At 62.0% G+C, this 111,712-nt stretch carries 102 protein-coding genes, 3 tRNA genes and 1 pseudogene (1 of these 106 running past the window's edge); 73 read left to right on the top strand and 33 right to left on the bottom strand.

Translation table 11 applies throughout. From position 1 onward, the window contains the following. The first annotated feature begins 302 nt into the window (after positions 1 to 302). Positions 303 to 2,738: a BNR-4 repeat-containing protein gene (locus tag H7E91_RS06320; RefSeq protein ID WP_182354240.1), complete on the top strand. Its 2,436-nt coding sequence runs from the start codon at positions 303 to 305 to the stop codon at positions 2,736 to 2,738. Between the two features lie 452 nt (positions 2,739 to 3,190). On the opposite strand, the gene H7E91_RS06315 is transcribed toward H7E91_RS06320, so the two are convergent. Beyond that, positions 3,191 to 3,266, bottom strand: a tRNA-Arg gene (locus tag H7E91_RS06315). A gap of 86 nt (positions 3,267 to 3,352) precedes the next feature. On the opposite strand from H7E91_RS06315, the gene H7E91_RS06310 reads away from it, so the two are divergent. The 4 genes from H7E91_RS06310 (at position 3,353) to ettA (ending at position 8,586) form a co-directional block, all read left to right on the top strand. After that, the gene (locus H7E91_RS06310) at positions 3,353 to 4,906 is read left to right on the top strand and encodes a GTPase (protein ID WP_182354239.1); all 1,554 of its coding nucleotides are present in this window, start codon (positions 3,353 to 3,355) and stop codon (positions 4,904 to 4,906) included. Beyond that, a complete protein-coding gene (locus H7E91_RS06305; RefSeq protein ID WP_182354238.1) occupies positions 4,906 to 6,366 on the top strand; it encodes a P-loop NTPase family protein in 1,461 nt (486 codons plus the stop codon). Before H7E91_RS06310 ends, H7E91_RS06305 begins: the two co-directional genes overlap by 1 nt. A 98-nt stretch (positions 6,367 to 6,464) precedes the next feature. Next, positions 6,465 to 6,854 carry a single-stranded DNA-binding protein gene (locus H7E91_RS06300; protein ID WP_182354237.1) on the top strand — a complete coding sequence of 130 codons (390 nt, stop codon included), beginning with the start codon at positions 6,465 to 6,467 and terminating at the stop codon, positions 6,852 to 6,854. A gap of 49 nt (positions 6,855 to 6,903) precedes the next feature. After that, positions 6,904 to 8,586 carry an energy-dependent translational throttle protein EttA gene (gene ettA / locus H7E91_RS06295; protein ID WP_182354236.1) on the top strand — a complete coding sequence of 561 codons (1,683 nt, stop codon included), beginning with the start codon at positions 6,904 to 6,906 and terminating at the stop codon, positions 8,584 to 8,586. Positions 8,587 to 8,646: 60 nt separating this feature from the next. On the opposite strand, the gene H7E91_RS06290 is transcribed toward ettA, so the two are convergent. Then, a complete protein-coding gene (locus tag H7E91_RS06290; RefSeq protein WP_241698430.1) occupies positions 8,647 to 9,549 on the bottom strand; it encodes an acyl-CoA thioesterase in 903 nt (300 codons plus the stop codon). 152 nt (positions 9,550 to 9,701) lie between these two features. Between H7E91_RS06290 and malQ the strand changes: the two genes are divergently transcribed. From malQ to H7E91_RS06275, 3 genes are read left to right on the top strand one after another with little or no spacing between them, the layout of a single operon-like run. Further along, entirely contained in the window at positions 9,702 to 11,837 is a 2,136-nt protein-coding gene (malQ, locus tag H7E91_RS06285; RefSeq protein WP_182354235.1) for a 4-alpha-glucanotransferase, read from the top strand. A gap of 15 nt (positions 11,838 to 11,852) precedes the next feature. Beyond that, positions 11,853 to 12,077 carry a PTS sugar transporter subunit IIB gene (locus H7E91_RS06280; RefSeq protein WP_182354234.1) on the top strand — a complete coding sequence of 75 codons (225 nt, stop codon included), beginning with the start codon at positions 11,853 to 11,855 and terminating at the stop codon, positions 12,075 to 12,077. Next, the gene (locus H7E91_RS06275) at positions 12,074 to 12,499 is read left to right on the top strand and encodes a PTS glucose transporter subunit IIA (RefSeq protein WP_182354233.1); all 426 of its coding nucleotides are present in this window, start codon (positions 12,074 to 12,076) and stop codon (positions 12,497 to 12,499) included. Before H7E91_RS06280 ends, H7E91_RS06275 begins: the two co-directional genes overlap by 4 nt. Here H7E91_RS06275 and pepN read toward each other — a convergent pair. Continuing rightward, positions 12,496 to 15,021: an aminopeptidase N gene (gene pepN / locus H7E91_RS06270; RefSeq protein ID WP_182354232.1), complete on the bottom strand. Its 2,526-nt coding sequence runs from the start codon at positions 15,019 to 15,021 to the stop codon at positions 12,496 to 12,498. The two genes, H7E91_RS06275 and pepN, sit on opposite strands and share 4 nt — an antisense overlap. 114 nt (positions 15,022 to 15,135) lie before the next feature. On the opposite strand from pepN, the gene H7E91_RS06265 reads away from it, so the two are divergent. Both H7E91_RS06265 and H7E91_RS06260 read left to right on the top strand, forming a co-directional pair. Then, a complete protein-coding gene (locus tag H7E91_RS06265; protein WP_182354231.1) occupies positions 15,136 to 15,741 on the top strand; it encodes a DsbA family oxidoreductase in 606 nt (201 codons plus the stop codon). Further along, positions 15,738 to 16,376, top strand: coding sequence for a hypothetical protein (locus H7E91_RS06260; protein ID WP_182354230.1), 639 nt, complete (start codon positions 15,738 to 15,740; stop codon positions 16,374 to 16,376). Before H7E91_RS06265 ends, H7E91_RS06260 begins: the two co-directional genes overlap by 4 nt. Before the next feature lie 21 nt (positions 16,377 to 16,397). Here the strand turns inward: H7E91_RS06260 and H7E91_RS06255 are convergent, their stop codons facing one another. Next, entirely contained in the window at positions 16,398 to 18,380 is a 1,983-nt protein-coding gene (locus tag H7E91_RS06255; RefSeq protein WP_182354229.1) for a M13 family metallopeptidase, read from the bottom strand. Between the two features lie 65 nt (positions 18,381 to 18,445). On the opposite strand from H7E91_RS06255, the gene H7E91_RS06250 reads away from it, so the two are divergent. Continuing rightward, positions 18,446 to 18,889, top strand: coding sequence for a ribose-5-phosphate isomerase (locus H7E91_RS06250; RefSeq protein WP_182354228.1), 444 nt, complete (start codon positions 18,446 to 18,448; stop codon positions 18,887 to 18,889). Between the two features lie 74 nt (positions 18,890 to 18,963). Here the strand turns inward: H7E91_RS06250 and epsC are convergent, their stop codons facing one another. The 3 genes from epsC to H7E91_RS06235 all read right to left on the bottom strand — a co-directional run bounded on the left by epsC (position 18,964) and on the right by H7E91_RS06235 (position 21,342). Next, positions 18,964 to 19,545 carry a serine O-acetyltransferase EpsC gene (gene epsC, locus H7E91_RS06245; RefSeq protein WP_182354227.1) on the bottom strand — a complete coding sequence of 194 codons (582 nt, stop codon included), beginning with the start codon at positions 19,543 to 19,545 and terminating at the stop codon, positions 18,964 to 18,966. A gap of 2 nt (positions 19,546 to 19,547) precedes the next feature. Then, complete coding sequence (gene cysK, locus H7E91_RS06240; protein ID WP_182354226.1) at positions 19,548 to 20,483, bottom strand: cysteine synthase A; 936 nt, start codon at positions 20,481 to 20,483, stop codon at positions 19,548 to 19,550. A 241-nt stretch (positions 20,484 to 20,724) separates the two neighbouring features. Next, a complete protein-coding gene (locus H7E91_RS06235; RefSeq protein WP_182354225.1) occupies positions 20,725 to 21,342 on the bottom strand; it encodes an IMPACT family protein in 618 nt (205 codons plus the stop codon). A gap of 237 nt (positions 21,343 to 21,579) precedes the next feature. Between H7E91_RS06235 and rpsN the strand changes: the two genes are divergently transcribed. The 9 genes from rpsN (at position 21,580) to H7E91_RS06190 (ending at position 28,186) form a co-directional block, all read left to right on the top strand. After that, complete coding sequence (rpsN, locus tag H7E91_RS06230; protein ID WP_182170490.1) at positions 21,580 to 21,885, top strand: 30S ribosomal protein S14; 306 nt, start codon at positions 21,580 to 21,582, stop codon at positions 21,883 to 21,885. A gap of 47 nt (positions 21,886 to 21,932) precedes the next feature. Beyond that, positions 21,933 to 22,094: a 50S ribosomal protein L32 gene (gene rpmF / locus H7E91_RS06225; RefSeq protein WP_054952045.1), complete on the top strand. Its 162-nt coding sequence runs from the start codon at positions 21,933 to 21,935 to the stop codon at positions 22,092 to 22,094. Between the two features lie 205 nt (positions 22,095 to 22,299). Then, on the top strand, positions 22,300 to 23,331 hold the full coding sequence (locus H7E91_RS06220) for a polyprenyl synthetase family protein (RefSeq protein WP_182354224.1): 1,032 nt from the start codon (positions 22,300 to 22,302) through the stop codon (positions 23,329 to 23,331). Next, complete coding sequence (locus tag H7E91_RS06215; protein ID WP_182354223.1) at positions 23,331 to 24,194, top strand: phytoene/squalene synthase family protein; 864 nt, start codon at positions 23,331 to 23,333, stop codon at positions 24,192 to 24,194. The genes H7E91_RS06220 and H7E91_RS06215 overlap by 1 nt, the downstream gene beginning before the upstream one ends. Continuing rightward, positions 24,191 to 25,768 carry a phytoene desaturase family protein gene (crtI, locus tag H7E91_RS06210; RefSeq protein WP_182354222.1) on the top strand — a complete coding sequence of 526 codons (1,578 nt, stop codon included), beginning with the start codon at positions 24,191 to 24,193 and terminating at the stop codon, positions 25,766 to 25,768. The genes H7E91_RS06215 and crtI overlap by 4 nt, the downstream gene beginning before the upstream one ends. Next, positions 25,768 to 26,091, top strand: coding sequence for a lycopene cyclase domain-containing protein (locus tag H7E91_RS06205; RefSeq protein WP_206680369.1), 324 nt, complete (start codon positions 25,768 to 25,770; stop codon positions 26,089 to 26,091). Before crtI ends, H7E91_RS06205 begins: the two co-directional genes overlap by 1 nt. Further along, positions 26,088 to 26,396 carry a lycopene cyclase domain-containing protein gene (locus H7E91_RS06200; RefSeq protein ID WP_182354221.1) on the top strand — a complete coding sequence of 103 codons (309 nt, stop codon included), beginning with the start codon at positions 26,088 to 26,090 and terminating at the stop codon, positions 26,394 to 26,396. The genes H7E91_RS06205 and H7E91_RS06200 overlap by 4 nt, the downstream gene beginning before the upstream one ends. Beyond that, positions 26,393 to 27,280: a prenyltransferase gene (locus H7E91_RS06195; protein WP_182354220.1), complete on the top strand. Its 888-nt coding sequence runs from the start codon at positions 26,393 to 26,395 to the stop codon at positions 27,278 to 27,280. Before H7E91_RS06200 ends, H7E91_RS06195 begins: the two co-directional genes overlap by 4 nt. A 135-nt stretch (positions 27,281 to 27,415) precedes the next feature. After that, the gene (locus H7E91_RS06190; RefSeq protein ID WP_182354219.1) at positions 27,416 to 28,186 is read left to right on the top strand and encodes a glycosyltransferase; all 771 of its coding nucleotides are present in this window, start codon (positions 27,416 to 27,418) and stop codon (positions 28,184 to 28,186) included. On the opposite strand, the gene arfB is transcribed toward H7E91_RS06190, so the two are convergent. The 3 genes from arfB to H7E91_RS06175 all read right to left on the bottom strand — a co-directional run bounded on the left by arfB (position 28,155) and on the right by H7E91_RS06175 (position 29,443). Continuing rightward, positions 28,155 to 28,595, bottom strand: coding sequence for an alternative ribosome rescue aminoacyl-tRNA hydrolase ArfB (arfB, locus tag H7E91_RS06185; RefSeq protein WP_241698429.1), 441 nt, complete (start codon positions 28,593 to 28,595; stop codon positions 28,155 to 28,157). The two genes, H7E91_RS06190 and arfB, sit on opposite strands and share 32 nt — an antisense overlap. Before the next feature lie 107 nt (positions 28,596 to 28,702). After that, the gene (locus H7E91_RS06180) at positions 28,703 to 29,179 is read right to left on the bottom strand and encodes a flavodoxin family protein (RefSeq protein WP_206680368.1); all 477 of its coding nucleotides are present in this window, start codon (positions 29,177 to 29,179) and stop codon (positions 28,703 to 28,705) included. Between the two features lie 193 nt (positions 29,180 to 29,372). After that, positions 29,373 to 29,443, bottom strand: a tRNA-Gly gene (locus H7E91_RS06175). An 87-nt stretch (positions 29,444 to 29,530) separates the two neighbouring features. Here H7E91_RS06175 and H7E91_RS06170 point away from each other — a divergent pair. The 3 genes from H7E91_RS06170 (at position 29,531) to H7E91_RS06160 (ending at position 30,657) form a co-directional block, all read left to right on the top strand. Continuing rightward, positions 29,531 to 29,603: transfer RNA gene (locus tag H7E91_RS06170), tRNA-Pro, on the top strand. Between the two features lie 171 nt (positions 29,604 to 29,774). Then, a complete protein-coding gene (locus H7E91_RS06165) occupies positions 29,775 to 30,098 on the top strand; it encodes a hypothetical protein (protein ID WP_182354217.1) in 324 nt (107 codons plus the stop codon). Positions 30,099 to 30,507: 409 nt separating this feature from the next. Continuing rightward, positions 30,508 to 30,657, top strand: coding sequence for a hypothetical protein (locus H7E91_RS06160; protein WP_182354216.1), 150 nt, complete (start codon positions 30,508 to 30,510; stop codon positions 30,655 to 30,657). A gap of 106 nt (positions 30,658 to 30,763) precedes the next feature. Here H7E91_RS06160 and H7E91_RS06155 read toward each other — a convergent pair whose 3' ends face one another. The 10 genes from H7E91_RS06155 to H7E91_RS06110 form a co-directional block, all read right to left on the bottom strand. Further along, positions 30,764 to 30,955 (bottom strand): hypothetical protein, encoded by a 192-nt coding sequence (locus H7E91_RS06155; protein ID WP_182354215.1) that lies wholly within the window; start codon positions 30,953 to 30,955, stop codon positions 30,764 to 30,766. A 600-nt stretch (positions 30,956 to 31,555) separates the two neighbouring features. Further along, positions 31,556 to 32,392: a phage major capsid protein gene (locus H7E91_RS06150; RefSeq protein ID WP_182354214.1), complete on the bottom strand. Its 837-nt coding sequence runs from the start codon at positions 32,390 to 32,392 to the stop codon at positions 31,556 to 31,558. A gap of 167 nt (positions 32,393 to 32,559) precedes the next feature. Then, entirely contained in the window at positions 32,560 to 33,090 is a 531-nt protein-coding gene (locus H7E91_RS06145; protein WP_182354213.1) for a hypothetical protein, read from the bottom strand. Then, positions 33,074 to 33,340, bottom strand: a complete 267-nt coding sequence (locus H7E91_RS06140; RefSeq protein ID WP_182354212.1) for a hypothetical protein — start codon at positions 33,338 to 33,340, stop codon at positions 33,074 to 33,076. Before H7E91_RS06140 ends, H7E91_RS06145 begins: the two co-directional genes overlap by 17 nt. Then, positions 33,337 to 33,528 carry a hypothetical protein gene (locus tag H7E91_RS06135; protein WP_182354211.1) on the bottom strand — a complete coding sequence of 64 codons (192 nt, stop codon included), beginning with the start codon at positions 33,526 to 33,528 and terminating at the stop codon, positions 33,337 to 33,339. Before H7E91_RS06135 ends, H7E91_RS06140 begins: the two co-directional genes overlap by 4 nt. Then, on the bottom strand, positions 33,525 to 35,552 hold the full coding sequence (locus H7E91_RS06130; protein WP_182354210.1) for an AAA family ATPase: 2,028 nt from the start codon (positions 35,550 to 35,552) through the stop codon (positions 33,525 to 33,527). Before H7E91_RS06130 ends, H7E91_RS06135 begins: the two co-directional genes overlap by 4 nt. Further along, positions 35,545 to 35,814: a hypothetical protein gene (locus H7E91_RS06125; protein WP_182354209.1), complete on the bottom strand. Its 270-nt coding sequence runs from the start codon at positions 35,812 to 35,814 to the stop codon at positions 35,545 to 35,547. Before H7E91_RS06125 ends, H7E91_RS06130 begins: the two co-directional genes overlap by 8 nt. 61 nt (positions 35,815 to 35,875) lie before the next feature. Beyond that, a complete protein-coding gene (locus H7E91_RS06120; protein WP_182354208.1) occupies positions 35,876 to 36,076 on the bottom strand; it encodes a helix-turn-helix domain-containing protein in 201 nt (66 codons plus the stop codon). Between the two features lie 353 nt (positions 36,077 to 36,429). Further along, positions 36,430 to 36,945: a hypothetical protein gene (locus tag H7E91_RS06115; RefSeq protein ID WP_182354207.1), complete on the bottom strand. Its 516-nt coding sequence runs from the start codon at positions 36,943 to 36,945 to the stop codon at positions 36,430 to 36,432. A gap of 20 nt (positions 36,946 to 36,965) precedes the next feature. Then, a complete protein-coding gene (locus H7E91_RS06110; RefSeq protein WP_182354206.1) occupies positions 36,966 to 38,177 on the bottom strand; it encodes a tyrosine-type recombinase/integrase in 1,212 nt (403 codons plus the stop codon). A 423-nt stretch (positions 38,178 to 38,600) separates the two neighbouring features. Between H7E91_RS06110 and tig the strand changes: the two genes are divergently transcribed. From tig to H7E91_RS06085, 5 genes are all read left to right on the top strand, one after another. Next, positions 38,601 to 40,112: a trigger factor gene (gene tig / locus H7E91_RS06105; RefSeq protein ID WP_241698428.1), complete on the top strand. Its 1,512-nt coding sequence runs from the start codon at positions 38,601 to 38,603 to the stop codon at positions 40,110 to 40,112. A 167-nt stretch (positions 40,113 to 40,279) separates the two neighbouring features. Next, positions 40,280 to 40,873 carry an ATP-dependent Clp protease proteolytic subunit gene (locus H7E91_RS06100; RefSeq protein WP_182354255.1) on the top strand — a complete coding sequence of 198 codons (594 nt, stop codon included), beginning with the start codon at positions 40,280 to 40,282 and terminating at the stop codon, positions 40,871 to 40,873. A gap of 29 nt (positions 40,874 to 40,902) precedes the next feature. Beyond that, on the top strand, positions 40,903 to 41,535 hold the full coding sequence (locus tag H7E91_RS06095; RefSeq protein ID WP_182354254.1) for an ATP-dependent Clp protease proteolytic subunit: 633 nt from the start codon (positions 40,903 to 40,905) through the stop codon (positions 41,533 to 41,535). Positions 41,536 to 41,652: 117 nt separating this feature from the next. Next, positions 41,653 to 42,909 carry an ATP-dependent Clp protease ATP-binding subunit ClpX gene (clpX, locus tag H7E91_RS06090; protein ID WP_182354205.1) on the top strand — a complete coding sequence of 419 codons (1,257 nt, stop codon included), beginning with the start codon at positions 41,653 to 41,655 and terminating at the stop codon, positions 42,907 to 42,909. A gap of 7 nt (positions 42,910 to 42,916) precedes the next feature. Then, positions 42,917 to 43,216, top strand: coding sequence for a chorismate mutase (locus H7E91_RS06085; RefSeq protein ID WP_182354204.1), 300 nt, complete (start codon positions 42,917 to 42,919; stop codon positions 43,214 to 43,216). Between the two features lie 502 nt (positions 43,217 to 43,718). On the opposite strand, the gene H7E91_RS06080 is transcribed toward H7E91_RS06085, so the two are convergent. Together H7E91_RS06080 and valS are read right to left on the bottom strand one after the other, a co-directional pair. Next, positions 43,719 to 45,557: an AMP-dependent synthetase/ligase gene (locus tag H7E91_RS06080; protein WP_182354203.1), complete on the bottom strand. Its 1,839-nt coding sequence runs from the start codon at positions 45,555 to 45,557 to the stop codon at positions 43,719 to 43,721. A 30-nt stretch (positions 45,558 to 45,587) separates the two neighbouring features. Further along, positions 45,588 to 48,224 carry a valine--tRNA ligase gene (gene valS / locus H7E91_RS06075; protein ID WP_182354202.1) on the bottom strand — a complete coding sequence of 879 codons (2,637 nt, stop codon included), beginning with the start codon at positions 48,222 to 48,224 and terminating at the stop codon, positions 45,588 to 45,590. Positions 48,225 to 48,284: 60 nt separating this feature from the next. Here valS and H7E91_RS06070 point away from each other — a divergent pair, with 60 nt between their 5' ends. From H7E91_RS06070 to H7E91_RS11520, 7 genes are all read left to right on the top strand, one after another. Then, a complete protein-coding gene (locus H7E91_RS06070) occupies positions 48,285 to 48,791 on the top strand; it encodes a hypothetical protein (RefSeq protein ID WP_182354201.1) in 507 nt (168 codons plus the stop codon). A gap of 204 nt (positions 48,792 to 48,995) precedes the next feature. Continuing rightward, entirely contained in the window at positions 48,996 to 50,051 is a 1,056-nt protein-coding gene (locus H7E91_RS06065) for an iron-siderophore ABC transporter substrate-binding protein (RefSeq protein ID WP_182354200.1), read from the top strand. Between the two features lie 4 nt (positions 50,052 to 50,055). Next, positions 50,056 to 51,084, top strand: coding sequence for a FecCD family ABC transporter permease (locus H7E91_RS06060; protein WP_182354199.1), 1,029 nt, complete (start codon positions 50,056 to 50,058; stop codon positions 51,082 to 51,084). Further along, complete coding sequence (locus H7E91_RS06055; protein ID WP_182354198.1) at positions 51,081 to 52,175, top strand: FecCD family ABC transporter permease; 1,095 nt, start codon at positions 51,081 to 51,083, stop codon at positions 52,173 to 52,175. The genes H7E91_RS06060 and H7E91_RS06055 overlap by 4 nt, the downstream gene beginning before the upstream one ends. Continuing rightward, positions 52,172 to 52,972, top strand: a complete 801-nt coding sequence (locus H7E91_RS06050; protein ID WP_182354197.1) for an ABC transporter ATP-binding protein — start codon at positions 52,172 to 52,174, stop codon at positions 52,970 to 52,972. The genes H7E91_RS06055 and H7E91_RS06050 overlap by 4 nt, the downstream gene beginning before the upstream one ends. 5 nt (positions 52,973 to 52,977) lie before the next feature. After that, positions 52,978 to 53,340, top strand: coding sequence for a siderophore-interacting protein (locus tag H7E91_RS11525; RefSeq protein ID WP_241698441.1), 363 nt, complete (start codon positions 52,978 to 52,980; stop codon positions 53,338 to 53,340). 6 nt (positions 53,341 to 53,346) lie between these two features. After that, positions 53,347 to 53,874: a siderophore-interacting protein gene (locus tag H7E91_RS11520; protein ID WP_338401751.1), complete on the top strand. Its 528-nt coding sequence runs from the start codon at positions 53,347 to 53,349 to the stop codon at positions 53,872 to 53,874. An 83-nt stretch (positions 53,875 to 53,957) separates the two neighbouring features. Here the strand turns inward: H7E91_RS11520 and proC are convergent, their stop codons facing one another. Next, a complete protein-coding gene (gene proC, locus H7E91_RS06040) occupies positions 53,958 to 54,779 on the bottom strand; it encodes a pyrroline-5-carboxylate reductase (protein ID WP_182354196.1) in 822 nt (273 codons plus the stop codon). Positions 54,780 to 54,819: 40 nt separating this feature from the next. On the opposite strand from proC, the gene H7E91_RS06035 reads away from it, so the two are divergent. From H7E91_RS06035 to hpaB, 3 genes are all read left to right on the top strand, one after another. Next, positions 54,820 to 55,557: an SDR family NAD(P)-dependent oxidoreductase gene (locus tag H7E91_RS06035; RefSeq protein ID WP_182354195.1), complete on the top strand. Its 738-nt coding sequence runs from the start codon at positions 54,820 to 54,822 to the stop codon at positions 55,555 to 55,557. A gap of 61 nt (positions 55,558 to 55,618) precedes the next feature. Beyond that, entirely contained in the window at positions 55,619 to 56,158 is a 540-nt protein-coding gene (locus tag H7E91_RS06030) for a flavin reductase family protein (RefSeq protein WP_206680366.1), read from the top strand. Between the two features lie 8 nt (positions 56,159 to 56,166). After that, positions 56,167 to 57,621, top strand: a complete 1,455-nt coding sequence (gene hpaB, locus H7E91_RS06025) for a 4-hydroxyphenylacetate 3-monooxygenase, oxygenase component (protein ID WP_182354194.1) — start codon at positions 56,167 to 56,169, stop codon at positions 57,619 to 57,621. A gap of 142 nt (positions 57,622 to 57,763) precedes the next feature. Here hpaB and H7E91_RS06020 read toward each other — a convergent pair whose 3' ends face one another. Continuing rightward, complete coding sequence (locus H7E91_RS06020) at positions 57,764 to 58,660, bottom strand: cation diffusion facilitator family transporter (RefSeq protein ID WP_182354193.1); 897 nt, start codon at positions 58,658 to 58,660, stop codon at positions 57,764 to 57,766. Positions 58,661 to 58,708: 48 nt separating this feature from the next. Continuing rightward, the gene (locus H7E91_RS06015; protein ID WP_182354192.1) at positions 58,709 to 59,881 is read right to left on the bottom strand and encodes a hypothetical protein; all 1,173 of its coding nucleotides are present in this window, start codon (positions 59,879 to 59,881) and stop codon (positions 58,709 to 58,711) included. A 323-nt stretch (positions 59,882 to 60,204) separates the two neighbouring features. Here H7E91_RS06015 and ileS point away from each other — a divergent pair, with 323 nt between their 5' ends. From ileS to dhaM, 7 genes are all read left to right on the top strand, one after another. Then, positions 60,205 to 63,408, top strand: coding sequence for an isoleucine--tRNA ligase (gene ileS / locus H7E91_RS06010; RefSeq protein ID WP_182354191.1), 3,204 nt, complete (start codon positions 60,205 to 60,207; stop codon positions 63,406 to 63,408). After that, on the top strand, positions 63,405 to 65,003 hold the full coding sequence (locus H7E91_RS06005) for a bifunctional folylpolyglutamate synthase/dihydrofolate synthase (protein WP_338401750.1): 1,599 nt from the start codon (positions 63,405 to 63,407) through the stop codon (positions 65,001 to 65,003). Before ileS ends, H7E91_RS06005 begins: the two co-directional genes overlap by 4 nt. Next, complete coding sequence (locus H7E91_RS06000) at positions 65,003 to 65,434, top strand: DUF4233 domain-containing protein (RefSeq protein ID WP_182354190.1); 432 nt, start codon at positions 65,003 to 65,005, stop codon at positions 65,432 to 65,434. Before H7E91_RS06005 ends, H7E91_RS06000 begins: the two co-directional genes overlap by 1 nt. Before the next feature lie 51 nt (positions 65,435 to 65,485). Next, positions 65,486 to 65,893 carry a nucleoside-diphosphate kinase gene (gene ndk / locus H7E91_RS05995; protein WP_241698427.1) on the top strand — a complete coding sequence of 136 codons (408 nt, stop codon included), beginning with the start codon at positions 65,486 to 65,488 and terminating at the stop codon, positions 65,891 to 65,893. A 264-nt stretch (positions 65,894 to 66,157) separates the two neighbouring features. Next, positions 66,158 to 67,159 (top strand): dihydroxyacetone kinase subunit DhaK, encoded by a 1,002-nt coding sequence (gene dhaK, locus H7E91_RS05990; RefSeq protein ID WP_182354188.1) that lies wholly within the window; start codon positions 66,158 to 66,160, stop codon positions 67,157 to 67,159. Between the two features lie 2 nt (positions 67,160 to 67,161). Then, positions 67,162 to 67,791 (top strand): dihydroxyacetone kinase subunit DhaL, encoded by a 630-nt coding sequence (gene dhaL, locus H7E91_RS05985; protein WP_182354187.1) that lies wholly within the window; start codon positions 67,162 to 67,164, stop codon positions 67,789 to 67,791. Then, positions 67,788 to 68,477, top strand: coding sequence for a dihydroxyacetone kinase phosphoryl donor subunit DhaM (gene dhaM / locus H7E91_RS12100; RefSeq protein ID WP_206680365.1), 690 nt, complete (start codon positions 67,788 to 67,790; stop codon positions 68,475 to 68,477). Before dhaL ends, dhaM begins: the two co-directional genes overlap by 4 nt. A 314-nt stretch (positions 68,478 to 68,791) precedes the next feature. Here the strand turns inward: dhaM and H7E91_RS05975 are convergent, their stop codons facing one another. Beyond that, a complete protein-coding gene (locus H7E91_RS05975) occupies positions 68,792 to 69,199 on the bottom strand; it encodes an arsenate-mycothiol transferase ArsC (protein WP_182354186.1) in 408 nt (135 codons plus the stop codon). Between the two features lie 387 nt (positions 69,200 to 69,586). Between H7E91_RS05975 and H7E91_RS05970 the strand changes: the two genes are divergently transcribed. The 6 genes from H7E91_RS05970 to H7E91_RS05945 all read left to right on the top strand — a co-directional run bounded on the left by H7E91_RS05970 (position 69,587) and on the right by H7E91_RS05945 (position 76,275). Then, complete coding sequence (locus H7E91_RS05970; protein WP_182354185.1) at positions 69,587 to 69,952, top strand: ArsR/SmtB family transcription factor; 366 nt, start codon at positions 69,587 to 69,589, stop codon at positions 69,950 to 69,952. After that, entirely contained in the window at positions 69,952 to 70,992 is a 1,041-nt protein-coding gene (locus tag H7E91_RS05965) for a permease (RefSeq protein ID WP_182354184.1), read from the top strand. The genes H7E91_RS05970 and H7E91_RS05965 overlap by 1 nt, the downstream gene beginning before the upstream one ends. 27 nt (positions 70,993 to 71,019) lie before the next feature. Beyond that, positions 71,020 to 71,259: a thioredoxin family protein gene (locus H7E91_RS05960; RefSeq protein WP_182354183.1), complete on the top strand. Its 240-nt coding sequence runs from the start codon at positions 71,020 to 71,022 to the stop codon at positions 71,257 to 71,259. Between the two features lie 274 nt (positions 71,260 to 71,533). Continuing rightward, positions 71,534 to 75,094, top strand: a complete 3,561-nt coding sequence (smc, locus tag H7E91_RS05955) for a chromosome segregation protein SMC (RefSeq protein WP_182354182.1) — start codon at positions 71,534 to 71,536, stop codon at positions 75,092 to 75,094. 62 nt (positions 75,095 to 75,156) lie between these two features. Beyond that, positions 75,157 to 75,393 (top strand): hypothetical protein, encoded by a 237-nt coding sequence (locus tag H7E91_RS05950; protein ID WP_182354181.1) that lies wholly within the window; start codon positions 75,157 to 75,159, stop codon positions 75,391 to 75,393. 252 nt (positions 75,394 to 75,645) lie between these two features. Next, positions 75,646 to 76,275, top strand: coding sequence for a nucleoside/nucleotide kinase family protein (locus tag H7E91_RS05945; protein ID WP_182354180.1), 630 nt, complete (start codon positions 75,646 to 75,648; stop codon positions 76,273 to 76,275). A gap of 127 nt (positions 76,276 to 76,402) precedes the next feature. On the opposite strand, the gene H7E91_RS05940 is transcribed toward H7E91_RS05945, so the two are convergent. Continuing rightward, the gene (locus H7E91_RS05940) at positions 76,403 to 77,593 is read right to left on the bottom strand and encodes a glycine C-acetyltransferase (protein WP_182354179.1); all 1,191 of its coding nucleotides are present in this window, start codon (positions 77,591 to 77,593) and stop codon (positions 76,403 to 76,405) included. Further along, positions 77,590 to 78,663: an L-threonine 3-dehydrogenase gene (gene tdh, locus H7E91_RS05935; protein ID WP_182354178.1), complete on the bottom strand. Its 1,074-nt coding sequence runs from the start codon at positions 78,661 to 78,663 to the stop codon at positions 77,590 to 77,592. Before tdh ends, H7E91_RS05940 begins: the two co-directional genes overlap by 4 nt. Positions 78,664 to 79,008: 345 nt before the next feature. On the opposite strand from tdh, the gene ftsY reads away from it, so the two are divergent. From ftsY to H7E91_RS05865, 14 genes are all read left to right on the top strand, one after another. After that, a complete protein-coding gene (gene ftsY, locus H7E91_RS05930) occupies positions 79,009 to 80,190 on the top strand; it encodes a signal recognition particle-docking protein FtsY (RefSeq protein ID WP_241698426.1) in 1,182 nt (393 codons plus the stop codon). 39 nt (positions 80,191 to 80,229) lie between these two features. Then, positions 80,230 to 81,156, top strand: coding sequence for a ribokinase (rbsK, locus tag H7E91_RS05925; RefSeq protein WP_182354177.1), 927 nt, complete (start codon positions 80,230 to 80,232; stop codon positions 81,154 to 81,156). A gap of 181 nt (positions 81,157 to 81,337) precedes the next feature. Further along, positions 81,338 to 82,885, top strand: coding sequence for a signal recognition particle protein (gene ffh, locus H7E91_RS05920; RefSeq protein ID WP_182354176.1), 1,548 nt, complete (start codon positions 81,338 to 81,340; stop codon positions 82,883 to 82,885). Beyond that, a complete protein-coding gene (locus H7E91_RS05915; RefSeq protein ID WP_182354175.1) occupies positions 82,882 to 83,976 on the top strand; it encodes an amidohydrolase family protein in 1,095 nt (364 codons plus the stop codon). The genes ffh and H7E91_RS05915 overlap by 4 nt, the downstream gene beginning before the upstream one ends. A 169-nt stretch (positions 83,977 to 84,145) precedes the next feature. After that, complete coding sequence (gene rpsP / locus H7E91_RS05910) at positions 84,146 to 84,601, top strand: 30S ribosomal protein S16 (RefSeq protein ID WP_182354174.1); 456 nt, start codon at positions 84,146 to 84,148, stop codon at positions 84,599 to 84,601. Continuing rightward, complete coding sequence (locus H7E91_RS05905; RefSeq protein ID WP_182354173.1) at positions 84,601 to 84,840, top strand: RNA-binding protein; 240 nt, start codon at positions 84,601 to 84,603, stop codon at positions 84,838 to 84,840. The genes rpsP and H7E91_RS05905 overlap by 1 nt, the downstream gene beginning before the upstream one ends. A 59-nt stretch (positions 84,841 to 84,899) precedes the next feature. Then, positions 84,900 to 85,466: a ribosome maturation factor RimM gene (rimM, locus tag H7E91_RS05900; protein WP_182354172.1), complete on the top strand. Its 567-nt coding sequence runs from the start codon at positions 84,900 to 84,902 to the stop codon at positions 85,464 to 85,466. Position 85,467: 1 nt separating this feature from the next. Beyond that, entirely contained in the window at positions 85,468 to 86,865 is a 1,398-nt protein-coding gene (gene trmD / locus H7E91_RS05895) for a tRNA (guanosine(37)-N1)-methyltransferase TrmD (RefSeq protein WP_182354171.1), read from the top strand. Positions 86,866 to 87,009: 144 nt separating this feature from the next. Further along, entirely contained in the window at positions 87,010 to 87,360 is a 351-nt protein-coding gene (gene rplS / locus H7E91_RS05890) for a 50S ribosomal protein L19 (protein WP_182354170.1), read from the top strand. Between the two features lie 87 nt (positions 87,361 to 87,447). Then, positions 87,448 to 88,215 carry a signal peptidase I gene (gene lepB / locus H7E91_RS05885; RefSeq protein WP_182354169.1) on the top strand — a complete coding sequence of 256 codons (768 nt, stop codon included), beginning with the start codon at positions 87,448 to 87,450 and terminating at the stop codon, positions 88,213 to 88,215. Between the two features lie 83 nt (positions 88,216 to 88,298). Beyond that, positions 88,299 to 88,871 carry a ribonuclease HII gene (locus H7E91_RS05880; RefSeq protein ID WP_182354250.1) on the top strand — a complete coding sequence of 191 codons (573 nt, stop codon included), beginning with the start codon at positions 88,299 to 88,301 and terminating at the stop codon, positions 88,869 to 88,871. After that, positions 88,864 to 89,178, top strand: a complete 315-nt coding sequence (locus tag H7E91_RS05875; RefSeq protein WP_182354168.1) for a DUF2469 domain-containing protein — start codon at positions 88,864 to 88,866, stop codon at positions 89,176 to 89,178. Before H7E91_RS05880 ends, H7E91_RS05875 begins: the two co-directional genes overlap by 8 nt. 113 nt (positions 89,179 to 89,291) lie before the next feature. After that, positions 89,292 to 90,377: a DNA-processing protein DprA gene (dprA, locus tag H7E91_RS05870; RefSeq protein WP_182354167.1), complete on the top strand. Its 1,086-nt coding sequence runs from the start codon at positions 89,292 to 89,294 to the stop codon at positions 90,375 to 90,377. Further along, positions 90,374 to 91,303: a tyrosine recombinase XerC gene (locus tag H7E91_RS05865; RefSeq protein ID WP_182354166.1), complete on the top strand. Its 930-nt coding sequence runs from the start codon at positions 90,374 to 90,376 to the stop codon at positions 91,301 to 91,303. Before dprA ends, H7E91_RS05865 begins: the two co-directional genes overlap by 4 nt. Positions 91,304 to 91,330: 27 nt before the next feature. Here H7E91_RS05865 and H7E91_RS11735 read toward each other — a convergent pair whose 3' ends face one another. Next, entirely contained in the window at positions 91,331 to 93,934 is a 2,604-nt protein-coding gene (locus H7E91_RS11735) for a LuxR C-terminal-related transcriptional regulator (protein ID WP_241698425.1), read from the bottom strand. Between the two features lie 628 nt (positions 93,935 to 94,562). Here H7E91_RS11735 and H7E91_RS05855 point away from each other — a divergent pair. The 3 genes from H7E91_RS05855 (at position 94,563) to H7E91_RS05845 (ending at position 100,705) form a co-directional block, all read left to right on the top strand. Then, positions 94,563 to 98,084, top strand: a complete 3,522-nt coding sequence (locus H7E91_RS05855; protein ID WP_182354165.1) for a SpaA isopeptide-forming pilin-related protein — start codon at positions 94,563 to 94,565, stop codon at positions 98,082 to 98,084. Between the two features lie 107 nt (positions 98,085 to 98,191). Continuing rightward, positions 98,192 to 99,664 (top strand): SpaH/EbpB family LPXTG-anchored major pilin, encoded by a 1,473-nt coding sequence (locus tag H7E91_RS05850; protein ID WP_182354164.1) that lies wholly within the window; start codon positions 98,192 to 98,194, stop codon positions 99,662 to 99,664. Positions 99,665 to 99,781: 117 nt separating this feature from the next. Continuing rightward, a complete protein-coding gene (locus H7E91_RS05845) occupies positions 99,782 to 100,705 on the top strand; it encodes a class C sortase (protein WP_206680364.1) in 924 nt (307 codons plus the stop codon). Between the two features lie 19 nt (positions 100,706 to 100,724). Here H7E91_RS05845 and H7E91_RS05840 read toward each other — a convergent pair whose 3' ends face one another. Next, positions 100,725 to 101,201: a M23 family metallopeptidase gene (locus tag H7E91_RS05840; protein ID WP_182354163.1), complete on the bottom strand. Its 477-nt coding sequence runs from the start codon at positions 101,199 to 101,201 to the stop codon at positions 100,725 to 100,727. Positions 101,202 to 101,505: 304 nt separating this feature from the next. Between H7E91_RS05840 and rpsB the strand changes: the two are divergent. Both rpsB and tsf read left to right on the top strand, forming a co-directional pair. Beyond that, positions 101,506 to 102,318, top strand: a pseudogene (gene rpsB, locus H7E91_RS05835) (30S ribosomal protein S2); the annotation flags it as partial. Between the two features lie 202 nt (positions 102,319 to 102,520). Next, positions 102,521 to 103,363, top strand: a complete 843-nt coding sequence (tsf, locus tag H7E91_RS05830; RefSeq protein WP_182354161.1) for a translation elongation factor Ts — start codon at positions 102,521 to 102,523, stop codon at positions 103,361 to 103,363. A 67-nt stretch (positions 103,364 to 103,430) separates the two neighbouring features. Here the strand turns inward: tsf and H7E91_RS05825 are convergent, their stop codons facing one another. Further along, the gene (locus tag H7E91_RS05825) at positions 103,431 to 103,754 is read right to left on the bottom strand and encodes a carboxymuconolactone decarboxylase family protein (protein ID WP_182354160.1); all 324 of its coding nucleotides are present in this window, start codon (positions 103,752 to 103,754) and stop codon (positions 103,431 to 103,433) included. A gap of 297 nt (positions 103,755 to 104,051) precedes the next feature. Here H7E91_RS05825 and H7E91_RS05820 point away from each other — a divergent pair, with 297 nt between their 5' ends. After that, positions 104,052 to 105,176, top strand: a complete 1,125-nt coding sequence (locus H7E91_RS05820; protein ID WP_182354159.1) for a glucose-1-phosphate adenylyltransferase family protein — start codon at positions 104,052 to 104,054, stop codon at positions 105,174 to 105,176. Further along, positions 105,173 to 105,643, top strand: coding sequence for a GNAT family N-acetyltransferase (locus tag H7E91_RS05815; RefSeq protein ID WP_182354158.1), 471 nt, complete (start codon positions 105,173 to 105,175; stop codon positions 105,641 to 105,643). Before H7E91_RS05820 ends, H7E91_RS05815 begins: the two co-directional genes overlap by 4 nt. Here the strand turns inward: H7E91_RS05815 and H7E91_RS05810 are convergent. Beyond that, the gene (locus H7E91_RS05810; protein WP_182354157.1) at positions 105,621 to 106,232 is read right to left on the bottom strand and encodes a TetR/AcrR family transcriptional regulator; all 612 of its coding nucleotides are present in this window, start codon (positions 106,230 to 106,232) and stop codon (positions 105,621 to 105,623) included. The two genes, H7E91_RS05815 and H7E91_RS05810, sit on opposite strands and share 23 nt — an antisense overlap. A 170-nt stretch (positions 106,233 to 106,402) precedes the next feature. On the opposite strand from H7E91_RS05810, the gene H7E91_RS05805 reads away from it, so the two are divergent. Continuing rightward, on the top strand, positions 106,403 to 110,749 hold the full coding sequence (locus H7E91_RS05805) for an acyl-CoA dehydratase activase-related protein (RefSeq protein ID WP_182354156.1): 4,347 nt from the start codon (positions 106,403 to 106,405) through the stop codon (positions 110,747 to 110,749). Between the two features lie 80 nt (positions 110,750 to 110,829). On the opposite strand, the gene H7E91_RS05800 is transcribed toward H7E91_RS05805, so the two are convergent. Further along, positions 110,830 to 111,712, bottom strand: partial view of an acyl-CoA dehydrogenase family protein gene (locus H7E91_RS05800; protein WP_182354155.1) — the 3' portion only. 263 nt of this gene lie beyond the right edge of the window; 883 of the gene's 1,146 nt are visible here — the last part of the coding sequence; its start codon lies beyond the right edge, outside the window; it ends in the stop codon at positions 110,830 to 110,832.

Genomic DNA, 111,712 nt, shown 5'->3' with positions numbered 1-111,712 from the left:
TAGCGTGGACCATGAAGGCCTCCTGGTATGTGAAGCGGTTTCTTAGACAGCTCCACTTCACAACAGGAGGCCTTCGCCCTTCAACAGATCACACAGGATTCCCATAACAACGTCCCTGGACATCACAGCTAGGCGTCTCGAAGGTCTCAGTGGATACTGTGTACCCAATGACATCAATGTGGATGTTGTCACGATAAGCGGAACTCTTCTGTCCGATCGACCGTCTAACGTTAATGTGGTACGGGATTGGACGTTGATGTCCACTATATGATCTGAACGCGAATGAAAGCTCTTGGTGCGCTGTGAATCGACTTCTGCTGTTGGGGCTAGCCGCCCTCCTGGCGTTGCCTGTCTTCTCTGGTCCCCTCCCGGCGGTTGCTGCCCCGGGGTCCGGCAACACCTACTACTTCAAGAATTCACTGGCGGGAGGGAACGCCGATCTTGTCGTCCGTTACGGTCGGGTCCAGGACGAGGTGTTCGTCGGCGATTGGAATGGCGACCGCATCGATACCCTCGCGGTCAGGCGGGGCAACCGCTTCATTGTGAACAATGCGGTCAGTGGCGGAGAAGTGCCGATCGAGTTCACCTTCGGCCGGCCTGGAGATGCGATCTACGTCGGTGACTGGGACGGCGATGGATATGACACGTTCGCGGTCCGCCGCGGCAACAGGTTCGAGCTTCGTCGTGATTTGCTTGGCGCTGCAGGCACCGATGTCATCCACTATGGTCGCGCGGGTGATTCTGTTGTTGTCGGGGACTGGGACGGAAACGGCACCGACACGATCACCGTGCGCCGCGGCAACTCGTACTACATCGTCAATTCGAACAAGAGTGGCTGGGCTGACAGGGTCGTCCACTATGGTCGGGCTGCCGACGGCGTCCTTGTCGGCGATTGGGACAACGACGGCAAGGACAGCCTCGCAGTCATTCGTGGCATTCGGTTCTACGTCCGCAACTCGCTCACATCCGGCATCGCCGACTACGAGTTTGACTACGGCCGGCGCGGGGACCAAGTATTCCTCGGTGACTGGGATGGGAATGGGACCGATACGTTCATGGTCCGAAGAAACGACAATGCAAAGCCGACCCTTCCCCAAAACAACCAGCACCGCGGAATGAAGGCCCCGCCAGAGATTCAACGGAACACGGCGTCAAAGCCGCCCGCCAATCTTGGATTCCCCGTTGGAGAGGGCGATGAGATTGGTCCTGGCTGGGCACTGAACTCCATCAATGCCACTGCTTTCTCGAAGTCACCGCTCGTCACGTCCGCACGGGCAGATAATGGTGATGAGATCCAGACAGTTGCCTACTACGACCCGCAGGCGAACCTCGTCATCGCTCGCAAGAACCTCACGCGGGGGACTGAGTGGGAGCGCCACATCACCCAGTACTCCGGCCAAGTCCTCGACGGGCACAACTCCATTTCTCTCGCTGTCGACGGCGACGGCTACCTCCACGTGTCGTGGGGTATGCACGGGCAGCCGATGCAATATGCGCGATCACTCGCGCCGTGGTCGATGTTCCTCGGTCCGATTGAGCCGCTCACGGGCCGTCAGGAGAACCGAGTCACGTACCCCGAGTTTCATCAGCAGTCCAACGGCAATCTCTTCATGCTGTATCGCTCGGGACTCTCCGGCGACGGCAATCTCGTCGTCAACCACTACAACACGTCCACGCGGCGATGGACGCAGGTTCAGTCGAACCTCATCGATGGACTCAGCCAAAGGAAATCCCCGTATTGGCAGGCCGCAGTCGACTCGCAGGACCGCCTCCATGTCTCATGGAACTGGCGCTCAACTCCTGACGTCTACACGAACCACGACTTCATGTACGCACGGTCGACCGACGCGACTGGCACAAGATGGGAGAAGTCGACGGGTGAGCCATACGCGATGCCGATCACCGCAGAACAAGCGGAGCTCATTGTCCCTATCCCGCAGGGTAGCGAGCTGATGAACCAGACGGCGATGGCGGTTGATGAAGCGAATAACCCGTATATCGTCTCCTACTGGCGGCCTGAACCCGATGAACCGATTCAGTACATGATCATGTATCTGAGCGAGGGTGAATGGAAGGTCCACAACACCGGGCTGAGGCAGACAGATTTCACGCATTACACTCCCGGCAGCAAACTTGCGATCATGGGGCGGCCGAAGATCCTCGTGACCGGCTCTGGCTCAGATGCGATTATCCACCTCATCGTTCGCGACAAGGACTTCTTCGGAAGCGCGGCTACTCTGCTCAGCTCGCGCGTGGGTAGCGAACGGTGGTCTTCCCTCGCCTTGACGGACGATTCCCTCCGGTACTGGGAACCGGTCTTCGACATCGCGCGCTGGCAGAGATCCGGTCAGCTCGATATCCTCGTCGCCCGAACAGGCGGAATCCGGTCGACGGTAGGGAATTACCCGCCCGAGAACTTCTACGTGCTACGGGTACCGCAGGACTATCTCGCCCTTGTGGCTGACGAAGGTCCGGGCGCTGGGGATGACGGAGACGGAGATAGCCCCGTCGATGATCCAGAGATCGACGAGGATGTCACTGTGCCGACAGTTCCGCCGGCCGATGAGAGCACTGACGGCTGCAACGGGGTTGAGGGCGAAAACGAGACCTGTGCCGATCCCGACGTGCTGCCGAGCGAACCGGCCGAGGAACTCCCCGACGCCGGAAAACCTGATGTCCCCAAGGGCCCGTCGGGGAGGGGAGATGAAGGTGAGGACGAGATTGCGAGCGGCGAGTGATGGAGCTACGAGTAGCAGCGTTGTCGCGGTACCGACTCGCCAGCAATCACAGTAGCGACACGAACGGCGGCCAGAGGAGTAGCCGACACCGGTCATTGAAAGGTCGCCACCTGTTCGCTAGCGAACAGGTTGGCAAGCCGGGGCGATAGAACGTCGATCATGGCGCATAAGCGTGAGCTTGTCGTCGATGCGGACTCCTCTGTTCCTTCCTCGTAACGCCCGCGACCGGGTCCCTGTTGAGCTCGACGGATATACGCGTTCGAAATCGATCGAGAGTCAGATCCGTCCCGGGGGGCTGGCCGACGCTCGGTCGATGCAGGTGAGTAGGCGTGTCTTACTTTTTAGTGCCTTTGAGTCGCATCGATCGTGCGAGCTCCGCGCCGTGTGGAGGTGCTGAGACGGGTAAATGGACTGCGGCCGTCGCCTTTGGAAGGGACGAGGCGGTTCTCACGTGGTGCCCCCAGCAGGACTCGAACCTGCAACCTACGGATTAGAAGGCCGTTGCTCTATCCATTGAGCTATGGAGGCATGGGCTTGCGCCCGTTAAATCTTAGCGCACCGACGAGGATACAGTGGTCCACCAACCTGAGCGACTTTGCGATAAGAATAGGGGTGTGAGTTCCTCCTATGCCGCGTCCAGACTTGCCCGCCTCGTTGTCGACACCCTCGAGGCGCTCGAGAACGTCTCCTTTCCTCTAGCAGTGCCCGGCATCAACGAGCTCACAGACTCGCACCGTGCACTCCAAACCCAGCTCTCGACACGACTTCTGCCGCACCTTCTCCAGGACGCGGTACCCGCGATCGTCGTTTTCGGTGGTTCATCAGGGGCAGGGAAATCGACGATCCTCAACTCGCTCCTTCGCGAAGACGTATCGGAAGCGTCTGTCATCCGGCCCACGACGAAGACCCCTGTTCTCGCGTTTCATCCAGACGATGACATGGCAATGACGGACTCCATGCTGCTCGATATGTGTGACGTCATTGTGACCGAGAACGCGATTCCGGGCATCGCCCTCATTGATGCGCCGGATTTGGATTCGATCGAGGATGAGAACCGGGTTTTGTCCCAAAAGCTCCTCAATGCCGCAGATCTGTGGATTTTCGTCACGACCGCTGCACGCTACGGCGATCACATCGCATGGTCAGCCCTCACCGAGGCATTCGACCGTGGGATGACGACGGCCGTTGTCCTCAACCGGGTCCCCGAACGCGCAAAGTCGCCCGTCCGGACCGATCTGTTGAAGCGCATGGCCGAATCCGGCATGGGCCAGTCGCCGCTGTTCATCATGGATGACGCCGGTCCGATCGAGGGTCTCCTCGACCCGTCGGCCATTGCCGAGCTCCGATCGTGGCTTGAACTTATGCGCTCGACGCGAGCGTCACAGTCGCTCGTTGCACGGACCTCGCGAGCCCTCATGCCAGCGATCCGCAGGGAGCTTCTCGATCTTGCCGACGCAGCATCGGCCCAAAGCGATGCAGCGCAGAGCCTCCGTGAGTCCGCCTCGCAAGCAGGAGTCGAGCCGGCTGCAGGGATGATGACGGCGATCGATGTTGGACGACTCGCAGCGGGTGCCCCTACAACGCAGTGGCTGTCGCTCGCGTCCACTGGCGGCCCGCTGTCCTCGCTCGCAGGCGGCCGGGACCTTCTCTTCCCCAACCGAACGCTCGCGAGGAGGGATCGGGCGGCGGCGGAGATTGCCGATGCGATCGATGACGCTTTACGAATTGCCCTGACCCAGGCGCTGATCGACACTCGTGACCGGGCAGATTTTGGCTGGTCCATGTCGTATGTCGACACGAGCGCTATCCGCGTCGGCATCGACATCGCAGCCGCTGTCGAGAAAGCGATCGACGACTGGCATCGGGATTCCTACTCCGCCGCGGGCCGCGTCAAGGGTCCTATCGCGAAGAAGGTCTCTCAGCAGGGACTCGCTGACCTGTTGCGTGCGGCAGCAGGCGGCATCCCGGGCGTTCAGTCAGCTCTGACGAAGGGTGGTGCGGAAGGCGGTGTCGCCCGTGTGCAACGAGCGTTGCGTCAGCGCTCTCAAGAGGCGATCGACTCGGTCGTTGCCGCGTATGTTGTCATCATCGACGATCTGAAGTTGCCCGATAGCTCGGTCCTCCGAATCCGGGCGAGAGAACTTGTCGATGCGGTATGGGAGAAGTGATGAACGACGTCAGTGCAGAAGTCGAGGCGCGCCGGGAGGCGCTGGAGAGCGCGATTGAACAGAGCGCCGGTTACCTTGAGCCGTTCCGACTCGCGAGGGCGACCGATGACCTCCGGGCGGTGAAGCACCGGATGGAGCTGGGCATGGACCTCACGGTTGTCGCTCTCGTCGGTGGCACTGGTTCGGGCAAGTCGACGATGGCCAACGCGATTTCCGGGCTCGATTTTACGGATTCGGGGGAGCTTCGGCCCACGACAGAGCGGGCCGCGGCCTGCGCGTGGGGCGATGGGGCTGAGCCTATGCTCGATTTTCTTGGAGTCGATGACGATCGCCGATTCCGCAAGGGCTCCATTCTGACTGATGAGGAACCGGAGTTCGAGGGCCTCGTCCTCCTTGACCTGCCCGATCACGACTCGATCCGAGTCTCGCATTCGGTCCAGGTCTCCCAGCTCATGCCGGTTGTCGACCTCCTCATGTGGGTGCTGGACCCCCAGAAATACGCGGACCAGCGCCTCCATGCTGATTACCTCCAAGGGCTTGCCCGAAGGAAAGACTCGATGATCGTCGTCTTGAACCAGATCGACACGGTCCCATTTGATCAGCGCGATCGGATTGTCGAAGACGTCAAGAAGGTCCTTGCGGATGATGGTCTCGACGGAATTCCGGTCATCACCGCCTCGGCGCTCGACCACCAGGGAATCGACGAGATCAAAATCCACATCGCATCTGCCGTCAGCCGTGACTCGATTAATGCTGTGACCGCACGTGCCGAGATCGCGGCGATCGCCGGGCGCCTCCAGGATTCGGTCGCTGATTCCGAGGCCGAGATTTCCGACGAGTCACTGCAACCGGTTGCTCAGCAGCTTGCTCGCGCGGCGGGGATCGGCGCGGTTGGCTCTTCGATGAGAGCATCGGGGGAGTCGTGGCGCGAGTTCGCGCTGGCCAAGCCCGAGCAGCCCGCGACATCGACAGTGACGGCAATTCGGGGAACCTGGCTGGACTCTGTCGCAAGCGATCTGCCACCTGCGTGGGCAAAAGGCGTCCACGACTCCGTCGTCGGCCCCGAGAAGCTTCGCAGAGACATCGCCGACGCGGTCGCGGCCGTCCCGGTCACAAAACCGTCGTCGACAAACTCCCTTATTCTCGTCTGGCTCGGCGCCCTACTCATTCTCGCCGGGATAGGGACACGCGTCGCCGCCGCATTCGGCAGTCCCATACTTTTCTCTGACTCGGCGGCAAGCTGGATCGTTGCGGGAGTTGTCATCCTCGCTGGCGTCTGGGCGATCTTCATGGCCCGCTCCGTGCGGAAGTCTGCAGCCGCTCGAGCTGCCGACCGCTACGAGCAGGCTGTCGAGCGGGAGATCCTTCAGGCGCTTCGCACCGATCTGGGTGAGCCTGCCCAGATTGTCCTCACCCAGCACAGGCGCACGAGGCAGGCCTTGGCGAAGGCCGGGGCCTGAGTCCCCGGACACGTGATGCTGGAAGCCCCTCAAGAGAGGGGCTTCCGCATGTCCCACACGCCCGGGCGATGGGTTGTCCTTGTGGGGAAGGAGGACACATGAATAACGAGATTTCGGTGTCAGTCATGGGTTTTGCAGGGGCGGATGCCGTTCTTATCGAAAACGAGGGTAAGAAGCCTTACGCCTACTTCAGGGTCGGGTCAACGCCCTGGCGTGGGGCAGGCGATGTGCGAGAGCAGGTGACGGAATGGTTCACGGTGCGAACGTACGGTGAGCTCGCGCGCAACTGCGCAGTGTCAGTGCGGAAGGGCACTCCGTTACTGGTCCGAGGAAGGCTTGAGACGGACACCTATCAACTCAAGGACGACCCGACCCAGATGAGGAAGGACCTCATAATTAGGGCAGACTCGGTCGGTGTCGAGCTCGGTCGCGGTACCGCCACTTACACAAAGAATCTGCCGGTGGAGGAGGAGTCGGACCCGTTCTGAACCTGCTGTAACCTTGTGTCGGAATAGATTTCGTTTACAAGGGAGAAATGTGGCTGAGTACATCTACTCGATGGTTCGTGCCCGAAAGAAAATCGGTGACAAGCTCATCCTCGACGACGTGACGATGGCGTTCTTGCCGGGCGCCAAGATCGGCATGGTCGGTCCGAATGGTGCCGGCAAGTCGACGATCCTCAAGATCATGGCGGGCCTCGACACGCCCTCGAATGGTGAGGCTCGGCTGAGCCCCGGATATTCGGTTGGCATCCTTCTCCAGGAGCCGCCCCTCAACGAGGAGAAGACGGTGCTCGGCAACGTCCAGGAGGGCGTTGCCGACATCCTCTCCAAGGTCAACCGCTTCAACGAGATCGGCGAGGAGATGGCAAACCCCGACGCCGACTTCGATGCTCTCATGGAAGAGATGGGCACGCTCCAGACCGAGATCGATGCCGCCAACGCATGGGATCTCGACTCCCAGCTCCAGCAGGCGATGGATGCGCTGAGGTGCCCGCCCGCTGACTCACCAGTCACCAACCTCTCGGGCGGCGAGCGCCGCCGAGTGGCGCTGTGCAAGCTACTCCTCGAGCAGCCGGACCTGCTCCTCCTGGACGAGCCGACCAACCACCTCGATGCGGAGTCGGTTCTGTGGTTGGAGCAGCACCTGGCGAAGTACCCCGGTGCAGTCATCGCCGTCACTCACGATCGTTACTTCCTCGATCACGTCGCTGAGTGGATCGCAGAAGTCGACCGCGGTCGTCTCTATCCGTATGAGGGCAACTACTCGACATACCTTGAGAAGAAGCAGGAGCGCCTGACGGTTCAGGGCAAGAAGGACGCGAAGCTCCAAAAGCGCCTGAAGGACGAGCTCGACTGGGTGCGTTCCTCGGCGAAGGGTCGCCAGGCGAAGTCGAAGGCGCGTCTTGAGCGCTATGAGGAGATGGCGGCCGAAGCTGAGAAGACGAGGAAGCTCGACTTCGAAGAGATCCAGATCCCGCCGGGTCCACGGCTGGGAAGCCTCGTTATCGAGGCGGAGGACCTGAAGAAGGGTTTTGGTGAGCGCGTTCTCATCGACGGCTTGTCGTTCTCGCTTCCCCGTAACGGCATCGTCGGCGTCATCGGTCCGAACGGTGTTGGTAAGACGACCCTGTTCAAGACAATTGTCGGTCTCGAGCCGCTCGACAGCGGCGATCTGAAAATCGGCGACACCGTGAAGATCTCCTACGTCGACCAGTCCCGTGAGGGAATCGACCCCGACAAGTCGCTGTGGGAGGTTGTCTCCGACGGCCTTGACTACATCCAGGTCGGCAACGTCGAGATGCCGTCACGCGCGTATGTGTCCGCGTTCGGTTTCAAGGGAGCTGACCAGCAGAAGCCTGCCGGCGTCCTGTCTGGTGGCGAGCGGAACCGCCTCAACCTTGCTCTCACACTCAAGCAGGGCGGCAACCTCCTGCTCCTCGATGAGCCGACGAACGACCTCGATGTCGAGACGCTCGGTTCGCTCGAAAACGCGCTACTCGACTTCCCGGGCTGTGCCGTGGTCGTCACCCACGATCGCTGGTTCCTTGACCGCGTCGCCACACACATCCTCGCGTACGAAGGCACGGCAGAGGATCCGGCGAACTGGTACTGGTTCGAGGGAAACTTCGACTCGTATGAGAAGAACAAGGTTGAGCGTCTCGGGGCCGAGGCCGCTCGACCGAGCTCGGTGACCTACCGGAAGCTCACTCGCGACTAAACGTCGTCAGATAAGGGAGGTGCCAACTCGAAGAGTTGGCACCTCTTCGCTACCATCAGGTCACCCGACGGAGCGAGAGCGGACCATCGCCTCCTGAGCCATGGTTGCGACCAGCCTGCCGTCCTGGAAGAACTTCGCCAAGGTCAAGCCGCGGCCAGCCTGGGCGGATGGGCTGTGGAGCTCGGCGAGGATCCACGAGGACGGGTCGACATCCCTGTGCCACCACGTCGTGTGATCGAGGGTCGCTGCAGAGAGGCCTTGACTGGTCCACGATAGTCCGTGAGCGCTAAGAATCGGCTCGATCATGAACTGGTCGGCGGCGTAAGCGAGAACGGCCCGGCTGAGCGTCTCGCAAATTCCTGTCGGCATGGGCGAGCGCGTCTTGAACCACACGTGAGTTGTGGGATGGACATTCTTTGGCGGACGAAGATAAAGCTGACCATCGACGTGCCTCAGGTCGAGGGCGTTGGTCGAGGACATGAGGCGAGCCGCGGGATGGTCGACCGAGGCGAAGAGGTCGACTGATGATGGGAAGTTCTCCGGTCCAGGCACGTCAGGCGCGGTGTCCTCATGCTCGAGGCCCGGCTGGCGGCGCTGGAATGAGTCGCGCGCAGTGAAGATGATGCGCCCGTCCTGACGGGCGTGGACGAGACGGCTCGAGAATGACCGGCCGTCGTTGATGATCTCAACCTCGAAGTCGATCGGCTTGGCGATGTCACCCGGCGCAAGGAACGCGGCAGTCTTCGAATGGATCGGGTTTTCTTCGCAGTTGTCGATCGTGTCAGCCGCGGCCACGACAGCCTGCGCGAGCACCTGGCCTCCATACACGCGGTTCGACAGCTGGGGGAGGTTGTCGTTGCCGCGGTAGTGCCCATCTCCCAGCCGCTCGAGCCGGAGAGTGTTGAGAAGTGAGGCGAGAGGCTCGGTCGCGCTCTCTGGCACATAGATCTTCTTGTCCATCATTCTCCTGTTCCTTCGGCAACATTAGCCGACCTCACTCCCGTTCTGCGGCGTCCGGGCAACAGAGCGGGCGATGGGCGTTAGAAAAGGCGGCTCCACCAGCGTTTTGTGTGAGAATGAAGCGGAAGCCAATGCCGTCGTGAAAGGTTGTCCCTATGAGCGTCCCGCCCTCCCGATCGACCCTCACAGAGCTTGCTGCCGCGTATCGGATCTCCACGCAGTTCTGGGGATATGACGGAATTCAACGGGACATTTCCGATGACGTTCTCATCAGAGTTCTCAAGGCAATGGGGGTCGACGCGAGCACCGAGGAGACGGCGAGCATGGCGATCCTCGAACGTGATCTTGAAGAGTGGCGCTCCGTTCTCCCGGCCTCGGTCGTCCACAGACAGAACAAAGAGGGCATCGTCCGGGTCCACGTCCCATCGGGCGAGCACGTCACTCTCGTCGTGCTCCTTGAAGAGGGCGGAGAATGGCCGCTCGGACAGACGGAAGACTGGGCGCCGGATAGGGAGATCGACGGTCAGCCGACTGGGCAGGCGTCTTTCCGTCTGCCCGGGGACATTCCTCTTGGCTACCACATGCTCCATGCTGTCCTCGAAGACGGCCTGGAGGCCGGATGCCCATTCATCATGACCCCGGATCGTCTCGACGAACCGAAGCTTGAAACGACGCGGGCCTGGGGTGTTGCGGCGCAGCTGTACTCGGTGCGTTCCTCGAGGTCATGGGGGATCGGAGATTTCTCCGACCTTGCTGACCTCGTCGCAATCTTCGGCCGCGAAGGCGCCGACTTCTTCCAGGTCAACCCGCTACACGCTGGAGAGCCGGTCGGCCACATGACGCCCTCTCCCTATCTTCCCGTGTCTCGCCGGTTCATCAACCCGATCTACATCAGGCCCGAGGCGATTCTTGAAGCCGCCTACCTGACCGGCCCGCAACGGTCCCTCATCGACTGGGGAGGCGAGGAACAGCGCGCCGCATCCCTCCGCAACGAGCACATTGATCGTGACGAGGTGTGGCGGACTAAGCGCGAGGCTCTTGAAGTCATCTTTGCGGCACCCCGATCTTTCGCCCGGCAGGCCGCCCTCGATAGATACATTTCGGAGGAGGGCGAGGGGTTGAAGAACTTCGCCCTGTGGTGCGCACTGTGGGAGAAATATCCCGACGGTTTCCCAGAGAACTTGAGCAGTGCGGACTCCATCTATGTCGCCCGCGAGCGGCGGGAGCTGAAGGAGCGGATCAAGTTCTGGGCATGGCTGCAATGGGTTGCTGACGAGCAACTGCAACGCGCTCAGAAGACGGCCGTGGCGGTGGGGATGAATATCGGTGTCTGTACCGATCTCGCCGTCGGAGTTCACCCGCTGGGGGCCGACGTGTGGTCGGATCCGGAGGCGTTTGCTCGGGGCGTCACCGTGGGCGCACCGGCAGACATGTACAACCAGCACGGCCAGGACTGGTCGCAGCCGCCGTGGCGGCCCGACACTCTCGCGAAGAGCGGCTACAAGCCGCTACGAGACACAATCCGCACAGTCCTTCGCCACGCCGGCATGCTCCGCGTCGACCACATCGCGGGTTTCTTCCGGCTGTGGTGGATTCCCGACGGATCCACAGCGTCCGAAGGTACGTACGTTAACTACGACCACGAGGCGATGATTGGGATTCTCCTCCTCGAGGCCCACAGAGCCGGAGCGATCCTTGTCGGTGAAGATCTCGGAACAGTGGAACCGTGGGTGCGCGACTACCTGAAAGCACGCGGGATCTACGGCACTTCCGTCTTCTGGTTCGAGAAGGACAGCGACGGCAAGCCTCTCAGGCCCGAGCATTACCGCCCCGAAGTTCTGGCGTCGGTCGAAACCCATGATCTGCCACCTGCGGCAGGGTATATCGCTGGCGAACACGTCGACCTGCGCGACAGGCTCGGCCTCCTCACCCAGCCCGTGGGAGAGGTTCGTGCAGATGCTGAGCGCGAGCTTGCCGACACCGTTGACAGGCTCCGAGAATACGGACTTCTTGGCGAGGAGCCGACGGAGCGGGAGATCGTCGAAGCGTTGCACGCCTACATCGCTCGCACGCCCTCGACATTCCTCTCCGTCTCGCTCGTCGACGCGGTCGGAGAGCGCCGCGTCCAAAACCAGCCAGGAACCGATCAGGAGTACCCGAACTGGCGGATCCCGCTCGCGGACGGGACAGAAGAAGTTCTGCTCGTCGGCGACATCCCTGAACACGGCCGTGTGACGTCCCTCCTGGAGACGTTTAGGAGCGCACTTGGGGCGGATAACCGGCTACTCTGAGATCAAGGAGGAATCATGGAGAAAGCTGATTCGCTCGTTGCCGCTCTCGGCGGCAAGGAGAACATTACGCGGGTTGAAGCCTGCATCACCCGCATCCGCGTCGAAGTGAACGCCCTGGACCCCGTGTCGGAGGACGATCTGAAGGAAGCTGGCGCCCACGGCGTCGTCGTTCAGCAGAATAATGTCGTCCAAATTGTCATCGGCCCCGACGCTGATGATGTCGCGGACCACATGGTGTGAATCTCTATTCGCCTCTATCGGGGACCGTGCTCGAACTCGAGTCGGTCCCCGATCCTGTCTTCGCGCAACAGCTCCTCGGTCCCGGCGTCGCTATCGAACCGTCAGAACCCGGCATCGTCACCCTGGTGTCCCCGATTGCAGGCACTGTCACCGCTGCGCGTGCCCACGCTGTCATCATCGGCCCCTGCCTCGTCCATGCGGGTATCGACACGTTCAAGAGCGATGCGCTCACCTGCTTGACCGAAGTTGGCACACAGGTCAAGGTCGGCACGCCGCTTGTCACAATGGACCAGGAGGCGATGGGCGACCTGCCTTCCGTCGTCCTCGTGACCTTCCCGGAACATGAGACGGGAGCCTGGCACCAGGTGGTGGCGCCAGGCTCCCGCGTCAAGCCAGGAACCCTGCTCGGGACCCTCGACTAGGAGTCGGCGGCCTGCGCCGCCAGAGCGCGGCGCGTGTAATCGCCGTGCTCAATGATGATCCGGCGTAGCGCCGGAGCCGCCTCCTCATGTGCCGCGAGCCAACCGTCGAGTGCGCCTTCGACATCGATGCCACGGCCGATGATCGAGGGTGTGAACATCCGTGTGGCGAGTTGCTGCGCCATCTCGTACGTTTGCTCGCTCCATACCGTTGTCAAGCAATCGAGGTAGCGGGAGAAGAATGGTTCGAGGACGTGGTGGTCACCCGCCTGGAAACCGAACAGCGCGCTGCGCTGTTGCATGTTCGGTAATTCGCCAGCAACGAGTACATCGAATGCCTTCTCCTTCGCCTCGGGCGTCGGGATTGAGGCCCGCGCTCGCCACGCTGCCTCACGGCCCGTCGCCGTGTCATCATTCTTCAGCTCCGACTCGATGGCGGTCTCATCCAGCTTTCCTGCGGCCGCGAGGCTTTGGACAACGGTCCACCTGCCGTCAGTATCGAGCGTGAATCCGGCGGGAAGGTCGTTGCCGTCGAGCCAAGCGTCGATGCGGTGAAGGTGGCTGTCACTCTTAGCGCGGCGAACGGCTTCGAGCGCGACCTGGAATTGAAGCTCCGATCCAGCTTCGGCGCGGTCCGCAATGCCAAAGAGAGCGTCTGCGACGCTGACGATGAGGGAGTCTCTGTGTTCCGGTGCGGAGTAGATTGTCGCCGCCTGGGCGAGGTTGAGAAGAAGCATGCGTAGGACGGTCGGGTGATCCTCTGTCTCGATCGCCGCCAGAGCGAGGTCCGTGTACGCTGTTGCCGACATCTCGGCGTCTCTGCACATATCCCACGCAGCCTCAAGAACGAGGGTCCGGGCAAGCGGATCGTCGAACGCGCCGATGTGATGGGCGGCGGTCTCCAACGATCTCTCGTCGAGTCGGATCTTCGTGTAGGCCAGGTCGCCGTCGTTGACGAGGACGAGATCGGCTGCGGCCTCGCCGACGAGTTCCGCAACGTCCGTGCGCTCGCCCGCGACCTCAACATCAACTCGCTTCCCGAGGATGAGCCGGCCCTCGTCGAGGTCGTAGAGGCCGATGCCCATGCGATGGGGGCGCAGATGTGCGGAGTTGCCGAGTTCCTGGAGGATCGAGAATCCGGAAATGGTTCCGGCTTCGACTGACATCTCTGGGCGTGCCAGGGTCACACCGGACTCTTCGAGCCACAGCCGTGACCAGTCGGACAGGTCAATGCCAGACGCTTTCTCCAGCTCTGCGAGAAGGTCGGACAATTCGGTGTTCTGCCACGCGTGCTTGGTGAAGTACTCGGACAGGCCGGTCATGAATGTCTCGCGGCCGACGTAGGCGACGAGCTGCTTGAGGACAGCGGCGCCCTTACCGTAGGTGATCCCGTCGAAGTTCGCCCACACCTCATCAAGGTCGCTCACGTCCGTGACAATCGGATGGGTGGAGCGCAGCTGGTCCGCATTCATTGCCCACGACTTCTCGGAGGCGAGGAACGTCTGCCAGGCCTGGTCCCATCTCGTCGCTTCGTCGAGCGCGAGGTGGGACATGAACTCAGCGAACGACTCGTTGAGCCATAGATCGTTCCACCATCTCATCGTCACGAGGTCGCCGAACCACATGTGGGCGAGCTCGTGAAGGATCGTGATTGCACGGCGCTCGATGACAGCGCCTGTCGCCCGGGAGCGGAACACGTACGACTCCGTGATTGTCACTGCGCCCGCGTTCTCCATCGCGCCAGCGTTGAACTCGGGGACGAAGATTTGATCGTACTTGCGGAAGGGGTAGGGGTGTCCGTACTCCTTCTCAAAGAAGGCGAAGCCGGCCTTCGTAATGTCGATGACCTCATCCGCGTCGAGGTGTTGAGCGAGCGATGCTCGGCAGTAGACACCGAGTGGGATCGTACGACCATCGGAGCTCACGAGCTCAGAAGTACCGCCCTTGTACGGGCCAGCGATGATCGCGGTGAGATAGGAGGAAATCCGCTCCGACGGCGTGAACTGCCAGCGGCTTGACTCCTCGTCGACCGGGGAGGGGGCCGGCGTGGGGGAGTTGGAGAACACCTGCCAGTGACTGGGCGCCGTGATGTCGAAGGTGAATTCGGCCTTGAGGTCGGGCTGCTCGAACACGGCGAAGACGCGCCGAGCATCTGCGACCTCGAACTGCGTGTAGAGATAGGTTTCTCCGTCGACAGGGTCGACAAACTTGTGCATGCCCTCGCCGGTGTTCATGAAACGGCACGTCGCGTCTACGACGAGCGTGTTGGTGTCCCTGAGGCCGGTGAGGTGAATCCGAGAGTCGGTGTGGGCTGAGGGATCGATGTGCTCGCCATTGAGCGTGATCGAGTTGACGGAGCCGATGAGGTCGACGAATGTCTCGGCGGCGGTGGCCGCGAACTCGATCGTCGTGATCGAGGAGAATGTGTCGCCGCCGCGCAGGTCAAGCTCGACCCGGTATCGCTCGGTCGTGATCGCAGCGGCTCGCTCGACAGCCTCTGACCTCGTGAGGTTCTCTCCTGGCATGAATGTCCTTTCTGGGGTGTGTGACATACTCCCACCACCTTACTGCCCGTCCCTATGCTGAGCGCGGAGCGCCTCCTCTTTGTTCTCGGGCACCTCGTGAGGGACTATGGTCACATGGCTGACACTATTGAGTTCTGGTTCGACCCCTCCTGCCCCTGGTGCTGGATGACATCCCGATGGATTGCCGAGGAGATCGTCCCCAACCGAGAGGTCGACGTCACGTGGCGCGTCCTCTCACTGACGAAGCTCAACGAGGGCCGTGATCTCGACGAGGGATACGTCAAGATGCTCGATGAGGCACGGCTCGGAGCCCAGGTTGCCGTTGGCGTCGGCGCGACCTACGGCAATGAAACGCTCGGCCGTTTCTACTCCGAGGTTGGCACCCGCTTCCATCCAGGTGACCGGATCAATGACCGCGCTGCGATCATTGAGGCTCTCGAAGCGCTCGACCTCGATGTCGCACTCGTTGACCGGGCCGAAGCTGGTGAGTTCGACGAGGGAGTCGCTGAGGACCTCAAGGCGGCGACCGATCTTGTCGGCGACGACGTCGGCGTGCCGACGATCTCCATCAACGGCATCGCGTTCTTCGGCCCCGTCGTGACCCCCGCCCCCCGCGGTGATGACGCTCTGCGGCTCTACGACGGCGCATTGCTCGTCGCCAGCGTCCCCGGCTTCTATGAGCTCAAGCGCTCCCGCGAGAAGGGTCCGTCGTTCGAATGATAAGAAAACTAGCAGCCACTGCTCTCATTGCGGTGACCGGGCTCGCGGCATGCTCAACCGATAGCGAGCCGGACCGCGAGCAGAATGAGCCAACAGCGGCTGAGGAAACTCGGACTGACGAAGCCACCGGCGAGGAAACTGGGCAGGCCTCGGACGACAACGTCATGGTTGTCGACGATGGCATCGCCACGACGACCGATGGACGCTACAACCTGACGCTCGCCGACGGTTGGCAGGCCTACCCAGCCCCTCTCGACGAGACTGTCAACATGACCGTCCTCCTCGTCTCCGACGTCAACAACGCCGAGTTCGCAGCGAACATCATCGGAACGTGGGCACCGAACTCGATCTCCGGTGTCCCGACGACGTACGAGGAATGGCGCTCGGCGACGGGGAACGTGTTCACCGGCGAAGGCGTGACGGTCGATGAGGCTGAATCGATCGAGATCGAAGGCGACGAGATCGACGGGATCGTCGTCTCTCGGGATGCGGATGGTGTTGAGATCCGCCAGGTTGTCTACCCGATCTTCGCCGAAGACGGGCTGCAGGAAGTCGCCTTCTCTGCAACCCCGGACGTCTTCGACGAGAATCTCGCAGATGCTCAGGAGATGTTCGCGTCTCTCCGGTCGAACTGACCGTTCGCCGCGACTCCGCGGCTACCAGATGGCGACGCGCTCACTCGGCGGAAGATAGAGCTCGTCGCCCTCCTTCACGTCGAAGGCCTCATGGAAGCTCGTGAGGTTCTTGACGACGCCGTTGCATCGGAATTCGGCCGGGGAGTGCGGGTCGACGGAGAGCAAAACGATCGCCATCTCATCACGCGACTTCGACCGCCAGATGCGGGCATAGGAGTAGAAGAGGCGCTGGACCCCGGTGACGCCGTCAATGATCGGTGCATCCGCCAGCCCCTCGTACCCTGCGCGGCGCAGTGCGATCTCGTATGCTTTGAGACCGATTGTCAGCCCACCCAGATCCCCGATGTTCTCACCGATGGTGAGAGCGCCGTTGACGTGAAGCTCGGAGTCGCCCAACTGAGCTGGAGTGTAGACGTCGTACTGTGCAATAAGGGCGTCGGCGCGCTTTTCAAACTCGCGGCGGTCCTCATCGGTCCACCAGTTGCCCAGCCGGCCTGTCGCATCGTATTTTGAGCCCTGATCGTCGAAGCCGTGCCCGATCTCGTGACCGATGACGGCGCCAATGCCGCCATAGTTCCACGCATCGTCTGCCTCGGGATCGAAGAACGGCGGCTGGAGGATAGCGGCCGGGAAAACGATCTCGTTCCAGACCGGGTTGTAGTAGGCGTTGACCATCTGCGGCGGCATGAACCACTCGTCGCGGTCCATTGGCATACCGAGCTTTGCGATCGCCCGGTCCGTCTCGAAGGCGTTGGCCGCCCGGACATTGCCCACCACATCATCCGTGATCTGGAGGGCGGAATAGTCACGCCACGTGTCGGGGTAGCCGATCTTGGGGTTGAAGGTGGCGAGTTTCTCCATCGCCCGTACCTTCGTTTCCTCGCCCATCCAGTCGAGGTTCTCAATCGATTCACGGTAAGCCTGCAAGAGGTCGGCAACAAGCTGTTGCATCTTCGCCTTGTGCTCCGGTGGGAAGTGGCGCTCGACGTAGATCTTGCCGAGTGCTTCGCCGAGAACGCTTGAGACGACGCCGACGGCACGCTTCCAGCGGTCCCTCTGCTCGGTCGTGCCCGTCAGCCGCTGACGGAAGAACTCGAAGTGCTTGTGATCAATCTCCTCGTTGAGGTACGGAGCGCGGGCGAGAAGAACCTGCCAGGACAGGTAGTCCTTGAGCGTGTTGAGGTCTGTCTCGTTCCAGACTTTCGCCGCTCCCGCCAGAGCGTCGGGGGTAAGAACGATGACACGGTCGACCTTGTCTGCCGGTACCCCGAGCGCTTCCCGGGCAGCGTCCCAGTCGAAACCCGGGGCGGAGTCAACGAAGTCGGGCCACGGCATCGGGTTGTTGATCTTGTCGGTGTCGCGAGTCGTCACGACATCGGCGTGATGTGAGGCGAGAGCCGACTCGTAGTCAACGATTCGGGCGGCAGCCTTGGCGGCGTCATCGAACAGTCCCGCAAGCTCAAGGAACTCTGGAACGAACGCCGCGAAATCCGCGAAAGTTTCCGCATGCTGGTCGGCACGGTAGTAGGCCTCGTCGGGTAAGGACAGACCCGACTGTGACGCGAAGAGAACGTAGGTGTCCGGGTCGTTGAGATCCGCGTCGATGTCGAAGCTGAATGGGACGCGCACCCCGGTGCGCAAAAGAGTCCCCGTCACCGCTGCGAGCGATTCTTTGGAGTCAGCCTTACCGATAAGGGCGAGATCGTCCTCGAGCGGCGCGATCCCGGCCGCATTAATCGCATCCTTGTCCATGTAGGAGCGGTAGTAGTCGGCGATCTTCTTCGCGTCGCCTTCAGGGCTCCCGTGAGACAGCTCGTCGATGATCTTTTTGATGCGCTCCTCCGACTGCTCGTGGAGGTTGTAGAAAGAGCCGTCGCTCGGCCTGTCGGCAGGGATCGTATGAGTATCGAGCCATGAGCCGTTAACCCAGCGGAACAGGTCATCTTGGATGCGGACGGATTGCTTAGCCTCAGCGAGGACGCTGTCGAGTATGGGATCTGTCATTCGTCCAGTGTAGGGGGACCAGAGGCCTCATCTGAACCGGTTCGGCCCGGGTTATGCTGGGAGCTATGCGTATACACATCGGTACAGATCATGCGGGCTTTGAGCTCAAAGAGGCACTCGTCACGCACCTGCAAGAGGCCGGCCACGAGGTGGTCGACCACGGCGCGCACGAATACGATGCGCTTGACCACTACCCACCGTTTTGCTTCGCGGTTGGCGAGGCTGTCGTCGCCGACGAGGGGTCACTTGGTGTCGTCATCGGTGGCTCCGGCAACGGCGAACAGATTGCGGCGAACAAGGTGAAGGGCGTCCGCGCGATCCTCGCCTGGTCGGACGCAACTGCACGACTGGGCCGTGAGCACAACAACGCCAACGTCATCTCCGTTGGGGCCCGCCAGCACACGCAGGAGGACGCCTTCGCGTTTGTCGACGCGTTCATTGAGGAACCATTCTCCGGCGAGCAGCGCCATCAGGACAGGATCGACCTTCTCACCGAGTACGAGAGCTGAGAGTAGGCCGGTTCGAAGGACTGACTGACGAAGGAAATCCCCGCCACATGTGGCGGGGATTTACCGTTTCAGGTTCAGATCCAGATGGCGGGATCCATGTCGGGTTCAAGGACCGGGACTGACCGGTTCTTCGCTGGGACGCCCACGGCCGTGACACTGGCAGGCACGTCGCGGATGACGACGGCATTGGCACCGACCTGGCTGTCGTCGCCCAGTGTAATCGGTCCGAGTACCTTGGCTCCCGCACCGATCGTCACCCTATTGCCGACAGTCGGGTGACGCTTGCCCTTGCTGAGCGAGACGCCGCCCAGGGTCGTACCGTGGTAGAGCATGACATCTTCGCCAACTTCGGCCGTCTCGCCGATCACGACTCCCATGCCATGGTCAATAAACAAGCGGCGACCGAGCGTTGCGCCGGGATGGATTTCGATGCCCGTCAACCCTCGCGCAATTTGCGAGAGCAGGCGGGCTGGCAGCTTGAGGAGCTCAGACTTCGTCCACATGGCGTGAGCGATGCGGTGGGCCCACAGCGCGTGCACACCCGGGTAGGCAAGAGCGACTTCGAGGGAGGTTCGCGCAGCGGGGTCCCGCTTCCGGGCTGCCTCAAGATCCTCCTTGAGAAGGGTGGTGAGGGACGCGCCCAGCGAGAAGATCATTGTCAGTCCACCAGGCCCTCAAACAGCGGCGTCGACAGGTAGCGCTCGCCGAAGGACGGGATGATGACAACGATATTCTGACCCGCGAATTCGTCCCGTTCTGCGATCTCGCCAGCGGCCTTGAGTGCAGCACCCGACGAGATGCCGACAAGCAGGCCCTCCTTCATCGCGGCCGCACGCGCCCATGTGAACGCGTCATCCGTTGCGACGGGGATAACCTCGTCGTAGAGCTCGGTGTCAAGAACTTCGGGAACGAAGTTCGCTCCTATGCCCTGAATCTTGTGAGGACCGGCCTTGCCTTCGGACAGGAGTGGAGACTCGGCAGGCTCAACGGCGAAGAGTTTGACACTGGGGTTTTGTGAACGGAGGAAGCGGCCAATGCCGGTGATCGTGCCGCCCGTGCCGATACCCGAGACGAGGGCTGCCACCTCGCCATCGGTGTCGTTCCAGATTTCAGGGCCCGTCGTCGCTTCGTGAATGGCGGGGTTCGCCTCGTTTGCGAACTGAGACGCGAGAACAGCGCCCTGCCGTTCCTTCGCGATCTCTTCGGCCTTCTCAACCGCACCCCTCATGCCTTCCGACGGCTCGGTGAGGACGAGTTCGGCACCGTACGCACGGAGCAGTGCGCGCCGCTCCTTCGACATCGAGGACGGCATCGTGAGAACGACCGTGTAACCGCGCGCCGCTCCGACGAAAGCGAGGGCGATACCGGTGTTGCCGGATGTTGCTTCAACGATGGTGCCGCCCGGCTTAAGCTGGCCCGACTTCTCGGCTGCGTCGACGATCGCAACTCCGATGCGGTCTTTAACAGAGTTGGCAGGGTTGTAGAACTCAAGCTTGGCGAGAACGTTCGCCTTCGCGTTCGGGTACAGCTTGTTGATACGGACGAGTGGGGTGTTACCGATGAGTTGGGTGGCGTCAGATGCAATTCGAGACATAGTGGTTCCTTTGGAGGCGACGGTTCATGAACAGTGCAGGATAGAGAACGCTGCAAGAAGGAGTGCCGAGCGTGCGAGAGCGCACCCTGGGGCCCGGCACTCTACAGACAGTTCAGACAGGCGCAGGAGACAAGAGCGACGAACGATGCGCCCATAACTGCCTCCCGGAGATAGTTCACGATTCAGCTAACTGCCTTGTGACATAGTGTCACGAGCCACGTGGCTCGGCAAGTTCGTTCACTCACCGAGAGAAATGCTGGACAGTCCCCGCTGGGCGAGGATCGACGTCACGGCCGAGCTCTGAACTGGAGATCGCAGCCAGCCGGTTCTTATCGTCCGTTGTCACGGCGAGGGTAACGTCTGCACCCCACTCGGCCTCGACATTCCAGCCTTCCGCCCGCAAAACCGCCTCGAGACGGCCGGCGCTGGCGACGGGCGCGGAGATCTCCCAGCGGGGCACCTCGGTGACAGTCCACAGTGTGGCCCTGTCTATCGCCTGTGAAACAGAATCCGAATAGGCGCGGACAAGACCGCCGGTGCCGAGCAGAATTCCGCCGAAAAAGCGAACGACAACAGCGGCCACATTTGTGAGCCCGTGGCCGCGCAGGACATCAAGCATGGGCCGTCCCGCGGTGCCGGAGGGCTCGCCGTCGTCGGATGAGTGCTCGCGATCTTGCTCGCCATCGACCTGGACAATCCAGGCTGAGCAGTGATGTCGCGCGTCGGGGAACTCGGTTCTCATGTCCGCCACGAGTTGCCGCGCCTCCTGAGGTCCAGCCGCGGGGGAGAGCTGAGTGATAAACCGGGAGCGCGAGATGACGAGCTCTGTTCTCACACTCTCTCGAATCGTACGGGCCATCCCGCTAGTCTAGAACCCGGTCGCGCCTGTCGTGCCTGCCCAGGCCGCATGGAGTGTGACGGACTGCGCGGATTTCGTGGCATAGACAACTAGGGCATTCACCGGGTCCTGCGTTACGATGGTTTGTCGGACCGCTGTCCCTCCGGGTGATCCCCATCGCGCGAGGAAACTCCCGGCAGGTCCAGCACGTTGAACAGTATTGTCGAGGGCAGAGTGCTCCGGCAAAGAGAGGTAAGCATGGCGAAGAAGTCGAAAATTGCGCGTGACAAGCAGCGCCGCGAAATCGTCGAGCGCTACGCGGAGCGTCGCGCACAGTTGAAGAAGGCTTCGGTGGATATGAACCTGACGCAGGAAGAGCGTGATGAGGCTATGGCCGCATTGCATGCGCTTCCTCGCGACGCGTCGCCTGTCCGCCTGCGTAACCGCGACGCCATCGATGGCCGTCCCCGCGGCTACATTGGCGCCTTCGGTCTCTCCCGCGTTCGTATGCGCCACATGGCACTGCGCGGTGAGCTCCCGGGCGTCACGAAGTCCTCCTGGTAATCATTGTCCGCGGCCCCGGCCGCCAGAAATAGGAAAGGAGCGGCGTCATGGCAGTTCCCAAGCATAAGATGTCGCGCAGTAACACGCGCAACCGCCGGTCCCAGTGGAAGGCGCAGATGACCGAGCTCGTCACGGTCAAGGTCCAGGGTCGCGAGGTTCGTATTCCCCGCCGCCTGGCCAAGGCGTACCAGACTGGCGCGATCGACTGAATCGCGAGCGGGAAGCGGTGCTGAGATTCTCAGCACCGCTTTTTGTTCTTCGAGAGGGCCGACGAGACGCTGTCGCCACGTGCCTGACGGGGCTGAGAGGCAAATATTGCGTAACTATTTTGGGGTACGGTGACCTTTGTTATTGAGTGAGCAATGAGGCACGCTTGGAGTTGATTACCCTGCTGGCCCATGAGACGAGGCATGTATGTCCCAGCCGCATTCGCTTGACGGTTTCTTTCATGATGCGTTGAGCCGCAGTCTCGACGATCACGACAGGAAGCTGTGGAGCGCTATCTGGGATCAGGCGAGCGGAGGCAAGAGGTTTCGGCCTCGCCTCCTCCTCGCAATGTATGCCGCGCTCGGCGGTGAAGACGAGCAGCTCGCAACCGCGGCAGCCGACGCCGTGTCACTGCTCCATACCGCTTTCGTTATCCACGACGATGTCATCGATGGTGACGACATCCGTCGCGGGAAGCCGAATGTCCTCGGACAGTTCGCGGCCTATGCAACGGAGGCCGGTGCCACCGCTGACAAGGCGAAAAGGTATGGGGAATCGGCTGGCATCCTCGCTGGTGACCTCGCCCTGCTCGGGGCACTCAAGGTGATCGCCATGAGCGGCGTCTCCCGTAGCATGCTGACTCGCCTTATCGACCTCCTCGACGACGTGCTTCGGCGCAGTGCGGCTGGCGAGCTTGCTGACGTCCGGGTGTCCTTCACGGGAGCGACGCTCAACGAAATCATTGACATCGCCGCATGGAAAACATCGGCGTATTCCTTTGAACTGCCCCTTCAGGCGGCCGCCATACTCGCCGGCGCCAATGAGGATGTTGTCGACAGGCTTGGGCGCGCCGGGCGGAGTCTTGGCATCGCATTTCAACTACTCGACGACATCGACGGAGTCCTTGCGTCTGGCGATCAGACCGGCAAGGATCCGCTCTCCGATCTGCGCGAAGGCAAGTTTACGGGTCTCATGGCGTTCGCACGCAGATCCGAGCAGTGGGAGGAGCTGTCCCAATACGTTGGCGATAGCGAGCTGACCCCCGAAGAGGCCGAACGGGCCCGAACACTTGTCCTCGCAAGCGGGGCGAAGGAATCCGTTGCGGCGCTTGCTGGCCAGTACCGCGACAGTGCGCTTGCGGAGGCGGCAGAGTTGCCGGAGGCAGCGGGCGACGTCGTGCGGGGTGCGATTGCGCTCATCCTGGCCGAGACAGGCACACGATCAGTGGGCGTCGCCTGATGGCGGGTCGCAAAACCCAAGCGCAGGCGTCTCTGTATGACGATGTCGCACGAAGTAGCTCGGCCGTCATCATTGACCGCTACTCGACATCTTTCGGTTGGGCGACGCGCCTCCTGAGCGAGCCGGAGCGGACTCATGTCCGTTGCATCTACGCCCTCGTCCGGGTTGCCGATGAGCTCGTCGACGACGACCGGCAACCGTGGGATCCGTCGACGAGAGCTACCATGCTCGATGGCCTGCAGGCCGATGTCCACCGCGCGGTTGAGACCGGATGTAGCGCCAACCTCGTCGTCCACGCGTTTGCGTTGACAGCCAGAGAGTTCGGAATAGGACGAGATCTTATTGACCCGTTCTTCGACTCGATGAGGGCGGACCTGTCGGTCGCGGAGCATACGACAGAGAGCCACGCGCGCTACCTCTACGGTTCTGCCGAGGTGGTGGGACTCATGTGCCTTCGCGTGTTTGTTGCGGGTGACGATGCGAGATATGACAGCCTTGCTCCCGCGGCGCGGCGCCTCGGTGCGGCATTCCAGAACGTCAACTTCCTGCGCGACCTCGCACAGGACAAGAACGACCTCGGCCGCACGTATCTGGCCGGCGTCGACGTTGAGCATCTGACGGAATCTGAGAAGAACCGAGTGCTCGACGATATCGATGCTGATCTTGCGGCAGCGGCGCGGGCCATTCCCGCCCTGCCGCGCAGTAGCCGGCGCGCCGTCGCAGCAGCGCACGGGCTGTTCGAGGAACTGTCCCGCAGGCTGAGGAGCACGCCTGCCAGAGAGGTCCTCACGACACGAGTCCGGGTGCCAAACCCGGTCAAGGCGAAAATCATCGCCCGCAGTATGATGGGAGCACACCAATGAAGAAGAGAGTCGCCATTATCGGCGGCGGCATCGCAGGCCTCGCGACTGCCGCTATCCTTGCCGCCGATGGTCATAATGTCGCGCTTTTTGAGAAGAAGAACGAGGTCGGCGGTCGCGCCGGCTCGCTCTCGTCAGGCGGATTCCGGTTTGATACCGGGCCCTCCTGGTATCTCATGCCGGAGACGTTCGATCACTTCTTCAACCTGTTTGGCTCATCCGCCGGCGAGGAGCTCGATCTCAAAGTCCTCGACCCGGCCTACCGGGTGTTCTCCGAAGGGGAGGACTCGGGTGCGACCGTCCTTGACATTGCGCGGGATACGGAGCAGAACATCGCGACATTCGAGGAGGTCGAGGAGGGTGCGGGCGCCGAGCTGCGGCGTTACCTCGACTCGTCGAGGGATTCCTACGATCTCGCTCTCAAGCACTTCCTTTACACAAACTTCACGAACCCCAAGAACTTCCTCAAGAAGGACATCATAACGGGGCTCAATAAGCTTCTCCCGCTCCTCACACAGTCACTGGAAACATTTGTTGGACGCAAATTCAAGGACAACCGGCTGCGCCAGATTCTCGGATATCCAGCAGTGTTCCTCGGCTCCTCGCCGGATCTGACGCCGAGCCTCTACCACCTCATGAGTGCGCTCGATCTGACGGGAGGGGTGATGTACCCGCAGGGCGGCTTCGTCACGCTTATCGACGCCGTCGAGCGGCGCGCAGTCGAGGCTGGCGCCGTCATCACGACCGGAGCGACTGTCACGAAGGTCCTGACGGAGGCGGACGGAGGATTCGGGAAGCAGGCGCGGGCGACCGGGATCGTCTGGCAGGACAGGGACGACGTGGAACACCGCCACGAGGCCGACATCGTCGTCGGAGCGGGCGATCTGCACCACCTCGAGACGAAGATCCTTCCGAAGGAACTCCGTACCTACCCACAAAAGTACTGGGACAAGCGCACGTCCGGTCCCGGCGCCGTCATCGTTCTCCTCGGAGTCAAGGGCGAGCTCCCGCAGATGCCACATCATTCGTTGTTCTTCAGCAAGGATTGGCACGAGAACTTCGTAGCCATCCGTGAAGGGCGTATGCCGTCCCCTGCCTCGGCCTACGTGTGCAAGCCGTCCGAGACAGACCCGTCGGTCGCGCCCGAGGGGCACGAGAACCTCTTCATTCTCATCCCCGTGCCCGCCGCCCCGGCTATTGGTCGCGGTGGACCAGACGGCACGGGAGACTCCGCCGTCGAGCGGATCGCAGATGAGGTCATCGAACAGATGGCGGATTGGGCAGAGATCCCAGATCTCGCGGACCGCATCGTCGTTCGCCACACACTCGGCCCCGGCGACTTCGCTGAGGATCTATTCGCGTGGCGAGGCGGCATGCTTGGACCCGCACACACGCTGCGCCAAAGTGCGATGTTCCGGGGAACGAACCAGTCGCGAAAAGTCGACGGGCTCTACTACGCCGGATCGAGCACGATCCCCGGAATTGGGCTCCCCATGTGCCTCATCAGCGCCGAGCTCGTCGCCAAGCGCCTTCGGGGAGACACGTCGTCTTCGCCACTGGAACCGCTTGAACGCTGATGTCGCTGGTGTATGGAGCCATTCTCGTTTTGCTCATCGGATGCATGGCGATGCTCGACGTCCGATTCAGCCTCGTCTTACGGCGGGCCCCGCGTCACATCATCGCCCTCATCCTCGGCATCGGGTTTTTCGTGCTGTGGGACCTCGTGGCGATCGCGATGGGCTTCTACTACCGCGGTGAGTCAGACGGCATGTCGGGAATCCTCCTCACCCCGGAGTTCCCCATCGAGGAGCTGTTGTTTATCACCTTCCTCTGCTACATGACCCTCGTCCTTCACGCCGCCATCGGCCTCGTCATTGAACGACGGCGGGGGGATGCGTGACATACGCAGGAGTCGCAACACTCTTCGTCCTCGCGTCCGCCGCTATCGCCGTCTATGCGTCTGTGCGCATGCGGCTCGGGAAGCGTTGGTGGGCCGCAACAGGACTGACAATCACGGTGCTCGTCGTGTTAACGATCATCTTCGACTCCGTCATGATCCTGTCCGACCTGTTCCGCTACGATGACAGCCACCTGCTCGGAATCAAGCTCTGGCACGCCCCAATCGAGGATCTCGCCTGGCCCGTGGCCGCGGGCTTCCTGCTTCCGTCGCTGGCGGCGCTCACCGCCGAGAAAGGGAACCGATGACATCGGATCGCTCATCATTCAGAGAGGGACTGGCAGCCCTCATCGGGACTTCTCGCCCGGTCAGCTGGATTAACACGGCCTATCCGTTCGCGGCCGCCTACCTCATGGTCGGCGGCGGCGTCACGGCCGAGCTCCTCGTCGGCACACTCTGGTTTCTTATCCCCTACAACCTGCTCATGTATGGCGTGAATGACGTGTTCGACTACGAGTCGGACCTGCGCAACCCACGCAAGGGCGGTATCGAAGGGGTCGTCCTGTCGACCCGGTGGCATCGCCTCACTCTGCAAGCCTCGGTTATCAGCAACCTGCCCTTCATCATTGCCCTCATCATCATGGGCAACACGCTGTCGACGATCATCCTCGCCGTCAGCGTCTTCGCTGTCGTCGCCTACTCCGCCCGAGGTCTGAGGTTCAAAGAGAAACCGGTCCTCGATTCCGCAACGTCAGCTACCCACTTCGTCAGCCCCGCAGTGTTCGGTATCGCGCTCGCGGAAGCCGATTTCACGACCCCGATCATCTACGCCCTCGTCGCATTCTTCCTCTGGGGTATGGCGTCCCAGGCGTTTGGAGCGGTGCAGGATATTCAGGCCGACCGCGACGGCGGCATCGCGTCCGTGGCGACGTGGCTCGGGGCGAAAACAACGGTCCGAGGGGCTGCCGCGGCTTACGTCCTTGCCGGCCTGCTGTTGCTGGGAACGGGATGGCCGGGGGCGCTGTCAGCACTCCTCGTCGTTCCCTACATCGTCAACGTCGCCCCCTACCTCAACCTGAGCGACGAGGAGTGCGAGAGGGCCAACGCTGCCTGGCGCCGCTTCATCTGGCTTAACCTGCTCACCGGCTTCCTCGTCACCCAGCTCTTCATCTGGATCGCTCTTGCGTTCTGAGCTCGTGGTTCGTGACCCGAGGGCGGTCGGGAGGACAGCGGCCCAGCCGCCCATCCGGCGGATCCGTGTCGCAGAGAATGCCGGTCACAGGAACACGAACGTCGTTTTCTCCCATGGAAGTCGAATGGAGTCGCAGTGACACGTGTCAGCGTCGTTATTCCCGTTCACAACGATGAAATCTTCCTCGACCGATGCTTGCGCCACCTTGCGGAGCAGAGCGTGCTGCCTGCAGAGATCATCATCGTCGACAACGCGTCAACAGACGGCTCCGCAGCCGTCGCCAGAGCCCATGGCGCCCGGGTGGTCGAAGAGCGCCGGGTTGGAATTCCCATTGCCGCGGCGACAGGGTACGACACCGCCACGGGAGACATCATCGCGAGATGCGATGCAGATTCGATCGTCGGCCCGAACTGGATCTCGACGCTCACACAGGCGCTTGCGGCCCGGCCTCAAGCCGCTGCAGTCACCGGTTGGGGCTGGTTCTATGACATTCCGGGGCCTGTGAGCAGAGTGCTGGCAGTGCTCTATCTCGGCGGCTACTATGCCCTTGGCGGGCTCGCTTGCGGGCACCACCTCCTTTGGGGCTCCTCGATGGCGATTCGCAGATCCGCCTGGGCCGAGGTCTCCGACAAAGTACACAGAACGAACTCCGAACTTCACGACGATATGGACCTCGCCTTCGTCCTCGGCCCGAACGCGAAAATCGCTCTCGTCCCGTCCCTCCTCGTCGGAGTGTCCGGCAGGTCCGTCCGTTTCGGCGAGCAGTGGAAGCCCCGCATCGTCAGGGGTTTCAACACGATCGGCGTCAACTGGCGGGAGATGCCGCCGTGGGAGCGGTGGCGGCACCGGCTGCCGAAGAAGATGAGGGTCACGGCTAGGGAGTCGGCCTTCGCCGATTCCGCTTGATGTCGGACCTTATCCGCTTCGCCTCGAGCCTGCGCCGCCGCGAACCCGCTGTTGGTTTCGTCCGTCTCCGCCGCACGTCCGGCATGAGAGCATCGCGCAGAAGCTCGGATAGCCGCTGGCGAGCCGCAGCCCGGTTGCGTAGCTGGGACCGGTGCTCCGAAGCTGTGATCGTGAGAACCGTGCCGGTCAACCGCGCCGATAGGCGCGCCAGCGCCCGTTCGCGCTGAGACTCGTTGAGAACGGTTGTGGTCGCGAGATCAAGAGATAGTTGAACGCGAGAATCGGCCGTGTTGACGCCCTGCCCGCCCGGTCCTGAGGACCTGGAAAACTGCTCGACGAGCTCGGAGGCGGGCACAACGATGCCATCCGGTGAGCCGGGTCCAGGTGGGATATGGAGGTCGTTCATCATCTTCTCGAGTCGCCGACAGAACAGCACCGACCTTACATGCACGAACGTGTCAGCACCCCGAGCGTCAGGGTGTCACTGGCGTCGTCAGCGGGGCGGGTCGGGGAGTGTTAGGCGACAGTGAGCTGATTGAGCTGAGCGCCCCATTCTCGTGCCCGTTCAACTTCGTCTGCGAGCAACGGACCACCATAGTCCTCAACCCAGAAATGCTCAGGGCCGGCAACGACCCGGCAACCGATCCGATGAAGCTTCTTCGCTGCACTCTTCGCGGCGGATCCAGGCAGGTTCGGCCGGTGAACCTTCGTGTCGAATAATGCGACCGACAGCGACGATACCGCCGCCTCGTCGATCCACTCCCGTAGACCGGTGCTGAGCCTCCGACCCCCGCGACGGTGAGCATCCTCGCGCGTGCTCGGGCGGGAGAGACCGAACGCATGTGTCGGCCCGCCAAGGACGAGGAGGTCAACCTCGAGTCCGCTGAGCGGGCTAGCATCCTCGACGCTTATCGGCGGTTCCGCGCCGAGACCTTCCGCGATTGCCTCTGCGATCATCCGCGTATGTCCCCATGCCGATTCGTAAACGATCATGATCCTCATCTCGAACCTCCACTGTGTGTGGCGTCACACTATTCCTGAGAGGGGAGCTCGACAAGGGGCCATTGGGCCTAAGTTTCCGTGCGGCTGACACCGTCGGACGAGGTGCGTGCAGGCCGCTATTTTGTGAGGTCCGGAGGCTCAGACCGAGTCGGAAAAATCCCCGGCACATCACCGGGGAGAGCGGAGCGGGTGACGGGAATCGAACCCGCACCATCTGCTTGGAAGGCAGAGGCTCTACCATTGAGCTACACCCGCACGGCTTTGAGAATAGCAAGATCATGGGACTGATTTCCAATCGGCCCAATCCGCACTCTAAGATGAGATCTGCTGCGATGGCAGCATCGGGGTGTGGCGCAGTTGGTAGCGCGTCCGCTTTGGGAGCGGAAGGTCGTGGGTTCGAGTCCCGCCACCCCGACGGAATGTAACGCTGGTATCTCAACGAAAAACGAGATACCGGCGTTTCTGTTTAGAGGCTCACCCCTCTATTCACTCCCCAGCGGAATCGATCGCCGGTATCAAAATAGATGCCCACCACAGTGCGCAAACACTTGGTGGGCTGGACGATACCTAACCGAGAGGCACCGCCATGACCGATATTACTTCCAACTACGCCCCCTGTCCCGCTTGGTGCGAGCGACACGCGGATGACGCTATCGCGCTGCGGCAGGGACACTTCGACCGGATGCACAGCCGGAAGCTGAGAGACGCAGCCGGCGAAGAAGCGTTCTCAGTCGATCTGGTCATCAATGATGATGTGCCGGGTCTGGCCGAGGTTTCTCCGGCGTTCTCCGCTGTGTTCCCTGAATCGCGGGCCGAGCTCGAAGAAGCCGTCGCCCTTTTCCGGGAAGCACTCGAATACGCGCTGGCAAGCAATCTGGCGCGCTCTGACGCGGCTAAGCACTCCCAGTAGGGTCTGACCGTCCTAATCGCTCACAGAACGCGCTGTGAGCGTCTAGGGGCTGTCAGGCTCCCGCGTGCTTTCTCACCGTCTCCACGCGGCTCAATGCGCTATCGAGCGAACAGATAACGGCCGGTATAAGAAACTCTTTGCCGTGCGACCGGCACGGACATGCCCGCAAAGCTGGCGGACGTGGTGCCACTGGTTCCGACACTCTCAAAATTTGAGGGGGTCCGTTCAGCGTGGGTGAACAGTCGTAGACGGTTTCGAGGTCGGCGGGCAGTTTTGGGGCAGGGGTTCAACTAAATGCCACACCCGTAGGGTGTCCGCCTGTGTGCACTCACACCACAACCGTTTGCGGGTTTAATCCAGTCGCCACAGCCTAGGACGGTGGGCGAAGATAGTGGCCGTGGAAGATCCAATGAAGCACGCTTTCTACGCTCTGCTCGGCCGCGACATTGCAGCGGTACGCCGTGAGCTGGCCGACGTGCGCACTATGCCCATCAACGATGATGTTCGGCAGGTGGTGGCCGCGCTCGAACAGATGGAACGCGAACTGGAAGCCGACTGACGCTTCGACGGGGCGCGTAGAAACCTGGAAACCCGTACAGACTGTCAGGGCCTATACGCGAAGCGGTCCCGATATGGGCCGAGGGGGGAGGTCCGGGGCTGGCCGTTCAGCCGCGCAGCGCTCGAGCTCTGGAACCGCCGGTGGCTCTGCCGACCGAGCGCGGCGGCTCAGTCGAACGTCCGAACGTCCACCCGTTATCGCGCATACCTCCCGGCGTGAGCCCGAGCTGGTCCCGGTATCGATGCAGCTGGCCGATGAGGGCCGCTGAGCGGGCCGCGTCATCTTCCACCGTCGCCATGACTAAGCAATACTCGGCAATCACTTCGAACCGCCACGGCTCATCTATCCACTTCGACGCTTGCGGGGTTTTCCACGCTTGCCGCCACAGCGCTCGAGCTCGAGCAGACAACGCGGTTTCGATCCCGTTATCGTCCTTCGGTATCGGCTTCGGCCATCTCGGTGCACGTCCCTTGTAGCCGGTTTGAGGCAGTGTAACGAGCGTGATGCCGCGTGTATCTGAGCGTTGAGAATTAGGGTCGAATCTAGGTCCAGGCATCGGAATGATCTCCATCTTTCATTGAGCTGGCAACGGTTAACGGGAAACGAGAGAAGGGCTCTGCTCGAGCTCGAGGGGCGTAAGGTCGAAAGCCCATCTATTCGCAGTAGATTCTTCTCTCCCCAGCGGTCCAGCGGTGTCGCGTGGCAGGGAACCTCCCCTGGGGGTGCGTCTGGTCGTCTGTGTCGTGCGGTCGTGCGGTCGTGCTGTCGTGTGTGTGTCGCGCGTGTGTTGAGCGTTCGCGCTTCATGTTGTGTTGGTGAGCTGTCGAGGTTGTGAGAGTGCCGCGCTAAGCGTGTTGAGGTTGCTCGGCGCGGCACTCGGTCCACTGTTCGCTGTCGGTTATTCGGCGATTGGCAGTGTGACTGCGATCTTGGCAAGTCGTTCGGGGCGGACAACGTTCCACCCGATACGCCACGTCACCCGGCGGCCCACGGCATCCAGGTCGAAGTAGGCGTGCTCGGACTGCTCGAGCCGGATAGGACCGACAGATGAGATGATCTGCGAGCTGTCGATGATGAGGATTGTTCCCTCAGTCATGGCGGCCGTGACGTTGACGGGCATTCCGTACAGCGTGCGCTGTGTCTGAACTGCTGCGTCTCCGAGAAGTGTCACGTTCGAATCAGCGGCGATCTTCATCTTGCGCAGATGTCCCCACGTTGCAGGGTCTGTGACGATGTTGGTCGCGGTGCCGCCGGCCGCTTCGATGAGGGTGATAGCGTCTGCAATCTCATCGAGGTTAGTGCCGAGGGTGCCGCCGTCCTGAATGCCGGTCAGGGTCAGCAGCCCTTCCGGCCCGCCGGTGAGCGGGTCGTTAGCGAGCAGTGCCGTGTCGGCCTTGGTGATGACTGAGCGTGTCAGGGATGCGGACAGTACCGAGGTCGCTTCGCTGCTCGAGCGTGCCGATTCGTTGGACTGCTTCATCAGGGTTGCGATCTTGCCGGTCTTGACCAGAATCTCATCGAGGGTAGGCGCGGATTCATCGATCTGTTCTCCCTCGGCGACGAAGCCGGGGGAAGGGTCTGCCTTGACGTAGGGTACGCGCACGGCGGGCGCGTCACCTTCGATAGCGCCGGCAATGGTGGTCAGCTGCCAGATGAGTGCATCGGGAACAATCTCTCGGGCGACGAATGTTTCGTCGGGGGAGAATGCGCGGGGGTTAGCGGTTGTGAAAGTCATGATGTCAGCTCCATTACTTCAGGAATGATGTGGGTTCGTCGCGGGCTCCTGGCCTGTCGCGGCGTGCCCTCCTGGGGCTGACTGTTCGGGAAGCGTCTGGCACCTGGCCGAGGAACGTCCCTTACAAGGATCATTGTACCTCGGGCAGGTGCCAGAATTGTGTGCGGTTAGTTCTCTCGGCCCAGCGTTTGCAGGGTGTCGATCCAGCGGGCCGCGTCCGTGTGGAATCCGCTGCTGCCGGCCGCGCCCTGTGACGGGTCGGGCCGGGGCGCACGCGGCTTACGGGCAAGCCCTAGGCGCTCTTGTACCTCGGTGACCTTCGCGCCGATGGTTTCGGTCTCGAGGATGCCGGTCTCGGGGTCTGTGAAGTCATCGACGGTTAAGCCGAGGTCCCACAGCACAGCTGGGTTGGCAATGATCTGGGCGGCTTCCCGTTCGATCATGCGCTGTCTGAGTGTGTCGAGCTCGGCTTTCATCTCGGCATGTTTGGCTTCCCATTCGCGGGCTTGCCGCCGGTATTTCGCGGCCTCATGGTTGCCTTTCGTTTCGGGCTTCTCGGCCGCCTGTGTGGCTTCCTGAGCGTCTGTCATGGGCTCTGTGGGGGTCTGCTCCGTTGTTGTGGTGTTGTCGCCTGTCGTAGCCATTTCTGTGCCTTCCTGGTTGTCGATCTGGTTGGGAGTGTCAGCCGCGTTTGTCATTGAATAGTTCGCCTTTCAGTTGTGAAACATAGACTGCGAGCGCGGTCAATGTCGCGCGGGTTAGCGGGTCATCGTAGGTATCTCGGTAGGCGCGTACCGCGCTCTCTATCTGGCTGATGGCGCGCATGTTTTTGGTGGCGCGCTGCTGCCAGTGCTTGCGGTGGCGGCGCTGTGTTTCGAGTTCGTCTTGTACGCGCTCGAGTTCATCGAGGGTTGCTTCGAGCTCGGTCGCCGGGTCGAGGTCGGTCATTGCTGTTCGCCTTTCAGCTGTGTGTCGTAGTTGTCGGCAATGTCGTGCAGGTCGTCGCATACGGCCCGGATTTCGTGCCGATCGATGAATAGGTATCGGCCGTTACGGGTTGTGATGAGGGCTCCGAGACGGTCTCGGCCGCGGCTGTCTCCCCATACCCGCTTCGTGACGGTCAGGAATCTGGTCATGTCGTCTCGCATTCGTGGTTTGTGCAGTACGGTTCCCCGGCCGGCGGGGTTGTCATCATGCGTGAGCAGCGCGAGCAGCGTAGGGCCGTGAATGCAGTCGGTTCACCAGTCAGCTCATCCGTCTTGGAGACGTGATCTGACTGAGCAGACTGCGCTGACTGGATACCGACTTTTCGTTGAGATAGCCCAGTTGGCTCAGTGTGTTCATTAATAGAAGTCTCCCCAGGGAGGTCGTGAGCAGACTGCGCTGACTGAGCCGGTAGGCTCCATCGGCTTGTGCGCGGGAAGCCGCTGTATTCGGACTTCACGCCAAGTTTGCGGGCCGCGCGCCGGATAGCAGCATCTGAGAAGCCCTCTTTCGTGCCGTCACGCCTGGCATCCTTGGAAGCGACTTCGCCGTGCATCGTGAGGTAGTCGGATAGCCATTCGGCGGCTTCCTCGGTCACGCCTTGCGTGTCGATACCGGGGTCGCTCATGGCGGTCTTAATCGAGGTTGCCGAATCGCCGTGCCAGTGCACGCGGCCGGTGGTGATTGTTTCCCCGTCGAGGTCGAGGGGTGCACTCTCCACGGTGAACGCGGTCGATGAGGGGGTGACGCGGGCGAGATTGTTTTTCACTACGCCGAACAGTCGCCGCTGCTCTGTCTCATCGTCAGGGTCTGGGACTACCGAGAGAACCGAGCGGGCAACGGCTGTGAACGCTTTGGAGCCCATGACGGCGTTCAACGGGTCGTGACTGGACTTGTTGAGATGGATTAGTCCGAGGATTGCCATGCCTGTTTCGTCGGCCATGCGCACGAGCGGTTCGAGCGCTTGCCGTACCTCGGCATCTTTGTGTGTGTCGAGGTTGTCGAGCCGGGACATGATGGGGTCCAAGATCATGAGTGCTACGTCTCGTTCGGTCACAACGTCCTGTAGGGCGGATATGTCGCGGGGCAGGTTCAATCCGGTGGTGAACCCTGTCGCGGTTGCCACTTCGACGCGGTAGACGCGGTTCAGGTCTGCTCCGGCGGCTATGAGGCGCGGGATAATCGTGTGTTCCCAGCTGTCCTCTGTGGCGGCGTAGATGACGGCGCGGGGCTTGCCCTCATTCGAGCCCGGTAGCGTGCCGCGTGTGACCTGTGCGGCGACGTTAACGGCCAATGTGGATTTGCCTAAGCCTTCTTTGCCGGCGAGCAGTGAGAGGGTGCCGAGGGCGATCCGGTCTTGCCATGCCCATGTGACGCGGCGCGGCTTAATCTCCGCTGCGGACGTGACTACAAGGTGTCGGCCTTCCTCGTTTGAGGGGCCTGTATCGTCCTGTGAGGGCTGTACCGGCATCCGGTAGGGGGTGAGCCCGTCGAGGGGTTTCCCGGCCGCTAGATGGTCGCTTAGATCGTTCCCGATGGTTGCTTCCATGAAGGTGAGGGACGCTGCTACATGCTCGAGCTTCGCGGCAACGTCGCGTGCCCACTTGTCGCCGGCAGTGTCCCTATCGACCACGGCCACAACATGCGCGCCCTCGAGGGGAGACACGTCAACATGGCGGAAGTTGCTGGCACCCTGCGGGGCTGTCGTCGCCGCTACGCCTGTCAGCGTGCGTGCGTTGTCTGCGTCTTTCTCACCTTCTACGAGATAGACGGGCTGGCCGAGCTCGACAGCGGCGGCAACGTCCGGCAGTCGGTAGAGAATCACGCCGTCACCCGTGATGCTCTGAAAGAACTTCTTCTTCCCGTCGGCCTGTACCTTCCGTGTCACTGTCCGGTTGATTACGCCGTCACGGTCAACATATGAATATGTCGTTTCGCGCGGATTGTCGTACAAGTCGCGCATTGTCATGCCGAGCGCTGCGAGTACGTCGGTTGCGTTGCATCCTGCGAAACAGTGCATGAGCGCGTTCTCAGCTGCTGCCGTGACTGATAGCGAGGGGTTGCCGTCATCGTGGGCGGGACACTGTGCTGTTGCCTGTCCTTCGCCGCGCTCTCTCACAGTCGAGCCGTGCCGGTGCAATGCCGCGATAATGCGTTCATAGGCTGTCTCAGTCATTGCTGGTCACCTCCCGCTCGAGGTGCCGGCTGTCAACGGGAACGAGCTTGACCAAGATCATGTCGGCACGGTCGCCGCGCTTCTCGGCACGCCTCACCGCGTTCTGTGCAGCTGGGAGGTTGAAGTACAAGTGCCGGCGGACTGCCTTCCCGCGCACGAGCACCGCATACGAATCGCGGAAGAAAGTGTCGGCAGGACGCGTGTCTGCGTGCGGATCGTACGCCTTTTCGGCTGTCGTAGCTGGTAGAATAGGCGTAAGCATTCCAGCCATTTGAATGTGCCCAGGGTCCGCCTCCCTAGCCGGGGGGCGGATTCTTTTTGTCTCAGTCATGGTCCGCCACTCCCTCATCGATGATGGTGGCGATAGTGGTGGCTGGCACCATGACGCGGCGGCCGAGCTTCACGGTCTTAATGCGTTTCGCGTAGTGCCATTCCCTCAATGCGCGCTCTGAAATGCCGAGCATGAGGGCGGCTTCACTGATGCTGTAGAGTGCGCGGCCCTCGATCATGGCAATAGTGGTCATGAGCGGTCACCGCCGTCGGCAATCAGCTCAGTCAGCTGGCTTATCTGAGAAGCGCTGAGTGGTGGAAGTCCGGCTAACCGGTCGATGATGTAGTCGCGAATTGTTTGCACTGCGAGATCGGTGCGCGCATGAATCAGGTCGGCATCGTCGGCAGGGCGGGACCGTGATAGGGCGGCTACGCGGCCTCTAAGTGAAATTGCCTTAGACATGAAAGAAGTCCTTCGAGCATGAGAAATTCTCCTCTGCTCGGAGGACTTGAATTGTTTGCATCCCAGTCAGGTCAAACCCCGTCACTAGGTTCTAGCCCTAGCCGGCCTGCTTCCAGTGTAGCAACTAAATGACAAGCATGTAACTCAAAGGACGCGGCGCAGCTGTTTCAGGGTCAATTCGCGTACTCCGCCACGGTATGCCGTTGTCAACGGCTGCTGAACCGTCTCAGATCGAACGATCATGCTGTCTCCGCAAGTGTTGCAGGTGAACTTGGTTCGGCCGCGCGCGGTTGCGTTGTAGTGGTCCATCTCAGCCTGTGCTTTCGCCAGTGCGCTCCAGTCTCCACCGAACATTGCAGCCTGCACTTCGTTGGATAACTGGTCATAGTCGGCGGGCGCGTCATCAACGATGGTCTGCCTGTCAGCCGCCTTTCGAGTTCGAAGCTGAAACAGATTGCCTCTGCTGTCCATGTACTTACTACTGAACGCCCAGTTGAGCTCATTCCTCTGCTCCATGAGCATTGCAGAAATCTCGAACGATCCGAACAGAAACGGGGCGGGGTCATGAGGGCAATAAACGCCGATACGTGGCCAGTCGAGAGGTGCCGAGGTTACCTTCACCGCGCGGCTGTGCCAGCTCGAGGAGTAGTAATCAGGCACAACATAGTTCCAAGAATTGCTCACAATGCCCCACTTTCTAGCGCTGTCGTGAATTGTTCTTCGACGGCTGCCTGTAACACTCGGCGCGCGTCGGTCGATGACTTCATGTAGCGCAGCGACATTGACGCGGAAGCATGTCCAAGCGAATCTTGAACGTCCTTAATCGATTCAGCGTTTCGGCCGCCACGGTCAGCCCAGGTATGGCGGAGGTCGTGCGCTGACGCGCGCTCCAAGCCGAGACTGTCACACGCGCGATACAAGTTCTTATTGAACAGCGATTCCGCGTAATGCTTCGAACGGTCATTGACGGAAGGGAAGATCAGGTCGGTAGCGGCCGGCTTGTCTTGACGTTCTCGCACGTCGTGCAGCAGCTTCACCGTGTGCGGCCCAAGTAGGGCAATGCGGTTGGAAGCTTTGGTCTTTGTCCCGTCTCGAACAACGAGGTTTCGGCCTACTCCCGACACGCTCCGGCTGACCGTACAAATACCTGTCGTGAGGTCTACATCCTTCCAGCGAAGTTCGCGGGCTTCGCCTAGCCGCAGTCCGGTCATCAGCATGAATAGAAACATCGGCACCGCGTGCGCCGGCAACTCCTTCACAATGGCCGCTATCTCGCTATCGGGCAGTGACCGAGGTTCATGCCGGCGAGACTTCTCACCCTTCAATGACTGAGCGAAGTTCTTGTCCGTGACCGACACGCACGGCGACCGGTCGATAATCTCCAACGCGACAGCCGTATTCAGAATCGCGCGAAACAATTCGTAAGCATTCTTTCGCGCGCCCGGCGCGCCCGGCGCGAGCTCGAGCAGCGCCCAGTCATCGACGGCTTCCGGCGTTATCTGTCTCAGCGGCACGGCTCCCCAACGCGGCAACAAGTGCACGCGCAATAGAGAACTGTGGGTACGTTTCACGGCCGGCGTTAGATGACGCTTCTCCATCCATTCGGCCGCGTATTCTCCGAACGTGCGGCCCCTGGAAGCGAGCTGCTCGAGCTCCCGTTCAGCCTTCACCTGCGAGGGAGACTTCCACGTATCTCCGTCAATGGCCGATTCCTGCTTCGACAGCCACTTCGCGGCAACCGACGCTTGCCGGAATGTGCGCGCTATCCGGTGCGGCTCACCGTCATAGCCGAATCGCGGGTTCGCGAACGAAGCTTCATAGCCGATGCCGCCTTTGAAAGTCTTTCGAGGCACCTTGCGAATCTTCCCGAAAGATCGACGCTTCTTAGCCATGATTCCTCCGACACTCCGCGAACGCCCCTCCATTCACCCCCTTCAAGGGTGTAAGATCATGTTATCTGATGGCAGGTGGTGGAAGATAGCGACTTGCCGGAAGTAGAGATATTGGCTTAATTCCAAGGTTTTTCGGCGGTAATTCAACGAAAGACAAATCGGAAGGTCGTGGGTTCGAGTCCCGCCACCCCGACCAGCGTTCAACGCTGGCATCTCGAACTCGGCGCCAGCCGACGACGACGACATTCTTGTGGGATATCCCCATCGGCGGGAGAGCGGTAATTTATACTGGCCCGTCATCTGCGGCCGCCTATCGGTCTTACTCAGCTGTGACAGAGTGTGCTGTACGCCGCTACGTCGTGGCATAGACAACCGGAAGATGCAGTGTGAATTGACTGCCCCCGTGTCGTAGAATGACGCGGTATGTCTGCACACGCTGCAGGAGATCGTGAGTGGCTGCCTGCCACACCGCCAATGACTGGAGTAACTTTCGTGAAGAGCAATGTTGAACAGCTCGAGCCGACCCGGGTAAAGATCACCGCTGAGGTCGAGTATGAGGAGCTGAAGCCGGCCGTTGAGGCGGCGGCGAAGAAGCTGAGCCAGCAGGTCAACATCCCGGGATTCCGTCGTGGCAAGGTCCCGATGCGCGTCCTTGAGAGCCGGATCGGCCGCCCCGCGATCGTCGAACAGGCAGTCAACGATTCCCTCGACGGCTACTACCAGAGCGCGATCGCCGAGCACGAGCTCGCACCGCTCGGCCCGCCCGAGGTTGACATCACGCAGTGGCCGAATATGGAGGGCGCGCCCGGCGGCAGCCTGACATTCGAAATCGCCGTCGACACCCGCCCCGAGATCACGCTTCCGGAGTTCTCCGACATCACGGTGACGGTCGACAAGCCCGTCGTCACAGACGAGGACGTCGAAGAGCGCCTGACGGAGATGAGGGAGCGGTTCGCCACTCTCAAGTCCGTTGAGCGGGCGGTCGAGCCGAAGGACTACGTCTCGATCGACATGGAGGCGAGAATCGGCGATGAGGTTGTCGACTCCGTGTCCGGCATCTCCTACCAGCTTGGCTCCGGCCAGCTACTCGACGGCATCGACGAGGCCCTCGAGGGCCTCCAGGCTGGCGAAACTGCCACCTTCACATCGACCCTTGCGGGCGGCGAGCACGAGGGCGAAGAGGCTGAGGTGACCGTTACGGTCCAGTCGGTGAAGGAGTCCGAGCTTCCCGAGGCTGACGATGATTTCGCTCAGCTCGCATCCGAATTCGACACGCTCGACGAGTTCAAGGCTGATCTTCGCGAGTCCGCTGAGAAGGACAAGACGACCGAGGTCGTTTACAGTGCGCGCGATCTCCTGCTCGAAGAGCTCAACAAGCTCATCGAGGTCCCCGTCCCCGCCCGTGTCATCGACGCGGAGATCAAGCGCCACCTCGAGGCCGAGGGCAAGGAAGAGGGTGACGCGCATGGTGAGGAGATCCGTGAGGACACCGAAAAGGGGTTCCGCGACCAAATGATCCTTGAGGCCGTGAGCGAGAAGCTCGACGTCACCATTGGCCAGGACGAGCTACTTGAGTTCATGGTCCAGCAGGCCCAGATGTACGGCATGGACCCGAACCAGTTCCTTCAGGCCGCCGTCCAGACCAACCAGGTCAGCGCGTTCGCCGGTGAGCTCACCCGCAATAAGGCTCTCATTCTCGCCCTGCGGGAGGTCAAGGTCGTCGACACCGACGGCGAGCCGGTCGACGTCACCTCTGTCATCGACGAAAACGAGAAGACGGTCGAGGAGAACGCGAAAGCAGCAGCGACCTTCGCCGAAGACTCCGAGGACCTGACTGTCGATGTCGAAGAGACCTCGTCAGAAGACGAGACGTCAGCAGAGGACGAGGCCTCGTCCGACGAGACGTCTGATGGGGACAACGAGGACGATAAGTAGTCCCGATTTCTCATGAGGCGCCCGCGGGGATTTCCCTGCGGGCGCCTACCATATGCGCCATCAGCGAAACAATCAGAGGGGAGGGAAGGTCCTACTTCGAAGGTGCGTTAACCTCGAGTGAACGCAAGGACCAATCAGGAGGCTGTCCATTGAGCACACTTCCCACGATGCAGGGCGAGGCCAATAATCTTGGCCTGAGCGACCACATCTTTAACCGTCTTCTCAAGGAGCGCATTATCTGGCTAGGCTCCGAAGTCCGCGACGATATCGCGAACTCGATTTGCGCCCAGATGCTACTCCTCGCGGCAGAGGATCCTGACGAGGACATCTACCTCTACATCAACTCGCCCGGCGGCTCCGTCACGGCCGGCATGGCGATTTACGACACGATGAAGTACGTCCAGCCCAACGTCGCAACCGTGGCGATGGGTATGGCGGCCTCCATGGGCCAGTTCCTCCTGACCTCCGGAACGCCCGGCAAACGCTACATCACGCCGCACGCCCGGGTCCTCATGCACCAGCCGTCCGGCGGTGCCGGCGGTACGGCCGCTGATATCCGCATCAACGCCGACCTCATCATGAAGATGAAGAGGGAGCTGGCCGAAATCACGGCTCAGCAGACCGGCAAGACCGTTGAGCAGATCATCGAGGACTCGGACCGCGACAAGTGGTTCGACGCTCAGGAGGCGCTGGAGTACGGCTTCGTCGACCACGTTGTCGAGACATCAGACCTCGTCTCGGGTGGCGGTGGCACCAAGTGAACCAGGAGCACAAGTTGAACTTCCCGTCCATGAGGGCACCGCAGATGCCGGAGGCCCGGTATGTCTTGCCGACCTTCGAGGAGCGCACGCCCTACGGCTACAAGCGCCAGGATCCCTACGCGAAGCTGTTTGAAGACCGAATCGTCTTCCTCGGCGTCCAGGTCGATGACGCGTCTGCCGACGATGTCATGGCCCAGCTCCTCGTCCTCGAGTCGCAGGATCCGGAAGCCATGATCACGATGTACATCAACTCGCCCGGCGGCTCCTTCACGGCGCTGACCGCGATCTACGACACGATGCAGTACATCAAGCCCGAGGTGCAGACAGTGTGCCTCGGTCAGGCAGCCTCGGCGGCCGCCGTTCTTCTCGCAGCGGGTGCGCCCGGCAAGCGGCTCGCGCTACCGAACGCGCGCATCCTCATCCACCAGCCCGCCATGCAGGGCGTCCAGGGCCAGGCCTCGGACATCGAGATCGTCGCGAACGAGATCGACCGGATGAGGGACTGGCTCGAACAGACCCTCGCCGACCATTCGGGCAAGCCGAAGGAAGAGGTCTCCCGCGACATTGATCGCGATAAGATCCTCACCGCCCAACAGGCGAAAGAATACGGCCTGGTCGACGAGGTTCTCACCTCGCGCAAGGCTCCGAGAATCGACGCCTGAGAACGCTGACAGCCTCATGTGGACGGGAGCCCTTCGGGGCTCCCGTCTCCGCGTGGTGCATTCGCGCATTCGCGCTGATCTCGCTACAGTTAATGACAGTTCAGGGGAGGTACGCTCATGGCTCGAACAGCTGACGCAGCCGACATGCTCAAATGCTCGTTCTGTCAGAAGTCGCAGCGCCAGGTGAAGAAGCTCATCACGGGCTCCGGCGCTTACATCTGCAACGAGTGCATTGAGCTGTGCAACGAGATCATTGCAGAAGAGCTCGGTCACGAAGAGCCGGAGTTCTCCCTCGACGCTCTGCCGAAGCCGAAAGAGATTTTCGACTTCCTCAACGAATACGTCGTCGGCCAGGAGAACGCCAAGCGCACCCTATCGGTCGCGGTCTACAACCACTACAAGCGAATCCGTTCCGGTCAAGACGTGCCAATGAAAGGTGAGGAGCCGGTCGAGATCGGCAAGTCCAATATCCTCATGATCGGCCCGACCGGCACCGGTAAGACATATCTCGCGCAGTCGCTCGCTCGCATGCTCGACGTGCCGTTTGCGATCGCCGATGCCACCTCCCTGACTGAAGCCGGCTACGTCGGCGAAGATGTGGAGAACATCCTCCTCAAACTCATCCAGGCCGCCGATGGAGACACGGACAAGGCCGCCCAGGGCATCATCTACATCGACGAGATCGACAAGATTTCCCGCAAGTCCGAGAACCCGTCGATCACACGCGACGTCTCGGGCGAGGGCGTTCAGCAGGCGCTCCTCAAGATCATCGAGGGCACGATCGCATCGGTGCCGCCACAGGGCGGCCGTAAGCACCCCCACCAGGAATTCGTCCAGATCGACACGACGAACGTTCTCTTCATCGTCGCTGGCGCCTTCGCGGGGATGGAGGAGATCGTCTCGGCTCGTAGCGGTCGCCGCTCGATTGGGTTCGGCTCCGACTTGCCTTCGGCCGAGATTCCGGGCGGTCTCAGTAGCGATGTTGAACCCGACGATCTGCACAAGTTCGGCCTCATCCCAGAGCTCGTCGGCCGGCTACCTGTCATCGCCACTGTCGACGCACTCGAGCTGAGTGACCTCATCACGATCCTTACCGAGCCGCGCAACGCGCTCGCGAAGCAGTACCAGAAGATGTTTGAACTGGACGACGTCCAGCTCGAATTCACCGACAGCGCCCTCGCCGGCATCGCGGCCAAGGCTGTCGAACGCGGCACGGGCGCTCGAGGGCTCCGCTCGATACTTGAGAATCTCTTGCGCGAGCTCATGTTTGAGATCCCATCGCGGACCGACATCGAACGCGTCATTATTGACGAGAAGGTACTCGACGGTGGGGAGCCCACCTTCGTGCTCAAGCGTTCGAAGAAGTCTGCCTAGGAGATATATGGACGAGCCGCAGGATATCCCTGAGGGTCTGCGCACAGCCCGAGAGAGTATTGACAATATCGATGCGGCGCTCATCCATATCCTCGCGGAACGTTTCCGATGTACGCAGCAGGTCGGCCGGCTCAAGGCCGAGCTGGGATTACCCGCTTCCGATCCTCAGCGTGAAGAACGGCAAATTGCGCGTTTGCGCGCGCTCGCTGAAGAATCAGGCCTTGACCCGGTCTTCGCAGAGAAGTTTCTCAAGTTCATTGTCACCGAGGTTATTCGCCACCACGAGGACTTCGCGAAGAACTCCTAAGTTTGACGCCTGAAGTCGGGCCTTGAACAGCCATCCATGAAGCCCGTGGCGGGTAGTGGGACACGGTCCCACGGACTTCGAGATAGTCTCTCGAGGCTACGAGCCCCACCTGGCACAGGTCATCCCCGAGTTCCTCTTGCTACACGCTCACAACATCGTGGAGTGCTGTGGTGGCACCTGGATCCACAACGTGACCTCGCCCTAGGATGTGGCCAACTGCCATTCGGCTAGTGTTGAAGAAGGCCGCGACAGGCTGAGCGACGAAGCTCAAGACGCGAGGAGTGACCCACCCTCATCCGCGAAACGGGGATGCCGTCATCCTTGCGTGAACGCCTCACTCGGGCGAACACTCAGATCATCAATGTGCTTGACCGGATGGCTCTTTGCGACACCGCTCCCCACTTTCGGACCGCTCGGTGCCGTCGGCTCGAAGGAGTGCTGTCGAACTCCTGGGGGCCGCGGAGACACTGTCCCCGCGGCCCCAACGATGCGTATGCCAGGATCAGCGTGCGTAGATCTTCTCGATCTCATTCTCGAAGTCGGTGAGAACCTTGTGGCGCTTCACTTTGAGCGAGGGCGTGAGATAGTCATTGTCGACCGTGAAGTCCGTCGTCAGCACGTTGAACTTCCTGATGGACTCTGCGCGGGAAACCGCTTCATTTGCGCGGCTGACGGCCCTATCGAGAGCGGCGATGACCTGGGGGTTCTCGGCCGCCTCGTCGGCCGCCATCGGCGGTAGACCCTTGTTCGAGAGCCACCCCGGTAGCATGTCCGCATCGAGCGTGATGAGTGCGCCGATAAAGGGGCGGTTGTCGCCGACGACGACGACCTGGGAGACAATCGGGTGGCCGCGAAGGCGATCCTCGAGAACGGCGGGAGCAACGTTCTTGCCGCTGGCCGTCACAATGATCTCCTTCTTCCGGCCGGTGATCGTGACGAACAGGTCGTCATCGAGCGAGCCGAGATCACCCGTCTTGAACCAGCCATCCTCTGTGAAGGCGTCGCGGGTGGCCTCTTCATTGTTGTGGTATCGGGGGAATACGTGGTCACCCTTGACAAGAATCTCGCCGTCCTCATCGACCGTGACGAGCGCGCCCGGATAGGCGGGTCCAATCGTGCCGATTTTGATGTTACCGGGACGGTTGACGGTCGTCGGCGCCGAGGTCTCTGTCAGGCCATAGCCCTCGTAGATCGTAATGCCAGCACCACGGAAGAAGTGGCCGAGCCGTTCGCCGAGAGGGCCGCCGCCGGAGATGGAGTGCTTGAGTTGCCCGCCGAGCAGCTCCTTGAGGGTCGAGTACACGAGCTTCTCGCCGAGGTGATGCTGGGCTTTAAGCCACGGGCTCGGCCCTTCGGGGGTTTGAAGGGCGCGGGAGTACCCGATTGCGACCTTGGCGAAGCGGCGGAAGATCGGGCCCTTGACCTTTGACGCGTTCGCCTTGGCATCGGCCGCGTTGTAGACCTTCTCGAAGACACGGGGCACCGCGAGCACGAAGGTCGGCTTGAACGACTGCATGTCGGCCACGAGGTTCTTCGTGTCCGGGGAGTGGCCAAGGATCGCACCGGCTTCTATTGCGAGGATCGACACGAACCTGGCGAAAACGTGTGCCATCGGCAGGAACAGGAGAGTCCTGGCGTTCGGGTGGGCGATGATCTTGTTGAGTTCCGGGTCAGCTGGGCCGTTGATGACGACATGGAGCAGGTTCTTGTGCGTGAGAACAACACCCTTGGGCCGTCCTGTCGTGCCAGACGTGTAGATAATCGTCGCAACATCGTCGGATGTGGTGTTGGCGATACGGGCATCGATCTCCCGATCCACCTCGACACGGTCGAGGTCTTCGCCGAGTACGACAATGTCTCCAAGGCAGTCATCATCGATGACGAACACCTTCTCAAGACCTTCGATCGTCTCGAGGAGCGGCTTGACTGTGTCACGCAGGGACATGTTCTCGACGATGATGAAGCGGCACCCCGAGTCGGACAGGATCCACTCCGCCTGGCTACGGGACGACGTCTCGTAGATCGGGATACCGGACGCACCCGCATACCACAGCGCGAAGTCGGTCAGGCTCCACTCGTATCGAGTGGGCGACATAACACCGACCCGGTCCCCGGGCCGGACGCCGAGGGCGATGAACCCTCGGGCGAGAGCCCGGACCGATTCTTCGAACTGACGGTACGTGATCGGACTCCAGCGATCGCCGAGAGCCGACTTGAACTGGATGATGACCTGGTCGGGTCTCTCCTCAGCGCGACTGTGGAGAAGTTTGGCCAGGTTGTCATCGTCCTTGATCTTGACGCGTGCCTCCGCGTAGCTGACTGGGCGGTCGTTATCCGTCATTGCTGCCTTCCCGCCCTGTCAGGGCTGGTCTTAATTCTTCGCGGGCGCGGGGTCCAGCTCGTACTGTGCGATAGCGATGGAATCGCCCGCAACGATGTCGAGTGTTCCTCGTACGTGTGCGGCCTGACGAAGATCAGGCAGGACCGCGTTGATCTGCTCGTGATGGTCATCAGGAGCAATCATAGCTACTGACGCGTAGGTTGTGCGCTGCGACACCTTGTTCTCGCTCTTCACGCGACGAAGTGCGGCAAGTGCTTCACCCGCGACCGCGAGAAGGCTCTCGTCGGCATTCGCTGCCGCCTTGCTCAGGTCGTCGGCAACCGGCCAGGATGCTCGGTGGACGGAACCTTGCGCGTACCAGGACCAGACCTCTTCGGCGGCGTAGGGGAGCACCGGAGCGAGCAGGCGGACGAACGCGTCGACGCTGAGGGCGAGAGCGGCACGGGCCGACTCACTCTGTTGCGTTGTGAACAGCCCGTCTCGGTTGTAGGCGCGGTCTTTGACGAGCTCCAGATAGTCGTCACAGAACGACCAGAAGGCGGATTCGGTGACCTCGAGGGCTCGCGTGTGATCGTAGGCCTCAAATGCGTCGGTCGCTTCGGTAACAACGCGGGCGACGGTCGCGACCATGGCGCGGTCGATGTCGAGGTTGATCTTCGCCGGGTTGAACTCGACGGTATCCCCACCCATCGTCAGTGCGAACTTCGATGCGTTGAGGAGCTTGATGGCCAGGCGGCGGCCGATCTTCATCTGGTTCTCTTCGAACGCCGCATCTGTGCCGAGTCGGGCGGACGCCGCCCAGTAGCGCACTCCGTCCGAGGAGTGCTTCTCGAGTAGCCCCATGGGGGTGACGACGTTCCCCTTCGACTTCGACATCTTCTTGCGGTCTGGATCGAGGATCCAGCCGGAGATCGCGGCGCTCTTCCACGGCAGGCCGCCGAACTCGAGATGGGCGCGGACCATGGAGGAGAAGAGCCACGTCCGGATGATGTCCTGGCCCTGGGGGCGCAAGTCCATCGGGTACGTCGCGTTAAACAGCGTCTCGTCGGTCAGCCAGCCGGTCGCGATCTGCGGGCTCATCGATGATGTCGCCCACGTGTCCATGATGTCGACTTCGCCGACGAAACCACCGGCGACACCGCGCTGGTCTTCCGTGAAGCCCGCAGGGACATCGCTTGACGGGTCAACGGGGAGCTCAGCCTCGGTCGGAGTGATGACCCGGCTGTAGTCGGGTTCGCCATTCTCGTTAACCTCGTACCAGACGGGAAGCGGAACGCCGAAGAAGCGCTGGCGGGAGATGAGCCAATCGGTGTTGAGGCCCCGCGTCCAGTTCTCATAGCGGACCCGCATGAAGTCTGGATAGAACTCAAGCTCCTTGCCGGCTTCAAGGAGGTTCTCCTGCAACTGTTTGCCATTCGCCTCCGTGTAGGGGCGGCCGCCGTTGCGGATGTACCACTGGCGTGACGTCACGATCTCAAGCGGTTTGTCGCCCTTTTCGAAGAAGTTCGTCATGCGCTGAGTGTTGACAGGTTCGCCGATCAAGTCGCCAGTCTCAGCCATCTTGTCGACAACAGCCTTGCGGGACGAGAAGATCGTCTTCCCCGCCATCTCTTCATAGAGAGAGACACCCTCAGGTGCGGTGATCCATTCCGGAGTTTCGGGGAGAATGCGGCCGTCCTTGCCGAGAACGGGACGGAGCGGTAAAGACAGCTCACGCCACCACTGCACGTCAGTGAGATCACCGAACGTACAGCACATGGCGATGCCGGCGCCCTTGTCCTTCTCGGCGGCCGAGTGCGCAAGGACCGGCAACTCGACCCCGAAAACGGGCGAGGTGACGGTCGTGCCGAACAGGTGCTGGTACCGCTCATCGTCCGGGTGGGCGATAAGTGCGACGCAGGCGGGAAGGAGTTCGGGCCGGGTCGTCTCGATGACGACGTCCTCGTCCGTGCCGTGGAAGGCGATCTTATGGTAGGCGCCCGGGTACTCGCGCGCCTCGAGCTCGGCTTGGGCAACAGCGGTCTGGAACGTCACGTCCCACAGGCCGGGTGCCTGCGCCTGGTAGGCCTCACCACGGGCGAGGTTACGAAGGAACGCGGCCTGGGCAACTTTCTGAGCCTTCGGGCCGATGGTCTGATAGTTCTGCTTCCAGTCGACTGATAGGCCGAGAGTGCGCCACAGATGCTCGAACTGCTCCTCATCCTCCGCTGTCAGTTGCCAGCACAGCTCGATGAAGTTGCGCCTCGAGATCGGTTTCTGGTCCGCGTACTTGATCGACTTGCCATCGCCGCCATCGTGCGGAGGTACGAAGTCGACATCGTATGGCAGCGACGGGTCACAGCGGACGCCGTAGTAGTTCTGGACGCGACGCTCGGTCGGCAGACCGTTGTCGTCCCAGCCCATCGGGTAGAAAACGTGCTTGCCTGTCATTCGCTTGTACCGGGCGATGATGTCCGTGTGGGTGTAGGAGAAAACGTGCCCCACGTGGAGTGAACCCGATACCGTGGGCGGGGGAGTGTCAATCGAGTAGGTGTTGTCCCGGGAGGTTGGCTCGTACGTGTACGTCCCGTTCTCCTCCCACGCGGCACCCCACTTGGTCTCCAGTCCGTCCAGGCTCACCCTGTCGGGAGCATTCACCGCGGCGACGATAGAAGCGTTCTCAGTCATGAGGCCAATTGTTCCATAAACGGGCGGTACCCTTCGCGCACGCTATGTCACGATGAACAGATGCATGCACCACACACGTCACTGCTCGCTGTCGCAGTCCCTGGCATACCGCAGGCCACGATGAACGATGATGTTTCTGCCCTCATAGCGCCTGCGCTCAACGAACTCGTCTGGCCAGATGGAAGGCTTGGGATCGTTCGCGGTGACATCATCGTTATCGCTCGCAAGCTCGTCGCCATATGCGAGGGGCGCATGGTTAAGGCTGGCACGTCGGGCGTGCTGAGCGCTGGCCGCACGCCCCGTGGCATCGCTGTTCTTCCGCCCGAGAACCCGGTCTCGAGTGCCCGTGCTATTAGGCGGGGGCTTGACGCTCGCTTCGGGGGCAGGCCCGGGGTCATCATCACCGGAGATGTTGCTGCCGCTGGCGTCGATTCACACGTCGGCACGTCGCGTTTGCGGGAGGACCTGGCGAGGATGGCGGACGTGCTCATGAACACTTACCCGGGTCATCCGGTTGTCGCGATCCGGGGCCTTGGCCACCTGCTGACTTACGAGGACCAGGACTAGCGCCGGCGCGTGACCTCTCCCGGACGCGTGAGCCGCCCAGCGCGGTCCTGCGATCCTCACGGGTTCAACGCACTGCCACGGAATTACGTCCTATGTGTGTTGCGTAATTTTATGTAAAGTTAGGCCTGCCTTACCTAAATGGTGGCCCGCGCTGGGTAGCGGATCTTTGTGGCCAGCGTGCTGAATTCCGATTTGGGAGCACCCATGACTTCTCGCCGATTTGCTGCAGTTCTTGCCGCTGCAGCGCTCTCCACCACCCTCGCCGCCTGCTCTGACGATGGCGGGCCATCCGAGGAGGGTTCTGCTGTAGACACAACGACTGACGAGAACGCGGCCGACGCCGATGGTTTTCCGGTGACGATCAGCCACGCCTTCGGTGAGACCGTCATTGAGGAGAAACCCGAGCGTGTGGCAACGGTGGCGTGGAGCAACCACGAGGTGCCGCTGGCTCTCGGCATCGTCCCGGTCGGCATGGAGAAGGCGACATGGGGCGACGACGATGGTGATGGCATCCTGCCCTGGGTCGACGAACGGCTCGCGGAGCTCGACGCTGAATCTCCCGTCCTCTTCGACGCGACCGATTCGATTCCCTTCGATTCGGTCAACAACACGACTCCCGATGTCATTCTTGCGTCCTACTCGGGCCTGACCCAGGATGACTACGACCAGCTCAGCAAGATCGCACCGGTCGTCGCCTACCCCGATGTCGCGTGGGGGACCTCACTCAACGAGATGATTTCAATGAACTCCACGGCACTCGGCATGGTCGATGAGGGCGAGGACCTTATCGACACCATCCAGGCCGACATTGATGCGGCGAGCTCCGAGCATCCGATGCTCGAGGGCACGGTGCCGCTCTTCATGTTTATCGACGGCTCAGACACGTCGAAGATCGGCTTCTACACCCCCCTCGATCCCCGCGCCGGGTTCCTCCTCGACAACGGCTTCGAAGAGGCCGACATCTTGGCGGAGAATGCCGATTCCGAGTCGTTCTACGTCGAGATTTCGGCAGAGAATCCCGAGGCGTTTGAGGACGTCGACCTCTTCATCACCTACGGCTCGGACGACGAGGCGGAGAACGCGGCCAGCCTCGAGGCGTGGCAGGCAGATCCTTTGCTCTCCCGCATTCCCGCCATCGCCGATGGCCGAGTCGCCTTCCTCGGAAACGGACCGCTCGCAGCGGCTGCCAATCCGTCGCCACTGTCCGTCAGCTGGGGGATCAGCGACTACTTCGCACTCCTCGAGGACGCGCTTGGCTGACATCATGACCGAGCCGACAGCGGTTGCCCGCGGTCGGAGCAGGGCGAGCGGCCGATCTCGATCGCTCGCCCTGCTCCTCGCCCTGCTCGCCCTCGCCTTCATCGGCTCGATTATGTTCGGCGTTCGATCGATCTCGGCGTCGGATGCTATGGCGGGTTTGCTGGGATCAACGGAGACAGCTGAGCAGGCAGCCGCCGCGGCCCGCTTTCCCCGCACCGTTCTTGGCATCGCCGTCGGTGCCGCGTTGGCCGTCGCGGGGACAACGATGCAGGCGGTCACCCGCAACCCCCTTGCCGACCCCGGGATCTTCGGTGTCCTGTCGGGAGCCTCGCTCGCTGTTGTCGTGGGTATGACCTTCTTCGGTGTCGTCAACCCGGTCACCATCATGGTCCTCGCCATCATCGGCGCCGCGGCAGCGTCCGTTTTTGTCTACGTTGTTGGCTCTCTCGGCAGGGCAGGGGCGACACCGCTCAAGCTGGCACTCGCCGGGGCGGCCACCTCAGCCGCACTCTCGGCACTCGTCTCGGCGGTTCTTCTTCCCCGCATCGACGTCATGGACAGCTACCGGCACTGGCAGATTGGTGGTGTTGCAGGTGTGTCATGGGACAGGCTGGCCCTGGGGGCTCCGCTCCTTGCCGTGGGAGCCATCATCTGTCTACTCATGGCCAGGGGAATGAACGCGCTTGCCCTTGGCGATGAGATGGCGTCAGGTCTCGGTGAACGGGTGCTTCGCACCCGGATCGTCAGCTCGATTGGCGCCGTCATCCTGTGCGGTGTCGCCACAGCTCTTGCTGGGCCGATCGCCTTCGTCGGACTCATCGTTCCGCACATGTGCCGGCTGCTCGTCGGCACGGATCACCGCTGGCTCATTCCGTTCTCCGCGCTTGCCGGCGCGGCCCTCCTCGTCAGCGCGGACACTCTTGGAGGTGTGATGACGAGGCCGAGTGAGATCGCGGTTGGGATCATCATGCCGATCATCGGCGCCCCCTTCTTCATCTGGATCGTGAGACGTCAGCGGGTGAGAGAGCTATGACCCTGCGAACAAGCGACATCGATGTGAAGGATGTTCCCACGCCGAGCACAGTGGCCAATGGTCCGCTGTCGACGCCCGCAGCGGCACTCAGATCCGCCCGCCGTTCTCGTAGGCGCCGCCGCACCCTCATTGTCGCCTTCCTCATCGTTGCCGTCGCCGCCGTCTACATCGTCAGTCTCATGTGGGGCGAGAACGTTTACAGCCCCGCCGAGATCGTGCGAGTCATCCGCGGTGAGCAGGTCCCCGGTGCCAGCTACAGCGTTGGCGAGCTCCGCTTGCCTCGGGCGACGATGGGACTTCTCGCGGGCTTTGCCTTCGGCGCGGCAGGGGTGACCTTCCAGACGATGCTCCGCAATCAGCTCGCATCACCGGACATTATCGGGATCTCGGCCGGAGCCTCGGCGGCTGGCGTTATCGGCATCGTCATCTTCGGGATGAGCCAGTCGCAGGTCTCCATCGTTGCCCTTATCGCCTCCCTTCTTGTTGCCCTCGCCATCTACCTCCTCTCCTACAAGGACGGATTCGTCGGCACGCGCCTCATCCTCATCGGTATCGGAGTGGCCGCCATGCTCCACTCTGTCGTCACCTACGCCCTGTCACAGGCGAGCACGTGGGACCTGCCGAGCGCGACACGGTGGCTCACCGGGTCACTCAACGCCGCAACGTGGGAGCGCACACTCCCTCTTCTCGTTGTTGTTTCTGCCCTCATGCCGACCATGCTCGCGTTCAGTCGTAGCCTCGACCTCCTGCGGCTGGGTGACGACAGTGCGACGGCGCTCGGGGCCCGGGTCACTCTCGCCAGAGTGAGCCTCATCATCTGCTCGGTCATCCTCATCGCTGTCGCGACGGCGGCGTGCGGTCCCGTTGCCTTCGTCGCGTTTCTTTCCGGACCCATTGCTGCTCGCATTGTGGGGCCCGGCGGTCCCCTCATCGTTCCCTCGGCGCTCACCGGAGCGCTCATCATTCTCCTGTCGGATCTTGTCGGCCAGTACGCACTCGGTACGCGTTATCCGGTCGGCGTCATCACCGGCGCGCTCGGCGCGCCCTTCCTTATCTATCTCCTCGTCCGTTCGAATCGGAGCACTCTATGAACCGCGTTTTAGCTGCGAAGGATGTCTCTCTCGGATACGGGGAGCGGACTGTCATCACCGGCATGGATCTCACCGTGCCACCCGGCGTTATCACGTCGATCGTCGGCCCGAACGGGTGCGGCAAGTCGACTTTGCTCCGAGCGTTCTCCCGGCTACTCACGCCCGCCAACGGCGAGGTCCTCCTTGACGGTTCACTCCTTTCCTCCCGGTCTGCAAAACAGCTCGCTCGAATCCTCGGGTTGCTCCCGCAATCGCCGGTCGCGCCAGAGGGCATCGTTGTCGCTGATCTCGTCGGCCGCGGCCGCCACCCCCATCAGGGCCTCATGGGACGCTGGTCGGCCCGCGACTACGAGGTGGTTGCTCGTGCACTCGAAGTGACGAACACGTCCGATCTCGCGGAGCGCGCGGTCGATGAACTATCAGGCGGGCAGCGCCAACGGGTGTGGATCGCCATGTCGTTGGCGCAGCAAACGGACGTTCTCCTGCTCGATGAGCCGACAACGTTCCTCGATATCGCTAACCAGCTCGAAATCCTCGATCTGCTCACCGATCTCAACCGGGAGCAGGGCACGACGATCGTCATGGTCCTCCACGACATCAATCTTGCCGCCCGGTACTCGGACTATCTCGTCGCGATGAAGGACGGCGCTATCCACGTCCACGGTGCACCGTACGAGGTTGTCACCCCCGAACACATTGAGGAGGTGTTCGGCATCCGCAGTCAGATCCACCTCGACCCTGTCTCCGGCACTCCACTCGTTATGCCGGTAGGCCGCCACCACGTGAAGGACGCGTGACCACCATGTATGTTCCGATCCGCGCAACGGTTGACGCTGTCATCGATCTCAGCCCCCACTTCCGCCGAATCGTTTTCACGGGGCCAGACGTCGACTCACTCATGATCGATTACCCGATCTATGATCAACGGATCAAGCTCATTGTCCCGCCGCACTCCGGGCAACTCCCCATCCTCGGATCGGACCCCGAGTGGTACAGAGAATGGCTCGCCCTTCCTGAGGATAAGCGCGGGAGCATGAGGACCTACTCGATACGAAGCCTGACGCGACGCAGCGACGGCCTGCATCTGGCTGTCGATGTTGTCATGCACGGTGATGTCTGCGGCCCGGCGGGGGAGTGGGCGGCCACAGCGAGGCCCGGAGATTAGCTACTCATTGTCATCCCGTCCCAGGGGCCTGCGTCGGGAGGAATCGAATTCGATCCCGCCGGAGCACGTGAGGTCATCCTCCTCGGCGACGAGACCGCGGCGCCTGCGATCGCTCGGATCCTCGAAGATCTCGAGGACGAGGGGACCTCGCTCTCCGGGCAGGCATTCATCGAAGTTCCGACATCCGAGGACCGGCTGACGATTGACGGTCCCAGCACGATCGACGTGCGGTGGCTCCCACGCGATGGTGCGCCCAGGGGCGCGCTACTCGGACCAGCGCTCGGCTGGCATATGACAACACACGAGCCCGCGACGTCCGATGAGCTCATCTGGGAGACACCTACCCACTCCGCCTCCGGCGCTCCGACGCCGGGCCCGAGCGCAACGTCGGAGGCGTGGCCGTACTGCTGGATCGCTGGCGAGAGTAGCGTTGTCACAGGCCTTCGGCGTCACCTCGTCCGCGACGTTGGCATCGACCGGCGCAGGGTCGCGTTCATGGGTTACTGGCGTGAGGGGGTGGCTATGAGGGGCTAATTGCCCCGAGTTCGGTCAACCGCTCACGTCGATACCGCATGGAGGACCCACGTGAGCCACCGCGGCCCCACGACTGCAGACAGTCAGGAATCCTTCTGCATCTCGTTGTCCCGGTCGACAGAGGCCTGGACACCGCGAACAACCGCGGCCGAAAAACCAGCATCCTCCATGGCGACCATGCCCGCGATTGTCGTGCCCCCGGGTGAGCTCACCGTGTCACGAAGGTTCGCCGGTGACAATCCTTCCGATGCTCGCTCGAGCACCATCTGGGCCGAACCGAGCACAGCCTGCGCGGCGATGCGAACGGCCTGAGCCTTCGGAATACCGTTCGCAACCCCACCGCGCGCGAGCGCTTCAATGTACTCGAACGTGTATCCCGGTGAGCAGCCCGCGAGAGCAGTGAAAGCTGGGAACTCGCGTTCGGCAATATGGGCGACATCGCCAATTGCGTCAAAGATCGCGAAGACGGTGTCGAGCTGCGCCTCGGTCGCATGCTCGTTCCCACAAATACCGGTCATACCGGCACCGATGTGGGAATTGACGTTCGGCATCGTCCGGACGACGGCCTGCCCAGCTGGTAGGTGCTTCTCGAGCGTGGCAAGCGTCGTCCCCGCTGCGAGCGAGACAACGAGGATCGACGTGCCTTCGAGAGCGCTATGAATCTCTTGAAGAACCCCGGCGATAAGGTGAGGCTTGACAGCGAGAACGAGGGTTCCGTCCATCCCGATCATGTCGACCAATTCGACATTGGAGCCCGCGAAGTCGACACCGGCCACGTGTGCGAGCCGCTCCGCGTTGCGTGGGTCACGCGCCGAGACGACGATCTCGCTCGGGTCATAGTCACCCGCGACAAGACCCATGACGATCGCGCGAGCCATGTTTCCGGAACCCAAGAATCCAATCATGTCGCTAGCCTAACCGAGCGGATATGGGCAGACTGGCAACATGACCAAACGCGTACTCATCACGGGAGCATCGACAGGAATCGGAGCAGCAACCGTCCGCCGGGCGCGGCGTGCCGGGTGGAATGTGCTCGCGACCGCCCGGCGAACGGACCGCCTGCAGGCGCTCGCGGAGGAGACCGGTTGCGACTGGTTCGCAGCGGATCTGACAGTCAGCGCAGATGTTGAGGCGCTCGCGGGGAGGGCGGTCGAATTCGATGTCGATTCCCTCGTCAACAATGCCGGCGGCGCCCGCGGAGCCGACCGTGTTGAGAACGGCAACATCGATGACTGGCAGGCCATGTACGACATGAATGTCCTCGGCACTCTCCGCATAACCCAGGCCCTTATCCCACACTTCCGCACGCGCGGTGGTGGCTCGATCCTCTTCCTCACCTCGACTGCCGCCCACGACACATACCCGGGCGGGGCCGGATATACGGCCGCCAAGCATGCGGAGCGGATGTTGCCGAACACCCTTCGCCTCGAGCTCGTCGGCGAGCCAATCCGCATCATCGAAATCGCGCCCGGCATGGTGAAGACCGAGGAATTCTCCCTCAACAGGCTCGGGTCGGCAGACGCAGCCGAGAAGGTCTACGAGGGCGTTGCAGAACCGCTTGTCGGGGACGATGTTGCCGAAGCGATCATGTGGGCACTCGAGCTACCCGCGCACGTCAACATCGACTCCCTCATCATGCGTCCCGTCGCTCAGGCCAGCAATACGCTCGTCGCACGCGGCTGAGGCTTGCAAGTAGCCAGCGGCACATGTGCTGGCAGTATGGACATCGTCATGATGGAGGGGCATGGATAGGTTTGTTGAGCAGCGGCGCGAGCGCAGTGAGCCGCGGCCACTTCCTGAGCCGACGGAGCGCGAGCGGCTACGGATGGCGTTCTCACGGTTCCCGACCGGGGTGTGTGTCGTCGCTTTTGAGGCGGATGGTGCCCGCCGCGGCATCACAGTCAACTCCTTCACGTCCGTGTCATTTGATCCGCAGCTCCTTCTCGTGTCGATCCAGAGAACAGCCTCCTCCCACGACCTCCTGCTCGACCGACCGTTCTCAGTCAACGTCCTCGGCTCATCTCAGGAGGACGTCGCCTGGCATTTCGCGGGCCGCCCCAATGACTCGCCGACGTGGATCGAGGGTGGCGCGGCTCCCCGTCTCGCGGGCGCACTCGCATGGTTCGACTGCACTCCGTGGGCACGTTACGACGGCGGCGATCACACCCTCGTCCTGGGAGAGATCCGCTCATTCGCCTCGCGACGCGGCGACGCGCTTGGCTTTAATGGGTCGCGGTTCACCGAGATCTCCGAAACTGTGCTCGGCCGCGAGCACCTCATCTGAGGAGAGACATGTCAGTTCGTACTGGGGCGGGGTACATCGAGGCCCTGCGGGCCATGAATCCGAATGTGTACATGGATGGGAAGGTCGACTCTGTCATCGATCATCCTGCGTTCGCCGGGATCATCGCCTCCTACGCTGACCTATACGACCTGCAGAAGGTGGACGAGCGCCTGACGTATGACGAGAACGGAGAGCGGTTCGCTGCATCCTTCCTCGTGCCGCGGACAGAGGCTGACCTCGTTGTGCGGCGGAAGGCCGCACGAGCATGCGCCGAATACTCGGGAGGGATGCTCGGCAGGACCGGGGATCACATGAACGCGGCGCTCACCGCGTTCAGCCAGGCAGGAGCCTGGTTCGCGGATGCTGATCCACAGTTTGAGAAGAACATCGTCGACTACGCCACGTGGGTGAAGGAGAACGATCTTCTGCTCACGTCGACCATCGGCTCTCCCCAGGTCAACCGCTCCGTGTCCGCCTCCGAGCAGGGTGGTGGTGAGACAACGCTTCGGGTCGTCGATCAGAACGACCGCGGCATCGTCGTCTCCGGAGCCCGGATGATCGCGACAAATGCACCGCTCGCGGACGAAATCCTCGTCATGCCGCAGACAGTGCTCCGAAGCAGCATGGACGACAAACCGTACTCGTTTGCCTTCGCGGTGCCCTCCGACATCGACGGTCTGACGTTACTGTGTCGCAGGCCCCTGCGCCGCGGAACGTCCGCTGTCGATGAGCCGCTCGCGGCGCGGTTCGAGGAAATCGATGCTGTCTGCATCTTCACTGAGGTCACGGTCCCGTGGGATCGCGTGTTCCTGTTCGGGCATCCTGCGAAATCGAACACGATGTTCACCCACACCGGTGCGGCAGCCCTCATGGCACACCAGTCGGTCACCCGCACAACCGTCAAGACCGAGTTCTATGCGGGACTGCTGGCCGAGATGTCGGAGGCCATCGGGATCGACGGCTACGGTCACGTCCAGGACGATATCGCCCAAGCTCTCGTCGCGGTTCAGATGGGACGGTCTGCCCTGCGGGCAGCCGAGGCCGACGGCTACGTCAACGATGTCGGCTTTTTCCAGCCGGCCATGGAGCCGCTCGCCGCAGTTCGCACGTGGTACCCGCGCTACTTTCAGTCACTACCCCAGGCAATCCGCAAGTTCGGAGCATCTGGACTCACAGCGCTCCCCTTCGAGGGCGACCTCGACGGTGACCTGGGAGGCGATGTTGACCGCTTCCTCCAGGGGAAGTCCCTCCCGGGAGGCGAACGAGTGCGACTTTTCAACCTCGGCTTCGACGCAGCGGTGTCCTCATTCGCCGGTCGGCAGGCCCTCTTCGAGTACTACTTCCACGGCGATCCGCTCCGTATGGCGAGCGCTTACCTCTCAGCCGCTGACACGTCATCCCACCGGGACCTCGTTCGCCGCATCCTCGACAGAACGCGTCGTGACGGTCGCCGACTGAAATAGGGCGGCCGGGCTTTGCCGGTGAATGACACTGGCGGCAGGTCACGAGCTGCGCATGATGCAGTGAGTGGGTCCACGCTCGAGGAAGCCGACGTTGTGGAGCCCTTGTGCACCGACGTGCCGTGGGTGGCGGTGGTGCGCGCTCTTAGTCGTGCGTGTCGAACTCGTGCCGGGAGTGGGATGTTGGCTCTAACTGGAATGTCGCATGCTCGATGCCGAAGTCATCGCGGACGCACTCCTGGAGGGCGTCGAGGATGTGCGGTGCGTGGGAATCGTAAAAGCAGCAATCATCGAGCACGACGTGCGCGGACAGGGTTGGAAAGTTCGACGCGATGAGGGAGGCGTGCAAGTCGTGGACGGCGATGACATGAGGTAGGGCGAGGATGTGGGCGCGGACCTCCTCCAGGTCAAGGCCCCGCGGGGTTGACTCGAGGAGGATCGACATCGACTCCCGGATAATGATGAGGCTTCTCGGGAGGATGAAGACGGCGATGAGGATACCGGCTATCGCGTCTGCCTGGGTCCAACCCGTGTACGTGATGATGATGGCGGCAACAATGACGGCGACAGAGCCGAGAGCATCGTTGAGCACCTCGAGAAATGCTGCCCTCATGTTGAGGTTGGAGGAGCGGCCGCTACTGAGCACGGCAAGCGAGATGAGGTTTCCGGCGAGGCCGACGACGCCAAAGATGATGAGTCCGGTTGCCTGCACCTCCGGCGGATCCCACAGTCGCCGCATCCCCTCAACGAGGGTGAACGCTCCCACGGCGAAGAGGATCGAAGCCTGGAAGAATGCGGCGAGGACCTCTGCTCTACGCAGACCCCACGTCCTCTTCTTTGTCGGCGAGCGCATGGTGAGCTGGGTCGCGACGAGGGCCATGAGCAGTCCCATCGTGTCCGTCAACATGTGCCCCGCATCGACGAGCAGGGCGAGACTGCCGGTCCACAGGGCGCCGATCACCTCTGCAATGAGGATGGTGAACGTGATGCTGAAGGCGATGACGAGCCGCCTGCGGTTATCGACCGCATGTGCGTGATGCATGCTATTCCTCCCGCCAGCATCATACCGACCGGCGGCAAGGAGGCATTGTTAGCCTGCGGAGATGTCCTTCTGCCACTGACCTGCGTAGCTGTGGGGACGGAACCCCATCCGCTCATTAATCGACCACATCCACGCATTCTCCCCGGCGTTCCATGTCTGGATGAAGGTCTTCTCGGGAGCGAGCATTTTGAGCTGGCGCAGGTTCTCCATCTTGATGAGGAGGCCAAGCCGGTGCCCGCGGTGCTCATTGAGGACGAGAGTGTCTTCCTGGATGACGGCGCGGGAATCGGGAAGAAGATCGAGCCGCGTGTGGGCGACGAGATGACCCGTGTCAATGTGCTGGGCGACGGTCATGAGTGACGTGATACCGAGGGCCTTGAGACGCCGGTCTCCTTCGACGAGCCGGTCGACATCGAAGTTGATCTCGCTCTGCACGATGCCGGCAGTTGGCATGTCGAGCTGGAAGGCGCTGATAAGGGTAACGAGGTCGTGCCGGTACTCCTCCGGCGTGGGACCTGCCCAGGACACGGTTCGGTATCCATCAGCCTTCTCAAGTGCCTCTGCGGTGAGTGTGGCGGCGACAGTGTCGTCAACCGGCAGGGGGAGCCTGCTACATGTTTCCGTCTGAGTTAGCACGAAGCCTGCGCCTTCGAGAAAGTCCGAGTAGCGGGTCCGTGCCAGCGTGAGTTCGGAGCTCGGGGCCCGCAGCTCGAGTCCGAACGGATGATCCTCGTATGCGGTGATCTTTGTCCGATTCTCGGCGACACAGATTGCCCGCGCGGCCTCCCAAAGCGGGCCGTACGCATCCTCGCGGCCGAGCGCGGCATTGATATCGACATGGGCTGAGTCCAACGTCTCCCTCAGCGGAACCCTAACGCTCGCCATTCCTACGACGTCGCCGTGCCACGGCGCCTCGGGGGTGAGGGAGATGGGGACGGCAGGGTCATGACCCCAGAGCGCGACGCCGTCGCTCGAGCCAGCGAGTAACGGTAGCCCGTATGACGATTCCATCCGCTCACCGAGCTCGCCATCGATGGCGAGCAGATGGATGATTTTCCACGTGTGCTGGCTGCGGTAGTGCCGGGTGAACATCTCCGGCGAATACACGGTCTCGGCGTCGCCGTCGATCTCCATGACGTTCTGCTCAACGATGCGGCGCAGCTCCGTCATCGCCCGGGACGGAACCGGGGAGGCTGGCAGTGCGATTTGTGCGACGATCATTGTCCAATTCTGGCACGACGGGAACGATCATTGTGCGCTGTCGCCATGACGTGTGCGGGCACGCATGTGACGCAGATCGAGGGGGATCCTTCTGGAACTGTGCGGTCGAGAGGCTGTAGACTGTCGAACGCTATGACCCGGCCCGCGAGGGGTATCACCGGTGAGCTTCCGGAAGAACAGCGCCACGCTCAGTAGAACCGGACGGTTGGACCCGTCATCGTCTCCTAATGAAGCGGCCGCAGTGCGGCAAGCGGGGTGGTACCGCGGGAGGATCGAAACCGATCCGCTCGTCCCGGCGCAGACCGAGTAGGAGATGGCTGTCCATGACTGAGAAGTCCGTGCGTTACCCCCTTCACCGCGACGGCGACGTCGCGGCGTCCCCGAGCTTCCCCGCTCTTGAAGAGGACATTCTCGCCTATTGGGAGAAGGACGGAACGTTCCAGGCATCCATTGACAACAGGGATGCTGGCGAGAATGGATCGAACGAGTTCGTCTTCTACGATGGTCCGCCCTTTGCCAACGGCCTACCCCACTACGGTCACCTCCTCACCGGCTACGTCAAGGACCTTGTCGGCCGCTTCCAGACGCAGATCGGCAGACGCGTCGAGCGACGCTTCGGCTGGGACACGCACGGCCTGCCAGCTGAGCTTGAAGCTCAGCGGCTCCTCGGGATTGAGACGAAGGACGAGATCGAGGAGATGGGCATTGACGTCTTCAATGCCGAGTGCCGTTCGTCCGTCCTTAAGTACACGAAGGAGTGGGAGGACTACGTCACCCGCCAGGCCCGCTGGGTCGACTTCGACAACGACTACAAGACCCTCGACACGTCCTACACGGAATCCGTCATCTGGGCATTCAAGACCCTCTACGACAAGGGGCTCGCCTACGAGGGCTACCGGGTTCTGCCGTACTGCTGGAATGACGAAACGCCGCTGTCGAATCACGAGCTGAAGATGGACGACGACGTTTACAAGGACCGCCAGGACCAGACGGTGACGGTCGGCATGCGGCTTGAGACCGGCGAGCTCGCTCTTATCTGGACGACGACACCGTGGACCCTTCCCTCAAACCTCGCGGTCGCCGTCCACCCGGACGTTGACTACGCAGTTGTCGCCCCCGCCGAGGGAGCCCTTGCCAACGAACGCGTAATCCTCGCCGCTGATCTTGTTGCCTCGTACGCGAAGGAGCTTGGCGAGGACCCCACCATTGTCGACACCGTCAAAGGTCGCGATCTCGAGGGCCGCCGCTACGCCCCAATCTTCGACTACTTCGTTGGCGAGTCCGAGGCACCCGGACCGAACGCCTTCCAGATCATTGCGGGCGACTTTGTCACGACCGAGGACGGCACTGGCCTTGTCCACCTTGCGCCCGCCTTCGGCGAGGACGACATGGTCGTGTGTCGAGAGGCCGGCATCACGCCCGTTGTCCCCGTCGACAGCCGCGGCGTCTTCACCTCCGCAGTCTCCGATTACGAGGGCATGCAGGTGTTCGAGGCGAACATGCCGATCATCCGTGACCTGCGCGACGGCACGGGGTCAATGGAGCGCAGGGGAGAGGACCGCCCGGTCCTCGTCCGCCAGGCTTCCTACGTGCACTCCTACCCGCACTGCTGGCGCTGCCGCGAACCCCTCATTTACAAGGCGGTGACGTCGTGGTTCGTGTCGGTCACGAAGTTCCGCGACCGCATGGTCGAACTCAACGAGGACATCACGTGGGTTCCCGACCACATCAAGCATGGTCAGTTCGGCAAGTGGCTTGAAGGAGCGCGCGACTGGTCGATCTCGCGCAACCGCTACTGGGGTAGCCCGATCCCCGTGTGGGTGTCCGATAACCCGGAGTACCCTCGTATCGACGTCTATGGCTCCCTCAAGGAGCTCGACGAGGCCTTCGGCCGCCTGCCGATGAATGAGCGCGGTGAAGTGGACCTTCACCGGCCCTACATCGACGAGCTCACCCGCCCGAACCCGGATGACCCAACTGGCCAGTCGACGATGCGGCGCATCGAGGACATCCTCGATGTGTGGTTCGACTCCGGCTCCATGCCATTCGCGCAGGTGCACTACCCGTTCGATAACGAGGACTGGTTCGAGAGCCACTACCCGGGTGACTTCATCGTCGAGTACGTCGGCCAGACTCGCGGCTGGTTCTACACCCTCCACGTGCTCGCGACGGCCCTGTTCGACAAGCCCTCTTTCCGCACATCGGTTTCCCACGGCATCGTGCTCGGCAACGACGGCCAGAAGATGAGCAAATCCCTGCGCAACTACCCCGACGTCTACGAGATGTTCAACGACGTCGGTGCAGACGCGATGCGCTGGTTCCTCATGGCATCTCCGATCGTGCGCGGCGGCAACCTCATCGTGACCGAGCAGGGACTGCGGGATACGGTCCGCCAGGTTCTTCTGCCGCTGTGGAACACGTACTACTTCTTCGCGCTGTACGCCGGTACGTGCAATAAGGGTGCGGGATATGAGGCAAAGCTCGTGACCGACCCGGCAACCCTCGACGTTATGGACCGCTACCTCCTCGCATCGACGAAGAAGCTGGCGGACGATGTGCGCGCCGACCTGGAGAAGTACGAGATCCCGAACGCCGCCGAACGGATCCGCCACTTCCTCGACCTGTTGACCAACTGGTACGTGCGCACGTCGCGCGACCGGTTCTGGGAGGAGAACACGGGCTCGTTCGATGCGCTGTACACAGCACTCGAGACCCTCGCGAAAGTCATCGCACCCCTCGCCCCGCTCGTCTCCGAGGAGATCTGGCGCGGCCTGACGGGCGGCCGCTCCGTCCACCTCACCGACTGGCCAGAACTTCCCTCGTCCTGGGAGGACGAGGAGCTCGTCGAAGTCATGGACGAAGTCCGTGCTGTTGTCTCGGCCGCACACTCTCTCCGCAAGGCGGAGAAACTCCGCGTGCGTCAGCCCCTACGCGCTCTCGAATGTGTGACGACACTTGACCTCGCCCCCTTCGCGGACCTCATCGCCGCCGAAGTCAACGTCAAATCCGTCAAGATCACCCGCCCCGCGGATTCCGGCCTGGAGGTCACCGAAGAGCTGGCCGTTCAGCCGCGGGAACTGCCCGGCGACATGAGAAAAATGACGTCCAGCCTCTTTAAGGCCGCAAAGTCCGGGACCTGGCACCGTGACGGCGAGAACGTCGTCATGGAGCTCGATGAGCCTGTCACTCTCACGCCGGGCCAGTTCGTCCTCACGACGGTCGTCAACGCAGCGGAAGGCGATGCGGCAACGGTCCTCGACTCGGGTTCCTTCGTTGTTCTTGACACGGAGCTGGACGACGAGTTACTCGCGGAAGGCTATGCTCGCGACCTCATCCGCGTTATCCAAGACACCCGTAAGTCGACCGGCCTGCACGTCGCAGACCGGATCCGCCTGACGATGACCGTCCCTGCGGAGAATCGCGGCGCAGTTGAGGCCAATCTCGATCTCATCAAGGCAGAGACGCTAGCTGTCGAAACTGAGATCGTCGAGGGCGAGCTCGCCGTCGTGACGGAGAAGTCCGCGTGAGAGACAACGACGACCGAAAAGACGATGCGATCGCAGACGGTGCGGACCCGGGCCATTCGCCGTACATCGGTGACCGCGAGGAGCTTGGCATAACGGACGCGGCGGCAACGGGAGCCGAGGAGGACGAGCAGGGGTACGGGGACGCTGTCGCCGCAATCGCTGCGTCCGGCCTGCTCGGTGACTCTGACGTCATTGCAGATGTTATTGCAGAGCCCGATGCGACCCGCGAGCTTGCCGATATGACGGGCCTGGAGGAGCGAATGGCGGACATCGCCGCCGAGCTCGCAGCGCGCGCCCCCGAGCACGACGTTCAGCCGTCGACCCAGCGGGTTGTCGACTGCCTCGACATTCTCGGCAACCCTCACACGACATATCGCACGATCCACATCACCGGCACCAACGGCAAAACGTCAACGTCCCGGATGATCGCCGCGCTACTTGCCGAGAAGGGTCTTCGGGTCGGCCGCTACTCATCGCCGCACATGCACACGATGAGGGAGCGAATCTCCATCGACGATCGAATCCTTTCCCGCCAGGAGTGGATCGACGTGTGGGAGCAGGTCCACCCAGCCGTCGCGATGGTCGATGCCGCGTCGGCGCGGAGCGGCGGGCCCCCGCTATCGACCTTTGAACTGTTCACCGTCATGGCCTATGCAGCGTTCGCCGATGCTCCGGTCGATGTCGCCGTCATCGAGGTTGGCATGGGAGGGCTGTGGGATGCGACGAACGTTATCGACGCTGACGTCGCCGTTCTCACGACGATTGATATTGACCACGCTCGCTACCTCGGGACAACCCGCGCCGAGGTCGCATCCGAAAAAGTTGGCATCATCAAAGATGGTTCAGTGGTTGTCTCGGCCGTCCAGCACGAGGATGTCTTGCCGATCCTCGCCGATGCCGTTTCGAAGCACCGGGCCCGGTTGCTTTTCGAGGGGAGGGATATCCTCCTGGAGGATCGCACACCCGGCGTGGGTGGGCAGATGATCAGTGTCGGCACGCCGGCCGCCTCCTACCGAGAGGTTCCGCTCAATCTGCTCGGCCACCACCAGGCCCGTAACGCGGTTCTCGCGATCGCGGCGGTCGAGGCGTTCTTCGGGGGATCGGCGCTCGACGGCACCGTCATCGAACATGCGCTCATGTCGGTCCAGTCGCCTGGACGGCTCGAGCTCGTCCGTTCCTCGCCCGCCGTCGTCGCGGATGGTGGGCACAACCCCGCCGGGCTCGCCGCTGCGGCCGCCGCGATGAAGGAGACGTTCCACGGTCCGATCGTCGGCGTGTTCGCGGTCATGGCGGACAAGGACGTTGAGGCGATGCTCGGCATCCTCGAACCCTTTCTCGATGCCGTTGTCGTCACGAGCCTGAGTAATCCGCGGGCGCTCCCAGTCGAGGATGCTCGGCAGATCGCCGAGGACGTCTTCGGTGAGGAAAGAGTTCGCGAAGAGTACGACCTGCTGGACGCAGTCGACATGGCTGCATCGCTCGCGGAATCTCTCAACCGCGAAGAAATGACGGCGCCAGCAGTTCTCGCCATTGGCTCGATCGAGCTCGCGGCGAGGGTACGAGAGCTGTTTGCGAAGGCGACGAGGAGCCCGTAATGGCACGGGATCCGATGACTGCACCCGTGCCGAAGGGGTCGGCGCTCACGCAGTTCACGATGACAATGCTCATTCTCGAGATCCTTGTCGTCCTGTTCGCGGGCGTCACGGCCTTCGGGCTCAGGCTCGCTCCGGCCGCGACCGTGTGGGCACTGACAGGGGTCGGCATGCTCGCCCTTCTCATAGCCGCGATCGTTCTCGGCCGGTTCCAGCGTGCCGGCGTTATCGTCGGTTCGTTGGCGCAGGCCGTCGTTCTCGTCACCGGTGTGTGGATGCCGGCCAGCTTCGCTGTCGGCCTGTCCTTCCTCGCGCTGTGGACAGCGTCGATCTACTGGGGCAACAAGCTTGATAGGGAGCGAGAGCGGCGGCGCGCCGAGCAGGCAGCCTGGGAAGCAGAACATAGGGACGAATCGGACGCTCCGGGTCAATAGTCGGGCCCAAAGTGCCAGACCGGCCACCAGGCAGTCGTTAAGCTGATGGGCATGGAAAAAACACTGCTGCTCATTAAACCGGACGGGGTCAAGCGCGGCCTCGTTGGCGATGTCCTTGCCCGCGTCGAACGGAAAGGCTACACAATCGGCGCCCTCGCGATGGTCAACGCGACCGAGGACCTTCTTGGCGAACACTACGTAGAACACCGGGAGAAGCCGTTCTTCCCCGAACTTGTTGAGTACATGACGGCCGGCCCGATTGTCGCCGCCATCATTGAGGGAGCCCGCGTCGTCGAGGGCATTCGCTCACTGTGCGGATCGACCGAGCCGACCGCCGCGGCTCCCGGCACGATCCGTGGAGACCTCGGTCGTGATTGGGGCAATGGCCAGATCGAGAACATCGTCCACTCGTCCGACTCTGTCGAATCTGCTGAGCGCGAGATCTCCCTCTGGTTCTAGAGCAGCCCGTTCCATCCATCCCGCCCCCTCTCACGAGGGGGCTTTCCACTGGAAACGGCCGACGAAAGCCAACTCGCGCGCTGTTTCGACGACGTGCCCGCGCTCTGCGTCGCACAACCTCAAACACGCCGCATGAGGCCATAAAACGCCGTTGACCGGCCGTTTCAGCCGTGAACGGAGAGGGGTGCTATCGCTCCTCATCGGATGTCGCGTGAGCGTATAGTGTGGAGTGGCACACTATCCGTCTGGTCCAAAGGAGTCCCAGTGAAGAAGCTCATCAACGATCCGCAGAATGTCGTCGTCGAGTCAGTCCGCGGTTTCGCCGTCGCTCACTCTGATCACGTGACTGTCCACGAAGATCCTATGTTCGTCGCACGAGCCGAAAAGAAGGAGGACGGCAAGGTCGCCCTCATTTCCGGCGGCGGATCGGGCCACGAGCCCCTCCACGCGGGTTTTGTCGGCTTTGGCATGCTTGACGCAGCCGTCCCAGGGGCAGTCTTCACGTCGCCAACCCCGGATCCAATCCTCGCCGCGACGCAGGATGTCGACCGCGGCGCGGGCGTGCTCCACATCGTCAAGAACTACACGGGCGACGTCCTCAACTTTGAGACAGCCGCCGAACTCGCCGAGGCCGAAGACATCAAGGTCACCTCCGTCATCGTCAACGATGACGTCGCCGTCGAAGATTCGCTCTACACGGCGGGACGCCGTGGCGTCGCCGGCACGATGCTCGTCGAGAAGATCGCTGGCGCAGCAGCTGAGCGCGGCGACGACCTCGAATCGGTGACTGCAGTCGCCCAGCGCGTCATCGACAATGTTCGTTCCATGGGCGTGGCGCTATCGGCATGCACGGTGCCTCACGCCGGGACGCCGTCGTTCGAGCTTGCCGAGGACGAGGTCGAGATCGGCATCGGCATCCATGGCGAGCCCGGTCGTCACCGCATCCCCATGGCGACAGCGGACGACATCACCGACCAGCTGGTCGACCCGATCCTCAAGGACCTCGACCTCAAGGACGGCGACAAGACCATCGTCCTCGTGAACGGCATGGGAGGTACACCCCTGTCCGAGCTCTACATCGTCTACGGCCGTGTCGCCAAGCGGCTCAAGGACCTTGGTGTTGACGTGACCCGTTCCCTCGTCGGCTCCTATGTCACGAGTTTGGAGATGCAGGGCTGCTCGGTCACCGTTCTTCGTGCGGACGACGAGATGATCGATCTGTATGATGCACCAGTGAACACGGTGGCGTACCGAAAGGGAATGTGAACATGACACTTGGCAAAGAGTGGGCGATCTCCTGGATCGAGGGCTGTATTGACATGGCCTCCGAGCACCGGGTGGAGCTCATCGAACTCGACCGTGCCATCGGCGACGGCGACCATGGTGAGAATCTCGACCGCGGTTTCACGGCAGTCAAGGCCAAGCTGTCCGATGCCGATGTCGCGAACGCCGGTGATGTCCTCAAGCTCGTCGCCACGACCCTCATGTCGACCGTCGGTGGTGCCTCAGGGCCCCTGTACGGAACTGCCTTCCTCCGCGCTTCGAAAGAGGTGACAGCTGACAACCTCGGCCCGCGTGACCTCGTAGCCATGCTCGAGGCGGGGCTCGCTGGCATTCAGGCCCGCGGTAAAGCCGAGGAGAACGAGAAGACCATGGTCGACGCATGGGCGCCTGCTGTCAGAGCGGCAGAAAAGGCTGCCGATGATGGTCTCGCACCCGAAGCAGTCCTTCGCGCCGCGGCTGACGCGGCACAGGCTGGCGCAGTGGCCACCGGCCCGATGAAGGCGACGAAGGGACGCGCCTCCTATCTCGGGGAGCGCTCGATTGGACACCGTGACCCCGGAGCAACGTCGAGCGCCTACATCCTGGAGGCGGCTGCGAAGGCAGGAGAGAAGTGACCGTTAGTGTCGGTCTTGTCCTCGTCTCCCACTCGGATCTGCTGGCCAGGGGTCTCGCGGAGCTCGCTGGCCAAATGGCCCCCGATGTCTCGGTCATCCCCGCGGGTGGCTTGGATGACGGAACCATCGGCACGTCCTACGAGAAGATCGAGGGTGCGATTAAGGAGCTGCGTTCACAGCGCCTCTCCGTGCTTGTCTTGACCGACATTGGCTCGGCAACGATGACCGTCGAGGCGGTCCTCGAAGCCGACGAGGACCGCGAGGTCGTCTTTGAAGATGTGCCCTTCGTTGAGGGTGCTGTGGCTGCCTCGGTCTCCGCCCAACAGGGGGGCGACCTGTGGGAGGTTGCGGCAGCCGCGACCGCATCTGCCGCCATCTTCGTTGAGAAGATCGACACCGATCCAACGCCGGAGCGCGACGGGGAGGATGCCAACGGTGTCTTCAAGCGCGAGGTTGTCGTCGCGGACGAGGAGGGCCTCCATGCTCGCCCCGCCGCGAAGGTTGCCGCGCTCGCAGGACAGTTTGAAGGCGAGATCCTCATCAACGGTGTCCCGGCGGACTCCATCATGTCCATCATGTCTCTCGGCATTAAGAAGGGTGAATCCGTCACGGTGACAACCGACGATGCGAAGTGCTGGAGCGGTGTCGACCGGATCGCTGAAGCGATCGCGGCCGGGCTCGACTGACGGGTGTACGACATGGTCTGGGGCGAGGAACTTGCCCCAGACCATTCTTCTGTGCGCCGGTGCCCTGGAAGGTTGGGGTCTGCGTGAGGATTCCCGACCACCTCCCAGGCGCGCATGGCTGATGACCTCCCCAACACGTGCCACGCGAAGGCTTACGGCAAGGAACGCGACCGCAGCCGATATGCATCCGCGCTCGTTATGCCTTGTCGCACGTACTGAGCATAGTCACCCTTTTGAGCTCGATGAGCGAGTCAATGTTGCACTGATGCCGATAGCCTGAAATCCGCCCTCCGATGGTGAATTCTCGGTGGACGTCAGGCCGTGGCCAGGGCGCGTTCGAGAAGGTCCTCGACGCGAATCCGAATATCGTCACGAATTCTCCGCACCTCGTCGATCGGTTGATGTGCAGGATCGTCGATCGGCCAATCCTCGTATCGCGTGCCCGGGAAGATCGGGCAGCTTTCCCCGCATCCCATCGTGATGACCCAGTCCGATGCCTTGACGTCTGCGGGGTCAAGCTTCGATGGTTCGGACGTCGGCTCGAGACCGATCTCCCGAAGAACGGCCACCGCTTCTGGGTGGGCTTCGGAGGCCGGTTCCGTCCCTGCAGATAAGACCGTCACGTGGTGAGGAGCGAGCGATCGCGCGATCGCGGCAGCGATCTGCGATCGCCCGGCATTCTGGCGACAGGCGAAGAGAATCGTGATCGGTGTGCTGTTCATGAGCGATTCCTGGCGTTCGAGCTTACAAGCGGGCAAGCGGAAATGAGAGGTGTGGTGTCTGTTCGAGCGACTAGTTCATCGTTGCACGTACGTGTCCCTGCAAGGACCACGCGTCGGCGGCGTTCGGCGGCGTGGACGTACCCGATTCGCAGGTCATCGCACGACGATAAGGCATCCCATCGACGTTTGTCGACGATGTGGCCTTCCCAGGCTTCCTCGACTCGTTGAGCGAAAGCGCGCGAGAGGCCGGCGGCGGCGCGGAGATAGCTGTCGGGGTGTCGAGGAGTCTGCGAGTCTCGACTGAGGAGGTCATCATGGCCGACTCCTCAGCGCTCGCAGGGCCGATGGTCCTGAAACGAGAGTGTCCTCTGGTTTTATAGTTCAACCATGACTGATTCAATTCTTGTTGATGTGACGAGAGGCTCGTCGGATGTGGAGGAGGATTCCCTGCGGATTCTCAGTGCCATTTCCGACCCCGTGCGATGGTCGGTCTTACGGCGACTGAGCCGCCAAGCCGAATGCGTGTGCAATCTCCAGGAAGCCCTCGAGGTGGCCCCGAACCTCCTGAGCTACCACCTGAAAGTGTTGCGAGATGCAGGCCTGGTGACAGCAACGCGGCGCGGCAGGTGGATGGACTACGCTCTCGCCCCCGGCCTCTACGACATCCTCATCGGTGCTCTTCCAGTCACGGATGTCCGACACGTAGCGCCCTGTGCCGACACGGATGGCACAGAACGTTCGGTGAACTGCTGATGTCCACGACCACGACCCCGGCCACCGGCCGCCGGCTGGCACTACGCCTCGCACTCGGTGGCGCCGCCTGGGTCGGGCTCTATGCGCTCAACGAGGTCCTCTGGGACGTTGTCTTCACACGGTGGTTTGGCCTGGATGTGGATGACCGTGTCGTCGGCGCGGTCCATTTCTTCTTGTTTGACGTGTCGAAAATCTTGCTCCTGCTTGCGGGAATGATTTTCGCAATCGGACTGCTTCGAACAACACTCAGGCCGGAGCGGGTTCGAGCATTCCTCGAAAGCAAACCGCTGTGGGCGGCGCTTATGCTCGCCGCGCTCTTCGGGGCCGTCACACCGTTTTGTTCCTGCAGTTCCATCCCCCTTTTCATCGGGTTCGTCGGCGCAGGAATCCCCCTTGCCGTCGCACTCACGTTCCTCATCGCCTCGCCCCTCGTCAACGAAGTCGCCGTCGTGCTCCTGGCCGACACCTTTGGGCTCGTGTACACGATCGCCTATGTTGCGGCAGGCCTTACTGCTGCGATTGCCATCGGAGCCGTACTCAGCAGGTTCGATCTCGACCGATGGGTGGAGCCATTCGTCTTCAATTCCGCAGTCGTGCGCGTCAATGGAAACGGTGCCAAGCCCACCTTGCGTGACCGTGTCGACGCCGCCAAAGAGGAAACTGCCGACATCTTTGGCCGTGTGTGGATGTGGGTCATCCTCGGCGTCGGAATTGGTGCGATCATCCACGGCTGGTTACCCACCGACTTCTTCGCTGAACACGCGGGCCCCGATAATCCATTCGCGGTCGTCATCGCGACGTTCGCGGGAGTACCTCTCTACGCCAACGCTGCAGGCGTCATCCCCATCGCCGAAGCGCTATGGGATAAGGGCATGGCAGTTGGCACGGTGTTCTCGTTCATGATGGCAACAGTCGCCCTCTCTCTGCCCGAGTTCATCCTTCTCAAGCAGGTCCTCAAACCACGTTTGCTCGTCATCTTCTTCGGATCCGTCAGCCTCGCCATCGTGACGATCGGATTCGCCTTCAATATCGCCGCCTGATAAATCACCCCTCCCGAAAGGTTCACCATGCACATCAAAGTCCTCGGCCCCGGCTGCAAGAATTGCGTCAATCTCGAAAAGAACGCGAGGGCAGCCATCACCGACATGAACATCGACGCAGAGATCACGAAAGTGACCGACTACGCAGAGATCGCGGCCTATGGAGTTATGTCGACGCCAGGCCTCGTCGTCGACGAGCACGTCCTCGTCTCGGGTCGAGTCCCAAAACCAGCAGAGATTAAGACGCTGCTCGCTAACCTCACGTGAAATCCCACAGCATCGGGTGCAATCGGGTGTAGAGCTCTGCATCCGTCGCTGACGGCAGGAGTGATCCGGCGAAGGATGGTTCGCCGGCCTGCCCACGAGCACAGTCGAGCTCTCGCGCGGACTGTGCAGTTCAGCCGGGTGAGTCTGGACTCGCAGGATGATGGCTCGGCTGGCTGGTTTGTCGGCGGAAGACGACCGTGTCGACGGCCATCTGCGTGACCCGCGCCCCACGACCAGCCAGCCCGTATCCTCTTTGTGGCATATCCTTGAACCCGTGCATCTCAAACAGTTGACGCTTCGCGGTTTTAAGTCCTTTGCGGCCGCGACGACGCTCACTTTTGAGCCCGGCATCAACTGTGTCGTGGGCCCAAACGGGTCGGGCAAGTCGAACGTCGTCGACGCGCTGGCGTGGGTCATGGGGGAGCAGGGCGCGAAAACTCTGCGCGGTGGCACGATGGCGGACGTTATCTTTGCTGGCACTGCACACCGGCGGGCGCTGGGCAGAGCCGAAGTCTCTCTCACAATCGACAACTCCGATGGGGCGTTGCCGATTTCGTACACGGAAGTGACGATCTCTCGCACTCTGTTCCGCTCGGGAGGGTCCGAGTACGCGATTAACGGATCACCCGTTCGCCTGCTTGACATCCAGGAACTCCTATCCGATACGGGGATGGGGCGGGAGATGCACGTCATCGTCGGCCAGGGCCAGCTCGACGCTGTACTGCAGGCCACTCCGGAGGAGCGTCGATCCTTCATCGAAGAGGCTGCAGGCGTCCTCAAGCATCGTCGGCGCAAAGAGAAGGCACTGCGCAAGCTCGAGTCGATGACCGGCAACCTTAACAGGCTGTCCGACCTCACGGCGGAACTGCGCAGACAGCTCGGCCCGCTCGCGCGGCAAGCCCAGGCGGCCCGTAGCGCCCAGGTCATTCAGGCTGACGTGCGAGATGCTCAGGCCCGCCTCCTCGCGGACGACATCGCCCAAGTCCAAGCTCGTCTCAGCGCGGCTGCGGAGGATGAATCGAGGATGGCGAAGACTCGCGACGAGCTCGCGAGGCAGCGTAGCGCCGTTCGTCATGACGTCGCGCAACTCGACGAGCAAAGGGCGAAAGCCAATCCCATCATCGCCGACCTCACCGAATCATGGCAGCGGCTGTCGACTCAGGCTGAGCGGTTCTCGTCACTCGTCAACCTTGCCAGTGAACGAGCACGGTCCCTGTCGGTCCAACCTGACGTGCAGCGCCGCGACAGCCCCGACGAGTTGCGAGCACGGGCCGCGTCGGTGCGCGCAGATGAGATGGAGCTCCAGCACGCAAAGGAACGTGCCGAACAGACACTGCAAGCCGCGGTCGATCGCCGGGCGAAAGCAGAGGACGTCGAGCGCGACCTCGATCGGGAGATCTCTGCACTCTCTCGTGCACTTGCCGATCGACGGGAAGACGCTGCACGACTGTCCGGCCGCATCGTTACCGCGACATCGCGGGTCCAATCGCTGACCGAGGAGCAGGAGCGCGTCGAATCAGCTCGCACCGCCGCTCGGCAGAGAGAGGCCGAGGCGCAGTCGAAGGTTGCCGCGGCAGAAGAATCGATCGTTGCTCACGACGGCGGCAACGATGACCTGGCGAAGGCGCATGAGGAGCTCGCGGGCGAGCTTGCGGCTGCGAAGCATGCTCTCGCGTTGGCCCGCGATCGCCAGTCCGACGCGCGGACTCGGCGCGACATCTCCCACACTCGTGCCGAGACTCTCACACTGTCCCTTGAACCCGAGGACGGCTCGGTCGATGTGCTCGACAATGTCCCGGGAATGACGGGCTGGCTTCGTGAGTCGCTTGAGGTTACTGAAGGCTGGGAGGCGGCCGCCGAGGCGGCTCTGGGTGACGCTGCGAAAGCACTGACGGCAGAAAGTGTCGACGCCGCCATCGCCGCCATCCGCCACGTCCGCGACGGCGATCACGGCAGAGTCGTTATTGCCGTCGAACAGCATGCGGGCGGGGCTGACAATGGCGGCCTTCTCGACGAGGCGGCTCAGGCCGCCGTCGATGCGGTTGGCGTCGACGAGCGCGACGCAGTTCTTGCATCACATGCAGTGACAGGATGGCCGGGAGTGGGATTTGTCCTCGCCGGCACGGTCCTTGCCGCTGATCTCACGCTCGCTGGCAGGCTCGTCGCCGCGGGGGCGCCGCGGGTCGTGACACGGGATGGGGATTCGATCGGGCCCGCCGCGGCGAGCGGAGGGACTGTCGCCGAGGCCTCGATCCTCGCCCGCCAAGCCGCCGCACGTGCCGCCCATCTTGAAGCCGAGAAGGCGGCGCACGATCTTGTCGCCGCAGCCGCCGAGGTCGAGAAGGCGCAGGCGGCTCTCGATGACATCGAGGGTCGGGCAGCCGCCGCCAGCGCGGACATGCACGCCCGGGATTCTCAGCTCGCGGCAGCCACGGCCGAACTCGGGGTGCTTCGCCAGTCCCTTGCCGCGGCGCGCGCCGAGGTCGAGCGGAACACGGCGCGGCTCGAGACGATTGCCGCCGAGCTTGCCGCTCGAAGGGACGAACATGCCTCCCTTGTGGCGGACCAGAAAGCTCAGGACACAGATCCGAAGGAGCTTGAAGGGAAGCTCGCAGCAGTCCAGGAGAGGAAGAGCACCCGGCACGCAGAGACCGTTGCTGCACGTTCCGAAGAGACGGAGGCGAGGCTCGCACTGCGGATCGCACAAGAACGCGTCTCAGTGATATCCGGGAAGGCGGACGCACTCGAGCGGCACGCACGCGCTGAAGAAGCCCGACTTATCGAGGAGCAGCGCCGCCAGTCCCGGCGCGCGCACCACGCCCGCATCGCACTCCAGGTCGCGGACCTAGCGGCGCGGACTCTAGAACGCGTCGAAGGAGCCCGCGATACGTCGGCACGAGTACGCCGGGAAGCGGAGTCCGGCAGAGCGGACCGCGACGCCGCCCTCATCGAGGCTCGCAGGCGCCTCGACGAGATCGATGAGCGGATCGCTGAGTTCGATGAAGCGGCGAACAGGCGCGACATTGCGCGAGCTGAGCACCGTATCCGCCTCGATCAGCTTGAAGAGCGAGCCCGCGCTGATCTCAGCATGGATGCCGATAGCCTCGTGGCCGAGTATGGGCCGCTCGTCGATGTGCCAACAGAGGATGGTTCGGCCCCCTATGTGCGTCAGGAGCAAGAGAAGCGGCTCGTTCAGGCGCAACGGAAACTTGCTCGGCTCGGCAAGATCAATCCTCTCGCTCTCGAAGAGCACGCAGCTCTTGAGGAGCGGCACACGTATCTGTCGGACCAGCTAGATGATTTGCGCCGATCCAAGGCAGATCTCATCCAGATCGTCGCTGACATTGATGAGCGCGTGCAGTCCGTGTTGACGGATGCTTATGCGGACGTGCAAGAGGCGTTCGTTCACGTGTTTTCTACGCTTTTCCCCGGTGGTGAGGGCAGGCTCGTTCTCACAGGCGATGATCCGCTGACGGCTGGGCTGGAGATTGAAGCGAGGCCCGCGGGCAAGAGGGTCAAGAGGCTCTCGCTCCTGTCGGGTGGCGAGCGGTCGCTCACGGCGCTGGCGTTCCTTGTTGCGATCTTCAAAGCCCGGCCGTCTCCGTTCTATGTTCTCGACGAGGTCGAGGCGGCACTCGACGACATCAACCTCGGTCGGATGCTCACGATGTTCAACGAGCTTCAGGACTCATCCCAGCTCATCGTCATCACCCATCAGAAGCGGACGATGGAGATAGCGGACACGATCTACGGTGTGGCTATGAAAGAGCACGGGGTTTCTACCGTCATCTCACAACGATTGAAAGGACTGCGTCCCGAAGAGGCTACTTTGTGACAGTTTGGTCACCAACCATGGTTGAGGTCGATAAAACTCGAGGCCACAGCCATAATGGGAGTGTGACCACTCTCGGAATGATCCTCGCAACAGCAGGCCTCGTCGCCCTCATCGTCGCCGTCGTCCTGCTCGTTCGCCGCGACCCCGACGCCGCCCAGGTGTGGGATGAGACGCGCGATTTTGTTCAGGAGTCGTACACCGCTCTGCGCAACAAGGAGCTCGGGAGCCTCGAGGACAACATTGACGATGTGTCACTTGGCGAGTTCTTTGTCCCTCACAACAGCGGGCGTCGTAGCTAGCAGGCAGTAGTCCTCTCACCCCGCAGAGCGGGGTGATTCTTTGTCGTGCAACGTCATTGTGGACACATCCGGTTGAAGAGGCTCAGTTCACTGAGCATGGACCGTTGACGTACGTCGATTGTGCCGAACGAAACACATCGCCTCTGCCCTTCGGATGACTCAACCAACCCCGCATCGTTGTGCTGAGCACCGAGTTCGAGATCTCAGCTGTGGGCGACATTAGGATAATGCTGTATCCGACGAAGGAGCCCCATGCGATCGCAATCTGGTGCGGACACCACTGTTGACGAACTGATCCGGGCCGCCCGAGCCATGGCCGGGCGGCGCACGATCCTCGGCATCGCTGGCGCACCGGGTGCAGGCAAATCCACTCTCGGATCAACCCTCGCCGACGCGCTCGGCGACCAGGCCGTTGTCGTGGGGATGGACGGTTTTCATTACACCAACGATGAGCTGGTGCGCCTAGGACGCAGGGACCGCAAGGGAGCCCCCGATACCTTCGATGTTCATGGCTACATCGCGCTACTCACCCGGCTCCGGGACGACAGCGTCGACATCTATGCTCCTGCCTATCAGCGCGGCGTCGGTCACTCCATCTCCGGGGCGGTCCGAATCCCAACCACGACACCATTGGTCATCACCGAAGGTAACTACCTCCTGCTCGAAGACGGACCGTGGTCACAGGTCCGCAGCCTGCTCGATGAGTGTTGGTACGTCGACCTAAATGAGAAGCTGAGGATCGAGCGGCTCATCGCCCGTCACATCGACTCCGGAAAAGAGCCCGACGCGGCTCGCGACTGGACCCTCGGCCCCGATCAGGCCAACGCGGAACTCGTCGCGCGGAGTCGGAGCAGGGCGGATCGAGTAATCGTCCTGCCGTAGCTGGGCATCATGAGAGCCGAAATTTACGAACGGATAACTGTCGACTGCGATCGTCCACGATCCCCAGGCGCGGCCTTAACGATGAGGTGGGTGGTGCGGACGTCCGTCCGCACCACCCACCGCGCTTTTAGCGATGAGCGACCCTGTCGCGCGATGCGATGAAGGCATCGACACACGCATCGACGTCGGCTTCCGAATGGGCGGCGGAGAGCTGGACGCGGATGCGGGCACGGCCCTGTGGCACGACTGGGAACGAGAAGGCGATGACGTACACCCCGAGTTTGAGCATGTCCTCCGCGATCGCGCTTGCCTGGCGCGCACCGTCCTCACCCGGGAACATAACGGCAACGATCGGATGAGAGCCGGGAAGTAAGTCGAAGCCCGCCTCCGTCATCCGGGAACGGAAATGTTCAGCATTCTTCGTCAAGCGCTCGCGGAGATCATCGCCCTCCCGTGCTAGACGTAGCGCTGTCCGAGCGCCGGCGACGAGCGAGGGTGCGACAGCGTTTGAGAAGAGGTAGGGGCGGCCGCGCTGCTTGAGAAGCTCGACGACCTCACCTGTGCTCGCAACAAAACCGCCCGATGCACCACCGAGGGCTTTGCCGAGCGTTCCTGTCACGATGTCGACTCGGTCAGACAGGCCAGCATGCGCCGGGGTGCCGGCGCCATGGGATCCGAGGATGCCGGTGGCGTGAGAATCATCGACGGCGACGGCGGCGCCGTACTGCTCGGCGAGAGCGGTGATCTCCGCAAGCGGCGCAATGTACCCGTCCATGGAGAACACTCCGTCGGTGACGACGAGAATCCGGCGGGAACCCTGGGCGTCCTTTAGACACTGCTCCAGCTCGGCCATGTTCCTGTTCTCGTACCGAAACCTCTTCGCCTTCGATAAGCGGACGCCGTCGATAATGGAGGCATGGTTGAGAGAGTCGGAGATGACGGCATCCTCATTCCCGAGAAGCACCTCGAATAAGGCCCCGTTCGCATCGAAAGCCGACGGGAAGAGGATGGCGTCCTCCGTTCCGAGAAACTCGGCGATCTCCTTCTCTAACTCACGGTGCTGGGTGTGAGTCCCGCAAATGAATCGGACAGATGCAGTGCCGAAGCCCATGCCGTCCAAGCCCTCATGAGCGGCGGCGACGACCTCTGGATGGTTGGCGAGCCCAAGATAGTTGTTGGCGCAGAAGTTGAGGGCAGGCCCCTGGACAGTCGTGATGTGGGCACCCTGCGGTGAGGTAAGGAGGCGCTCCCTTTTCGTTAGCCCAGCGGCCTCAATCTCGTCCAGCTCATCCCTGAGCTCATTGCTGAAGTTCATCATGCGTTTCTCCAATCGATGAGGACTTTACCGGCGGAGCCAGACGCTGCGGCCTCGAAGGCCTTGTCCCAGTCATCCGCCGAGAATCTGTGGGTGATGAGTGTCCGAAGTGCTTCACGGAGCGGCTCAGAGGACAGCAGGATGGTCGTCGCCGTGTACCAGGTGTCGAACATCTGCCTGCCGTAGACGCCCTTGATGGTGAACATGTGGGTGATGACCCGGTTCCAATCAATCTCGTACGGTGACCCGGGCAGGCCGAGCATAGCGATTTTACCGCCGTGGGTGAGGCTGTCGATGATCGACTCCATCGCTTTCGGGCTACCCGACATCTCGAACGCGACGTCAAAGCCCTCCCTCATGCCGAGCCGGCGCTGGACCGAGTCGAGACTCTCCTCCGCGGGGTTAACGAGCTCGACTTCGCCGTAGTTCTCGAATGCTCGGCGGGCCAGATCGAGGCGAGTAGGAGAGATGTCGGTGAGGACCACGTGCCGCGCGCCCGCGTGCCGAGCAATGAGGGCGGACATGATCCCGATCGGTCCCGAACCGGTGATGAGGACATCCTCGCCGGTCAGCGGATACTGGAACGCTGTATGGACGGCGTTACCGAACGGATCGAACAACGCGCCCAGTTCAGGGTCGATTTCCGGTGGCTGCACCCAGACGTTGTGTGCGGGCACGGTGACATAGGTGGCGAACGCCCCGTCCCGATCCACGCCGACGGAAGAGGTACGGATGCACATGTGATGGCGGCCGCCACGACAATTCCGGCACCTGCCGCACACGACATGCCCCTCGACGGAGACAAGGTCACCGACGCGGAGGACATCAGCCCGATCGTCCTGCTCGACACCGTCGCCCAGCTCAACGATCTCGCCGAAGAACTCGTGCCCGATGATCTGGCCGGGGGAGACATGTTCGGCGGCAAAATCATCCCACGAACGAATGTGGAGGTCTGTACCGCACAGGCCGGCCCAGTGAACTTTGATCTTGACCTCGCCCGCTCCAGGCGAGGGTTCGGGAACATTTATGAGCTCTAAGCCGGGCCCCTTGGCTGGCTTAATCAGAGCACGCATTTATACCTCCTCGTAGCGATAGGACCACACTAGCGGGAAGGAGCACGCTCGCTCGCGGGGGAGTTGAAGACACGTGCTCCTTGCACTGGAGCCGCACCGCTCGTCGCAACGGAGCGTCGCACGCAACCTGTCGTGCGGTTGCGAACCTTGTGGGCCGCCGTCGCAGGGAAAAGTGCCGCCGCAGGAGCCTGCACCTATGGACGAAATCCAACATCCCCTTTTCCACAGGATGTGCCCGACATCGTGACCAGGTTTGGGGATGGGAATTCGATGTCAGCTGGGGTCGCTGAGGCTCGGGGAGCTCGACCGGTGTACTCGGTCAGCATTATGGGCGAAACTGAAGCTATGACAGAAACGCTCATCATCATTTTCGCAGTCGTCCTCGTCCTCGTCGCGGGCGTTGGCCTGTACGCCGGTTCAAAACGAAAGAAGTCCGACACGTTCCGGCTCGACGAGTCGGTCACCCCGGTCCTCACAGAAGAGGAGGCGAAGGCCCTCGAGGATGGAGAGGCCACAGTCGCTGACGAAGCGGTGCCGATCGGCGATGAGCCGGTGGACCCGGATACGTTCACGGCCACCCTCGAACGGCCAGAATCCGTTCCCTCCCGTATGGAGCGACTCCGGGCTCGACTTGCTCGCTCGGGGGGCATGGGCAAGGCCCTGCTCGCCATCCTTTCCCGCGGCGACCTCACCGAGGATGACTGGGATGAGATCGAGGAGACGCTTCTCACCGCAGATGTCGGCCTTGAGGCGAGCGATGAGCTCATGGAGAACCTACGCACTGAAACGAAGGTGCGCGGCACGAGCGACCCCGCTGTCGTCCGCGACATCCTGCGCGAGCAACTTCTCGCTCTTGTCGACCCGGGCCTCGATCGCACCCTCGACACGACGGCCGGCATCGGCGAAGACGGCAAGCAGCATCCGGCGACAATCCTTGTCGTTGGTGTTAATGGCACCGGTAAGACGACAACGATCGGCAAACTGGCCCGCGTGCTTGTTGCCGAAGATCGCAGGGTGCTCCTTGGTGCGGCCGACACATTCCGGGCGGCGGCTGCCGATCAGCTTGCGACGTGGGGCGAACGTGTCGGAGTTGATGTTGTCCGCTCCGACATCGAAGGCGCCGATCCTGCCTCTGTTGCCTTCGAAGCGGTCGCGGAGGGGCGCCGCCGGCAGACCGATGTCGTCATCGTCGATACGGCTGGCAGACTTCAGAACAAGGCCAATCTCATGGACGAGCTGGGCAAGATCAAGCGCGTCATGGAAAAGCAGGCCCCGGTCCGTGAAGTCCTCCTCGTCATCGACGCGACAACGGGGCAGAACGCCATGTCCCAGGCGAAGATCTTCTCCGAGGTTGTCGGAATCACCGGCATCGTCCTTACAAAGCTTGATGGAACCGCCAAGGGCGGCATCGTCATGAATGTCCAGCGCACTCTCGGCGTTCCTGTCAAGTTTGTTGGACTCGGGGAGGGCGCGGACGATCTGGCCCCGTTCGATCCGGAGGGTTTTGTCGACGCCCTCATTTCCTGATCGTCGCGTCTAAGAAGTCTAATTCTGGAAAGGAACAGTGTGGATATCGCCGTCGTCGGATCAAACAACGTTGACCTCATCACCTACATTGATCGGATGCCGAAGCTGGGGGAGACGCTTGAAGCTCCCGACTTTGAGATGGGACCGGGCGGCAAAGGTGCGAACCAGGCCGTCGCCGCCTCCCGGCTGGGGGCACAAGTTCGCATGGTCACTCGAGTGGGGAGCGACATCTTTGCTGCGAGCACGGTGAAGAACTTTGCCGACAACGGCATCGACACCGAGTGGGTGCTTGAGACAGACGGCCCGTCGGGGGTGGCGCCGATCTTTGTCGACAAGGACTCGAACAACTCCATCGTCATCGTCAAGGGCGCCAACGGTCTTCTCACTCCCTCTGACGTCGAGGATGCTGCGGAGGCGATCGCCGCGTGCAAGCTACTCGTCCTTCAGCTCGAGATCCCACTCGAAACTGTTTACGCTGCGATCGATCTCGCGGTCGAAGGTGGCGTCCCCGTGCTACTCAATCCCGCGCCCGCAGATCCCGCACTGGACATGGCCTATGTCGGCCGGTGCACGTATTTTGTGCCCAATGAGACCGAACTGTCCCTGCTCGTCGGACAGGACTTATCGTCGCTCGACGACATCACAGAGGCGGGCCGGGAGCTTCTGGCGAAATCGGAGCTGGAGAATCTTATTGTCACGCTCGGCTCCCGCGGCTCGCTGTGGCTCACCGAGACGGAGGACGTCCTTATCGAGGCTCACAGTGTTGCCGCTGTCGACTCAACCGGAGCCGGCGACGCCTTCATCGGCTGCTTCGCCACCCGGATCGTCCAGGGAAGCGATATCCCCGAGGCGATCGCGGAAGCCTCTCTCTACGCGGCGAACTCCGTGACGAAGCGGGGCACCCAGTACTCGTACGCCACGGCCGCCGAGTTCGAGGAGTGGAAGACCGCCACGACCGGCAAATAGGGAATTCTATACTGATCTCGCAGCCGACGAATCGGCCGGGGCGCTCGACCAACGGGTTCACCACGAGAGACGAGACTCATGACCGCGGTGTACGCGTCGCCCTGCTAATCACAGCGCCTCCGGGTAGTAGACGAGGGGAACGAACGGCTACGCTAGACGGAGTCGAAGGAATAGGAAGACTGTGTTCACATCACTTTCTGATCGGATAACCGGCTCTTTCAAGCAGTTGCGAGGGAAGGGTCGGCTCTCAGAGTCGGATATCGACGGCACGATTCGCGAGATCCGCCGCGCTCTGCTTGAGGCGGACGTGGCGCTACCGGTCGTCCGTGAGTTCACTGCCGCCGTGCGGGAGAAGGCCGGAGAGTCTCTTAAATCACAGGCGCTTAATCCCGCCCAACAGGTCATCAAGATCGTCAACGACGAACTCATTGAGATTCTCGGTGGCGATACGAGAGAACTCCACTTTGCCTCTCACCCGCCGACCGTCGTCATGCTCGCTGGCCTCCAGGGTGCGGGTAAGACGACTCTTGCTGGCAAACTCGGGAAATGGCTTCGCGAACGCGACAATAAAGTCCTCCTCGTTGCCTCTGACCTGCAGCGGCCCAACGCGGTCAACCAGCTGCAAATCGTCGGCCAGCAAGCCGGTGTCGACGTGTGGGCGCCCGAACCCGGTAACGGTGTTGGCGATCCCGTCCAGGTTGCCCGCAGCGGCGTCGAGCACGCGAAGGCCAATCACTACAGCATCGTCATCGTTGACACCGCAGGACGCCTCGGCATCGACGAGGAGATGATGGAGCAGGCCCGGAACATCCGGGATGCGGTGAGACCGAACGAGACGCTGTTTGTTCTTGACGCGATGATCGGTCAAGACGCCGTCCAGACGTCGATCGCCTTCCGCGATGGAGTCGGATTCACCGGTGTCGTCCTATCCAAGCTTGACGGCGATGCGCGGGGCGGCGCCGCCCTCTCGGTCCGTGGCGTGACCGGTGTTCCCGTCATGTTCGCGTCGACCGGCGAGAAGCTCGATGACTTTGAGCGTTTCCACGCTGACCGCATGGCGTCGAGGATCCTCGATATGGGCGACATCCTCACTCTCATCGAGCAGGCTCAGAAGGCCTTCGATGAGAAGGAGGCTGAGGATCTCGCTGACAAGATGGCGGAGGGCTCGTTCACCCTCAATGACTTCCTCGCCCAGCTGCAACAGATCCGCAAGATGGGCTCGATGAAGAAGATGCTCGGCATGATGCCGGGCATGGGCCAGTACCGCGATCAACTCGAAAACTTCGACGAGCGCGAAGTTGACCGCGTTGAAGCCATCGTCCGCTCGATGACGCCGAAGGAGCGCAACGAACCAAAGATTCTTGACGGCTCTCGCCGCCGCCGCATCGCCGCCGGCTCCGGCACGACGGTTCAGGAGGTCAACTCCCTCATGGACCGGTTCGAGCAGGCGAAGAAGCTCATGCAACAAGTGTCCCGAGGTGGGGGAGCCCCCGGCATGGGATCGATGCCTGGCATGGGGAAGAGATCGAAGGCCCGTCAGCCAGCCGCGTCAAAGAAGCGCAAATCCGGCACCAAGAAGGGCCGCTCCGGCAACCCCGCGAAGCGCGCACAGCAGGAGAGGGAAGAAGCCCAGAGGGCGGCAAACCAGCCGAAGGGATCGTCCTTTGGTGTCAAGAAGGACACGGCGGAGACTCCGGATCTTAACGAGCTCGCGAAGTTCTTGCGATGATCCACCTGACTGGAACCGTCCTCCACGCCGGCGGTGAAGCAACCGATGCGTGGATCGATGGCGGAATCATCACATACCGCGAACCTCGTGGCGGGAGCCGCGCACGCACGATCCGCGGATTCGCTATGCCGGGCCTCGTCGACGTCCACTGTCACATCGGTCTGGGATCCGACATCGTCGTCGATCGAGATGAGGCCCTTGCTCAGGCATCTGACGTCCTCGCAACCGGGGTCACCCTTGTTCGGGACCTTGGTGTTCCAGCCGACATGACATGGATCGACTCGGAGCCGAACACGCCTCACATCATCCACTGTGGAACCCATATCGCGCGCCCGAAGAGATATCTGCGGGGAGTTTCCCGTGACATCGATCCGGCGGAACTACCGGATGTTGTCGTTGAGGAGGCAGAGCGGGGCAACGGGTGGGTCAAGCTCGTCGGCGACTGGATTGAACGGTCGAAGGGTAGCGATGCCGACCTCGAGCCGCTGTGGCCGCGCGACATCCTCATCGACGCCGTTCAGGCAGCCCACGAGGCAGGCGCAAAGGTCGCCGTTCATACCTTCGCCACGGAAACGATCGATGACTTGCTCGATGCGGGGGTGGACGATATCGAACACGGCACGGGCATGACCCTCGATCACATGCAGGATGCTGCGGCACGCGGCATCCTCGTCACCCCGACCGCGAATCAGGTCGCAAGCTTCGCCGATATCGCGAACCAGGCCGGCGCCAAATATCCCGTCTATGCAAGCCGAATGAAGCGGATGTACGAGAACCGCTTCGATCACATGGCGGCGATGGCGGATGCGGGAATCAGCCTGCTCATGGGCTCTGATTCGGGTAGCACACTCGCCCACGGCACGTTCCCGAGCGAGTTACAGGCCTGCGTCGAAGCTGGCATTCCCGCCAGCACGGTGATCGCCGCGGCGTCCTGGGAGGGTCGACGCAGGCTCGGTTTCCCTGCTCTCGAAGAGGGGACCATTGCAGATGTCGTCGTCTACTCGGCCGACCCGAGGTCGGACATGGGAGTCGTCAGCTCACCTCTCGCCGTCATCCGCGCCGGCGAGCTCGTGAGTGAGGCCACGGACTGAAAACAGTTTCGCGCTTGGGCGGACGCCCGTTCTCTGGCAGAATTAACCGCTGTACCCGGCGTGTTTTCTGGCCCCTCTCACCAACTCGCGCCGTGTCCCGGAAACCGAGCATCTTGGCCCCACCGAGAAGCACGCGATCCATAACTCAGAACCAGGAGTGACCACACAAGTGGCAGTTAAGATTCGTTTGAAGCGCATGGGCAAGATCCATGCGCCGGTTTACCGTGTTGTCGTCGTCGATTCACGCAAGAAGCGTGATGGCCGCGTCATCGAAGAGATCGGCAAGTACAACCCGCTCATGGAGCCCTCGCTCATTGAGATCGACTCCGAGCGCGCACAGTACTGGCTCTCGGTCGGCGCACAGCCGTCCGACGCCGTTCGCCGTCAGCTCCACATCACTGGCGACTGGGCCAAGTTCCGCGGCACCGGCAACACCGAGGGTGTTCTCGAGGTCAAGGAGATCTCCGAAGACGAGAAGGCGAAGGCACGCGACGAGGCGATCTCCAAGATCCAGGACGAGGCTGAAAAGCAGCGCGCCAAGAAGGCCGAGGCTAGGCTTGCCGCGCAGGCTGAGGCGGAGGCTGAAGAGCCGGCTGAGACAGAAGCACCGGCTGAGGACGCCTGATGCTGGCTGATGTTCTCGAGCACCTCGTGCGAGGCATTGTCGACAATCCTGACGATGTCCGTGTCCAGTCGAAGCGCGGTAGGCGTGGAGAGACACTCGAGGTCCGAGTGCATCCGGACGACCTCGGCCGCGTTATCGGACGCTCCGGCAGGACGGCCCGCGCACTGCGTTCCGTTATGTCGGCACTCGTTGCCCGCGGCTCCGTCCGCGTCGATGTCGTCGAGACCGACCAGTCATAACGCTCTATGGGGGCCGGCACGATTCTTATCGTGTCGGCCCCTTCTTGTACCCTGAGATGGTGCAATTACGGGTAGCGGTCATCGGCCAGCCTCATGGCCTGCGCGGCGAGGTGCGGCTCAATGTTCGGACGGATTCTCCTGAGCAGCGGCTCGCTGTCGGTTCGGTGCTTGAGACCGACCCAGCCGAGGCCGGTCCGCTCACGATCACGAAGTCGAGAATTTACAAGGATGCGTGGTTCGTCGCGTTCGACGGCGTGACGGACCGGACTGCGGCGGAGCGTCTGCGGAACGTCGCTCTTGTCATTGAGACCGACGAGGAGGAGGACCGGGAGTCCGACTCGTGGTACGAACACGAGCTTGTTGGACTCGAAGCGCTCGATCCCGACGGTTATACGCTCGGAACGGTGACGGGACTGGAGCCCATGCCGGCGCAGGATCTCCTTGTTGTCGCGGAGCCGGACGGCCGAGTGACGCGCGTGCCTTTCGTCAAGGAGATCGTCACCGACATTGACCTCGACGACAACTGTGTCGTCATCGATGCCCCTGCCGGACTCTTCTCCGATGAGGAGATGATCATCGCCGACGGTGACGAACCAGAATCAGAAGAGCCCGACGGGGATAGCTGACATGAGATTCGACATCTTCTCTGTCTTCCCGGCCTACCTCAATGCGCTCAAGCTGTCGCTCGTCGGGAAGGCGAGCGCGGGCGGCGCCATCGACATCGCCGTCCACGACCTCAGGGACTGGACAGAGGATCGCCATCGCACGGTCGATGACACCCCGGTCGGCGGCGGGGCTGGCATGGTTATGCGGGCAGATATTTGGGGTAAGGCGCTCGACACGGCGTTCGACATCGATCTTGGTCGTGAGAATCCACGCAGGGTTCTCGCCATCCCGACGCCCGCAGGTAGCCCACTGACCCAGGAGATTTGCATCGACCTGGCCAGGAATTGCGACCAGCTCGTCATCGCATGCGGCCGGTATGAAGGTATCGATGGGAGGGTTGCGACCCACTACGCATCACGTGCCGAGATCGAGGTTTTTGAATTCAGCCTTGGCGACTATGTGCTCAATGGGGGAGAGGTCGCCGCGCTCGCTCTCGTTGAGGCTGTCGCGAGGCTAGTCCCCGGAGTCATCGGAAATCCCGAATCCCTCGTTGAAGAGTCACACGGTAGCGCCGGGCTACTTGAATATCCGACGTACACGCGGCCGCTCGACTGGCGGGGCGAATCCGTCCCGCAGATCCTCACCTCCGGAGATCACGGTCGTGTCGGCCGCTGGCGACGCGATGAAGCTCTTCGTCGCACGGCACTGCGTAGGCCCGACATGATTGCCGCTCTTGACGCTCACCAGCTCGACCGAAGGGACCGTGCCACTCTCGGGCAGCACGGCTGGTACTGGCGCGCTCAGCCGGCCGCTGGTGAGCACCCGATCCGGCCAGTGCTCGAGATCGCCGATGATCCGCGCCTCGCGTGCGTTTACGCGGAGCTCGCGGCACGGACCTTCCCTGACGCATGTCCCCCCTCGCTGGCGGACGCCGATGTTCGAGCCTTTATCGCTCAACATCTGTCGGACGAGGCGTTCGCTGCGCACATCACATCTCCCCGCCGCGTCATCGTCGGATTACGGGATGAGGAGTGCCGGCTCATCGCCTACTCGCTGTCGGTCATCCCCGAAGGCAACGGGGCCGCAGGAGCCGAGGACGGGGCGCCAGTTGACGCTGTCCTTTCGGACGGCGAGCGGATTGGCCCTCTCATCGAGCTATCGAAGTTCTATCTCGACCAGGAGTGGAGGGGTTCCGGCCTTGGCGGCATGCTCATGACCGGGACGCTGAGGGCGCTGTCGGCGCACACTCGCGAGTGGGAGCGGCCATATATCTGGCTCGGCACAAACGCCGGGAACAAGCGCGCTCAGGGGCTCTACAGCAAGCTCGGATTCGAGCTTGTCGGCCGGCGTCAGTTCATGGTGGGTGAGCAGAATAACCACGACGTCGTTATGGCGCGCACGCTCGATGTGTCATACTAGGACGCGCTGATCACTCGCCGATACAGTGCGCAGGTCCTGCCGCAGGGGGACGTGCATGGGCGAGCCCCTCACAGTCTTCGGCAGGGTTTCCTGCCCCGATAATCGCTTGTGACCTGCGTGCACGGGCGGGAATAGAAGAGAATTATGAACATCCTCGATATCGTCGACAACAAGGCGCTTCGCACCGACATTCCTGACTTCCGCGCAGGCGACACCGTCCGCGTCAACGTCAACATCGTTGAAGGTAACCGCTCGCGCGTCCAGGCATTCCAGGGTGTTGTCCTCGCCCGCCGCGGCGCCGGTGTTCGCGAAACCTTCGTGGTCCGCAAGATGTCTTTCGGCGTCGGCGTCGAGAGGACCTTCCCGCTCCACTCGCCCTCCATCGAGTCGATCGAGGTCATCTCCCGCGGCCGTGTCCGCCGCGCCAAGCTCTACTACCTGCGTGATCGCCACGGCAAGGCAGCCAAGATCCGCGAGAAGCGCACAGACAAGTAGCATGACAACGCGGCCCGCTGGAAGCATCCGGCGGGTCGCATTCTTTGCCCCGCGAGGGTTGTTAGAGTGATCGGGGCAGGAGGACAGATGGCTGAGGACGAGATACCTGAGGGCGATATGCCACCCAGCTTCGCTCCCGCCGATAAGACCGAACCGACCAGGGACGGGGTGAGTCGCGCCCGCCGTTCAGGGTTCCGGTCATATCTGGTCGAAATGGTAGGCGTTGTTGCGTTTGCTCTTGTTGTCTCCGTCCTTATCAAGACGTTCTTCTTCCAGGCATTCTTCATCCCCTCATCGTCGATGACACACACTCTCGAAGTGGGCGACCGCATCATCGTCAACAAATTGGCCGACTCTGTTGACGACATCAACAGGGGAGATGTTGTCGTTTTCGTCGACCCGGGCGGGTGGCTCGCCGAACAGGACGACGAGGAGCGGTCTGCTCTCGTCGATGGGCTGTATACGATCGGCGAGACGATTGGGTTGCTTCCGCGCGACTCCGGGCAGCATCTCGTCAAACGAGTCATCGGCGTCGGCGGCGACGAAGTGGCATGCTGCAGCGAGGGTGGACAACTTCTCGTCAACGGCGAGCCGATTGAGGAGCCCTATATCCGGGAGGGAACTGTCCCGTCCGCTATGGAGTTCCGAGTCATCGTCCCGGCTGGTCACCTGTGGGTCATGGGCGACAATCGTTCGAATTCCGAAGATTCCCGCGCCCACATGGGTGCGCCTGGCGGCGGGTTTGTTCCCATTGAGAGAGTCGAGGGTCGCGTCTCTGTGATCGTGTACCCGCTGTTTCGCTTCGGTGGCCTCGGCGATGTCTCCTCCGTGTTTAAGGACGTTCCCGATCCGTGACCTGTTTCGCCACCCCTCATCTTGAACAGGCCGTCCTTGACGAGCTCACCGACAGGCTCGGCAGGCCGCCCTCCATTGTTGGCATGGACGAGGTGGGCCGGGGCGCACTTGCGGGGCCCGTTGCGGTCGGTGCTGTTCTTCTCACGCCGCTGACCCCGGCACCGCCCCCGGGCCTTGCCGACTCCAAAGTCCTGTCAACGAACGGCCGCGAGGCTCTTGTCGGCCCCATCAAGAGCTGGGCACCGGGCGCTGTCGGCTATGGAAGCGTGGCGACGATTAACCGGCTTGGCATCATCCCGGCGCTGAGAGAGGCTGGCATGAACGCCCTCGCCCAGTTGCCGCAGAGACCGGACCTTGTCCTGCTCGATGGAATATCGGATTGGCTGAGCGCGGATGATCTGTTCGGGCAATCCATCGCTCCGCCGGTTCGCACAATTGTCAAAGGCGATCTCACATGCACAGTCATCGCCGCTGCCTCGATTCTCGCCAAGGTTGAGAGGGACGCCCTCATGTCAGGTTTGGATGGGGCTGAGGGCTATAGTTGGAACTCGAACAAAGGCTACGGGTCACGGTCCCACATTGAGGCGCTGACCCGCCTCGGACCGCATGACCACCATCGCACAGCGTGGAAACTACCAGGAGTCGTACATGAGTGAATTGGAGAACTTCGAGGGCGATATGGAGCTGGCGCTCTACCGCGAATATCGCGACGTTCTCAATCTCTTCCGGTTCGTCGTTGAGTCGGAGCGACGCTTCTACCTGGCGAACGATGTTGATGTGAAGATCCGTTCATCGAACAACGGCGAAGTCTTCTTCGATGTCACGCTTAACGATGCGTGGGTGTGGGACATCTACCGGTCCACCCGCTTCGTCAAGTCCGTCCGCATCGTCACCTTCAAGGATGTCAACGTCGAAGAGCTGAACAAGTCCGACATCATGAAAGACCTCGGCCTCGACAAGTAGTCTCTGCGGCCCGTCCCCATCAGCCGGGCCGACCCTCTTCTTCCAGCTGTCTCTCTCCGCGACGCGATCGAGGCGGAACGAATGGGTGATCATGGGCGCGGAAAGGCGAACCCATGACGACATTTACCGGCGAGCGGCGGGCTCGTGCCATCTGGTCCCATCTCACTGAGCCGGGAGACCCGGTCCAACCGCTCCTTGACGGCGGCGCCGACAAGGCCCTTAACGACCTCGAGTCAGGCCGACTCAACCTCACGATTCACGCGGAACGATGGCGGATGAGGCTGAGCGGACTCGATGAGAACATCGTGGCAGGCCACTTTCCGGACGATGCCGCTTATCTCATCCCAGGCGACGAGCATTGGCCCGTTGCCGTCGACGACCTTGGAGCGCTCGCGCCCATCGGCCTGTGGGTGCGCGGCGATACCGAGATCCTCACAATGCCGGGGATTTCCATAGTCGGAGCCCGAGCCGCAACCGGCTACGGCGTCGAGATTGCCACCCGCTTCGCCGCTACCCTGTCCGCTTCGCACGTCCTCATCTCCGGCGGGGCATACGGCATCGATGCCGCCGTCCATCGAACCGCACTGACGAAGCGCGGCCGCACCATTGTCGTTGCAGCTGGCGGCATTGACCGCATCTATCCCACCTCGCACCGCGATCTCGTGGAAACGATCATCGTCGCCGGCGGTGCCCTCATCTCTGAGCAGCCGCATGGAGCGGCCCCTGCACGCCACCGGTTCCTCTCCCGCAACCGCCTCATCGCGGCTTTGGGCCATACCACGGTCGTCATCGAGGCTGCCCTCCGGTCCGGGGCTCTTGCGACTGCCCGGCGAGCGGCGGAGATCGGCCGTGACGTGTGTGCAGTACCGGGGCCGGTGACGTCGGTCGCCAGTAGCGGCACGAACCAGCTCCTGCGAGACTTCGGCATCTGTGTCACTAGCCCGGAAGACGTTCTCGAACTGCTCGGCTCGATAGAGCCTGACGACCTGCCCTCGATACCGGAATCGTCTTACGACAGGTTGCCTGAGCGCGACAAGAGGGTGTGGAATGCGCTCGAACCGTCGTCAATCCTCACCCTGCCCGGAGTCGCGCGAGAAGCTGGACTCACAGCGTCAGAAACGGTGTCATCGCTCGAGTTTCTCCGGTCAATCGGCATGGCTCGATCCATCGCTGGCAGGTGGATTAGGGTGGCGGTATGAGCTCCCTTGCAGTGTCTTCCCTGCTCCACGCGTACCAGCGCGAGCTCTCAGTGCGACGCGGTTTGTCGGATCACACGGTGTCCGCTTACATGTCCGATGCTCGCAATCTCGTCGACTACCTCGGTGCTCTCGTCGGCGTCGATCCAGGGTCGAGCACAGTTGCTGAGCTCGGTCTCGAGCATCTCGAGATCACCGACCTGCGGGCGTGGCTCGCCGCCCAGCAACGTGCCGGATCTTCGCGGTCCTCACTGGCTCGCAGGTCCGCTGCCATCAAATCGTTCACTGCATGGCTGTACGACAGAGGGGTGACGGAGCATGACCCTGGAGTGCGCCTGGTCAGCCCGAAGCCCGAGTCACGATTGCCGCACGTTCTCACGGCGGGGGATGCGGGGCGGCTGCTCGACTACGCGCGGGATGTTGCTGAGAGTGGGAACCGCTCGAAGATCCGCAACTGGGCTGCGTGCGAACTTCTCTATTCTTCCGGCCTCCGAATCAGCGAACTCACGGGGCTCAACACAACCGATCTTGAGGGTGACACTGTGAGAGTTTTCGGCAAGGGGAGCGTCCAACGGATCGTCCCTATCGGAGCGCCCGCGCGCGACGCGGTTGATGCCTACCTCGGGGTGCGCGGACAGTTCATCGTCACGCCGACTGACGCGCTATTTTTGGGCGACCGCGGCGGAAGGTTGGACCCGCGGACGCTTCGCGGCATACTGCACCGGCTCAGCTCAGCAGCAGGAGTCGCTGACACCGCGCCTCACGACCTGCGCCACTCTGCCGCGACCCACATGCTGGAGGGTGGCTCGGACTTGAGAACCGTGCAGGAGTTTCTTGGCCACAGTTCGCTTGGAACGACGCAACGATACACCCACGTCTCACCGGACCGGCTACGTTCGGCATTCGGCCAGGCCCACCCTCGAGCGTGAGTCTGAGGATTGGCCTGTGCGGACCAGTCAAACGCGGGCCTGGACCGCCTCCCGGCGGCTCGAGACACCGAGCTTGCGATAGATCGAAGCCTGGTGCGAGCGGACGGTCGCGGGAGAGACGAAGAGCTCACGTGCAATCTCCTCCGCGGTTAACGTCGTCCGCAGGTAGGCGAAGACTTCGCGCTCCCGATCGGAGAGCATATCGCCGACGTCCGAATGGCCTGCGTCTCGGGCTGAGTCGGAGATGAGCCGGGCGGCGATAAACTTCTCATACTTCGTCCCCCATGATGCATGCTCGGACATAAGAGCCGTCGATGCCTCGTCCATCCGCATGAACGGCTTTGTGATTCCTTCCCGTGCCGCGACCGCGAGACAGCGCTCGAGAATACGGTGGGCGATGTCCTTTTCTCCTTGAGCCCACGCACGAGTGGCGAGAGTGAAGTCCCTGCTCGTCGCTCCATAGGTCGGGAGCTCAACTTTTTCGAGTGGCTGGACCAGCTTAAACGCTTCATCCGGGAAACCCAGTCGACGCCACAGCGCCGCGCCCATAATGCGAGCCGACAAATCTGGCGTATGACGTTCTAGGCCGTCGAGTGTCTTGATGGCCGCGTGTCGATCACCGCGAGCCGAGAGAATACTCGCGGTGGCAACAATCTTGTATGCCTGCCAGGGAATGTCGCGTCGCGTTTCGGTCGGGATCCTGTCGACGACCGCCATCGCCTCGTCGACATCGCCCGCGTCACGCGCGAGCGAATACGAATATGCGAAGTAGGTCCTCGCCAGCCCGACAATAATGGAGGCTGGACCGCCGCCTTCGTCGAGACTGCGGAAGATAGCGAGGGCCTTGTCCGGGTCACCCTGCCAAAGAGCGATGAAACCTGATGACCAGGAATTGAGGCCGCCCTCCAAAGGACCGCGGGTCTCTGACTCGGACTCATCTCGCCACGCATCAAGCATCTGCGCGGCGACAGTGAACTCGCCGGCTTGTGCGAGGGCTGCGGCAAGGCCGACGTTGGCGCGGCTGGCGACTGGTGTGTAGCCAGCGATCTTCGCATTGGTCGCTACTGACGAGAGGAGCCCGATAGCTTTATCCGATCGTCGACTGATCTCAAGGTGTGTCCATCCTGTGAGGAATGCTCCATGGATGGTGAGACTTTGCGTTAAATCGGCGTTCTCGAGAACGTCTGCGGCGGCTTCCAGCGCCTGCTCGCGCGAGTCTGGACCGTCGAAGAGGATCAAATCTGCGAAGGTGCGCACGACGTCTGCCTTGTCGCGTGCCGGGCCGGAAAGCTCGAGAAGTCCGCGGTCCGCCTGCGCTTTGAGCATGCGTGCTCCCAAAGAGTCGCCTTCCATTTGCCGGCAGCACGCACGTATATAGAGAAGACTCGGTCGTGCCTTGTGAGCGCGCGAGACTTTCAACGTGTAGGTCTCGAGAATTGAGGCGTGGCCCGTTGTGATCATTTGGAGCCACAGGTCTTCGACAGCTTCGACTGCATATTCAGGATCCGAGACCAGTAGCGCGTGATTCATCGCCTTGGCCGGATAGAGCGTCGAGACCCACTCGGTAGCTTTGCGCTGATTCTCGTCGAAGCGTTGAGGATCGGTTCGTTTTGCGATCTCACGGCACGATTGCGCAAACGAGGAGTGCCAGCGTAGATGTGTCCTGCCGTTTTTACCCTCGTGAAGTTCGATGAAGAGGCCGCTCATCCTGCATTCTTCAAGCAATGCGGCGCTGTGAACGTCCCCGGTGAGGTGAGCGATAAATTCGGGTGGAGCCCAATCGTTCGCTGTGGCCGTCAACACGAAGCTTCGTAGCTCGGGACGCAACCCGCCGAGAACTTCGGACTCGATATAGTCCCGTAGAACGTTCGGAGCTGTGGGACCCCCGAGGGCGGCGCCACCCTGATAATCGCCTTTGATGAGAAGTTGGACCGCAACCGGCCAGCCGCGAGTCTCCTTCCAGATAAGTTCTGCCCTCTCCTCGGCCGTTTCGGTGTCGCCCCCTAACATGTCAACGAGCCGGCAGACCTGGTCGCGAGTGAACGTAAAGTCCGTCGAACGCAATAGACCCGTCTCGCTCGCTGCGAGTTCCCGGGTCAGCCACCACGTGACGGATCGCGAGGCGCTGAGGACGAACCTCAGCCGGCCCCGACCATATCTCGCGAGGGGAACGACGACAGCGTAAAGAGCCTCTCGGCTTGAAGCCTGCGCGTCATCAATGACGATGATTGTGCGGGAGTCCTCCGGCAATGCCTCAATGATCGCCTCTATCGCGGAGTGGAACGGCCCCTGCCGATATTTCAGGTGCGCCATCACGTCTTCGAGCACAGAGTTCTCGGGGTAAACGTGAAGAAGAGCAGCGATGACATCGGAGAGGAGCTGGATCGGGATCCGGTCGATCGGTCGAAGCGTCACCCAGGCGACTGAGCCGGGATGCTCCTGCGCCCAGGCCGCCAGCGCAAGCGTCTTACCGAAGCCCGAAGGGGCCTCCGCGATCGTGATAGGCCATCGGTCGGTCAGCGCGTCGATGAGACCGTTCAGGCGGTTGGGCTCAATGAGGTGAGGCCCGAGGTGCGGTGGGGTGAGAAGAAACCACGGGGTTGGAATGAGGTGCTGAAGGTCGTCCGCCATTGAAAACTCACTGTCACTGGGAAATGTAACGCCACAGTACACGTAGTCTCGGACACTTACTACCCCAAAAGGTATCAAACAGCATGATGTGAACATCGTTTACCAGTGTTGGTCTAGCCTCGGCACGTGATACGGCCGTACCAATCCGACTGTGCTTGCTCGTTATCGCAGGCCATCAATCGCCATCATCAACGCGCATTCAGTCATCACATGCCATCGAGCGGATTCCATAACCCAACCCTGTCGCCCTCATAAATACTTGTTGATTTTCCGTCGATTTGAGCCGATTTCGGTGGATTGGCTCACCCGCTTCTCGCAGTATTCGACGAAAGGCGCGACGCGGCCGGCATCAGGTCACGGGTAATAAACCACTCGGACCACGGCATTCCCGACGAAGGGGATGGCCGGAAGGGATACCGACCCGGCCGCCTGACGCTCGTCGTTCGCAACTTAAGGGGGTTCGCGACATGCGCAATTGTAGTCTGTGGCAACCATTTCACCGCAGCGGTGTCCAGAGTGCCATTTTTCACTACTCGACAGGTTCTTGGCCCCGCCATGCCCGGGCCCCGCAGGTCGGTTACGAACAGGTCAGAAACCCGGAACCAGCAACGACTTCGAGGTGTTCGAAATGAGTCAAAAAACAGCACAGCATGGCGCCCTAGCACGAGGCCTCGCGGCCTTTGGTGTTGCCTTGGCGCTGGGATTGGGACTCGCGCCAGCTGGCATTGCCATCGCGGAGGAAAACTCCATGGCGCCGTCCGAAACCACGGCAGCGCGGCTCCTTGAGGAAGATTCTCTCGCGCCTGTAGCCGTCGAGGATCCGGCTACGGAAGAGCCGACGGAGCCCGCTCAAGGCCCGACCGAGCCGCCGGCTGTCGAAACCGAAGAGCCGGCACCAGCCACACCTGCCAGGCCCGCTCCTGTGGCGCCCACAGCTCCCGTAGCTCCTGAGGGATCAGGGCAGCCGACGACTGCTCCTGCCGAAACCCCTGAATCTGAAGCCGCGCTCCAGGATTCGCTCGATGAGAGCGTGGCGGACGCGGACGAAGAAATATCGCCGATGGCGGTGGGTCCAGACGGTGCGACTCCGCCCTACGTGTACTGGGATGTCAGGGATGCCGATACCGGAGAGCTTGTTTCCGGAGCAACCTTCGCAATTGAGTACCGACATCGGTGGTTGGGCTGGAGAGACGGTAACAACGCGAGCTCAATTGTGGACTGTAACGGAACGTGCTCGACAAATACGTCCGGGAACGTTCTCGACCGTGATACTGACGGCGGGGAATTCCTGCTTGAACATTTCCAAACCAACCGCACCGATTCCAACAGAATCGTCGAGGGAAATAACTACCGGGTTAAGGGCGTCGAACCGCCGGCCGGCTACGAGTGGGTGGCCTCTCCCAACTGGATCACCATTGGTGGCGAGAGCAGCAACAATGCTGCGTGGAACGATGCCGGAGGCGCTGATACCCACGGGTTCGGAACCTTCGATGTGAAGAAGGTGCAGACGGCACCCGTGTGCACTGCTGGGTACGTGTACGCGCTTTCGGGTAATGGCCAGCTTCAGCAGGTCAGTCCAAACGGGACGGTGTCACCTCTCGGAACGTCGGCAACGGGTGTTTCCGTCTTCAATGGTTTGGGTATCGCCTCGGGAGGCAGCAATATCTACGCGATCGAGCGCAGCTCGAGCTCTGGAACATCCGCAAACGGCACGGTCTACTCCTATGATGTCCTGACGGGCGTCTGGACATCGACGGGTAAGAGCACTGCCGCTCTCGGGGGCAATACAGGGACGAACCTCGTCGCTGGAGCCGTCGACCTCTCGTCAGGCCTTTACTACTTTGGAGGCTTCACCGGTTCTGGCGATTTCAAGATCTACCAGTATAATCCCGCGTCGAACTCACTGGGTTTCAAGGGAACCGTGAGGACGTCCGCAACGTCAAACGCTAACGGTGACATGGCATTCGACTCCGCTGGAAACCTCTTTATCGTTCGCGGTTTAGGAAATACGACGACAGTCTACAGCGTGACGAAAGCCAATTTTACCGCAGCATCCGGTGGCGATATTCCGTCCTCGCAGTCGGCAACCGTTTCGACAATGAGCGATGTCAACGGAGTTGCCTTTGATGCTGCCGGCAAGGCCTATCTGGGCTCGAGCGGACAGATTCGTTCGTACAACATGCCGAACTGGAGCGGATCCACCACCGTTACGAGCTCAGGTTTGAGTAGCACCGACCTGGCAACCTGTTCCTCGCCGCCGACGATCACGATCGAGAAGTTCGTCGAAAACGGCAGGATTAACAGCACAGACCAGTTCAAGCTGAGCCTCACGCAGGGTTCGCAGACTATTGGCGAAGCGACAACAACCGGCGTTGCAGTCGGTCCTCAAAGCGAGCGTGTCGGCCCGCTACCCACCGTGCGTGGTGTGCCGCTTACTTTCTCTGAAACGGCTGCGGGCACAACTGATTTGGCGGACTACGCGTCGAGTTTCCGATGCGAAGTTGACGGCGTGCAAGATCACTCTGCGAGCGGCAACGGTACCTCTGGAACGATCATCATTCCTCCGGGCGGCCAGTCCGTATTGTGTACGTTCCATAATGCGCCCCTCGTCGCAGACGTCACGATCCAAAAGCAGGTGACCGACGCTCTCGGCGAGAACCCGCAACCCCAGGAGGGGTGGACGGTCGGCGCCACAACGATAGCGACGGAGGGATCTGCGACGCAGGCTCCCGCGGCCAGCACGCAAACCACCGGATCCGACGGGACTGCTCGATGGGAGATCGACTTCGGTTCGTACACGGACCGCGCGAACGTCAAGGTCTCCGAGACACAGCAGGACGGATTCGAGTTCGTCAGCGGCATGTGCGTCGTCACGCACCTCAACGGTTCGACAACCGTCACAGATTTGACGAGTGCAGACGAGCAGACCCTCACCGGCATTGAGCCTGGTGACAACGTCGACTGCACCTACGTCAACAAGCCGAAAGTTGGACAGCTCGCGATCGTGAAGGCCTTCGACGACACTGTTCCCGCCTCTGTCGATCTTGAGTTCGAAGGAACGTACAGCTGCACGCTCGATGGGTCCACCGTTGCGTCGGGTACGTGGCTGTCCGCCGGAGCTGGCGATGCCGTGCTCACGCCAGATGCTGGCACACCTGCAGCGAATGTCATCCCCGCAGGAGCCGAGTGCTCGGCAGTGGAGACACCGCCGACCGGCAGCACGGGTCTTCCGAACTCGTCCTACGAGTGGGGCGCCCCTTCGGTCACCGGCTCAGGCACCATCGTTCCGCAGGAGATCTCGACGCTGACTGTGACAAACACGGTGGACCGCGTGTTCGGAACCTTCTCAGTGACGAAGGACGTTGTGGGAACGGCCGATGACGACCTCGAGTATTCGGGTGGTTGGCAGTGCGTTCTCACAGATGAGCTCCTCGACGACGAGATCGTCTCGGGCACGTGGGGTCCAATTGCTGATGGGGAGACGTGGATGTCGAGTGCGTCGGACGAGATCCCTCTCGGAGCTGAATGCTCCGTCGTCAATGAAGATGGTCGACCGGCTGCACCGGTTGACGGCGACCCCTCCTATAGCTGGGATGGCGACCCGGACCTCGGAAGCGCTGTCAATGCGTCGGCGACTCCGTCCGAGATCATCGTGACGAACACAACCAAGCGCGAGCTCGGCAGTGTGACGTGGACCAAGGTCGATGCGACGGACAATTTGCTGAGTGGCTCAGAGTGGGCGCTTACCGGCCCCAGTCTTTTCAACGGGGGAGCGACGCTGACGATCACTGACTGCACCGAAGCACCGTGCAGTGGGCCCGACATGGATCCGGCCGGCGGAGCGTTCCTTCTCGAGGACCTGCCGTGGGGTGACTACACCCTCACGGAGACGAAGGCCCCCGCCGGGTACTACCTGAACAACGACGATGTCACGTTCACGATCGGCAAGGAGGCGCCAGCCTCGCTGGGCGTCGAGCTTGGGTCGATCATCAACAGCGAGCGAGAGAGTCCGGAGCTGCCTTTGACAGGCGGAATCGGCCGCGAGCTCTATCCCCTCATGGGCGCCGGTCTTCTCTTCCTCGGATTGGGAGGCGTCGGATACGCCCAGCTCCGCAAAAACCGTAAGGAGGTCGCGCACGTCACGTCATGAGCAGTCTGCTCACAACCAGTCAAAGGCCTCCGGCCGATGCATGAACGAATGAATAGCCCCTCAGCATGACCGATCTCGGTGGAGGGTAAGGAAAGGACACGGTAGAGATGACTACCACACACACCGCGCTTCGGCGTATCGCTGCAGGAGCAGGGGCAGTGGCGCTCTCGCTTGCAGGATTCGTCGCAGCTGGAACAGCGGCCTCCGCTGACGTAGGCCCCGATCAGCCCGGGGCGCCGACCGAAGGAACATTAACGATCAACAAGTACGCCGGCGGGCCGGTGGACGAAGGCCAAACGCCTGACCCAGCGAACCTGCTTGACGGAGTCGAATTCACAGTTTGGGAGGTCGGCAGGTCGGTCAACGGCACGTGCACAGCGATCGACCTGCAAGACGCAGCCGATTGGGACGGTCTTGAAGCGCTCTTCGCTTCCGCACCAGCCCTGCCAGGCGGCGACTTCTGCCTCACGAATGTCAAGTATGTCGACGAGACCGTTAACGGTCAGGTGGTGTTCAACCTGCCCGTTGGCATCTATGTCGCACAGGAGACCGACCCGGGGCCCAATAACATCGTGTCCCCGGTGCCCGAATTCTATGTCTCAATCCCGACCTCGTTCGGCGAAGACGGAGCCGGCTGGAACTACGACGTTGTCGCAGACCCGAAGAACCAGCTCATGGAGCAGCCATCCAAGGTCATCACCGACCGCCCGGATGCTCTTGTTGTCGGCTCGGACGTGACGTGGAAGATGACTGTCCCGATTCCGACCCTCAACAACGAGGAGACGTTCACGGAGGCCGTTATCACCGATGAGCTCGATTCACGTCTCGACTACGTGGCGAACAGCTCGATAATCGAGATTGGTTCCACGGCGGCGACAGAAGGCGTTCACTACACAGTGTCCGGAGACGTCGGATGGACGTTGACTGCGGCTGGCCGCGCTGTCCTTGATGCCAACATGGGTCAGGACATGACCATCGCGTTCAAGACCACGGTCCTCGACGTTGGCGATGGCTCAATCCCGAACGCCGAGTACGAGAGCAAGTTCAATGGCACGGCGGTGCCAGGGACCGATATTCCATACTCCTACTGGGGCCAGCTGAAGATCAACAAGAAGGACGATTCAACCCCGGCCAAGCCGCTTGCGGGAGCCGAATTCAAGGTCTTCGAGATGACGGCAGAAACCTGCCCTGCAGCCGTTCCGGCGACGGGCGTGGTCGCGACTGGCGTCTCTGACTCGACCGGCCTTGTTCAGTGGGATTACACGGACCCGGCGTCCTCGCCGCTCAGTCTGTGGGTTGCCAACTCCAACAGCCCGCTGACCAACCCGACCAAGGACTACTGCCTCTACGAGACCGTTGTCCCGGCGGGCCACACGGCTGGCGTTATCACTAACCCTGTCAACATCAAGCCTGGTGTTGCCGGCCTCACGACTGTCACAGTCGTCAACGCGAAGAAGGACGGACCGGACCTTCCGCTCACCGGTGCGCAGGGCACGCTCCTGCTCACACTCGGCGGACTGGCCCTCGTCGGCGCCGGCGGTGGAGCGCTCGCCTTCTCGCGACGCCGCAACAATGCCTGATCATCGGCACTTCCCTTAACTGCTGATTGATCAGGGCTGGTGGCGGTGCGAAAGCGCCGCCACCAGTCTTATGTCCCCACGTTCGATATGCCCTATTCCTTTAGAAGGAGAAGCCTGATGCGCAGACAGGTGCAGACCCCGACCCGTCGCCGCTGGAGAATGCCGTGGCCACAGCTCATTGCATGCCTCGTCATGTTCGGCGGGATCGCCGTCATCCTTTATCCGCAGGTAGCGTCGTGGTTCTCCCAGCGAGAGCAGTCACACGCGATCGAGGCGGCCCAGGCTCAGCTCAACGATCCGCCGCTCAACGATCCGAACTCGAGGAGAGCCGAGCTAGCACGTGCGCACGCCTACAACGACGCCCTGTCATCCGGCGCTATCTACGAGGCGAATGCCAACGTCGCGACCGGCGACGGAAGTAGCGCGGACCAAAATAACCCGTACAACGAGATTCTCAATCTCGCCGGGGGCGGCTTCATGGGGAGACTGCGCTACGACAGCCTTGGAATCGACCTGCCGATCTACCACGGCACGAGCGACAAAACACTGGAAAAAGGGGTCGGACACCTCGAGGGCACGTCGCTGCCCGTCGGCGGCATCGGCACTAGGTCAGTCCTTACAGCACACCGGGGATTACCGGAGGCGACACTGTTCAACAACCTCAACGAATCACAGGTGGGTGACACCTTCGCTATTTCTGTTCTCGATGAGGTTCTCACCTACAAAGTCGTCGAGGTCCAGGTGGTCGAACCCGATGAGACGCACGCAATCCTCGCTGTCCCCGATCGGGACCTTGTTACTCTCGTGACCTGTACACCGCTCGGCATCAACTCACACAGGATCCTCGTGACTGCTGAACGGGTCACCCCAACGCCAACAGAGGATGTCGAAGCTGCCACCGCCGTTCCCCACCTACCGAATTTCCCGTGGTGGAGCATCATCCTCGCTGGTTCGTTTACCGCCCTCGCCATCTACGTCGGGCGCGCCGGCATTGTCCGCACGGGGGACGACGAGGACGAAACTGTGAGCGCCGATGCGTGACAGGCTCGCACGTGCGATGTCACTCGGTCACCGGATAGAGCCGGACCCGGACCTTCTCCGGGGCAAGTAACGAGAGCGGGTCATAGTAGATGTCACCGCGCTTCGCTCCCCAATGTAGGCACGCTCCAACGAGGCAATGTCCCTCGTCGAGCGTGCCGATGATGTCTCCCAGATCGACAACGTCTCCCTTCTTCACCATCGCGGTCACCGGCTGATAGGTCGTGCGCAATCTGTCGGCATGCTCGATTGAGACGATGTTGGTGTCGACCATCCGCCTGGCGTAAACGACGGTCCCAGCGCCGGCTGCTCGGACCGGCTCGCCCGGCACTCCTGCGACATCGACGCCGCGATGGCCGGGATGCCAGTTCTGCTCGAGCTTGTCGAACTCTCGGAGCACGGTCTTCGACGGAAGCGGCCAGTCAAATGTTCCGGATGGAGTGAATGGGGTTGGTACGAACGGGAGGACAGCGGCGGCGATGATGGCGGAGAGCTTCATCGCACCAGTGTGGGGTCGGACTGGAACATGCGTACCGCGGGATCTCGGATCTGGGGAATTCGCTTGCCCACGGCGGTTTGTGGACGAGGATCACATGGTTCGAGGACCTCGGTGATAGTGGCATTCGCCCAGGGTCCGATACGATGGGTTGGCATTCGGTTTATCCGAGTGACTTCGCGTGTCCGAATACACCTGCAGGTCCAGTCCTCATCGAGGTCCCCTGCCGGCGGGCACTAGGGACGCAGCCGACCGGCGAGCGTCAGCTAACTGGAAACCGCGCATCACGCGCAATGAAAGGCTATTCATGGCAGTTGTGACCATGCGTCAGCTCCTCGAGAGCGGCGTCCACTTCGGGCATCAGACCCGACGGTGGAACCCCAAGATGAAGAGGTTCATCCTCACCGAGCGCAACGGCATCTACATCATCGACCTGGAGAAGACGGTCGAGGACATTGAGCGCACCTACGACTTCGTCAAGGAGACGGTCGCCCACGGAGGCACCATCCTCTTCGTCGGAACGAAGAAGCAGGCCCAGGAGACGATCGTCGAACAGTCCACCCGTGTTGGCATGCCCTACGTGACGGAGCGCTGGCTCGGCGGCATGCTCACGAACTTCACGACGGTCCACAAGCGCCTTCAGCGCCTCAAGGAGCTCGAGCTCGTCGACTTCGACGATGTCGCCGGCTCCGGCCTGACGAAGAAGGAGCTTCTCATGATGTCTCGTGAGAAGGAGAAGCTCGAGCGCACCCTTGGCGGCATCCGGAACATGAACAAGGTTCCCTCCGCCATCTGGATCGTCGACACAAAGAAGGAACACCTCGCGGTCTCCGAAGCGCGCAAGCTCAACATCCCCGTTGTCGCCATCCTTGACACGAACTGTGACCCGGACGAGGTTGATTACCGCATCCCCGGTAACGATGATGCGATCCGTTCTGTCTCACTCCTGACCCGCGTTGTCGCCGATGCTGTTGCTGCTGGCAAGATCCAGCGCGCCGGCGGCGAGGCTCTCACTGAGGAAGAGCCCATGCCGGAGTGGGAGCGCGAAATGCTGGCCAAGGCTGACGCCCATGATGCTGCCGTCGCCGCCGAGGAGGCTGCTGAGCCGTCAGAGCCCGCTTCCGCACAGACCGAGCCGTCCGAGGCCCCGGTCGAGCCAGCCGAAGTCACCCAGCCCGCCGAGGCACAGGCCGAGGTTGCTCAGCCAGCTGAGGCGCAGACTGAACCCGCCGAGGTCGCTGAGCCGACCGAGGCACAGACCGAGCCCGCCGCGGAGGAGAACCCCGCGGAGAGCACCGACCAGGCCTGAGAGGGTACCATCCATGGCAAACTACACCGCCGCTGATATCAAGGCACTGCGCGACAAAACCGGCGCAGGCATGCTCGACGTCAAGAACGCTCTTGCCGAGGCCGATGGCGATTCCGCCAAAGCTGAAGAGATTCTTCGCATGAAGGGCCTCAAGTCCATCGCCAAGCGCGAAGGCCGTACGGCTTCTGCTGGCCTCGTCGTCTCGAACGTCGATACCTCGGGCGACACGGCCCGCGGCATCATCATCGAACTCAACTCGGAGACCGACTTCGTTGCGAAGAACGACAAGTTCATCGCCTTCGCCGACGCTGTTCTCGACGCGGCTATTGCCGCTGGCGCGAGCACGGTCGACGAGGTTCTCGCAGCCGAGACAGACGGTGAGACCGTTGAGTCCAAGGTCAACGCCATGCAGGCGGCGATCGGCGAGAAGATCGAAGTTTCGAACGTTGCTGTCGTCGAGGGCGAACACGTTGCCGCCTACATGCACCGCACCGCTACCGACCTGCCCCCGCAGGTTGGCGTCCTCGTCGCGACGGACAAGGCTGGCGCCGAGATCGCGCACGACATTGCGGTCCACATCGCCGCGCTCAACCCGTCCTACCTTGACCGTGATTCTGTCCCGGCCGATGTTGTCGAAAACGAGCGCCGCATCGCCGAAGAGCTCACTCGCGCAGAGGGTAAGCCCGAGCAGGCGATTGCCAAGATCGTCGAGGGACGCCTCGGCGGTTTCTTCAAGCAGGTTGTCTTGCTCGATCAGGCCTACGCACGCGACCCGAAGATGTCAGTCGGACAGGTTGCGAAGAACGCTGACGCAACCATCACCGGTTTCGCCCGCATTCGCGTCGGTACCGAGTAGTCTCAGCTTCAGCTAAGCTTCGTGCCCCGCAGCGTGAGCTGCGGGGCACGAGTCTCTGCATCTCAGGTTAGCGCTCCGAGTCGTTGAGGACCTCGGTCATCCACTGCCAGGCGGCGACTGTCGCGGGAAAACCGCGCGTTGTGAGACCGAGGAGGATGGCCTGCTCGACCTCCTTCTCCGATGCTCCGGCCTGGAGTGCCTTGCGCACGTTCGAGCGGACAGCCCCGTCCGCCTGGGCTCCGAGCGCGATGCCGAGCTTGATGAGCCGTGTCGTCTTCTCGTCGAGGGGGCCGGAATCGTCAATGCTGGCCGCGAGGGCGTCCTGGCTGTCGGCCACCTCGGGGAAGCGTTCACGGAAGGCAACGTAGACGTCGGGCAGATGATCGGTCATGAGGGTGCTCCTTAGTCGGTGTCGTCCCAGCCGGCCGTGCGGGTGGGATGATGCCAGCCTAGGCCACACGGGCCGTCCCGCACCGACTAAAGCATGAACGAAGCTGTTCCTTGGTGACTGCCGGATAACGGGTGCGCTCAGCGGACGGGGTTGACTGACGGGGAACGAAAGCGGCGAAGACAAATCTTTCCTGCCTGGCGATGCGCTTCGTGCTGGGAGCTCCCGCGGGCAACAGGGCGGTGCCCGCGCGGCAATGAGCGTAGGGGTCTAGCATGGCATCGAGAGAAGGAGGGCCGCATGTCATCTCCGACTGTTCTCGCCATCATCCTCGCTGGTGGGAGCGGTTCGCGCATGGGGGCGCTGACCGAGACTCGAGCGAAGCCTGCGCTCCGCATGGCTGGCTCCTACCGGCTCATCGATGTGTCACTGTCCAACCTCGTTCACTCGAACCTGTCAGATGTGTGGATCGTCGAGGAACACCAGCCGCACTCATTCAACCAATATCTTTCTGGAGGCAGAGCCTGGGATCTCGATCGGAGCCACGGCGGTCTCGTTCTTTTGCCGCCATTCAGTGGTGACGATGAGAAGGCGGGATTTTCTCATGGCAACAGCGACTCGCTGTGGCGGCAGAACGACCGAATAAAGGAGCACGGCCCCGATCTTGTCCTTGTTCTGTCCGCCGATCACCTGTACACGCTCGACTTCACGCACGTCATCACGACACATGTAAACTCTGGCGCTGACCTGACAATGGTGACGACCGAGGTGGACGAGAATGCCTCGCGTTACAGCGTCGTCGACGTCGCCGGCGGCCGCGTCACGCAGTTCTGGTACAAGCCCGATGTACCACGGACGAACGTAGTCGCGGCTGAGATATTCTGCTTCACCGCGGACGGGCTTATCGCGGCACTCGATGGGCTGCGTGAGGATGTGGGGGAGCTCGGCGACTACGGTGATGACCTGCTGCCCTGGTACGTCGAGAACAAGATGGTCGTGGAACACCGGCTCGGCGGCTATTGGAAGGATCTCGGCACGCTTACCGCCTACTGGCAGGCGCACATGGACGTGATAGACGGATCGGGACCCGAGCTCGATGACCGCGAGTGGCCGATCTACTCTGCGCAGCTACCACTTCTGCCGGCACGGATCGAGAAATCTGCCCGCATCGACAGATCATATGTGGCCCCCGGTTGCCGCGTGAGCGGGACTGTACGGTCGAGTGTGGCCGCTCCGCTGTGCACCATTGATGAGGACGCCGTTGTCGAGCAGTCGATCCTCCTCGATGAGGTCCACGTACCCGCTGGCGTCAATCTGCACCGTTGCATCGTCGACACCGGCGCCCGACTAAAGCCGGGTACTTACGGTTCGCCGGATTCGGTGACTCTCATCGATGCTGACGCACGCGTATCGGAGGATGAATGAGCCTGGGAATCAGAGCGGCGACGGTACTCGATGCGGAGACGCTCGCGCGCCTCCACGCCCGCCTGTGGACAGAGGCTTTCGCGGGCCTCCTCAGCGATGACCTTATCGCGGGTACGGAGGAGCGAATGCTTGAGATCTACCCGAGAGAGTTGGCCGGCGGCTCGACGACATATTGGATAGCGACCTGGGACGGTGAGACGGTCGGATTCGCTGCGGCGCGAGCTCTCGGACCCGGCGACGTGCGTCCGCTTGAGCTCGTCTCACTCCACGTCCTCGCGGACTTCCAGCGGCGCAGCATTGGCGCGCGGTTGCTCAACTATGCGATTGGCACGGCGCCGTGTTTCCTATGGGTCCTCGACGGCAGTACTGCTGAATCCTTCTTCCGCTCCCACGGATTCGAGCGCGACGGTCTTCGTGAGCGTCCGGAGCGTTTGGGAGGAGCCCTCATTCACCGAATGGTCCGGTAGAAGGGCCGTACTGTCCTGTGAAGAGAGCCTGGATGATTGGTGCTTGCAAACGTACGAGATCTTTGCGCGGAATGCTCGCGATCGGCTCAGCCGCCGACATGTAGCGGACGAGCATCAGCCCGACGATGTGGGACAGGCCCGCCTCAACTCGGTACTTGGCGTTGCGTCCGCCGAGAAGAGTTGCTGCCGGTGTGATGATTGCTGAGTCGATCCACTGCCGGTAGTCGCTCAGAGTCTGGTCGGATCCGAGGAGCGAGCGGATGAGGACCTTGACGGTCGACGACATCCCACCGAGCTCCCAGATTTCTATCGCCTTCATGAGCGCGCGAGAGCCGAGGGTCGTGCGGTCGCCTTTGAACAGGTCGAGGACAAGCTCGACGGGATCTTCCGGCAGGGACATCGACTCGCGGAAAAGGTTCGCCTTGCCGCCGAAGTAGTAGTTGATGAGAGCGGCATCGACGCCTGCGTCCCCAGCGATCTGACGCATCGTCACCTCACCATAGTCGTCCTGCCAGAACCGCGCCCGGGCGGCCGTCAACAGCCGCTGTCTGACCTCCCCGCGGGCCGCTCGCGGACCCCTTCTGCTCACGACCGTACTGGGACCTTTGACCCAAAGTTTCGGATGTGGAGGGCGAGAGACAAGCGGGAGGTACATGCAATCGGCGCGCTCTCGGGGGACACCTTGGGTCCCACTTCTAATTTCATCATGAATGAAAGTATAGTCCGCTGCCGTTAGCGTGATGAACGGAGGGATGTGTCATGACTGATCTCAAGCTCGGAATCGATGTCGGCTCGACCACGGTCAAGGCTGTGGTATGGGACGGCCGACGGATGCTCTTCGAGGACTACCGGCGCCATAATGCTGACGTGCGGGCCGAATTGGCGAAGCTCCTGCAGGATGTGAGCCGGGAGCTTGGCGACCTCCCCATCCAGGCAGCCTTCACCGGTTCGGGCGGGATGCAGCTCGCGGAGCAACTTGACCTTCCGTTCGTTCAGGAGGTCATCGGGCAGACCGAAGTGACCCGTAGGCGACACCCCGACATCGATGTCATCATTGAGCTCGGCGGTGAGGACGCAAAGCTCACCTACCTTCATCCGACTCCTGAGCAGCGGATGAACGGCACATGCGCGGGCGGCACCGGGGCTTTCATCGATCAGATGGCATGGCTTCTCGCGACAGACGCGGCCGGTCTCAACGACTTGGCGTCCCGTTACACCGAGCTCTATCCCATCGCATCGCGGTGCGGTGTCTTCGCGAAGACGGACGTGCAACCGCTCCTCAACCAGGGCGTGCCCCATGAGGACATCGCTGCCTCCGTCTTCCAGGCGGTCGCGCTTCAGACGGTTGCCGGCCTCGCGGCTGGACGCCCGATCCGCGGTAGCGTCATGCTTCTTGGGGGACCGCTTCACTTCATGCCCGAACTACGCGAAGCGTTTCGCCGTGTCCTCGACAAGGTCGAGACCTTTACCGCGCCGGTACATGCCCAACTCTACGTCGCGATCGGCGCCGCCCTCCTAGCCGACGGCCGAACGACCCGGATCAGTGACCTTCTTGATCGAATGCTGACGCTCGACACTTCCGGGCTGACATCGCATCGGCTGAGGCCGCTCTTCACAGACCGACAGGAGAAGGAGGACTTCGACCGTCGGCATGCCCAGTCGGTCATTCCGACGAAGGCGATGGCCGACGCTCGAGGAGCGTGCTATCTCGGCATCGACGCCGGGTCGACGACGATTAAGGCTGTCCTCATCGACGAGGACGATGCCATCCTCTTTACCCACTACGCCTCGAACGAGGGAGATCCGGTAACCGCGGCCGTCGACATCGTCCGACGGATTCAGAGAGAGCTACCTCCAGAGCTGACAATCAACCGGTCGTGTGCAACCGGCTACGGCGAGGGCATCGTCAAAACGGCGCTCGGCCTCGACGACGGCGAAGTTGAGACAATGGCGCACTATCGGGCCGCGGACCACATGATGCCTGGGGTCGACTCGGTCATCGACATCGGTGGTCAGGACATGAAATATCTGACAATCAAGAATGGTGCCGTCGACTCCATCTCCGTCAACGAGGCCTGCTCGTCGGGGTGCGGGTCCTTCCTCCAAACCTTCGCACAGACGATGGGGCAGAGCATCGATGGTTTTGCCAAAGCAGCGACCGAGGCGGCCGCCCCTGTCGACTTGGGTACCCGATGCACGGTGTTCATGAACTCCTCCGTGAAGTCGGTCCAGAAGGAGGGTGCCGCGGTCGCCGACATTGCGGCCGGACTGTCCTACTCGGTCGTCCGCAACGCCCTTTATAAGGTCATCAAGCTCGCAAGCCCCGAAGATCTCGGGGAAAAGGTCGTCGTTCAGGGCGGCACCTTCCTCAACGATGCGGTCCTGCGGGCGTTCGAGCTACTGACCGGGCGTGAGGTCGTCCGCCCGAACATGGCCGGACTCATGGGTGGCTACGGCGCCGCGCTCACCGCGAAGCGGAATGATGACGGCTCGCCCGGACCGCACGTGCTACCCCTCGAGGAGCTAGAGAATCTCAGCGTCGACACGTCGACGAAGGTGTGCAGACTCTGTCAAAACCACTGCAAGATGACGATCAGCGACTTCTCGACCGGCCAGCGCCACGTCTCGGGTAATCGCTGCGATCGAGGTGCCTCGCTCGAGAGGCGACCTCCGAAATCGCCGATCCCCAACATGGTCGACTGGAAGTACAAGCGGACATTCGGCTACCGCAGGCTGACCGAAGCGAAAGCGCATCGCGGTGATATCGGCATTCCGCGCGTGCTCGGAATGTACGAGAACTATCCTTTCTGGTTCACGGTGCTGACCGCTCTCGGCTTTCGGGTCATGCTGTCCGGCCGGTCGAGCCACGACCTGTTTGAGCAGGGGATGGAGTCAATCCCGTCGGAGAATGTCTGCTATCCGGCGAAGCTCGCTCACGGACACGTCGAGTCGCTCCTCGACAAGGGTGTGACGACGATCTTCTATCCGTGTGTGTCCTACGAGAAGGAGACATCACCCGGCCAGGACAACACGTTCAACTGCCCGATCGTTGCCACCTATCCCGAGGTGCTCCGCACCAACTTGGAGAGGCTCGCAAGCGCGGATGTCACCTTCATCTCGCCGTTCCTCTCTCTCGCAGACAGGAAGCTCCTGCCAACACGGTTGGCGCAGGTTTTTGCCGGGTTCGGAGTTACAGAATATGAGGCTCGGGCGGCGTGTGACGCCGGGTGGGAGGAAGATGCCGCGTACCGGCAGGACATCCTCGACAAGGGCCAGGAAACGCTGGACTATATCGCCGCGCGCGGCATCCGCGGCATCGTCCTCGCGGGCAGGCCCTACCATCTCGACCCGGAGATCAACCACGGAATACCTGATCTCATTATCGGGTTGGGCATGGCGGTCCTGACCGAGGATGCGCTGGTGCCCGGCGATCTCGAACGCCCTCTGCGGGTCCGAGACCAGTGGGCGTACCACTCGCGTCTTTACGAGGCGGCGTCGACTGTTGGGAACGCACCGAACCTCCAGCTCGTCCAGCTCACCTCGTTCGGGTGCGGGCTCGATGCCGTCACGTCCGATCAGGTATTGGAGCTTCTCGAGGCGAAGGGCGACGTCTACACAGGTTTGAAGATTGACGAGATCTCCAACCTGGGTGCGGCCCGCATCAGGCTCCGCTCGCTCGCGGCTGCGGCCGACGAGCGGATAGAGTCGGCGAGCATCTCCACCCGCCCGCAGGAGAGCGCCCCGACAGATCCGAACCACGAGAGATACCCGGCGGTCGAGTTCACGAAGGAGATGAAGAAGGAGTTCACGATCCTCGCGCCGCAAATGGCGCCCATCCATTTCCGACTGCTCGCGCCCGCTTTACGACGGGCGGGCTATAGAGTCAGACTGCTTGAGCACGCGTCCCGCGACAGTATCGAGACGGGTCTGAGCCACGTTCACAACGATGCCTGCTATCCCGCCATCGTCGTCATCGGCCAGCTCATTTCTCAGTTCGCGAATGGCATCGCGGACCCCGAATCGACGGCCGTCATCATCACGCAGACGGGAGGGATGTGCCGCGCGACCAACTACGCCGCCCTCCTCCGGAAAGGGCTTGGGGATGCTGGCTACCCGCAGGTGCCCGTCATCGCCGCCTCCGCTCAGGGAATCGAGGAGAACTCAGGCTTCACGCTGACGCTCCCCCTCATCCACCGCCTTCTCCAGGCGACGACGGTCGGTGACGTTCTGCAGAAAGTGCTACTACGCACCCGGCCCTACGAGATCAACGGCAACGCCACCGCACTGTACGAGCGGTGGGACGCGATTGCACGCGAGTTCTTCGAGACAGGACAGTCGGCAACACTCGGTCGCCGCCTCACGTTCCCGAGACTCGTCCGGCACATCGTTCGCGAGTTCGACAAACTGCCCCTTGAGAACGTCCCCCGAAAACCCAGGGTCGGAATCGTCGGCGAGATTCTCGTTCAATACCACCCGGATGCCAACAACAACGCGGTTGGCACGGTCGAGGCCGAAGGATGTGAAGCGGAGCTACCATCCCTTGCGCAGTTCTTCCACAACTCACTCGCGACCGCTCAGTGGAAGCACGACACCCTCGGCTCCCTTACGCAGAAGCAGGCGAACACTCACAAAATCGGACTATGGATCTTGCAACAGTATGAAAAAGTTGCCCGTGGCGCCTTCTCCGATTCTGAGCGATTCGAGGCGGGCGCGACGATTCAGGAGCTACGCGAGAAGGCACAGGAGATCGTCTCTCTCGGCAATCAGGCGGGGGAGGGTTGGTACCTCGTGGCTGACATGATGGACATGATTGAACGCGGTTGCCCGAACATCATCTGCGCCCAGCCGTTCGCCTGCCTGCCAAACCACGTCGTTGGACGCGGCATGTTTCGCGCCCTTCGGAATCATTACGACACGGCGAACATCGTCTCGATCGACTACGACGCAGGCGCCTCACCCGTCAACCAGCTCAACCGAATCAAGCTCATGATCTCGACCGCCTTCCTCGGACACGATCCGGACGAGTCGTCGGAGGCTACGACGTCGACCGCGGTCCCGCTCGGCATGCCGAGCCTGCGCGCTGGCGCCGGGGGTCGGCCGGCTTAAGTGCACAAATCTGTTCCGCCTCGTGTGGGAGGGCGAGAGCAGAAACCCGAATCGGGTACTGCCTCGATCTATCGAAGCACTTAGCCGGTGACGGGACCGAGAACGACGTTTGCCCAGGAAGAGTGGAGTGATTCCTGGTCAGAGGGCTGGAACAGCCCGGCGAGAACGTCCCGATAGAGACGCGAGAGTTCGTTCGAGTTCGAGTAGGAGGAACCGCCGGTCGACCGGATCGCCTGCTCCACCGCATGGAGCGATGCTTCCGAGGCCGCGTTTTTTGCGGCTGACAATTGCGGGTACCAGAGGTCGCCTCGATCCCGCCCGTCATCAAGGTCACGCGCGGCAAGCGTGACCTCGGCCGATGCCGAGTTCAGCCGCAGCGCGGCACTTGCGAGCCGCCACCTGATATCGGGATCATTCGCGTAGACGTCCCCGTGCAGGACGGAACGTCGAGTCTTGACCTTCTCGGCGGCCACCTCGACAGCCCGGTTGCCGATTCCAAGATACGTGGCAGCGAGGAACACCTCGAAATAGGCGAAGATACCGAAGATGACGGGCTCTTTCGAGGGGCCGGGAGCCACCCGTTGGAGCACGTGCTCTGCGGGTGCGTGAGCACCCTCGAGGATCGTCGAGTTCGACTGTGTTCCCCTCATGCCGAGCGTGTTCCAGTCATCCTTGATCGTGAAGCCGCCGCGCTCGCGGTCGAGGATCGCGAACACCGAGTGAGGGCCGTCCTCGCCCGACTCGTCCCTGCCGAATGTCATGAGCTTCGTCCACACGGGCGACAGGGAGGTGAAGACCTTGAGGCCGTGGAACGAGTAGCCGCCCTGACCGTCCGGGCGCGCCTCGGTCGTTGAACCGAACAGGACCAGATCGTTGCCTGGCTCCGAAATTCCGAACGCGAAGATCTCCCCTTGTGCCGCGCCGTCGAGGATCTGCCGGCCAGAATCGAGGCCGTTTGCTACG

The sequence above is a fragment of the Flaviflexus huanghaiensis genome, from assembly GCF_014118685.1.
Classification (GTDB): Bacteria; Actinomycetota; Actinomycetes; order Actinomycetales; family Actinomycetaceae; genus Flaviflexus; species Flaviflexus huanghaiensis.
This window is presented reverse-complemented; position numbering and strand designations above follow the sequence as displayed.

What these genes read in the sequence shown, in the direction of transcription:
- H7E91_RS05840 (WP_182354163.1), bottom strand. Translation starts at nt 101,201, where the DNA reads ATGAAGCTCTCCGCCATCATCGCCGCCGCTGTCCTCCCGTTCGTACCA.
- H7E91_RS05880 (WP_182354250.1), top strand. Translation starts at nt 88,299, where the DNA reads ATGGACGAGGTGGGCCGGGGCGCACTTGCGGGGCCCGTTGCGGTCGGT.
- H7E91_RS05850 (WP_182354164.1), top strand. Translation starts at nt 98,192, where the DNA reads ATGACTACCACACACACCGCGCTTCGGCGTATCGCTGCAGGAGCAGGG.
- H7E91_RS05940 (WP_182354179.1), bottom strand. Translation starts at nt 77,593, where the DNA reads ATGATGAACTTCAGCAATGAGCTCAGGGATGAGCTGGACGAGATTGAG.
- H7E91_RS05905 (WP_182354173.1), top strand. Translation starts at nt 84,601, where the DNA reads ATGCTGGCTGATGTTCTCGAGCACCTCGTGCGAGGCATTGTCGACAAT.
- H7E91_RS06125 (WP_182354209.1), bottom strand. Translation starts at nt 35,814, where the DNA reads ATGCTTACGCCTATTCTACCAGCTACGACAGCCGAAAAGGCGTACGAT.
- H7E91_RS06060 (WP_182354199.1), top strand. Translation starts at nt 50,056, where the DNA reads ATGACCGAGCCGACAGCGGTTGCCCGCGGTCGGAGCAGGGCGAGCGGC.
- crtI (WP_182354222.1), top strand. Translation starts at nt 24,191, where the DNA reads ATGAAGAAGAGAGTCGCCATTATCGGCGGCGGCATCGCAGGCCTCGCG.
- H7E91_RS05805 (WP_182354156.1), top strand. Translation starts at nt 106,403, where the DNA reads ATGACTGATCTCAAGCTCGGAATCGATGTCGGCTCGACCACGGTCAAG.
- H7E91_RS06050 (WP_182354197.1), top strand. Translation starts at nt 52,172, where the DNA reads ATGAACCGCGTTTTAGCTGCGAAGGATGTCTCTCTCGGATACGGGGAG.
- H7E91_RS05960 (WP_182354183.1), top strand. Translation starts at nt 71,020, where the DNA reads ATGCACATCAAAGTCCTCGGCCCCGGCTGCAAGAATTGCGTCAATCTC.
- tig (WP_241698428.1), top strand. Translation starts at nt 38,601, where the DNA reads ATGTCTGCACACGCTGCAGGAGATCGTGAGTGGCTGCCTGCCACACCG.
- H7E91_RS06155 (WP_182354215.1), bottom strand. Translation starts at nt 30,955, where the DNA reads ATGGCGACGGTGGAAGATGACGCGGCCCGCTCAGCGGCCCTCATCGGC.
- H7E91_RS06300 (WP_182354237.1), top strand. Translation starts at nt 6,465, where the DNA reads ATGAATAACGAGATTTCGGTGTCAGTCATGGGTTTTGCAGGGGCGGAT.
- H7E91_RS06030 (WP_206680366.1), top strand. Translation starts at nt 55,619, where the DNA reads ATGGATAGGTTTGTTGAGCAGCGGCGCGAGCGCAGTGAGCCGCGGCCA.
- dprA (WP_182354167.1), top strand. Translation starts at nt 89,292, where the DNA reads ATGACGACATTTACCGGCGAGCGGCGGGCTCGTGCCATCTGGTCCCAT.
- malQ (WP_182354235.1), top strand. Translation starts at nt 9,702, where the DNA reads ATGAGCGTCCCGCCCTCCCGATCGACCCTCACAGAGCTTGCTGCCGCG.
- H7E91_RS06000 (WP_182354190.1), top strand. Translation starts at nt 65,003, where the DNA reads ATGGCACGGGATCCGATGACTGCACCCGTGCCGAAGGGGTCGGCGCTC.
- lepB (WP_182354169.1), top strand. Translation starts at nt 87,448, where the DNA reads ATGGCTGAGGACGAGATACCTGAGGGCGATATGCCACCCAGCTTCGCT.
- H7E91_RS06160 (WP_182354216.1), top strand. Translation starts at nt 30,508, where the DNA reads ATGAAGCACGCTTTCTACGCTCTGCTCGGCCGCGACATTGCAGCGGTA.
- H7E91_RS11735 (WP_241698425.1), bottom strand. Translation starts at nt 93,934, where the DNA reads ATGGCGGACGACCTTCAGCACCTCATTCCAACCCCGTGGTTTCTTCTC.
- H7E91_RS06070 (WP_182354201.1), top strand. Translation starts at nt 48,285, where the DNA reads ATGCATGCACCACACACGTCACTGCTCGCTGTCGCAGTCCCTGGCATA.
- H7E91_RS06130 (WP_182354210.1), bottom strand. Translation starts at nt 35,552, where the DNA reads ATGACTGAGACAGCCTATGAACGCATTATCGCGGCATTGCACCGGCAC.
- H7E91_RS06255 (WP_182354229.1), bottom strand. Translation starts at nt 18,380, where the DNA reads ATGACAGATCCCATACTCGACAGCGTCCTCGCTGAGGCTAAGCAATCC.
- H7E91_RS06280 (WP_182354234.1), top strand. Translation starts at nt 11,853, where the DNA reads ATGGAGAAAGCTGATTCGCTCGTTGCCGCTCTCGGCGGCAAGGAGAAC.
- H7E91_RS06055 (WP_182354198.1), top strand. Translation starts at nt 51,081, where the DNA reads ATGACCCTGCGAACAAGCGACATCGATGTGAAGGATGTTCCCACGCCG.
- H7E91_RS05815 (WP_182354158.1), top strand. Translation starts at nt 105,173, where the DNA reads ATGAGCCTGGGAATCAGAGCGGCGACGGTACTCGATGCGGAGACGCTC.
- ileS (WP_182354191.1), top strand. Translation starts at nt 60,205, where the DNA reads ATGACTGAGAAGTCCGTGCGTTACCCCCTTCACCGCGACGGCGACGTC.
- pepN (WP_182354232.1), bottom strand. Translation starts at nt 15,021, where the DNA reads ATGCCAGGAGAGAACCTCACGAGGTCAGAGGCTGTCGAGCGAGCCGCT.
- H7E91_RS06110 (WP_182354206.1), bottom strand. Translation starts at nt 38,177, where the DNA reads ATGGCTAAGAAGCGTCGATCTTTCGGGAAGATTCGCAAGGTGCCTCGA.
- H7E91_RS05845 (WP_206680364.1), top strand. Translation starts at nt 99,782, where the DNA reads ATGCGCAGACAGGTGCAGACCCCGACCCGTCGCCGCTGGAGAATGCCG.
- H7E91_RS06145 (WP_182354213.1), bottom strand. Translation starts at nt 33,090, where the DNA reads ATGACAAACGCGGCTGACACTCCCAACCAGATCGACAACCAGGAAGGC.
- trmD (WP_182354171.1), top strand. Translation starts at nt 85,468, where the DNA reads ATGAGATTCGACATCTTCTCTGTCTTCCCGGCCTACCTCAATGCGCTC.
- H7E91_RS06085 (WP_182354204.1), top strand. Translation starts at nt 42,917, where the DNA reads ATGGACGAGCCGCAGGATATCCCTGAGGGTCTGCGCACAGCCCGAGAG.
- ndk (WP_241698427.1), top strand. Translation starts at nt 65,486, where the DNA reads ATGGAAAAAACACTGCTGCTCATTAAACCGGACGGGGTCAAGCGCGGC.
- H7E91_RS06260 (WP_182354230.1), top strand. Translation starts at nt 15,738, where the DNA reads ATGATAAGAAAACTAGCAGCCACTGCTCTCATTGCGGTGACCGGGCTC.
- H7E91_RS11525 (WP_241698441.1), top strand. Translation starts at nt 52,978, where the DNA reads ATGTATGTTCCGATCCGCGCAACGGTTGACGCTGTCATCGATCTCAGC.
- ftsY (WP_241698426.1), top strand. Translation starts at nt 79,009, where the DNA reads ATGACAGAAACGCTCATCATCATTTTCGCAGTCGTCCTCGTCCTCGTC.
- dhaL (WP_182354187.1), top strand. Translation starts at nt 67,162, where the DNA reads ATGACACTTGGCAAAGAGTGGGCGATCTCCTGGATCGAGGGCTGTATT.
- H7E91_RS05875 (WP_182354168.1), top strand. Translation starts at nt 88,864, where the DNA reads ATGAGTGAATTGGAGAACTTCGAGGGCGATATGGAGCTGGCGCTCTAC.
- valS (WP_182354202.1), bottom strand. Translation starts at nt 48,224, where the DNA reads ATGACTGAGAACGCTTCTATCGTCGCCGCGGTGAATGCTCCCGACAGG.
- H7E91_RS06265 (WP_182354231.1), top strand. Translation starts at nt 15,136, where the DNA reads ATGGCTGACACTATTGAGTTCTGGTTCGACCCCTCCTGCCCCTGGTGC.
- tsf (WP_182354161.1), top strand. Translation starts at nt 102,521, where the DNA reads ATGGCAAACTACACCGCCGCTGATATCAAGGCACTGCGCGACAAAACC.
- epsC (WP_182354227.1), bottom strand. Translation starts at nt 19,545, where the DNA reads ATGATCTTCTCGCTGGGCGCGTCCCTCACCACCCTTCTCAAGGAGGAT.
- H7E91_RS06020 (WP_182354193.1), bottom strand. Translation starts at nt 58,660, where the DNA reads ATGCATCACGCACATGCGGTCGATAACCGCAGGCGGCTCGTCATCGCC.
- cysK (WP_182354226.1), bottom strand. Translation starts at nt 20,483, where the DNA reads ATGTCTCGAATTGCATCTGACGCCACCCAACTCATCGGTAACACCCCA.
- arfB (WP_241698429.1), bottom strand. Translation starts at nt 28,595, where the DNA reads ATGATGAACGACCTCCATATCCCACCTGGACCCGGCTCACCGGATGGC.
- H7E91_RS05825 (WP_182354160.1), bottom strand. Translation starts at nt 103,754, where the DNA reads ATGACCGATCATCTGCCCGACGTCTACGTTGCCTTCCGTGAACGCTTC.
- H7E91_RS05820 (WP_182354159.1), top strand. Translation starts at nt 104,052, where the DNA reads ATGTCATCTCCGACTGTTCTCGCCATCATCCTCGCTGGTGGGAGCGGT.
- H7E91_RS05915 (WP_182354175.1), top strand. Translation starts at nt 82,882, where the DNA reads ATGATCCACCTGACTGGAACCGTCCTCCACGCCGGCGGTGAAGCAACC.
- H7E91_RS05945 (WP_182354180.1), top strand. Translation starts at nt 75,646, where the DNA reads ATGCGATCGCAATCTGGTGCGGACACCACTGTTGACGAACTGATCCGG.
- H7E91_RS06235 (WP_182354225.1), bottom strand. Translation starts at nt 21,342, where the DNA reads ATGGCCCGTACGATTCGAGAGAGTGTGAGAACAGAGCTCGTCATCTCG.
- rpmF (WP_054952045.1), top strand. Translation starts at nt 21,933, where the DNA reads ATGGCAGTTCCCAAGCATAAGATGTCGCGCAGTAACACGCGCAACCGC.
- H7E91_RS06100 (WP_182354255.1), top strand. Translation starts at nt 40,280, where the DNA reads ATGCAGGGCGAGGCCAATAATCTTGGCCTGAGCGACCACATCTTTAAC.
- clpX (WP_182354205.1), top strand. Translation starts at nt 41,653, where the DNA reads ATGGCTCGAACAGCTGACGCAGCCGACATGCTCAAATGCTCGTTCTGT.
- proC (WP_182354196.1), bottom strand. Translation starts at nt 54,779, where the DNA reads ATGATTGGATTCTTGGGTTCCGGAAACATGGCTCGCGCGATCGTCATG.
- H7E91_RS06120 (WP_182354208.1), bottom strand. Translation starts at nt 36,076, where the DNA reads ATGACCACTATTGCCATGATCGAGGGCCGCGCACTCTACAGCATCAGT.
- rpsN (WP_182170490.1), top strand. Translation starts at nt 21,580, where the DNA reads ATGGCGAAGAAGTCGAAAATTGCGCGTGACAAGCAGCGCCGCGAAATC.
- H7E91_RS05975 (WP_182354186.1), bottom strand. Translation starts at nt 69,199, where the DNA reads ATGAACAGCACACCGATCACGATTCTCTTCGCCTGTCGCCAGAATGCC.
- H7E91_RS06065 (WP_182354200.1), top strand. Translation starts at nt 48,996, where the DNA reads ATGACTTCTCGCCGATTTGCTGCAGTTCTTGCCGCTGCAGCGCTCTCC.
- H7E91_RS06095 (WP_182354254.1), top strand. Translation starts at nt 40,903, where the DNA reads ATGAGGGCACCGCAGATGCCGGAGGCCCGGTATGTCTTGCCGACCTTC.
- H7E91_RS06305 (WP_182354238.1), top strand. Translation starts at nt 4,906, where the DNA reads ATGAACGACGTCAGTGCAGAAGTCGAGGCGCGCCGGGAGGCGCTGGAG.
- H7E91_RS06195 (WP_182354220.1), top strand. Translation starts at nt 26,393, where the DNA reads ATGACATCGGATCGCTCATCATTCAGAGAGGGACTGGCAGCCCTCATC.
- H7E91_RS06180 (WP_206680368.1), bottom strand. Translation starts at nt 29,179, where the DNA reads ATGATCGTTTACGAATCGGCATGGGGACATACGCGGATGATCGCAGAG.
- H7E91_RS05865 (WP_182354166.1), top strand. Translation starts at nt 90,374, where the DNA reads ATGAGCTCCCTTGCAGTGTCTTCCCTGCTCCACGCGTACCAGCGCGAG.
- H7E91_RS06165 (WP_182354217.1), top strand. Translation starts at nt 29,775, where the DNA reads ATGACCGATATTACTTCCAACTACGCCCCCTGTCCCGCTTGGTGCGAG.
- H7E91_RS06035 (WP_182354195.1), top strand. Translation starts at nt 54,820, where the DNA reads ATGACCAAACGCGTACTCATCACGGGAGCATCGACAGGAATCGGAGCA.
- H7E91_RS05970 (WP_182354185.1), top strand. Translation starts at nt 69,587, where the DNA reads ATGACTGATTCAATTCTTGTTGATGTGACGAGAGGCTCGTCGGATGTG.
- H7E91_RS06205 (WP_206680369.1), top strand. Translation starts at nt 25,768, where the DNA reads ATGTCGCTGGTGTATGGAGCCATTCTCGTTTTGCTCATCGGATGCATG.
- H7E91_RS06250 (WP_182354228.1), top strand. Translation starts at nt 18,446, where the DNA reads ATGCGTATACACATCGGTACAGATCATGCGGGCTTTGAGCTCAAAGAG.
- H7E91_RS06080 (WP_182354203.1), bottom strand. Translation starts at nt 45,557, where the DNA reads ATGACGGATAACGACCGCCCAGTCAGCTACGCGGAGGCACGCGTCAAG.
- hpaB (WP_182354194.1), top strand. Translation starts at nt 56,167, where the DNA reads ATGTCAGTTCGTACTGGGGCGGGGTACATCGAGGCCCTGCGGGCCATG.
- H7E91_RS06290 (WP_241698430.1), bottom strand. Translation starts at nt 9,549, where the DNA reads ATGATGGACAAGAAGATCTATGTGCCAGAGAGCGCGACCGAGCCTCTC.
- H7E91_RS06135 (WP_182354211.1), bottom strand. Translation starts at nt 33,528, where the DNA reads ATGACCAGATTCCTGACCGTCACGAAGCGGGTATGGGGAGACAGCCGC.
- H7E91_RS06150 (WP_182354214.1), bottom strand. Translation starts at nt 32,392, where the DNA reads ATGACTTTCACAACCGCTAACCCCCGCGCATTCTCCCCCGACGAAACA.
- H7E91_RS06215 (WP_182354223.1), top strand. Translation starts at nt 23,331, where the DNA reads ATGGCGGGTCGCAAAACCCAAGCGCAGGCGTCTCTGTATGACGATGTC.
- H7E91_RS05855 (WP_182354165.1), top strand. Translation starts at nt 94,563, where the DNA reads ATGAGTCAAAAAACAGCACAGCATGGCGCCCTAGCACGAGGCCTCGCG.
- H7E91_RS06015 (WP_182354192.1), bottom strand. Translation starts at nt 59,881, where the DNA reads ATGATCGTCGCACAAATCGCACTGCCAGCCTCCCCGGTTCCGTCCCGG.
- H7E91_RS06220 (WP_182354224.1), top strand. Translation starts at nt 22,300, where the DNA reads ATGTCCCAGCCGCATTCGCTTGACGGTTTCTTTCATGATGCGTTGAGC.
- tdh (WP_182354178.1), bottom strand. Translation starts at nt 78,663, where the DNA reads ATGCGTGCTCTGATTAAGCCAGCCAAGGGGCCCGGCTTAGAGCTCATA.
- H7E91_RS06140 (WP_182354212.1), bottom strand. Translation starts at nt 33,340, where the DNA reads ATGACCGACCTCGACCCGGCGACCGAGCTCGAAGCAACCCTCGATGAA.
- H7E91_RS05965 (WP_182354184.1), top strand. Translation starts at nt 69,952, where the DNA reads ATGTCCACGACCACGACCCCGGCCACCGGCCGCCGGCTGGCACTACGC.
- rplS (WP_182354170.1), top strand. Translation starts at nt 87,010, where the DNA reads ATGAACATCCTCGATATCGTCGACAACAAGGCGCTTCGCACCGACATT.